At 36.1% G+C, this 102,138-nt stretch carries 94 protein-coding genes, 1 rRNA gene and 1 riboswitch; of the genes, 73 read left to right on the top strand and 22 right to left on the bottom strand.

The window, feature by feature from the left end:
• The first annotated feature begins 149 nt into the window (after positions 1–149).
• A 5S ribosomal RNA gene (gene rrf / locus GHC26_RS12965) occupies positions 150–265 on the top strand.
• Positions 266–546: 281 nt separating this feature from the next.
• Here the strand turns inward: rrf and GHC26_RS12960 are convergent.
• Positions 547–741 (bottom strand): hypothetical protein, encoded by a 195-nt coding sequence (locus GHC26_RS12960; RefSeq protein WP_163971702.1) that lies wholly within the window; start codon positions 739–741, stop codon positions 547–549.
• 74 nt (positions 742–815) lie between these two features.
• A complete protein-coding gene (locus GHC26_RS12955) occupies positions 816–2,087 on the bottom strand; it encodes a BaiN/RdsA family NAD(P)/FAD-dependent oxidoreductase (RefSeq protein ID WP_163971701.1) in 1,272 nt (423 codons plus the stop codon).
• 167 nt (positions 2,088–2,254) lie between these two features.
• Between GHC26_RS12955 and GHC26_RS12950 the strand changes: the two genes are divergently transcribed.
• Both GHC26_RS12950 and GHC26_RS12945 read left to right on the top strand, forming a co-directional pair.
• Positions 2,255–3,874 carry a putative polysaccharide biosynthesis protein gene (locus tag GHC26_RS12950; RefSeq protein WP_163971700.1) on the top strand — a complete coding sequence of 540 codons (1,620 nt, stop codon included), beginning with the start codon at positions 2,255–2,257 and terminating at the stop codon, positions 3,872–3,874.
• 11 nt (positions 3,875–3,885) lie between these two features.
• Positions 3,886–4,602 (top strand): pseudouridine synthase, encoded by a 717-nt coding sequence (locus GHC26_RS12945; protein WP_163971699.1) that lies wholly within the window; start codon positions 3,886–3,888, stop codon positions 4,600–4,602.
• A 106-nt stretch (positions 4,603–4,708) separates the two neighbouring features.
• Here GHC26_RS12945 and GHC26_RS12940 read toward each other — a convergent pair whose 3' ends face one another.
• The gene (locus GHC26_RS12940) at positions 4,709–4,927 is read right to left on the bottom strand and encodes an HTH domain-containing protein (RefSeq protein WP_163971698.1); all 219 of its coding nucleotides are present in this window, start codon (positions 4,925–4,927) and stop codon (positions 4,709–4,711) included.
• Positions 4,928–5,094: 167 nt separating this feature from the next.
• Between GHC26_RS12940 and thpR the strand changes: the two genes are divergently transcribed.
• The 3 genes from thpR to GHC26_RS12925 all read left to right on the top strand — a co-directional run bounded on the left by thpR (position 5,095) and on the right by GHC26_RS12925 (position 8,054).
• Positions 5,095–5,667 carry an RNA 2',3'-cyclic phosphodiesterase gene (gene thpR, locus GHC26_RS12935; protein WP_163971697.1) on the top strand — a complete coding sequence of 191 codons (573 nt, stop codon included), beginning with the start codon at positions 5,095–5,097 and terminating at the stop codon, positions 5,665–5,667.
• Positions 5,668–6,585 carry an NERD domain-containing protein gene (locus GHC26_RS12930; RefSeq protein WP_163971696.1) on the top strand — a complete coding sequence of 306 codons (918 nt, stop codon included), beginning with the start codon at positions 5,668–5,670 and terminating at the stop codon, positions 6,583–6,585.
• A gap of 662 nt (positions 6,586–7,247) precedes the next feature.
• Positions 7,248–8,054, top strand: coding sequence for a phosphotransferase (locus tag GHC26_RS12925; RefSeq protein ID WP_404821797.1), 807 nt, complete (start codon positions 7,248–7,250; stop codon positions 8,052–8,054).
• Here GHC26_RS12925 and GHC26_RS12920 read toward each other — a convergent pair.
• Positions 8,041–8,328 carry a YtzH-like family protein gene (locus GHC26_RS12920; protein WP_163971694.1) on the bottom strand — a complete coding sequence of 96 codons (288 nt, stop codon included), beginning with the start codon at positions 8,326–8,328 and terminating at the stop codon, positions 8,041–8,043. The genes GHC26_RS12925 and GHC26_RS12920 overlap by 14 nt on opposite strands.
• A gap of 107 nt (positions 8,329–8,435) precedes the next feature.
• Here GHC26_RS12920 and trmB point away from each other — a divergent pair, with 107 nt between their 5' ends.
• The 3 genes from trmB (at position 8,436) to GHC26_RS12905 (ending at position 10,846) form a co-directional block, all read left to right on the top strand.
• Positions 8,436–9,086 carry a tRNA (guanosine(46)-N7)-methyltransferase TrmB gene (gene trmB / locus GHC26_RS12915; RefSeq protein ID WP_163971693.1) on the top strand — a complete coding sequence of 217 codons (651 nt, stop codon included), beginning with the start codon at positions 8,436–8,438 and terminating at the stop codon, positions 9,084–9,086.
• 86 nt (positions 9,087–9,172) lie between these two features.
• On the top strand, positions 9,173–10,033 hold the full coding sequence (locus tag GHC26_RS12910; protein ID WP_163971692.1) for a YtnP family quorum-quenching lactonase: 861 nt from the start codon (positions 9,173–9,175) through the stop codon (positions 10,031–10,033).
• A gap of 156 nt (positions 10,034–10,189) precedes the next feature.
• On the top strand, positions 10,190–10,846 hold the full coding sequence (locus tag GHC26_RS12905) for a lysozyme inhibitor LprI family protein (RefSeq protein ID WP_163971691.1): 657 nt from the start codon (positions 10,190–10,192) through the stop codon (positions 10,844–10,846).
• A 203-nt stretch (positions 10,847–11,049) separates the two neighbouring features.
• On the opposite strand, the gene GHC26_RS12900 is transcribed toward GHC26_RS12905, so the two are convergent.
• The gene (locus tag GHC26_RS12900; protein ID WP_163971690.1) at positions 11,050–11,364 is read right to left on the bottom strand and encodes a PepSY domain-containing protein; all 315 of its coding nucleotides are present in this window, start codon (positions 11,362–11,364) and stop codon (positions 11,050–11,052) included.
• 174 nt (positions 11,365–11,538) lie between these two features.
• Between GHC26_RS12900 and GHC26_RS12895 the strand changes: the two genes are divergently transcribed.
• Together GHC26_RS12895 and GHC26_RS12890 are read left to right on the top strand one after the other, a co-directional pair.
• A complete protein-coding gene (locus tag GHC26_RS12895; RefSeq protein ID WP_163971689.1) occupies positions 11,539–12,603 on the top strand; it encodes a M42 family metallopeptidase in 1,065 nt (354 codons plus the stop codon).
• A 25-nt stretch (positions 12,604–12,628) separates the two neighbouring features.
• A complete protein-coding gene (locus GHC26_RS12890) occupies positions 12,629–13,135 on the top strand; it encodes a DUF84 family protein (protein ID WP_163971688.1) in 507 nt (168 codons plus the stop codon).
• 721 nt (positions 13,136–13,856) lie between these two features.
• Here the strand turns inward: GHC26_RS12890 and GHC26_RS12885 are convergent.
• A complete protein-coding gene (locus tag GHC26_RS12885; RefSeq protein ID WP_163971687.1) occupies positions 13,857–14,297 on the bottom strand; it encodes a YtoQ family protein in 441 nt (146 codons plus the stop codon).
• A 148-nt stretch (positions 14,298–14,445) separates the two neighbouring features.
• Between GHC26_RS12885 and GHC26_RS12880 the strand changes: the two genes are divergently transcribed.
• The 9 genes from GHC26_RS12880 to GHC26_RS12840 all read left to right on the top strand — a co-directional run bounded on the left by GHC26_RS12880 (position 14,446) and on the right by GHC26_RS12840 (position 23,785).
• Positions 14,446–14,985, top strand: a complete 540-nt coding sequence (locus GHC26_RS12880; RefSeq protein ID WP_163971686.1) for a hypothetical protein — start codon at positions 14,446–14,448, stop codon at positions 14,983–14,985.
• Between the two features lie 191 nt (positions 14,986–15,176).
• Positions 15,177–15,494, top strand: coding sequence for a thioredoxin family protein (locus tag GHC26_RS12875; protein ID WP_163971685.1), 318 nt, complete (start codon positions 15,177–15,179; stop codon positions 15,492–15,494).
• 15 nt (positions 15,495–15,509) lie between these two features.
• On the top strand, positions 15,510–16,325 hold the full coding sequence (locus tag GHC26_RS12870; RefSeq protein ID WP_163971684.1) for a DUF1444 domain-containing protein: 816 nt from the start codon (positions 15,510–15,512) through the stop codon (positions 16,323–16,325).
• A 6-nt stretch (positions 16,326–16,331) separates the two neighbouring features.
• On the top strand, positions 16,332–16,934 hold the full coding sequence (gene ytpR / locus GHC26_RS12865; RefSeq protein ID WP_163971683.1) for a YtpR family tRNA-binding protein: 603 nt from the start codon (positions 16,332–16,334) through the stop codon (positions 16,932–16,934).
• 245 nt (positions 16,935–17,179) lie between these two features.
• The gene (locus GHC26_RS12860; protein ID WP_163971682.1) at positions 17,180–19,351 is read left to right on the top strand and encodes a DNA translocase FtsK; all 2,172 of its coding nucleotides are present in this window, start codon (positions 17,180–17,182) and stop codon (positions 19,349–19,351) included.
• Positions 19,352–20,157: 806 nt separating this feature from the next.
• Positions 20,158–21,273, top strand: coding sequence for a nicotinate phosphoribosyltransferase (locus GHC26_RS12855; protein ID WP_163971681.1), 1,116 nt, complete (start codon positions 20,158–20,160; stop codon positions 21,271–21,273).
• A gap of 147 nt (positions 21,274–21,420) precedes the next feature.
• Entirely contained in the window at positions 21,421–22,728 is a 1,308-nt protein-coding gene (murC, locus tag GHC26_RS12850) for a UDP-N-acetylmuramate--L-alanine ligase (RefSeq protein WP_163971680.1), read from the top strand.
• Positions 22,729–23,014: 286 nt separating this feature from the next.
• Positions 23,015–23,419, top strand: a complete 405-nt coding sequence (locus tag GHC26_RS12845; RefSeq protein WP_163971679.1) for a DUF948 domain-containing protein — start codon at positions 23,015–23,017, stop codon at positions 23,417–23,419.
• Between the two features lie 24 nt (positions 23,420–23,443).
• A complete protein-coding gene (locus GHC26_RS12840) occupies positions 23,444–23,785 on the top strand; it encodes a YtxH domain-containing protein (protein WP_163971678.1) in 342 nt (113 codons plus the stop codon).
• A 54-nt stretch (positions 23,786–23,839) separates the two neighbouring features.
• Here GHC26_RS12840 and GHC26_RS12835 read toward each other — a convergent pair whose 3' ends face one another.
• The gene (locus GHC26_RS12835; RefSeq protein WP_163971677.1) at positions 23,840–25,963 is read right to left on the bottom strand and encodes a cell division protein FtsA; all 2,124 of its coding nucleotides are present in this window, start codon (positions 25,961–25,963) and stop codon (positions 23,840–23,842) included.
• Between the two features lie 195 nt (positions 25,964–26,158).
• Between GHC26_RS12835 and GHC26_RS12830 the strand changes: the two genes are divergently transcribed.
• The 4 genes from GHC26_RS12830 (at position 26,159) to motS (ending at position 30,068) form a co-directional block, all read left to right on the top strand.
• On the top strand, positions 26,159–27,235 hold the full coding sequence (locus GHC26_RS12830) for a bifunctional 3-deoxy-7-phosphoheptulonate synthase/chorismate mutase (RefSeq protein WP_163971676.1): 1,077 nt from the start codon (positions 26,159–26,161) through the stop codon (positions 27,233–27,235).
• A gap of 188 nt (positions 27,236–27,423) precedes the next feature.
• Positions 27,424–28,419, top strand: a complete 996-nt coding sequence (ccpA, locus tag GHC26_RS12825) for a catabolite control protein A (RefSeq protein WP_163971675.1) — start codon at positions 27,424–27,426, stop codon at positions 28,417–28,419.
• A gap of 58 nt (positions 28,420–28,477) precedes the next feature.
• Positions 28,478–29,308, top strand: a complete 831-nt coding sequence (gene motP / locus GHC26_RS12820) for a flagellar motor protein MotP (RefSeq protein WP_163971674.1) — start codon at positions 28,478–28,480, stop codon at positions 29,306–29,308.
• Positions 29,298–30,068: a flagellar motor protein MotS gene (motS, locus tag GHC26_RS12815; RefSeq protein WP_163971673.1), complete on the top strand. Its 771-nt coding sequence runs from the start codon at positions 29,298–29,300 to the stop codon at positions 30,066–30,068. Before motP ends, motS begins: the two co-directional genes overlap by 11 nt.
• A 377-nt stretch (positions 30,069–30,445) precedes the next feature.
• On the opposite strand, the gene GHC26_RS12810 is transcribed toward motS, so the two are convergent.
• The 4 genes from GHC26_RS12810 to GHC26_RS12795 all read right to left on the bottom strand — a co-directional run bounded on the left by GHC26_RS12810 (position 30,446) and on the right by GHC26_RS12795 (position 37,119).
• On the bottom strand, positions 30,446–31,609 hold the full coding sequence (locus GHC26_RS12810) for an acetoin utilization protein AcuC (protein ID WP_163971672.1): 1,164 nt from the start codon (positions 31,607–31,609) through the stop codon (positions 30,446–30,448).
• Positions 31,606–32,265 carry an acetoin utilization AcuB family protein gene (locus GHC26_RS12805; protein ID WP_163971671.1) on the bottom strand — a complete coding sequence of 220 codons (660 nt, stop codon included), beginning with the start codon at positions 32,263–32,265 and terminating at the stop codon, positions 31,606–31,608. The genes GHC26_RS12810 and GHC26_RS12805 overlap by 4 nt, the downstream gene beginning before the upstream one ends.
• On the bottom strand, positions 32,266–32,919 hold the full coding sequence (locus GHC26_RS12800) for a GNAT family N-acetyltransferase (RefSeq protein ID WP_163971670.1): 654 nt from the start codon (positions 32,917–32,919) through the stop codon (positions 32,266–32,268).
• A 1,182-nt stretch (positions 32,920–34,101) separates the two neighbouring features.
• Positions 34,102–37,119 carry a transglycosylase domain-containing protein gene (locus tag GHC26_RS12795; protein WP_163971669.1) on the bottom strand — a complete coding sequence of 1,006 codons (3,018 nt, stop codon included), beginning with the start codon at positions 37,117–37,119 and terminating at the stop codon, positions 34,102–34,104.
• Positions 37,120–37,551: 432 nt separating this feature from the next.
• Here GHC26_RS12795 and tyrS point away from each other — a divergent pair, with 432 nt between their 5' ends.
• The 5 genes from tyrS (at position 37,552) to GHC26_RS12770 (ending at position 43,682) form a co-directional block, all read left to right on the top strand.
• On the top strand, positions 37,552–38,823 hold the full coding sequence (gene tyrS, locus GHC26_RS12790; RefSeq protein WP_163971668.1) for a tyrosine--tRNA ligase: 1,272 nt from the start codon (positions 37,552–37,554) through the stop codon (positions 38,821–38,823).
• A gap of 532 nt (positions 38,824–39,355) precedes the next feature.
• Positions 39,356–40,141 carry a GTP-sensing pleiotropic transcriptional regulator CodY gene (gene codY, locus GHC26_RS12785; RefSeq protein ID WP_163971667.1) on the top strand — a complete coding sequence of 262 codons (786 nt, stop codon included), beginning with the start codon at positions 39,356–39,358 and terminating at the stop codon, positions 40,139–40,141.
• Between the two features lie 301 nt (positions 40,142–40,442).
• Positions 40,443–42,143, top strand: coding sequence for a putative bifunctional diguanylate cyclase/phosphodiesterase (locus GHC26_RS12780; RefSeq protein WP_163971666.1), 1,701 nt, complete (start codon positions 40,443–40,445; stop codon positions 42,141–42,143).
• A 471-nt stretch (positions 42,144–42,614) separates the two neighbouring features.
• Positions 42,615–42,779, top strand: coding sequence for a sporulation histidine kinase inhibitor Sda (gene sda / locus GHC26_RS12775; protein ID WP_163971665.1), 165 nt, complete (start codon positions 42,615–42,617; stop codon positions 42,777–42,779).
• A gap of 351 nt (positions 42,780–43,130) precedes the next feature.
• Positions 43,131–43,682: a CueP family metal-binding protein gene (locus tag GHC26_RS12770; protein ID WP_163971664.1), complete on the top strand. Its 552-nt coding sequence runs from the start codon at positions 43,131–43,133 to the stop codon at positions 43,680–43,682.
• 367 nt (positions 43,683–44,049) lie between these two features.
• Here the strand turns inward: GHC26_RS12770 and rpsD are convergent, their stop codons facing one another.
• Positions 44,050–44,652: a 30S ribosomal protein S4 gene (rpsD, locus tag GHC26_RS12765; protein ID WP_163971663.1), complete on the bottom strand. Its 603-nt coding sequence runs from the start codon at positions 44,650–44,652 to the stop codon at positions 44,050–44,052.
• A 400-nt stretch (positions 44,653–45,052) separates the two neighbouring features.
• Here rpsD and GHC26_RS12760 point away from each other — a divergent pair, with 400 nt between their 5' ends.
• Positions 45,053–46,918, top strand: coding sequence for a sensor domain-containing diguanylate cyclase (locus GHC26_RS12760; RefSeq protein ID WP_163971662.1), 1,866 nt, complete (start codon positions 45,053–45,055; stop codon positions 46,916–46,918).
• A gap of 136 nt (positions 46,919–47,054) precedes the next feature.
• Here GHC26_RS12760 and GHC26_RS12755 read toward each other — a convergent pair whose 3' ends face one another.
• Entirely contained in the window at positions 47,055–47,546 is a 492-nt protein-coding gene (locus GHC26_RS12755) for a GAF domain-containing protein (RefSeq protein ID WP_163971661.1), read from the bottom strand.
• Between the two features lie 75 nt (positions 47,547–47,621).
• Here GHC26_RS12755 and refZ point away from each other — a divergent pair, with 75 nt between their 5' ends.
• From refZ to GHC26_RS12725, 6 genes are all read left to right on the top strand, one after another.
• Entirely contained in the window at positions 47,622–48,269 is a 648-nt protein-coding gene (refZ, locus tag GHC26_RS12750) for a forespore capture DNA-binding protein RefZ (RefSeq protein ID WP_226376938.1), read from the top strand.
• 223 nt (positions 48,270–48,492) lie between these two features.
• Complete coding sequence (gene ezrA, locus GHC26_RS12745; RefSeq protein ID WP_163971660.1) at positions 48,493–50,184, top strand: septation ring formation regulator EzrA; 1,692 nt, start codon at positions 48,493–48,495, stop codon at positions 50,182–50,184.
• 385 nt (positions 50,185–50,569) lie between these two features.
• Positions 50,570–51,706 carry a cysteine desulfurase family protein gene (locus tag GHC26_RS12740; protein ID WP_163971659.1) on the top strand — a complete coding sequence of 379 codons (1,137 nt, stop codon included), beginning with the start codon at positions 50,570–50,572 and terminating at the stop codon, positions 51,704–51,706.
• Positions 51,707–51,712: 6 nt separating this feature from the next.
• A complete protein-coding gene (thiI, locus tag GHC26_RS12735; RefSeq protein WP_163971658.1) occupies positions 51,713–52,915 on the top strand; it encodes a tRNA uracil 4-sulfurtransferase ThiI in 1,203 nt (400 codons plus the stop codon).
• A 128-nt stretch (positions 52,916–53,043) separates the two neighbouring features.
• Complete coding sequence (locus GHC26_RS12730) at positions 53,044–53,253, top strand: alpha/beta-type small acid-soluble spore protein (RefSeq protein WP_163971657.1); 210 nt, start codon at positions 53,044–53,046, stop codon at positions 53,251–53,253.
• 138 nt (positions 53,254–53,391) lie between these two features.
• Positions 53,392–55,002, top strand: a complete 1,611-nt coding sequence (locus GHC26_RS12725; protein WP_163971656.1) for an amidohydrolase — start codon at positions 53,392–53,394, stop codon at positions 55,000–55,002.
• Between the two features lie 137 nt (positions 55,003–55,139).
• Here the strand turns inward: GHC26_RS12725 and GHC26_RS12720 are convergent, their stop codons facing one another.
• On the bottom strand, positions 55,140–55,940 hold the full coding sequence (locus tag GHC26_RS12720) for an NAD kinase (RefSeq protein WP_163971655.1): 801 nt from the start codon (positions 55,938–55,940) through the stop codon (positions 55,140–55,142).
• A gap of 145 nt (positions 55,941–56,085) precedes the next feature.
• Here GHC26_RS12720 and GHC26_RS12715 point away from each other — a divergent pair, with 145 nt between their 5' ends.
• From GHC26_RS12715 to GHC26_RS12690, 6 genes are all read left to right on the top strand, one after another.
• Entirely contained in the window at positions 56,086–56,691 is a 606-nt protein-coding gene (locus tag GHC26_RS12715) for a DUF2953 domain-containing protein (RefSeq protein ID WP_163971654.1), read from the top strand.
• A gap of 13 nt (positions 56,692–56,704) precedes the next feature.
• Positions 56,705–57,154 (top strand): GerW family sporulation protein, encoded by a 450-nt coding sequence (gene ytfJ / locus GHC26_RS12710; protein WP_163971653.1) that lies wholly within the window; start codon positions 56,705–56,707, stop codon positions 57,152–57,154.
• Positions 57,155–57,238: 84 nt separating this feature from the next.
• On the top strand, positions 57,239–57,736 hold the full coding sequence (tpx, locus tag GHC26_RS12705) for a thiol peroxidase (protein WP_163971652.1): 498 nt from the start codon (positions 57,239–57,241) through the stop codon (positions 57,734–57,736).
• A 331-nt stretch (positions 57,737–58,067) separates the two neighbouring features.
• Positions 58,068–59,063: a class I SAM-dependent methyltransferase gene (locus GHC26_RS12700; RefSeq protein ID WP_163971651.1), complete on the top strand. Its 996-nt coding sequence runs from the start codon at positions 58,068–58,070 to the stop codon at positions 59,061–59,063.
• A 13-nt stretch (positions 59,064–59,076) separates the two neighbouring features.
• Complete coding sequence (locus tag GHC26_RS12695; RefSeq protein ID WP_163971650.1) at positions 59,077–60,270, top strand: acetate kinase; 1,194 nt, start codon at positions 59,077–59,079, stop codon at positions 60,268–60,270.
• 619 nt (positions 60,271–60,889) lie between these two features.
• Positions 60,890–61,402, top strand: a complete 513-nt coding sequence (locus tag GHC26_RS12690) for a MogA/MoaB family molybdenum cofactor biosynthesis protein (RefSeq protein WP_163971649.1) — start codon at positions 60,890–60,892, stop codon at positions 61,400–61,402.
• 350 nt (positions 61,403–61,752) lie between these two features.
• On the opposite strand, the gene GHC26_RS12685 is transcribed toward GHC26_RS12690, so the two are convergent.
• Positions 61,753–62,187, bottom strand: coding sequence for a universal stress protein (locus GHC26_RS12685; protein ID WP_163971648.1), 435 nt, complete (start codon positions 62,185–62,187; stop codon positions 61,753–61,755).
• A 139-nt stretch (positions 62,188–62,326) separates the two neighbouring features.
• Between GHC26_RS12685 and GHC26_RS12680 the strand changes: the two genes are divergently transcribed.
• The 4 genes from GHC26_RS12680 to ald all read left to right on the top strand — a co-directional run bounded on the left by GHC26_RS12680 (position 62,327) and on the right by ald (position 66,696).
• Entirely contained in the window at positions 62,327–62,485 is a 159-nt protein-coding gene (locus GHC26_RS12680; protein ID WP_163971647.1) for a hypothetical protein, read from the top strand.
• 265 nt (positions 62,486–62,750) lie between these two features.
• Positions 62,751–64,229 (top strand): D-alanyl-D-alanine carboxypeptidase/D-alanyl-D-alanine endopeptidase, encoded by a 1,479-nt coding sequence (gene dacB / locus GHC26_RS12675; protein WP_163971703.1) that lies wholly within the window; start codon positions 62,751–62,753, stop codon positions 64,227–64,229.
• Positions 64,230–64,479: 250 nt separating this feature from the next.
• On the top strand, positions 64,480–65,238 hold the full coding sequence (locus GHC26_RS12670) for an SDR family oxidoreductase (protein ID WP_163971646.1): 759 nt from the start codon (positions 64,480–64,482) through the stop codon (positions 65,236–65,238).
• 339 nt (positions 65,239–65,577) lie between these two features.
• Positions 65,578–66,696, top strand: coding sequence for an alanine dehydrogenase (gene ald, locus GHC26_RS12665; RefSeq protein ID WP_163971645.1), 1,119 nt, complete (start codon positions 65,578–65,580; stop codon positions 66,694–66,696).
• Positions 66,697–66,730: 34 nt separating this feature from the next.
• Here the strand turns inward: ald and GHC26_RS12660 are convergent, their stop codons facing one another.
• Positions 66,731–67,828 (bottom strand): M24 family metallopeptidase, encoded by a 1,098-nt coding sequence (locus GHC26_RS12660; RefSeq protein ID WP_163971644.1) that lies wholly within the window; start codon positions 67,826–67,828, stop codon positions 66,731–66,733.
• Between the two features lie 143 nt (positions 67,829–67,971).
• Between GHC26_RS12660 and GHC26_RS12655 the strand changes: the two genes are divergently transcribed.
• Together GHC26_RS12655 and GHC26_RS12650 are read left to right on the top strand one after the other, a co-directional pair.
• Positions 67,972–68,640, top strand: a complete 669-nt coding sequence (locus GHC26_RS12655; protein ID WP_163971643.1) for a PspA/IM30 family protein — start codon at positions 67,972–67,974, stop codon at positions 68,638–68,640.
• Positions 68,641–68,718: 78 nt separating this feature from the next.
• Positions 68,719–69,399 carry a metal-dependent hydrolase gene (locus GHC26_RS12650; protein WP_163971642.1) on the top strand — a complete coding sequence of 227 codons (681 nt, stop codon included), beginning with the start codon at positions 68,719–68,721 and terminating at the stop codon, positions 69,397–69,399.
• Between the two features lie 32 nt (positions 69,400–69,431).
• Here GHC26_RS12650 and GHC26_RS12645 read toward each other — a convergent pair whose 3' ends face one another.
• Positions 69,432–70,637, bottom strand: coding sequence for a type II secretion system protein (locus GHC26_RS12645; RefSeq protein ID WP_163971641.1), 1,206 nt, complete (start codon positions 70,635–70,637; stop codon positions 69,432–69,434).
• Positions 70,638–70,698: 61 nt separating this feature from the next.
• Here GHC26_RS12645 and GHC26_RS12640 point away from each other — a divergent pair, with 61 nt between their 5' ends.
• From GHC26_RS12640 to GHC26_RS12580, 13 genes are all read left to right on the top strand, one after another.
• Positions 70,699–71,118 (top strand): type II secretion system protein, encoded by a 420-nt coding sequence (locus GHC26_RS12640; protein WP_163971640.1) that lies wholly within the window; start codon positions 70,699–70,701, stop codon positions 71,116–71,118.
• Entirely contained in the window at positions 71,118–71,534 is a 417-nt protein-coding gene (locus GHC26_RS12635; protein ID WP_163971639.1) for a hypothetical protein, read from the top strand. Before GHC26_RS12640 ends, GHC26_RS12635 begins: the two co-directional genes overlap by 1 nt.
• Position 71,535: 1 nt before the next feature.
• Positions 71,536–73,161, top strand: a complete 1,626-nt coding sequence (locus tag GHC26_RS12630; protein WP_163971638.1) for a GspE/PulE family protein — start codon at positions 71,536–71,538, stop codon at positions 73,159–73,161.
• Positions 73,162–73,172: 11 nt separating this feature from the next.
• Positions 73,173–74,213 carry a type IV pilus twitching motility protein PilT gene (locus GHC26_RS12625; protein WP_163971637.1) on the top strand — a complete coding sequence of 347 codons (1,041 nt, stop codon included), beginning with the start codon at positions 73,173–73,175 and terminating at the stop codon, positions 74,211–74,213.
• A gap of 47 nt (positions 74,214–74,260) precedes the next feature.
• The gene (locus GHC26_RS12620) at positions 74,261–75,463 is read left to right on the top strand and encodes a type II secretion system F family protein (RefSeq protein ID WP_404821796.1); all 1,203 of its coding nucleotides are present in this window, start codon (positions 74,261–74,263) and stop codon (positions 75,461–75,463) included.
• Between the two features lie 38 nt (positions 75,464–75,501).
• The gene (locus tag GHC26_RS12615; protein ID WP_163971635.1) at positions 75,502–75,858 is read left to right on the top strand and encodes a competence type IV pilus major pilin ComGC; all 357 of its coding nucleotides are present in this window, start codon (positions 75,502–75,504) and stop codon (positions 75,856–75,858) included.
• Positions 75,859–76,119: 261 nt separating this feature from the next.
• Positions 76,120–76,204: riboswitch (cyclic di-GMP riboswitch) on the top strand.
• A 34-nt stretch (positions 76,205–76,238) separates the two neighbouring features.
• Positions 76,239–76,661: a competence type IV pilus major pilin ComGC gene (locus tag GHC26_RS12610; protein ID WP_163971634.1), complete on the top strand. Its 423-nt coding sequence runs from the start codon at positions 76,239–76,241 to the stop codon at positions 76,659–76,661.
• Positions 76,662–76,757: 96 nt separating this feature from the next.
• On the top strand, positions 76,758–77,516 hold the full coding sequence (locus GHC26_RS12605) for a prepilin peptidase (protein WP_163971633.1): 759 nt from the start codon (positions 76,758–76,760) through the stop codon (positions 77,514–77,516).
• Between the two features lie 12 nt (positions 77,517–77,528).
• Positions 77,529–78,437 (top strand): type IV pilus biogenesis protein PilM, encoded by a 909-nt coding sequence (gene pilM / locus GHC26_RS12600; RefSeq protein ID WP_163971632.1) that lies wholly within the window; start codon positions 77,529–77,531, stop codon positions 78,435–78,437.
• 14 nt (positions 78,438–78,451) lie between these two features.
• Positions 78,452–78,994, top strand: coding sequence for a hypothetical protein (locus tag GHC26_RS12595; protein ID WP_163971631.1), 543 nt, complete (start codon positions 78,452–78,454; stop codon positions 78,992–78,994).
• The gene (locus GHC26_RS12590; protein WP_163971630.1) at positions 78,987–79,523 is read left to right on the top strand and encodes a hypothetical protein; all 537 of its coding nucleotides are present in this window, start codon (positions 78,987–78,989) and stop codon (positions 79,521–79,523) included. The genes GHC26_RS12595 and GHC26_RS12590 overlap by 8 nt, the downstream gene beginning before the upstream one ends.
• Before the next feature lie 426 nt (positions 79,524–79,949).
• Entirely contained in the window at positions 79,950–80,177 is a 228-nt protein-coding gene (locus tag GHC26_RS12585) for a hypothetical protein (protein ID WP_163971629.1), read from the top strand.
• Positions 80,178–80,391: 214 nt separating this feature from the next.
• Positions 80,392–81,699, top strand: a complete 1,308-nt coding sequence (locus GHC26_RS12580) for a DRTGG domain-containing protein (protein WP_163971628.1) — start codon at positions 80,392–80,394, stop codon at positions 81,697–81,699.
• 325 nt (positions 81,700–82,024) lie between these two features.
• Here GHC26_RS12580 and GHC26_RS12575 read toward each other — a convergent pair whose 3' ends face one another.
• Positions 82,025–82,324, bottom strand: coding sequence for a YtpI family protein (locus GHC26_RS12575; protein WP_163971627.1), 300 nt, complete (start codon positions 82,322–82,324; stop codon positions 82,025–82,027).
• A gap of 123 nt (positions 82,325–82,447) precedes the next feature.
• Here GHC26_RS12575 and GHC26_RS12570 point away from each other — a divergent pair, with 123 nt between their 5' ends.
• Positions 82,448–83,398: a DHH family phosphoesterase gene (locus GHC26_RS12570; RefSeq protein WP_163971626.1), complete on the top strand. Its 951-nt coding sequence runs from the start codon at positions 82,448–82,450 to the stop codon at positions 83,396–83,398.
• Positions 83,399–83,453: 55 nt separating this feature from the next.
• Here the strand turns inward: GHC26_RS12570 and GHC26_RS12565 are convergent, their stop codons facing one another.
• The 3 genes from GHC26_RS12565 to GHC26_RS12555 all read right to left on the bottom strand — a co-directional run bounded on the left by GHC26_RS12565 (position 83,454) and on the right by GHC26_RS12555 (position 84,613).
• Positions 83,454–83,654: a hypothetical protein gene (locus GHC26_RS12565; protein WP_163971625.1), complete on the bottom strand. Its 201-nt coding sequence runs from the start codon at positions 83,652–83,654 to the stop codon at positions 83,454–83,456.
• Between the two features lie 120 nt (positions 83,655–83,774).
• A complete protein-coding gene (gene ytrI / locus GHC26_RS12560) occupies positions 83,775–84,278 on the bottom strand; it encodes a sporulation membrane protein YtrI (RefSeq protein ID WP_163971624.1) in 504 nt (167 codons plus the stop codon).
• The gene (locus GHC26_RS12555; protein WP_163971623.1) at positions 84,278–84,613 is read right to left on the bottom strand and encodes a YtrH family sporulation protein; all 336 of its coding nucleotides are present in this window, start codon (positions 84,611–84,613) and stop codon (positions 84,278–84,280) included. Before GHC26_RS12555 ends, ytrI begins: the two co-directional genes overlap by 1 nt.
• A 162-nt stretch (positions 84,614–84,775) precedes the next feature.
• On the opposite strand from GHC26_RS12555, the gene dnaE reads away from it, so the two are divergent.
• The 8 genes from dnaE (at position 84,776) to GHC26_RS12515 (ending at position 96,111) form a co-directional block, all read left to right on the top strand.
• On the top strand, positions 84,776–88,120 hold the full coding sequence (dnaE, locus tag GHC26_RS12550) for a DNA polymerase III subunit alpha (RefSeq protein WP_163971622.1): 3,345 nt from the start codon (positions 84,776–84,778) through the stop codon (positions 88,118–88,120).
• Between the two features lie 235 nt (positions 88,121–88,355).
• Positions 88,356–89,564, top strand: coding sequence for an NAD(P)-dependent malic enzyme (locus GHC26_RS12545; protein WP_205599222.1), 1,209 nt, complete (start codon positions 88,356–88,358; stop codon positions 89,562–89,564).
• 20 nt (positions 89,565–89,584) lie between these two features.
• The gene (locus GHC26_RS12540; protein ID WP_163971620.1) at positions 89,585–90,217 is read left to right on the top strand and encodes a FadR/GntR family transcriptional regulator; all 633 of its coding nucleotides are present in this window, start codon (positions 89,585–89,587) and stop codon (positions 90,215–90,217) included.
• A gap of 337 nt (positions 90,218–90,554) precedes the next feature.
• The gene (gene accD, locus GHC26_RS12535; protein WP_163971619.1) at positions 90,555–91,415 is read left to right on the top strand and encodes an acetyl-CoA carboxylase, carboxyltransferase subunit beta; all 861 of its coding nucleotides are present in this window, start codon (positions 90,555–90,557) and stop codon (positions 91,413–91,415) included.
• The gene (accA, locus tag GHC26_RS12530) at positions 91,412–92,368 is read left to right on the top strand and encodes an acetyl-CoA carboxylase carboxyl transferase subunit alpha (RefSeq protein ID WP_163971618.1); all 957 of its coding nucleotides are present in this window, start codon (positions 91,412–91,414) and stop codon (positions 92,366–92,368) included. The genes accD and accA overlap by 4 nt, the downstream gene beginning before the upstream one ends.
• A 303-nt stretch (positions 92,369–92,671) precedes the next feature.
• Positions 92,672–93,631 (top strand): 6-phosphofructokinase, encoded by a 960-nt coding sequence (pfkA, locus tag GHC26_RS12525; RefSeq protein WP_163971617.1) that lies wholly within the window; start codon positions 92,672–92,674, stop codon positions 93,629–93,631.
• Between the two features lie 18 nt (positions 93,632–93,649).
• Positions 93,650–95,410, top strand: a complete 1,761-nt coding sequence (gene pyk / locus GHC26_RS12520) for a pyruvate kinase (RefSeq protein WP_163971616.1) — start codon at positions 93,650–93,652, stop codon at positions 95,408–95,410.
• Positions 95,411–95,721: 311 nt separating this feature from the next.
• Positions 95,722–96,111 (top strand): FxsA family protein, encoded by a 390-nt coding sequence (locus GHC26_RS12515; RefSeq protein WP_163971615.1) that lies wholly within the window; start codon positions 95,722–95,724, stop codon positions 96,109–96,111.
• Here GHC26_RS12515 and ytvI read toward each other — a convergent pair whose 3' ends face one another.
• Positions 96,112–97,218 carry a sporulation integral membrane protein YtvI gene (gene ytvI, locus GHC26_RS12510; RefSeq protein ID WP_163971614.1) on the bottom strand — a complete coding sequence of 369 codons (1,107 nt, stop codon included), beginning with the start codon at positions 97,216–97,218 and terminating at the stop codon, positions 96,112–96,114.
• 313 nt (positions 97,219–97,531) lie between these two features.
• On the opposite strand from ytvI, the gene citZ reads away from it, so the two are divergent.
• The 3 genes from citZ (at position 97,532) to mdh (ending at position 101,014) form a co-directional block, all read left to right on the top strand.
• Entirely contained in the window at positions 97,532–98,647 is a 1,116-nt protein-coding gene (gene citZ, locus GHC26_RS12505; protein WP_163971613.1) for a citrate synthase, read from the top strand.
• A 100-nt stretch (positions 98,648–98,747) separates the two neighbouring features.
• Positions 98,748–100,019: an NADP-dependent isocitrate dehydrogenase gene (gene icd / locus GHC26_RS12500; RefSeq protein WP_163971612.1), complete on the top strand. Its 1,272-nt coding sequence runs from the start codon at positions 98,748–98,750 to the stop codon at positions 100,017–100,019.
• Positions 100,020–100,075: 56 nt separating this feature from the next.
• The gene (gene mdh, locus GHC26_RS12495) at positions 100,076–101,014 is read left to right on the top strand and encodes a malate dehydrogenase (protein WP_163971611.1); all 939 of its coding nucleotides are present in this window, start codon (positions 100,076–100,078) and stop codon (positions 101,012–101,014) included.
• The last annotated feature ends 1,124 nt before the right edge of the window (positions 101,015–102,138 follow it).

Raw genomic sequence — 102,138 nt, 5'->3', positions numbered from 1 at the left:
GGTGGAAGCGTGGTGACACGTGGAGCTGACGGATACTAATCGATCGAGGACTTAACTATCTAATTCGTTGTTTCGTTGAACATACTCTTATTTAGTTTTTAGGGTATAAATTAAATACATACATTTAATTTATACTTGATAATAAAATGTCTGGTAGCAATAGCGGAGAGGTCACACCTGTTCCCATTCCGAACACAGAAGTTAAGCTCTCCAGCGCCGATGGTAGTTGGGACTTTGTCCCTGCGAGAGTAGGACGCCGCCAGGCAACTGAAAAAGTCCTAAGATAGTAACCACCTATCTTAGGACTTTTTATTTTGGCATATAGGAAAGTATAAAACGCTCCTCCTGCATAAGTGCAACTAAGGCTATCGCGAAAAGGCTTGGTGATAGCCAAGTTTTCTAATGTTAAGAAGTGTGCATCAAACGTGTTGTCAGGGATGGATTTATACTACATAAAAATGATCAGTTGCTAAAGATTAGGCAACGTTAGCAATAGTAGGGTACCTGTAGCATTTTTTCGACTATTGCAAGCCCGCTATAGCTATATTAGTTTAAACCACTATTATTTCCCATTTGTTGTTGCTGTTGTTGGCCTCCATTTCCACCCATATTTGACATGAATGGTAAAACATTTTGAACGGTTCGACCAAGTGATTGATTATTTTTCGTCATGGAATAATAAGCTGCTGCTCCCACGCCTACAGATGCGATAATTGGTAGCCACATTGCATTTTTTCGCATTGCTAAACCATCCTTTCTTTATTGTCCCCTTACACTATATAGGATGGTTCATTTTTTAAATATCATGCCAGGAATCAACTACCAGTTGTATTAGTGGATTCTAAGGCAGCATTCATCCCAGCTAAACGCCCTGTAACAAGTGCTGAGGTTATATTATACCCACCTGTATAACCATGTATGTCTAATATTTCTCCACAAAAATACAATCCATGCATGATTTTGGATTGCATTGTTTTCGGTTTAATTTCTTTTATGGAGATCCCTCCACCAGTTACAAATGCTTTTTCTAAAGGCAGTGACCCATGAACATGAAATGTAAAATGCTTTATTTGATGTACTAATTCTTGAACAGATTGTTTTGATATGTTAGAGGCTTTTTGATCTTCCGGAATGTCATGATTGGTTAAAAGGAATACTAAAAATCGTTCTGGAATTAGCCCTTTTAGAACGTTTCTTATGGATTTTTTTGGATGTTGTTTTAATTGCGACATAATCGTGTTAATAAGTTCATTTTCATTACGGCTAGCTAGGATATCAAGCTCCATTTTTACTGCTTCTCTGCCTTTCATTAATTCTTTGACAACAAATTGACTACACCGTAATACTGCTGGTCCGGAAATACCAAAATGGGTAAACAACATGTCCATCTGATGAGTTATGATTGGTTTGTTCTTTTTATTTAATACACTTAGTTTAACATCACGTAAGGATAAGCCTTGAAGGCTCTTATTTTGGATAAAGGTTTCATTTGATGTTAACGCTACCTCAGTAGGATAAAGCTCGGTTACAGTATGACCCGCCTTTTTTGCCCATGCATAACCATCACCTGTAGAGCCAGTATGTGGGACTGCTTTTCCTCCGACAGCGATGATAAGTGAACGAGTATTCAACTTTAATCCGTTTTCCAATATAACAGTATGGTTATCCTCATCATAATGAACAGCTTGTACTGGAGTATTCATTTTGACTTCCACATTTAGTTCTTCTAATTTATGAATTAAAGCATTTACAACCGTTTTGGCGGAGTTCGTAACGGGAAACATTCGTCCATGGTCTTCTTCTTTTAATTCCACTCCCATGTCTTCAAAAAACTGGATAATGTCATAGTTATTGAATACAGAAAACGCACTATATAAAAATTTCCCATTTCCAGGAATGTGCTTGATGATTTCTTCTTCTGATAAACGGTTTGTAACATTACACCGCCCACCACCTGATATCGCCAATTTTTTTCCTAATTTGTTCCCTTTTTCAATTAATAAGGTATTTGCTCCATGCTCTGCTGCTGCAATGGAAGCCATTAATCCAGAAGGACCCCCACCAATTACAATTGAATCGTATGTCATTTGTTTCCTTCCTTTCTGTATGTATCTTACCATTTTTCCACCTCAATCGATATTATTTCATGAATTACTTTTAGATTTTACCCTATTTTGAGATAAACGTTATCAAGTCATGCTCTATATATGATAAAATAACGAAAGGTGAGAATAAATAAGAATCAGGTGAAATGATGTCGAACATTGTAAGAGGGACCATGTTGCTAACAGCAGCAACATTTTTATCAAAATTCTTAGGAATGATTTATGTTATTCCTTTTAACAGCTTAGTAGGTGAAACAGGTGGTGCATTATTTTCGTATGCTTACACACCGTATAATATATTAATTAGTATATCCACAGTAGGTGTTCCACTTGCTGTATCCAAATTTGTTTCGAAATATAACACACTAGGTGATTATGAAACGGGAATGCGTATGTTTCGTGCGGGTCTTACCTTAATGACGGTGACGGGTTTTCTCGCTTTTGTAGCCTTGTTTATCGGTGCAGAAACACTTGCGAAAATGGTCATTCCAGACGATGACTTTCAAAACTCTGTGGGGGATGTAACCCTTGTCATACGAATGGTTAGTTTCGCCCTATTAGTTATTCCAGTCATGAGTATTGTACGTGGTTTTTTTCAAGGTTATGAATCAATGGGACCTACTGCTATATCCCAGGTGATTGAGCAAATTGTACGTATTGTTTTTTTATTAAGTGCAGCTTTTATCGTCCTCAAACTGTTTGATGGGACAATTGCAACGGCTGTTAGTTTAGCAACATTCGCAGCCTTTGTTGGTGCATTAGCTTCTTGTGCTGTACTATGGATATATTGGCAAAAGCGAAAACACCATATTCATAAGCAAATTCAGCAGCAGACGAAGAAGTATGAGATTCCAACGAAAAGCTTATTTCTAGAGTTATTTCGATATGCAGGGCCATTTGTATTAGTAGGAATTGCCACACCGTTATATCAATTTGTTGATTTATTAACATTCAACCGGGCAATGTTAACTATAGGTCAAAGTGAAATTGCAGATATTGCCTATTCGGTTATCAATTTTTATGGGCATAAACTGGTCATTATTCCGGTTACGATCGCTACCGGTTTATCGCTAGCTTTAATTCCAGCTATAACGAAATCATATACACAGAACAATAAAGATTTAGTTAATCAACAAATAAATCAATCACTACAAATCGTGTTAGTACTTGTTGTTCCAGCAGTAGTTGGGTTATCGAGTTTATCCGATGTAGCTTATGGATCGTTATATGGATTGACAAATATTGATATAACAGGTCCGCTACTCGCATGGTATGCCCCAGTTGCACTTCTTTTTGCGCTATTTACGGTTTCTGCTGCCATTTTACAAGGGATTAATGAGCAACGATTTGCTGTTGTTAGTTTAACAGCTGGATTATTGATGAAAGTCCTATTTAATATTCAACTTATACACTTCTTTGGAGCAAAAGGTGCTATTTTTGGGACAACACTTGCAGTTGGAACTGCTGTATGTTTTAACCTTTGGAGGGTGAAGCATACGATAGGCTTTTCATTTAGACAAACCTTTAAACGCTTTTTGTTAATTTGTATCTTTAACAGTTTTATGCTATTGACGATTTGGATCGTCAAGGTTATTTTTGGAAACTTTCTTTCTTATGAAGAAGTTAGAGTACACGCTATTTTAATGCTGTCACTTGGTGTTGGATTAGGTGGCGGAATTTATTTATGGTTTGCCTATCAATCAACATTATTAGAACGTGTCTTAGGAGAACGGGTTCGTGTATTGGGTCGAATCTTTAAACGCAGATAGGGGGTGCTTGTGTGCGTTTAGATAAGTTATTAGCAAATATGGGGTATGGAAGTCGAAAAGAGGTAAAAGAGTTATGTAAAAAGAAAAAGGTCACCCTTAATGGAACCTATGTAAAAGATGCTAGTCAACACATAGACCCTATTACTGATCATATTCAAGTAAATGGGGGGACTGTATCGTATAAGCCATATGTATACATTATGCTGAACAAACCTAAAGGGGTTATATCTGCAACGGAAGATATACAAGATAAAACGGTAGTTGACCTTCTTCAGTTGGATATTCAACAGTATAACCCGTTTCCAGTAGGACGCCTTGATAAAGATACGGAGGGGTTATTACTTCTAACAAATGATGGTGAGTTAGCTCATGTGTTAACATCTCCGAAAAAGAAAATTGAGAAAACCTATTTTGCTAAAATCGAAGGGTTCGTAACAGAAGAGGACATAACAAAATTTGCTTCAGGAGTCGTCTTAGATGATGGATATGAGACTAAACCTGGGAAGTTGGTTGTGAAAAAAGAAGGAGAAATTTCAGAAGTGGAATTAACCATTACAGAGGGTAAATTTCATCAAGTAAAACGAATGTTTAAATCAGTCGGTAAGAAAGTTGTTTACTTAAAACGTATTCGTATGGGAATGCTGGAACTGGATAATAGTTTGCGATTAGGAGACTATCGAGAATTAACCAACAACGAAGTGAATGCTTTAAGGCAAAAAAATAACTGACTTATTGCCAGTTATAAGGATAAGATGTTGGCTTGGCTTGTATTGTATTCATTAGGGGATAAGTTTTATCATCTTATCAGGAACCACAAAGGCTTAATAAATTGTTTTAAGATATTTTAACCTTACGATCTGTAATTTCCCATTTACCTCGGTTAGGACTCTTAACAAGATTATGGTGTGTTAACACTTTTAAGTCTCGTTGAATGGTGCGGTCTGTTGTCTCAAATTCTTCGGCAATTTCGGAAGTTGAGATTGGCCCATTTTCTCGGATAAAAAGGTAAACAGCCTTCACTCTAGTAAGCATACGGGATGTTGTTTGATTCAAAAAACCACTCCTTAATGAATTCATTAACCTTGTGGTGCTTGCTTGTGAATCTATGTAGTAATTAATTTTATTGTACACCTAATCTGAATATGATAAAAGTATAAATTTTTAAATTTGTAGTTGGATAGTTGGATCAATGTACTAATCAGTTTAATGGAGGGATAAAAGTGTCAGAGACTCCTCATTATTTTATAGCGATACCATTACCAGAACCTATGAAAAAAGAATTGCATGCAATACAGGATCAACTTAAAAATAGGTTTCCATATAAGTTATGGACACATCAGAATGATTTACACATTACAATGAAATTCCTTGGTGCCGTAGAGCAAATGACATTGGACAACTTAGTAAAGGATTTACAAGAACTTGAAAACATAAGTCATTTTCAGGTAAATATTGAGGAATTAGGAATTTTCGGTGATCCAAAGCAACCTCGGGTACTTTGGACTGGTGTTGAAAAAACAACAGATCTTATTCGATTATATGATCAAGTGGAACGGATTACTGTAAAAAATGGGTTTAAGCCAGAAAAAAGAGAGTATCGACCACATATAACCCTAGCAAAAAAATGGAATGGAAAACAACTTGAGAATAATTTACTTTCCATGATTCCAACAAAAATACCAAATGCACATCGTGTTTTGTCTGTTCATGAAGTGGTTGTTTTTCAGATATTCCCAAAGAATAACCCGAAGTATAAAATAATGGAAGAATTCTCATTACTTGGGGGACAATAAATGGCACAGTTAATAAAAATGGAAGATTATGTTTCACGGTATGAATGGAATATTTATCGATATCCAAGCCAATATATGCGCTTGAAAAAAGACAATTGGAATAGGCTTTTGAATCAATGGGAGAAAGAAAATAATGAACCATTTGTGGCACCAGAAGAAGAGGAGACAATTTTTTCGAAATGGAAAGCTTTTCGTAAACGTTACGAAAAAAATAATAAAGTAGAAGAGGAACAGGTAGATGAAAATAACCTACCAGTAACAGAACAAGAACTAAAGCGGTATTATCTAGATAAGTTGTTTCCTTTTCAGTTAAAGTGGGCCACATCAACTGTGTCTGAAGTGTCTTTTATGAATAAAGCATATGAAAGAGACCCCGTTCTTAAATATTTTTTACAGCGGTTTCCTGATACATTTCTTTTATTATATAAACCAATTTTTTCTATTCATAATGCACCTGTGGATGGTGAAATTATTTTAGTCAGCCCATTAGGAATTGAGGTCATTTATTTAATGGAAGATAACCCGTTTACTACAATTGTTGCAGAAGATGACCGAAAGTGGGGGCTTGTATCCGAAAATAAAAAAAGATCTGTTATTAGTCCAATGATCGCCTTAAAGCGTACGGAAAGTATTATTAAAAGTATTTTGAAAGTAGAACAAGTTACATTTCCAGTTAAAAAAGTGGTTTTGTCTCGTACTAATTATATTTCGTATGGAAGTGAGCCCTATAACACACAAATTATTGGTAAAAAAGAATACAAAAGCTGGTTTAATGAAAAAAGAAAATTAGTTATGCCATTAAAAAATAGACAATTAAAGGTGGCGGAAGCCTTATTGCAATATTGTCAAACAAACGCTGTAAAACGTCCAGAGTGGGAAGAGGATTCCTTAATATTTGTTGAAGAAGAGGACTCGTAAATAATCCTACTTTTTTCAAGGGCTTTTCGCATACGTTTTTGTTTTATATGACCATAATCTATATAATGCGCAGTAAAATAGTGTGGTTGATTTCCGCTCCGGACAGTCGCCTTTCCTCATTCACGAGGATTGAGTGCTTGAATTAGTTCCAGCAGAATACTTCGCTTTCACCAGGGGCATAAGTGCGATATCTGTTCAAACTTTTCGTTTTCACAGTGTCTACTTTACCGCAGGCACGGCCTCAGCCTCCTTAGAAGCAAAGACCGCTTCTTGCGGGGTCTTCGGATACGTGCTATTCCTGCAGGAGTCGACTGTCCTACGCTCCAATCAACTATGTATTAGCTTATGATGATTCTTACAAGAAAATAAAATACGATCTAGCGTAGTGTATTTCCGTAGCGGTATTCATAGATAAAATTATTGCACATAATACATCTTATATGCAGGACGTTTCATACTAGAAAGTCACAATCTTATAGAAAACAGCCTTTTTAATAAGAACATCTTATTACCATTTCTAAAAACTTGAATTACAAACATTTATTAGGTAATCTATTCACATGTCTGTTTTCTTGTTGTGTGGAAATTATAAAAAATTACGCCTATGGATAACTGAATAACAAGTAAATTTTGATAGATTTGAGGAATCAAAAGTGGAATGGATTAAATTAGCGTTTAGTAAAGAGTGGAAAGTAACTCCAGCTGGTGGACTTACTGGAGATGCCTATATTGCCGAAACAACCAATCGTCGTTTATTCGTTAAACGCAATTCTTCACCATTTTTAGCGGTTTTATCTGCAGAAGGAATTGTTCCGAAGTTAGTGTGGACAAGGCGGATGGAAAATGGGGATGTCATTACTGCACAAGAGTATTTAGACGCTAGAGAATTAAAACCAGAAGAAATGCAACATGAACAGGTAGCAACCCTATTATATAAAATTCACCATTCTACTGAATTGCTACACATGCTAATGCGACTAGGAAAAAAACCATTAACAACGGACGAACGGCTTATGTCCATAAAACAAAGGTTGAACAGGAATGAGTTTTACTCTGCCTATCCTGAAGTCGAGGATGCTCTTCATTGCCTAGAGATGTTGTTGCCAGTAACTCGAAATCAGAAACAGGTTGTTTGTCATTGTGATTTAAACCATAACAATTTGTTATTAACGAAACAGGGCCATTTATACTTAATTGACTGGGATAACGCTATGATTGCGGACCCTGTTATGGATTTTGGCTTACTGCTTAAATCGTATATCCCTAGAGATAAGTGGGAGGAATGGTTAAATAATTATGGTGTAACCTATCGTCATGAATTAGTTGAGCGCATGTATTGGTATCTTATTTTGGATGCTTTACAATACTTTAGTTGGCATATGGAACGCCACGAGTATGATAAAGCATGGGAACAACGTCATCAATTAGAAGAATTAACAAACTATGTGAAAGAAACTATTTTAATTTAGTTTGCTCAATGGCATGCATCCATGTTTCTAAATTCGGCTGATTAGTCGTAATATGTTCTTCCATGTTTTGAACAACTTCTCCTTCACGTCCATAATTATAGATCTCTGGTAAGAGTTGCAAAAGTTGTTCATCCGAAATACTGTTATTTGCCATCATAGCCTTTACTAAACGTTTTATTTGCTGATGTTCTGAAACATTTGCACAGCAGTCCTCCGATTGTTCACTTAATATATCATGTAATAGCATTAATTGGTCATCAACATTTAATCCCATTTCCATCACCTCGTTGCATAGTGTACACGTTTTTATCGAATTCTATGCTGTAAAGAAATCGGGTTTTTTAGGAATAAAAATTAGGACATATAAGGGAGGTAGATAATATGCGTCAACGAAATAAACCATGGGCTGATGATTTTCTTAAAGAGAATCCTCACCTAGTCATTCCAAATCCTAGTAAACATAAAGATAACTGGCAAACATTTTTTGGTAATGACCATCCGATTCATATTGAAATTGGAACTGGGAAAGGGCAATTCATTACTGGAATGGCTAAGCAACATCCAGGGATTAATTTTATTGGAATTGAGGTTGTAAAAAGTATTATTGTTACTGCGGCTCAAAAGGTAAAGGAACTTAACCAAGATAATGTGTATTTATTACACGAAAATGCCGATGATTTAGAGTCCATATTTGGAAAGAACGAAGTATCCACCATTTATTTAAACTTTTCTGATCCGTGGCCAAAAAATCGCCATGAAAAAAGAAGATTAACGTACCATACATTTTTACAACAATATAAAGAAATCTTAGCACCAGGTGGGGAGGTTATTCTAAAAACAGATAACAAGCACCTGTTTGAATATTCTCTTGTAAGCTTTTCTAAATTCGGCATGGAACTAGAAGAAGTGATATTAGATTTACATGCTTATCATGATCCACAAAACGTGATGACTGAATATGAAGAAAAATTTTCAGCAAAAGGACAAACTATTTATCGCTGTCGTGCGAGGTGTAAAGGAGAATCCAACTAAACTGGGTTCTTTATTATTTTAATTGACAGCGTTTGCATATGGTGGGGTCTTTGTTTAAACTTGAACTTAGAAAGGGAGGGCTTTTAATGGAGAAACTTCAAATTGGTCGTGCATCTTTTACATGGCTAAAAGGAGGCGTTAATTTTTTAGATGGAGGAGCTATGTTTGGGGTTGTACCAAAGGCATTATGGTCTAAAAAATATCCCCATAACGAGAAGAATCAAATTGAATTACGTACAGACCCAATATTACTTCAAATAGACGGAAAAAATTTCTTAATTGATTCTGGAATGGGGAATGGAAAGTTAACGGAGAAACAGATTCGTAATTTTGGTGTATTAGAACAATCCTCTATAGATGCATCATTAGCTGAATTGGGATTAACGGTTAAGGATATTGATGCAGTTCTGATGACACATTTACACTTTGATCATGCATGTGGATTAACGAAAAAAGAAAATGACTCCTATACCTCTGTTTTTCCAAATGCAACAATTTATACATGTTCTGTGGAATGGAACGAAATGAGAAATCCGAATATTCGATCTGTCAATACCTATTGGAAAGAAAATTGGGAACCTATTCAAGACCAAGTACAAACATTTGATAACGAATTAGAAATTGTAAAAGGGTTAAGAATGATCCATACAGGTGGTCATAGTGACGGGCATAGTATCCTTGTATTTGAAGATGGGGATGATTGTTTTATACATATGGCTGATCTTATGCCAACACATGCACATCAAAATAAATTATGGGCTTTAGCATATGATGATTATCCAGTCACTAGTGTACATGAAAAAGAAAAATGGATGGATTTTGGATATAAAAAGCACGCGTGGTATACCTTCTATCACGATGCCTATTACCGCGCCATTCAATTTAATGAAAATGGTGAAAAAGTAAGTGAAGTCAAGCGGAAACGATATGAATACAAGACATCATGATGAGGACACATTTTCAGCATAGTTTCGTACAAACGGATAGGTGATTTAATAAGGGGAAAATAAGATATTATGTTAAAGTATACACAGGTGAGCTTATTCTTTTGACACATCGCATAAGTTTGTAAGGGATTTTCATTACAAGAGGAGGGCTATTCTATGAAAAACAGTAGAAAAATTTTAGCAATATTTACTTTAGTATTAGTAATTTTAATAGCAGCTTGTGAAAGCCCATCTGATGAATCCAGTGATGTGTCGGACAACCAGTCGCAAAATAACAATTCATCTCAATACACAAATTCCGATTCTTCTAATGTAGATTCAACAGAAAGTGCCTCAAACGCCGACAACAATAAAGCAGAAACCATCGATATAGACAATAATAACCCAAATAAAACAGAGGATACATCAAACAATGTACCTGCAAAAGAAGAAGGCCCATCTATTAATAATACTGATGCGAGTCTAAAGGAAGAGTATCTCAAAAAGTTTAATGATACTAAAAAAGAAACGGAAGAATTGGAAGCAGTAGATTTATCAACATATGCTTTGAAAAAAGTAGAAAACGATAGATGGGATACTTGGGATGAATTGTTAAATGAAATTTATGGAGTTTTAAAGGAGCAACTGCCACCAGAAGAGATGGACCAATTAAGAGAAGAACAACGGAATTGGATAAAATATAGAGATGATCGTGCATTGGAAGCATCGCTAAAATATAAAGGTGGTACCCAGGAACACTTAGAATATGTGACTGTGCTAGCAAATCTTACAGAAGAAAGATGCTATGAATTAGTTGTGGATTATATGAGTTAATTCCTCAATACTACAGATAGCTATCAAGCAGATATTTAAGATAATTAGTAAAATTACGAATGACTCTATATACATAGACTCGTGTGTGTTAGTTAAAGAACACTAAATAATAAAGACATTGCTATAAATGCTGTCATATCAATAAAAATGGAGTGCTAAAATCAATGCGATTTTGCACTCCAAAACTATTGCTAATTTATGATTTAGGCAGTTTGTACAGCACCGATTACAGCACCTGTATCAACATCTACATGGAATTCATATTGTTTATTTTCTCCATCTGCTTCTCTAGTAATACCACCGCGATAAACGGTGTATAGGAGTCCATCCTTTTCCATTTCTTCTGGTTTCATGTAAATCCAGGATCCACTAATTGATCCTTGTTTTTTAAACATCTCTTTTGCGTTTTCTAATGCCTTTTCAGGTGTGATTTTTTGATATTGATCGATCTGTTGTTTGGCTAGATATCCTACAGCAACACCTAATCCAGCAACAAGTAATGCTCTTCTCATTCCCATCTTTTTTCACCTCTACTCTTTATTATCCCAACTTCCAATATACATTAGTATACCTTAAATGGTCTGAAAATAAAAACGAAACACGATGAACAAATCACACTTAACTAGTGGAAAAGAAATAAACATTTCCGTTATACTAAAGTTGGTACATAGAAATCGGATGGAGGTATGGGAATGAATCAAGAAACCATGGAACTATTTAAAAATCTTACGGAATTGCAAGGTGCACCTGGAAATGAACATCTTGTTCGGAACTTTATGAAAGATCAACTTTCTAATTATGCAGATGACGTGATTCAAGATAACTTAGGTGGCGTATTTGGTATAAAAAAAGGGACTGGTCCTAAAGTAATGGTTGCTGGACATATGGATGAAGTTGGCTTTATGGTCACACAAATTACAAAAAATGGCATGATTCGCTTTCAGACATTAGGTGGATGGTGGAATCAAGTGATGCTCGCACAACGTGTTCAAGTAATGACAGATAATGGACCAGTAATTGGTGTGATCGGCTCCATTCCACCACATAATTTAACAGCAGAGCAACGTAAGAAACCGATGGAAATAAAAAATATGTTAATTGATATTGGTGCTGATGATAAAGAAGATGCAGAAAGAATTGGAATTAAACCAGGTCAACAGGTAGTACCAGTTTGCCCATTTACCCCAATGGCGAATGACAAAAAGATTCTTGCAAAAGCATGGGATAATCGATATGGTTGTGGGTTATCAATTGAATTATTAAAAGAACTTCAAAACGAAACATTGCCAAACGAACTCTATTCTGGTGCAACCGTTCAAGAGGAAGTAGGTTTAAGAGGTGCACAAGTGGCAGCAAATATGATTAAGCCAGATATCTTTTTTGCATTAGACGCATCCCCTGCTAATGATATGTCTGGAGAAGATAAAGAGTTTGGTCAACTAGGGAAAGGTGCACTATTACGTATATTTGATAGAACAATGATTACCCACCGTGGAATGCGTGAATTTGTGTTAGATACTGCAGAGTCCAATGATATACCATATCAATACTTCTTATCACAAGGTGGTACAGATGCAGGTCGTGTCCATACTTCTGGTAAAGGTGTTCCATCTGCAGTGGTTGGAATATGTTCTCGCTACATTCATACAGCTGCATCCATTGTTCACGTTGACGATTATCAAGCAGCTAAAGATTTGTTAGTTAAACTTGTCAAATCAACAGATCAATCAACCGTAGACACCATTCGTCAACGTTAATTTAGAAAAGACAAGAGGTATGAATATGAAAATAGCAGTAGGTTCTAAAAATCCAACAAAAATTCAGGCAGTAAAAGCGGTTTTTATACAGGAAGATGTATTTGATCGTGATGCACCTTCCAATGTGAGTGCACAACCTTTCTCAGATGAGGAAACAAGAGAAGGAGCTATCCAGCGAGCAATGTATTGTGCAAAGCAACAAGAAAGTGATATCGGAATTGGGTTAGAAGGCGGAATTATGTATGTGGAGGACCAATTATATTTATGTAATTGGGGTGCACTTGTTACAAAAGATCAGTCTATCTATACTGCGAGTGGAGCACGTATTGCCTTACCAAAAGAGATAGATGATCAATTGCAAAATGGATTTGAACTTGGGGATATCATGGACGAATATGCACACAAAAAAGAAGTAAGAAACAAAGAAGGTGCAGTTGGGATATTCACCAACGGAATTGTAACAAGACAAGAAATGTTTACTCATGTTGTTCAATTACTCCGTGGACAAATGGAGATGGATGAACTAGAGTAGTTTTCTAAATAAAAGGCTTCTTTCGCATACGTTGTTGTTTTCTACGTCGTATAATGTATATTATGCGCAATAAAGTTGTACATTGATTTTCACTACGGACAGTCGCTTTCCGCAGGCACGGCCTCAGCCTCCTCGGAAGAAGACCACTTCCTCCGGGGTCTTCGGACACGTGCTTTTCCTGCAGGAGTCGACTGTCCTACGCTCCAATCAAGCCTTGTACTAGTAGTGCATTGATAAGAAGTGAAATAGTGCATAACTAGCGAAGGAAATATACGCAGACTCCTGCAGTTCGTCGGCTAACGTCGGTCACGTCCTGTGACCAACGCCGACACTAGAACGTCCTGTTCGTCGAAGAGGCATAGGTGAGATCCCTAAAGACGAGTAGCACGAGGAGGCTCAACACCCGCCTGCGGTAAAGAAGACACTGTGAAAACGAATAGTTTGAACAGATGTCGCGCTTGTGCCCGTGGTGAAAGTGAGTGTTTTCCACAGTGAAAATTTAGCACTCACTTTATAAAGAATTAAGGTAGCCATGCTAAACATTTATTGCGCATAATGCATCTTATATGCATGACGTTCCATACTAGAAAGTAACAATCTTTTAGAAAATAGCCAAATAATAAAATGAGAAATATACGGCCACAAACGTGAAAAAAGACGCTTGGAAACTAATCCAAGCGTCTTTTCACCTATGTGCCAAGCTGTATCTACACTATGCCGTTTATTCGAAAATATAGGCTAATACATCTAATGCTTGATCAACAGTTTCAACGGTAACATTCGCTTTATTGGATAATTCTTTCAAAGGATGGATGAGTTCTTTTGGTCTAACAATAATTGTTGGTTTATTCATGGTAATCGCAGCACTTGCATCCATAGCCGTGTTCCATTGTTTATATTTTTCACCAAATAGCGCAATGACTACATCTGATTTTTCCATTAATACTTGTGTACGTAAGTTATTAATACTGGAAGCTGCATCATCCTTATAGAGATTATCTGGCTGTTTTCCTAAGATGTCTTCTCCAACATTGTCGGAGCGTTCATGATTGGTTTGAGGTGCCACGAATGTTAATGGTAGGTCTTTCTCAACCGCTTTTTGTTTTACCTGCTCGCGCCAGTCATCATGAATCTGACCAGCTAAATACACTGTTAATTCCATTATTATCCCTCCAGTTCCAATTGTTATTACTATCGTAAACAATTTCCAGTATAAAGCAAAGTACTTGATATGTCTCATTATTATCTATATTCTTGTCGTAGTATGCTAGAATAAGGACAAAAGTGCTATTTACAAGGAGCGGACTAACGTGCGACTTCCATCAATTTTCTGGATTTTAGGGTTATGTATTTTTATTATAGTTCTAACAGCTATCAATTTAAAACCAGAGGAAGACATATTAAATGAAGCCAAAGATATCGCGGAACAAACGTTTAGTGAACCTTCCAATATTGAAACGAATCATAAGATAGATGCTTTTTCTTTTTATTTACCAAGCTATTTGAAAGTGGTAGAAGAAGATGAGCACAATGTTATTTTACAAAATGAAGAACAAACTTATATTGTTTTTTTTAATCGCTTAGAGTCACCACTTAGTGAAGTAAATTATCAAGCAGCTAAAACAGAGGAATCCGTAGTATATCATTCATTTGAGGATGATTCCAAATTTGGATATATACGAATTCTCCCTAATAGTAACGATTATGAATTACAAATAGGAGTAGGTGGAGTGAAAATCACCACTTATACAACTAAAGAAAATATCCGTAGAGAAGTTAAAGAGTTAATGAAAATGGCAAGGTCTATTGTGGAGACTAGCGAAAATGATTTTGATGCTGATACGGATTAAGTTCAGTTCGATAAGGGGCCATATTTACCTTAGCATGTGATAGTGGTATTAGAATGGACGCAATAAAAGTTAGCTAAAAGGACGGGTTGAAGCCACGCTAACGTTATGTCGCAATCTATCTAAGCTGCGACGTTAAGAAAAAAACAAATTATGCCTAAAAAAAAGATCTATATAAATGGAGGATGATGTAGATGAGAACGTTAGAAGTGAGAGACCAGTTTGATACAATTATTAACGAAGAAAATGTGTTAGCTATCTTTTCTGCTGATTGGTGCCCGGATTGTCGTGTTATTGAGCCAATTTTACCTGAGTTAGATAATGCCTATACAGATTTCACATTTCTATTAATTGATCGTGATCAATTTATCGATATATGTCAGGACTATGATGTATTTGGTATTCCTAGTTTCATCGCCTTTAAGAATGGAAAAGAAGTAGGACGTTTTGTTATTAAAGACCGGAAAACGAAGGAAGAAATAGAGGAATTTATGGAAGGGTTACCGAGATAGTCAGGAGGTAATAATATGAAAATGACAAGTTTAAAAATGAAAAAGATACTGGAGGAACGATTAAAAAATCCTGATTTTCGAACATCTTACAACCGTGATCAAGATACATTTCGGATTGAGTGGAAAGATTCGAAAAAAGGAATAACAATCACACTACCAAATGTGGTCGCAAAATATAATGAACGTGGAGAAAAAGCAATTGAAGAATTAGAAGAGCATGTCAATGAAGCATTGCGTATTATGAATGAAGATCATTATTTAGAGGGAATGGAGAAACATATTTTTCCAGTCATACGTGCAACCTCATTTGCAACCGAAACAAAAGCTGGTACACCCCTTGTATATAAAGAACATACAGCAGAGACTAGAGTGTATTATGCTCTAGATCTCGGTAAATCTTACCGGTTAATTGATACGTCCATGTTAGAAAAAGAAGGATGGTCCAAAGAACGAATAGATGAGATGGCATTATTTAATGTGCGTTCTTTAACATATGATTTTAAAAAAGATACTGTAGCAGAAAATGACTTTTATTTTGTGGCAAAACAAGATGGTTATGATGCAAGTCGAATTTTAAATGAGGCATTTTTAGAAGAAATGAAAGCAAATAGTAAGGGGGAAATGGCTGTTGCTGTACCTCACCAAGATGTATTAATTATAGCTGACATTCAAAATAAAACTGGATATGACATATTAGCACAAATGACTATGAAATTTTTTGCAGAAGGACGAATTCCTATTACTTCGCTTCCATTTATTTATGAAGATAAGGAACTAGAACCAGTCTTTATTATGGCAAAAAATAAACCAGAAAATAAGAATAGAGGATGATGCATAATGGATATGTTTTATAACCCAAAAGGTATTGGAGATGTTTTAATCATTCCATTAGAGGATGGGGATCGTTATGAAGTGAACCACGAAAAATATGGGGATGTTACGAAAATTACAGACAAGGAAGGTAAAGTATTAGGCTATAACATTTTTAATGCTTCAAGTCATGTAAAGATAAACGAAACTGGCAAAGTGGAGATGAAAGAAAATCATCTTGCGGAGTTAAAATCCTTATTTCAAGCAAACAATCTACAGGATTCACTTGATTTTGATTTGAGTCCAAAATTTGTGGTAGGGTATGTAGAAGACAAACAGCAACATGAAAATGCCGATAAATTAAGTATTTGTCAAGTTGATGTAGGAGATGAAAAATTACAAATCGTTTGTGGTGCTCCAAACGTTGATAAAGGTCAAAAGGTCGTCGTAGCCAGAGTAGGTGCAACCATGCCTAGTGGACTCAGAATTAAACCAACAGAATTAAGAGGGATAAAGTCCAATGGGATGATTTGCTCACAAAAAGAGCTAGGTTTACCAAATGCACCGAAAGAAAAAGGGATATACGTATTACCTGATGAATATCAAACGGGTAGTGCTTTTCCACTATAACATTTCATATGAACAACAACCTAATAACCTTTGTCACTGACAAGGGTTATTTTTTTGAGCCGTGTATGGTTATGTCGAAGAAGAAGCGCTTATTCGCTTACGTTTTTTATAGGTAAACCTACGATGTTAATAAACAAACAAATGATACGTAAAGTGTTCTTTTGTTTTTTGGGATACAAAATCTACTAAAAACTGATAAAATAGAATGATAAACTTATTTAAAATGGTAGAAGTGAGTGAAGATAATGCTATCTAAATGGATGCAAAGGATAAAATCATTGTTTGAGACAGAACACGATGATCATGAAATAGACAAAAAGAGCATTCCGACGAATCGAACAATACAATCAAGAGTGAAGTACCAATATCCACAGAAAGGAAATAACACACTTCCACATACTCCTCCGAAACTAGATCGAGTGAAAGAAATAACCGATAGGCAACAAAATAATAATGATAGATTACATAATGTAGACCGTAAAGAGCATTATCCTGTTCAAATTGGGTTAACTCGACAATTAGAAAACCAAAACACTGGACAGCCTGAGGCGAAAGCAAAGCCATTTCGCCCAACTGAGGTTCCCTCACCTATTTATGGGTATCAAAAACAATGTGTGAAGGAAGAACTTGATCATACCCCAGCTTTTGTCAGACAGCGGAGAAAATCTGCTAATGACTTAGAAACAACAAAGGAAGCAGTAGACGAAGAAAGAGAATCAATTAATGAAAAAGCTAATATTCGAAACGAAAATGATGATCGTCATGGAGATCATCAAAAGGAATTAAGTCATGTTGCAGATACAATAAAAGAGACAACTGAACCATATAATGGTGCTCACGATCAACGAAGAGAAAAAAGAAAAACACCAACGAAGAAGAAAGATGAGCATAATAAGTCTCTCCCATTCAATGTGATGATGTCAGCTAATGATAAGTATATGTTACATAAAAAGCAGCCACATCCATCCAATATACAATCATCAAAACAAGTGGAAAAGGGAGAAACAGCATTAAGAGTACCTTATCATTTGTTAGATGATCCAATTGATCAAAATACAACAGATGAAGGCTGGTTGAAGGAACAACGGCAATTGTTAGAAAAGACATTAAGGTATTTTAAGGTACAGGCAAAGGTAGTTCATACTACCCAAGGACCAACCGTAACTAGATTTGAAGTACAACCAGAAATGGGGGTAAAGGTAAGCAAAATCAAAAATTTAAGTGATGATTTAAAATTAAATATGGCAGCCAAAGATATCCGTATCGAAGCACCAATTCCTGGAAAACATACTATCGGCATTGAGGTCCCTAATCCAAAAGCGCAGATGGTTGGATTGCAGGAGATATTTGCTGAGGATATGTTCCGAATAAACTCATCCCCATTAACAGTAGGCCTGGGAATGGATATTGAAGGAACTCCTGCCATAAGTAATATTCAAAAGATGCCACATGGATTGATTGCAGGGGCCACTGGGTCAGGGAAAAGTGTTTGTATTAATACCATACTTGTTAGTCTTATTTATAAAGCTAATTATGATGAGGTAAAGTTATTGTTAATTGACCCTAAAATGGTAGAATTAGCACCTTATAATGGTATTCCTCATCTTTTATCACCAGTAATTACGGATGTGAAAGCTGCAACAATGGCGTTGAAATGGGCAGTACAGGAGATGGAGGAACGGTATGATAAATTAGCGCATGAAGGGGTCCGAGATATTGAACGTTATAATCAAAAAATGGAAAAAGAAAATCGCACGGATGAACACATGCCATTTATTGTGATAGTAATAGATGAATTAGCGGATTTAATGATGATATCTCCCCAAGATGTAGAAGATGCCATAAGTCGAATTGCCCAAAAAGCACGTGCTTGCGGGATCCACCTATTATTAGCAACACAACGTCCATCTGTGGATGTTATAACTGGTTTAATTAAAGCAAATATTCCAACAAGAATAGCCTTTAGTGTATCTTCTCAAGTTGATTCACGAACTATTATTGATACAAATGGTGCTGAAAAATTACTTGGAAAAGGGGATATGCTATTAATGGAAAATGGAACAAGTCGTACTGTGAGACTACAGGGAGCGTTTGTTTCAGATGAAGAGATTGAGCGAGTAACCAGTTATGCACGTTCTATTAAAGAACCGGACTATGCATTTGAAGAGGATCATTTACTTGCACAACTTTCGTTTGATGAAGAAGAGGACGAGTTGTTGCAGGAAGCGATTCTATTTGTGACAGAACAGAATCGAGCAAGTACATCATTATTACAGCGTCATTTTAAGATTGGCTACAATCGAGCTGCAAGATTAATGGATGCAATGGAGGAACGTGGGATTATTGCAGGCCAAAATGGAAGTAAACCAAGAGAAGTATTAATATCTACAGCACAAGTAGAAGAAATGGATGTTTAAAGCAAAGGCTCTTTTTTGTATTCTTTTTTGGTTATTTATGTCGCATAATCTATATTGTGTGCAGTAGTTAGAAAGATGTTTAGATCGTTTATCCGTTCTGGAAATATACTTCACTTTCCGCGGGGGAGTGGTGAGCCTCCTCGGACTGCGTCCTGTGGGGTCTCACCGATCTCCTACTTCCCGCAGGAGTCTTCGTATATTTCCTCCACTGATATGATCAACATTTCCTATTATATATTGTGTTAATACGATAGTTGATTGAAGCGTAGGACAGTCGACTGCGGAAAAAACATGCAGCTAGCTCTGAACAGGAAGCGGTTTTTGCTTCCGATGTCTAACTTCGACGGACAGGACGTCCTAGTGCCGATGGAGCCACAGGACGTGGCGTTCTCATCGGCCAGCGCCTACACCCTCGATGTCTTAAGTCAATCCTCTTCGTGGCAAAGACCACACCACACAGAGGCTCGGCTTAAGCTTAGCTGATAAGAAATAAATATCTTACTGCATAAGTGCAACTAATCGGATGTGACCAAGGCACTTCCGCTTTTCTTTGAAGAAGCTAAAAGTGTTGTCCGCGGTAAAGTAGACACTGTGAAAGCGACTGTCTGGAGTATAAATCAACAGCACTTTTTTATTGCGTATAATACATCTTATATGCAGGACGTTTCATACCTAAAAGCAACAAACTTTTAGAAAACAGCCAAAAGAATCCAGCATGATATACTTGTGAAGTGTAATGGGATTTATTATGATAGAAGAAAGACTTCTTGTAGAAGCGGATATTATAGGTTAAGGAGAACATTCTAATGAAGGAAATTGAGCAAAAGCTAAAAGGTAAAATTAATCGTTTAACAAATAAGACATTTAAATTTGATGAACGTATAAAAGAAGGTTGGTTCTCAGCTGTTTATTTCCTTAAAACAAAAGAAATGGTTGAGAAAAAGCTTCCCAATAATTATGTTACGATGCAATTTTTTCAAAAGAAAAAAGAAGCGGTACTTTGTGGAACAGATGAAGCCATCGCTCTAGTACATACATTTGCCGATCAACCAGAAACGTTGGAAATTCAATCGTTAAAAGATGGAGATCGAATCAGTCCGTATGAATCTGTTTTAACGATTTCGGGTGCGTATCAACAATTTGGCTTCCTAGAAGGAATAATTGACGGCATTTTAGCTAGAAGAACATCAGTTGCAACAAATGTATATAATGTGGTAAAGGCAGCAAGATCATCTGGTAAGCAGAAGCCAATCATCTTTATGGGTGATCGTGATGATCATTTTACACAACAAGCGGGAGATGGTTATGCAGCATTTATTGGTGGGTCTACTGCTCAAGCAACCCATGCCATGAATGAATGGTGGGGGAAAGAAGGAATGGGTACAATGCCCCATGCGATGATTCAAATGTTTCGTGGAGATGTGGTTGCTGCTTCAAAAGTATATCATGAAATGTATCCAGAAGATGATTTAATGGCATTAGTAGACTATAATAATGATGTTATTACAGATTCGCTTAAAGTCGCACGGACATTTGGGGATAAACTAAAGGCAGTACGACTTGATACATCCAGAACATTAGTGGATAAGTACTTTTTGCGCAATCATCATCTAATGGGTACATTTGATCCACGTGGTGTAAATCCACAACTAGTATTTGCATTACGAAAAGCACTCGATGATGAGGGGTTCTCGCATGTGAAAATAGTTGTTAGTGGAGGATTTACAGAAGAACGTATTAATTACTTTGAACAATTAGGTGTACCAGTTGATATGTATGGAGTAGGGGGAAGCTTATTAAAAATTAAGATCGGGTTTACTGGAGATAATGTGTTATTAAATGGCACACCTGAAGCAAAAGAAGGAAGAAAATACCGGCCAAATCCTCGTTTAGAACAAGTACCATATATTCCACAAGACTAACCCCGATGCACAACTAGGCCTAAAAATGGCAATAGGAATGTGAAACTTACTATTCCACTATGCAGGAAGGTTTGCTATAATTAACAGATGTATATTAGATGGAAATTAAAATATCCTTTTGACAGATAAATTTGGAGGTTCTTTTTTATGACAACTTACCATTTTATTGGTATAAAAGGAACTGGAATGAGTGCTCTTGCACACATTCTCGCTGACTCAGGTGAAAGCGTGCAGGGTTCTGATGTGGAAAAACGTTTTTTTACGCAAGCATCATTGGAACAAAAAAACATTCCAATTCTTCCTTTTTCAGAAAGTAACATCAAAGAAGGCTATACCATTATAGCTGGGAATGCATTCTCAGAAGACCATATTGAAATAAAAGAAGCAAAAAAACGAGGATTAACATTTTATTGGTACCATGAGTTTTTAGGAGAATGGCTGAAAAATTATACCAGTATTGCGGTAACTGGTGCTCATGGAAAAACATCTACAACTGGCCTTTTGGCACATGTCTTAGATCAAGCGTATCCGATTTCCTATCTCATTGGAGATGGAACTGGTAAAGGGCATGTTGATAGTATGTACTTTGCATTTGAGGCTTGTGAATATAGAAGACATTTCTTAGCGTATGAACCTGATTATGCAATTATGACAAATATTGATTTTGATCACCCTGATTATTTCACAAGTATAGATGATGTGTTTGACGCATTTCAATCAATGGCTGACCGAGTAAAAAAAGGGATTATTGCTTGTGGTGATGATGAACAACTCCAACGAATTAAAACAAAAGTTCCTATTATGTATTATGGATTTGAGGATACGAATGATTTTCAAGCAAAAAATATAAACGAAACAACAGATGGTACAACGTTTGATGTGTTTGTTCGAAATACGTTTTATGAAACGATATCAATCCCTATGTATGGTGATCATAATATCCTAAATGCATTAGCCGTTATTGCAATTTGTCATTATGAGGGAATACAGGCTGAAGATATAAAAAAAATAAACAGCTTTAAAGGTGTGAAGCGTCGTTTTACAGAAAAAACGTTGGGTAATCAAGTATTAATAGATGATTACGCACACCACCCAATTGAAATTTCAGCAACGATTGATGCAACTCGAAAAAAATATCCAACAAAACCGATTGTCGCGATTTTCCAACCACATACCTATACACGAACAAAAACATTTTTACAGGAGTTCGCAGATAGTTTAGCATTAGCAGATCATGTTTATTTATGTGATATTTTTGGCTCTGCTAGAGAGGATAGTGGGAAGCTGACGATTCATCATTTGCAACAACTAATTTCTGATAGCTCTATTTTAGATGTGGATTATACCGATGTGCTTCAACAACATGAAGATAGTGTGTTATTGTTTATGGGAGCAGGAGACATTCAAAAGTTCCAACATGCCTATGAAAAAAGTCAAATACCAAAAACCAATTAGTTAAAAAAGAGTCTGAGTTAAATCAGACTCTTTTTTAATTATACAAAATCTAGTGTTATGAGTCATAAAGAGTGCTTCTAGCTTACATTCCTTTTAAAGGAAAAAATTCCTCTTTTTTACTCGAAATTGTCGAATTTTAAGTGAGAAAGCGTTATAGTAGAGATAAACCAATTATATATATGTTTTAGGATGATGGGTATACGGGAAAAATGGTAATACTTGATACATAGAATTATTCATCATCTCGTAAGAATAACAATTAAGAGTATAAGGAGTTGGACAAGCTATGGAAATCTTATTGTATATTGCTGCGATTATTGTTGCAGTTGCATTTGCTGTACTTGTAGTCTATTTAGCCAAGACATTAAAAGCAGCTCAGCGAACTATGAATAATGTAGCAAACACCATGGAAAGCATGGAAAAACAAATGGAAGGCATTACAACTGAGACAACATCATTATTAACCAAAACAAATAAATTAGCTGATGATGTCAATCAAAAATCGGAAAAACTGAACAGTTTATTTGATAGTGTTCAAGGAGTAGGTACTACGGTAAGCGATTTTAACCAAACCCTACAGCAGCTAACAAACCGAATTGATAAAACAGCTGCCAAAAATCAAGACAAGACATCACAAGCTGTAAAATGGGGAGTAGCAATGATGGATTTATGGAGAAAGAGAAAAAAATAAATAAATAATAAAGGAGGAGAAACCATGGAAGAAGAAAAAGAAGTTCAATCAAAAGATTTTATCATTGGAGCGCTTATTGGGGGGCTAGTAGGTGCACTTGTTGCTTTATTATGTGCACCAAAGTCTGGTAAAGACTTGCGAGGAGACCTTAATCAAGGAGCTTCACAAGTAAAAGAACGTGCAGAGGATTGGAAAGGTATTGCCTATGACAAAAGTTCAGAATGGAAGGAACGAGCCGTAGATTCCACAACACAACTTTCTCGTAATATTTCACAAAAGACAACGGAATTAACACAAACAGTTCAGAACAAACTCCGTAACAATAAACAACAAGATACAACGGAATTAGTAGAAGAAGTAAAATAATATTAAAGATACTACTGATAAAAAGGCTACTGATTCGACAATCAGTAGCCTTGCTTATTTAATAGCCAATTGGTCACCATTCCGTATTGACGCATAAAATGTCGTTGGTTCGTCATTGCAATATAGTTGAAAATTTCCTTTAATAGCTGTTAGATCAACCTCGATAAAACGAAAGACATCCTGGAAAATAAACGATTGTTCGTTTTGTTCTTTTATTGTAATTCGATCGTATGGATGTAAAATAGCATCTTCCGTTATAGTTTGATTATCTTTTAAGATGGTTAATGCCTGCTTTGTTATGGTAACTGGCTTGCCATTAAAGGTAACTGTGATAGAATGGTTAAATGACTTTTGTAAAGAAGATAATATATCTTTCACGGTCGTTTCCTTGGGTGGCATGCATGTTATCTGATCATTTGGTTTTAAAGGCTGATAGGTAGAAGCTTCTTCATTATTTACATAAATAGTGGTTTCTTCCTCTTTCAATACTACTTCCCTATTATTTACATAAATAGGAAAGGTTGTTTGGTGATCTGTTAGGCTAACATGGATTGATTTTAAAAAGTCAGCAACTGTTTTTGGTTGTATCCATTCAACTACGTCTTTATCTTGGATAATGTAGTCCTTCCTTTTTTGTTCGCCATTTACATTAATGGTTGTTCCAATTGAATAAGGTTTTCCGTTATAATAAATCATAAATGTCGGTGTTTCCCCGATTAATTGGGTTAGGGTTAAAGATGGAGCTACTCCATCTTTTCCAACTATAACCTTGATATCATCCTTATCTTGAATAATTTGGTCTACTTCTGCTAATTCGTCATTGACTGCTATCGATGGTGCACCACCAAATGTACCTGGTAAGGTTATTTCTTTTCCATTTACTGTAATCATAATAGCGGGTCCTGGCTTACCATATGCTTTTCTAATATCAATACCAGCTTGTATTAGACAATCACCAATTGTAAGCTGTTTCATTTCAAACATTTTAATCTTCTTTTCATTGACAGTGACATTAATATAATGTACGGGATTTTGCTTTGCGGCTATTGCAATACCAACAGGAGTGACTGCATCCGGGCTAGTTGGTAATACTTCTGTTTTTGTTAGGTTTTGAATCGCACTAATATCCCGAACAGCAACACGGTTAGATGGTAGCTGTAATTGAGCAGCTAAATGAGAAGTGATTTCTGGTGTTAAACTTCCTCCGCCAATTACCATCACTGCTTTTGGAGAACGGGTATTTAGAACTATTATTTCCCGAGCAATACTACTAGCTAATTTGTGGATTGCATCTTTACTATCATCAACTAATGTATCGTATGTAATAGTAGATTCAAAGCCTAATATATCTTGAACTGTATCTTCTCCATTAAGAACGATATTACGTTTCATCTTTTCAGCCATCGGAAAGTCTAACAAGTATTGGTCACTAATTGCTTCGGTTATTTCGTCTCCTGCAATTGGAACCATTCCATATGCTACGACTGTCCCTTTGTCAGTAATAGCTATATCACTTGTTCCTGCGCCAATATCAACTAAGGCAACATTTAAGCGTCTCATCGATTCTGGAATTAATACATGAATGGCTGCAATTGGCTCTAATGTCAATGCTTCCATCTCTAAACCTGCACGATTTACTGCTGCTAGGAGTGATTCAACAACAATTTTAGGTAAAAAGGTTGCAATGATCTCAACAGAAGCCGTTTTACCACTTTGGTCGATTAATGAACCGATTTGTTCATCATCAAGTCGATAATGCATAACAGAATAACCGACACAATAATAATGGGTGTGATCATGATTTTCTGTTTCAGCTGCAAGCATATGTTGTGCTTCTTGAACGGCACTTAATTCTAAATGCCTTATACTTTCCCCATCTGTGATAACCTGTTCTTCCAATTCAATACTAGCTGTTGCTTGAATGGTTTTCAAAGCACGTCCAGCTGCTGCAATACTTACTTTTGATAAGGTACCATGTGTTTCTTCCAGTTGATGCTTCACTTCTTTAATCACATTTGCTACTTCAATAACATGATGAATTTGGCCATCACGCATCGACCGTTCTCTATGTTCTTTTATTACATAATCAACCACCATGTATTGATTTTCTTGTTCTTTTAGTATAATTCCCGTAACCGAACGTGTTCCAATATCAAGTGCAAAAATCCGTTCTTCCATACTTAATCCTCTCCTGAAACTGTAAAATAAGGAAATTTTATCTTTACGTAACATATTTTGTCTATAATATATACAGTAGATTCTTCTTGTTCTATTATATACGTTTTTGTAACAAAGAAAAATGCTATAATTGTCGTTCGTTGGAAAAACGTGTATTATTATGGTTGATAGCAGTATATTCAGGGGGCAATTAAATTGAGCGAACATGAACTAAATGGTCTACGCAGTCAACTTGATGAAGTTAATTCAGAACTACTTAAATTAATTAATCATCGTGCAGAGCTTGTACAACAGATTGGACAGGTAAAAGATAAACAAAGTATGAATTTATTTGATCCAGTACGCGAACGAGCGATGCTTGATGAATTAACGAAATACAATACAGGTCCATTTGAAAACTCAACGATTGAACATATTTTTAAGGAAATTTTTAAAGCGAGCTTGGAGCTACAAGCGGATGATCATCGTAAAGCTTTATTGGTATCTCGCAAAATGAAACAAGAGGATACAGTTATTGAGATAAAAGGAGAAAAAATAGGAAATGGAAAGACACAGTTTATTATGGGACCTTGTGCAGTGGAGAGTTATGAACAGGTAGCGGAAGTTGCAGAAGCTGTTAAAGGGAAAGGATTAACCCTCTTTCGTGGTGGAGCTTTTAAGCCAAGAACATCTCCTTATGACTTTCAAGGTTTAGGTATAGAAGGGTTACAAATCTTAAAACAAGTAGCGGATGAATATAATCTAGCAGTGGTAAGTGAAATTGTAAATCCTGCACATCTAGAGGAAGCGAGTAACTATATAGATGTGATTCAAATAGGAGCACGTAATATGCAGAATTTTGAATTATTAAAAGCTGCAGGAGATATAGACAAGCCTGTATTATTAAAACGTGGATTGTCTGCTACAATAGCTGAATTTATTAATGCAGCCGAATATATCATTTCCCGTGGCAATGGAAATATTATTTTATGTGAACGTGGTATTCGGACCTATGAAACTGCCACAAGAAACACATTGGATATATCCGCAGTACCGATCCTAAAGCAAGAAACACATTTACCTGTAATGGTGGATGTAACACATTCAACAGGGCGGAGGGATTTGCTTCTACCAACAGCAAAAGCAGCACTAGCAATTGGCGCGGATGGAATTATGGCAGAAGTTCATCCTGATCCTGCTGTTGCATTATCTGATTCGGCACAGCAGATGGATATCCCGATGTTCGATGACTTTATGAATGAACTCCAATCGATGCTCAAGAAAAGAAAATAATTCAATTCAAAGGCTGATCACATCATAGGTTCAGCCTTTGTGTGATTTAGGTGGAAACTTTATATTTTGAAGAAAAGGATACTCTTTTTATAACATGGAAAAGGTAGCAGTTTTCTTTGTAATTTTATTGAAGGTGGAGTATGATAAATGGAAAAGGACGCGCGTAATTTAATAGGAGGATGAGTGAATTGACTGTAACAATATATGATGTAGCAAGAGAAGCGAATGTATCCATGGCAACTGTTTCTCGTGTTGTAAATGGGAACCCTAATGTAAAACCAGCAACTCGTAAGAAAGTTTTGGCAACGATCGAGCGGTTAGGATATCGGCCAAATGCAGTTGCAAGAGGCTTAGCTAGTAAAAAGACGACTACTGTCGGTGCAATCATCCCAGATATATCTAGTATCTTTTTTGCTGAATTAGCAAGAGGAATTGAGGATATTGCAACTATGTATAAATATAATATTATCTTAAGTAACTCCGACCAAAATAAGGACAAGGAACTTCAATTGATTAATTCAATGTTAGAAAAGCAAGTAGATGGTATCTTATTTATGGGTGGAAATATCACACAAGAACATGTTCAACAATTTACAAGCGCATCTGTACCTGTGGTATTAGCAGCTACATATGATGGAACTGGTACTATTCCATCTGTAAATATCGACTACGAAGCCGCAGCATATGAAGCGACAATGTTCTTTATTGAAAAAGGTAATAAACATCCAGCTTTCGTTAAAGGGGTGGATGATACGTTCATCAATCATCTGAAATATGAAGGATACTTAAGAGCCTTACGTGAATCTAATATAGAAGTGAATGAATCCTACATCATCAATGGTGATTATTCCTACTATTCGGGTATAGAGGCAGCGGAAGAGTTAATGGCATTGGAGAATAAGCCAACAGCCGTCTTTGTCGCTTCTGACGAGATGGCTTTAGGTGTTATTCATGGAGCACAGGATATGGATTATCATGTACCTGATGATGTTGAAGTATTTGGTTTTGATAATACAAGACTCGCAACAATGGTTCGTCCAACGTTATCAACCATTATTCAACCAATGTATGATATTGGAGCCGTGGCAATGCGCTTATTGACTAAATATATGAATAAAGAAGAAGTGACGGAAAAGAAAGTGGTTCTTCCGCATCGAATTTTAGAAAGAAACTCAACAAAATAGAAAAAATGCCGATATTAAATAGGAGAAGGTCGTTGATTAACCATTAGGGAGCGAGACTATGAGAAAAAGGGACATACTAACTCCACTAGGGATTACATTAGGGTTTATTATGATTATGTTGGCTATTCTCTCCAAAGGCGGTGAGGAAGGTGTATCGTCCTTTCTTGACATAGCATCGATCTTTGTTGTAATAGGAGGACTAACTGCATCATTACTGATTACCTTTAAATGGGAACAAATAAAATTAACGAATAAGGTATTAAAAGAAACGTTTCGTAAAAACAATCACAGTCTCCTTGATTTAATACGGCTGTTTATTCGTTTATCTGAGCGGGCTAGAAGAGAAGGGCTCTTAGCACTTGAGAATGAAATGGATGAAGTAGAGGATCCCTTTATCAAAAAAGGGATTATGTTAGCTGTTGATGGGATCGAGCCTGATGTGATTAATGATATTATGAATGCTGAAATTACGGCCATGGAAGAACGGCATTATAAAGGTAGGTTGATTATTGAGAAGGCTGGGGAATATGCACCAGCATGGGGAATGATTGGGACCTTAGTAGGATTAGTATTAATGCTTAATAGTTTACAAGATCCAGAAACGCTAGGTCCTAATATGGCTGTTGCTCTCTTAACTACATTATATGGGACTGTATTGGCTAATCTGGTTTTTATCCCAATGTCTAGTAAACTAGAAAGTAAAACAGAAGAAGAGGTATTTATAAAACAAGTGATCATAGAAGGTATCATCGGGGTACAATCTGGACAAAATCCTCGTATTTTAGAGGAAAAACTAAGTGCTTTTTTATCTGAAGATGATCAAGAAATCGAAGCTAATCAAGCTTCTGATGAAGCAGCTGTTGCAGGAGAGGATGGCAATGAAACGTAGACAAATAAAAAAGGTTAAGAAAACAGGTGCACCGAAATGGATGGTTACATACTCAGATATGGTCACATTGATCCTTGTCTTTTTTGTTTTGTTGTTTTCCATGTCACAAATTGATATTGTTAAATTTGAAGCTATTTCTGAATCGTTTCAGAATAGAATGATCTTTGAATTCAACTCTTCTGCGATCCCACTAGAATATACAAATAATGGCGCTCATACAGAAAGTGAGAGAAATACTGGTGAGATGAAAACACCAATAGAGGATGCTAGAGGTTCTATATCTGATAATGGAGAAGATGCATTATCGAGTTTAATAGAAGACATTGAACGTTTTTTAGATAAAAACGATCTAAATGATGTTGTATCGGCTAATCGAACGGAACGAGGGGTTGTTCTAGTTTTACAAGAAAGCATTTTGTTTGAAACAGGAGAAGCAGAAATCCTTGATTCAGGAATGCCTTTTTTAAATCGCATAAGTGATTTGTTATCAGAAATCCCAAATGATGTAAAAGTGGAAGGGCATACAGATAGTCGGTCCATCTCGAATTATCGATATCCATCTAATTGGGAATTATCTGGAGCACGTGCAAGTAGTGTTATCCGTTATTTAATTGATACAAATGACTTTGATTCTTCACGATTTACATCAGTTGGTTATGGGGATACAAGGCCTGCTGTTCCAAACAATTCACCAGAAAATTGGCAAAAAAACAGGCGGGTAGAGATTGTTATTTTAGATAGTAATTCCACTGAAGAGTAGGGATACATACTAAAACATTTAGAAAAAGCGCTTATGATCAATACAATAATGGTAGGTCTTAATTTGAGGCTTTTTTTGTATTCTTTGTTGTTCTTTTCTGTGGCAACATCTATATAATGCGCAGTAACATTTAGCTAATATTACCGCTACGGAAAAACATTTCGCTTTCGCTTTCACCATGGGCTTAAGTGTGACGTGGTGAAAGCGACTGTCCGGAGCGGAAATTAACGGAGCATTTATTGTGTATAATACATCAACTATTCATTAAGATTTATACTTGAAAAAGCAACAATCTTTTAGAAAACAGCTTAATTCGATGAAAGCACACGTTATTAAAGTAAAATAACGTGTGCTTTCTGTAGTTGGGGTCTAGCATTTTAAAGTACCCTTTTATTTTTCGTATATTTTAAAGCGCTTTCCAATACTTTTTCATTTTTTTCCGTAATTTCTGCTTTTCTTGGAATAGTTGGGAACTTAGACTTATCATCATGCCAAGTAGTAGGTAGCGAAACAGTAGCTTCCTCATTCCATTTTTGTTGCCACGTTATTGGAATTTCGCCTTCTAATTTATTCCCAGTTTTCATGATACTCCATATTTGTGCCCATGCACGTGGAACGACACGCCAAATATCATATCCACCACCACCTAAGGCAATCCATTTTCCGTTACAATAGGTATGTGCTAATTGATGCGCAATAGAAGGGATTTTTTCATATATTTGCATGGATGCGCAAAGGTGTGTGAGTGGGTCTAAGCTGTGGGCATCTGCTCCATTTTGCGTTACAATCACATCAGGCTGAAAAAAGGATGTTATCTCTTCGAAAGCTGATTTATAGAGTTGTATAAATGATTCATCTTCTGTAAAAGCATCAATTGGTAGATTAAATGTATAGCCATGCCCTTCCTTTATGCCACGTTCATTGACATTTCCAGTTCCAGGGAATAAATAACGTCCAGTCTCATGAATGGAAAACGTACATACGTTAGGATCATCATAAAAAGCCCATTGAACTCCATCCCCATGGTGTGCATCTGTGTCGACATAAAGGACACGTAAATTATATTTTTGTCGAATATAGTTAATGGCTATGGCACCATCATTATAAATACAAAAACCTGAAGCTTTCCGTTTGAAGCCATGATGAAGTCCACCACCTAAATTTAATGCATGATCATAGTTTGATTCTAAAACGGCATCAACAGCTTCTAGTGTTGCACCTACTAGATAACTTGATGCTTCATGCATTCCTGAAAAAATAGGCGTATCTTCTGTTCCAATACCATATTCCATCGCTTCCTTGTCACTTAAAAGGCCTTTACTTGCTTTTTTGACCGCTTCAATATATGGGACATCATGAAAAAGTGCTAGTTCTTCTTCAGTAGCCATTCTTGGTTTAATCATATCTGTTTGATCCAATATGTCGGAAGCTTCTAATAAATCTTTTGTTAAAAGGACACGTTTTTGATTAAATGGATGATCCGAGTGAAAATGATAATTTAATAATGAATTTGAATAAACAAAAGCACTTTTACATGTCATGATTCTTGCCCCATTACATTTTTGGGCCATATTAATTCATAGCCTTCTTCTTTCAAATCCTGAACGATTGGGAGTGGATTCATGGTTTGAACACGAAAGACTAGTATTTTATAGTTCGGATCATCTTTATAAGGGTATACGAGTAATGATGTGATATTGGTTTTCCGTTTTCCAAATACAGCAGTTACTTCTGGTAATATGCCTGGTACATCCGGAACTTTAACTTCAATATGCGAACTTTGGACATGTGTTCCAGTTAAATGAATTAGCGTATATAGCATGTCTTTTTCGGTAACAATGCCAACTAGCTTATTTTGACTAACAACGGGCAAACAGGCAAATTCTTCATCGTAAAATATCCGCGCAATATCCTCAACAAAATCTAGTGGATGTATAGTTACTACGGGTTGGGACATGATTGTCTTTATTTCTGCATCCAGTTCCTGTATATCTTCCACATCATCATGTCTCGATAAGATGGATGGACTTGCATCTCGAACATCTCGGTCTGATACGATACCAATTACTTCTTTTTCTGAGCTAACAATTGGTATGTGTCGAATCCGATGCTTATGTAAAAGCTGTAATGCTTCTCGTATGGAAGAAGTAGCTGGTAATGTAACAACGCTTTTTTTCATAATTTCTTCAACTAGCATTTAAAAGCCCTCCCTCATGTTACGATATTGAAGACGTTGTAAGAATCGTAATTTATCAAATTTTTCGATGGATGATTTTGGCACATGTTTTCCGATACGGACCATTAAACAATTAGCAGGATGAGATATGATTTCTGGATCATCAGTTGGTGCAGGTGTTAGACCACCTACGGCCATCATCTTTTCCATTACTTTGCGATATTCCCAGATATTTAGGTTTGTCCCATCTAAATCCCAGTGCCAATAATATTCGGTGGATATAATGATATAGTTTTCCATAAATTCATCTAATAGTGCCACAAGTAATAGGTTTGAAGCTACTTTAGAACCTCTATATTGCGGTATTACTTCAATGGCACCTAGTTCAATTAAATCTTCCATATTAAATTCAGACCATCTTTCCAGTGGATCAGGATGCAAGAAGGTAACATATCCAATAATCGTGTCTTTTGTACGCGCGATTATAATTCGACCTTCAGGAAAATCTGCTATGCTTTTTATTGCTTCAAATTGTTTGGGAGCTGGTCGAAAAGCAGTTAATTCCTCATGGAAGTAGTAATCTTCTAATTTATTGGAAGGAACTGGGCCTTCAATCGTAATTGGGCCATAGGATGTGTCATGTGTTAATGCATGATATGTTTTGACATGTTTCATTAATTATTTCACCACCTATTCCAACGAATTATTTTCATTATACAGGATAAAGACATACTTTTTTAGTTGTATCCTGAAAAGTTCGAATAGATTTCATAATATATAAAAAAGGAAGTTCCGTTACTGGTTATTGTTTACTTAATTCATTAATATTCCTACTTTTTTAGTAGAGTAAAGGTGCATTTGCCTTATTCCAAGGAAAGTACCTCTTTAGTTCAAGAGGTTAAATCTTTTTTGGCAGATAGGAAAGTAGAAACTCTCCTCCTGAGATAGGAAAGGCCACGTCCAGCTTCGAGCGATTAACGTCCTAGTGCCAATAGACATAAGGACGCACGATTTTTCTTCGGCCAGCACCTACCCCCCTCGAGGTCATAAGACAATCCACATTACGTGCAAAAAGCGCCACGTCGAGGCTTGGCTTATGCTTGGCAGATAAGAAAAACCTTCTTACTGCATAAGTGCAACTAAGGCTTGTCACCACTTGGCGACAAGCCAAGTTTTCTAATCGGGGGTAATCAAGGCGCTTCTAGCTTTTGTTCCACGTTAGGAAAGTTTTAGCTAAGAAGTAGACTCGACGTTGCTAAAATTTTAATGTCCCAAGTATAAGAAAAACTAACACATTCGCTAAAGGACGAGCGAATGCGAGTTTTTCTAAACAATCATAACCACCTGAAAAAATATTATTTCCTTTTTATAATCGCAGGTCCAATAAAGATACAAATAAAGAATACTGCCAAAAGATAATAAATCAGATATCTGACTTCAATGGTTTTTTGGTCTAAAATAAAATCGCATACAACTAAATATATTAGCAAAGAAGTGTAAGTGGGGGATAACTGCCAGTAAAGTCCTAATTCGTTCAACTAACATTCAGTAGGGGATGAAGGCCGACTAAAAACGCCACGTCAATCGCCAACGTCGGCACTAGCACGTCCTGTGCGTCGCAAAACCCCTACTGAATGAGTTTCACTTTATAAATTTTAACATAGAAACACGCTTATCCTGCATAAATGACTAATTTACTATTCGTTTAAAAGCTATATTAAAACTAGATGATTTTCCATACAAAAGGGAGGTTATTTAAAACCTCCCAAAGCTTTGTGATTTATATTGTTATTTCTATTGCTTTTTTGATTTTTCTCTGCAATAACGGAACTACTTAGAGGTAGTCCCCCTTTTTAATTAATTATCATTATTTTTTTGCTCAGATTCTTCATTTTTATCTGATTTATCATTTTCATTCTCAGGGTTTTCATTTTCTTCTTCTTCTTTGTCTTCACTTTGGCTATTTCCATCATTGCTTTGATTACCATTATTACCATTGCCATTATTATTGTTTTCGTTATTATTATTATTTTTATTACCATTGTTATTCCTACGGTCATCTTCATCATCATTATTATTGTCATTATCTGATGATAATTCTCCGACAACTACTGCATTGGACGGGGAAGATTCTAACCCAAAATAATCGACGGCCTTCACATGATAAATCGCATTTCGATTTGGTACAGAATAGGATGTACCTGTTGTATTTCCAATCAATTCAAAATCGCCATCACGTTGATCTGCACGGAAAATTCGATATCCTACGACATCATTACTACTTGATTGGCCCCATGATAATGTACTATTTGAATGTCTGACAGATGATGGCTCAGCTGGGCCATCCCCATCATCTTCAAGGGTTGCGCCAAGTTCTTCACTTGGAACACTTATATTTTCCCAAGCTTCTCGGTTTGTACGTGGGAACAACACGGAAATATCATTATATTTATCGTAACCCATTCGTTCGAGAAATTCAGGGTTAAATGTCAAGCCATCTCCATCTGTAAATTCTGCTGGTGTGTTAGGACCAGCAACAACCGCTTTACCATCAACCAATACATATGTCCCACGGATTAAACTATCATCTTCTTTTGTTGGTACAAATTTTTCATTAAAGAGATCTGTAGCAACTAGACCAGCTTCCTGACATAAATCGGATGGAAGCATCCCTGATATCTGGCAATAGCTTCTTTCTACAATACCACTTGGTCGTTCAAAGTTTTCTTGTGGTGCGAAAAGATCAGGATTTATATCTGTTGCTGCATTAATGAGTTCAGCCCAAAGTTTAATATTACGTTGACTGTAGCTTAAGGAACAATTAGAACAACGAATTGATTTTTCTAGGTCATAACCAATCCAAGTCCCAAAGGTAACATTTGGATTGGTAGCAACAAACCAGGCATCCTTATAATCTTGAGATGTTCCTGTTTTACCAGCCCAATCAACACCTGTATGTGCTAATTGAGAATTCAAATAAGTTCCTGTACCCCTTCTGATGACATCCCGCATTAAATCTAATGTCAGATATGCTGTCTGCGGACTAAATACATCAACAGGATCACTTTCATGCTCGTAAACGGTTTCTCCTTCGTTTGTTGTAATTTTTTCAATCATGTATGCATCTACGAATTGTCCACCATTAGAAAACGATGCAAAGGCATTTGTATTTTCTTCAACTGTAACCCCATGTTTCGTACCACCAATAGATAGGGATGGATTGGCATATTCATTTTCCTCTAAAGACGTAATTCCCATTTTTTCTAAATATTGTTCAACTGGGTTATCATTCATAATTTCTAAATAGACTTTACCAGCTGGTATATTATAAGAATTAGCAAGGGCTGTGCGAGCCGAAACAATCCCGTAGTTACCACCCCCATAGTTACTGAGATCCCAAGATCCACCAGGGTAATGAATGACTTCCTTTACATCAGCAATTGGTGTACCTGGTTGAACAACACCTGCTTCCATTCCTGGTCCATAACTTAGTAATGGTTTCATCGTACTTCCATTTGAACGGGTTGCCTGTGTTGCATAGTTTATCTCACTGTCTTCATAATCCCTTCCTCCGACAAAACTGATTATTCTTCCAGTACTGTTTTCAATCAGCATGCCGCCAGTTCGTATTGGGAGTGTTGTTTCCTCCATTTCACCTGTCTCTGGATTTTCAACGTCGCCAGTCCAATCTGGTCCAAAATACTCATATTCCTTTACAATTTCCTGAAACGTATCATATATTTCTTTATCAATTGTAGTATGGACATTATAACCGTTTCTACGTATATCCCGTTCTGCTAGAATTTCGTATTCCTCTTTAAGAACCTCATCTTCTTCAAGGTCCTCTCGAGTATAGCCATCTTCTTCGGCAAGCATATCTGCAATTATATTAATTGCTCGTTTTTCTGCTTCATGCATTACATATGGATATTCCTCAACAGGGGAGGTAGATTCTTCGGTGAAATCAGCTACAATATCATAGTTTATTGCTTCTTCATACTCTTCTTGGTTAATATATCCTGCTTCTAACATACGATTTAACACTGTTTTCATCCGATTAATACCTGGTTGTAACCCTTCTTCATCCTTTAATCCGCCCCCATTTGCAAATGGTGTATAGCGGGAAGGACTTTGTGGTAGTCCAGCCAAATATGCTGCCTGTGCTAAATTGACATTCTTTGCATCAATTCCAAAAATACCTTGTGCTGCTGTTTGAATCCCAGCGATATTTTGACCAGATGCTTCTCTACCATATGGAACAATGTTCAAATAGGCTTCTAGAATTTGATCCTTTTCGAAAAATCGTTCTAATCTCATAGCTAGTAAGATTTCCTTTGCTTTCCGTTCAAAGGATACTTCATTCGTTAATATTTGATTTTTAATAAGTTGTTGCGTTAATGTACTACCACCGGATTTCATTTCTGCGTTGGTAGCCTCTTGCACAACAGCACGAACAATTGCTTTTGGGACTATTCCATTATGTTCTTCAAAATATTCATCTTCTGTAGCAATAACTGCATCGATCAGTGTATCTGAAATATTATCTAGTGTGGTTTCTTCTCTATGCAAATCTGACCGAACATCCCCAAAATAGTTATTATCAGCAAAGTATAATTTCGATGTTTCTTCATAATTATAAATATCTTTCTCCATACTTTCATAGGAACGTATTGGTTCCTCTTTTACAAGAGAAGCAAAATACCCCATCCCAATTCCACCAGCAAAGAATACACCAATAAAACCGATGACAAGAAAGAAAAGAATGACATTCCAAAGGACATCATATGTAATTCGACTGTAGCGTTGTATTTTACCCGTTTGCCACAGGTCTTTTCCTTTCTCCTTGTATTTATGAAATAATTCTTTATAATCCACTATATAATACCTCCTAAAAATCCAACCTTATTATAGCATAAGAAGGGGATTGGGAGTATAGGAAGTATACATTTTATTGCGTTATTTATAAAACTATGATATGTATATAAAATGAGATAAATTGAATAGTACAGTGGATTGTGGAGTTGGATTGAATATATTTCAGTAGTTAAGTTTTTGAAAGCGCAATTGCCTATAATGAGGATGGTAACAATATGTTTATCTTATCCTTTATATATTAGGATGAGTTTTTTTATTTATCGCCTTAACTGACAGGAAGCCCCCCACTTCAAGACTTCGCGTTTCAAGGAAGTGTAAGTGGGGGATAACTGCCAGTAAAATGAGATACGTTCAACTAACATTTAGTGGGGATGAAAGAAAACCCCCACTGAATGAGTTTGTCTTTATAAACTGTAATGGAGTGTGACATTAATGGATATTTTACAAGACTTACAAAATAGAGGATTGGTCCAACAAACAACAGATGACGATGGATTACGGAAGCATCTATCAACTAATCAAGTAACCTTGTACTGTGGCTTTGATCCTACAGCGGATAGCTTGCATATTGGTCATTTATTACCAATTATTATGCTCAAACGATTCCAGAAAGCTGGTCATAAACCAATTGCCTTAATTGGTGGCGGTACAGGTATGATTGGTGATCCAAGTGGTCGGTCAAGCGAACGTTCATTAAATGAAGCAGAAGTTGTTAAGGAGTACAGTAATAAGATAAAGGACCAGTTAGCTAAATTACTAAATTTTGATTCAGGTGACAATGCAGCGGTTGCAAGAAATAATCATGACTGGTTAGGACGCATGACAGTCATTGATTTCTTACGCGATGCAGGTAAGCACTTTGGTATTAATTATATGTTAGCAAAAGAATCCGTATCTGCACGTATTGAACAGGGGATTTCTTTTACTGAATTTAGTTATATGATTTTACAATCTCTTGATTTTCTTAAGTTATATGAACAAGAAAATTGTACCATGCAGATTGGCGGTAGTGACCAGTGGGGTAATATTACTGCAGGGATGGAACTGATTCGTCGGTCACGAGAAGATGCTGAAGAAGAAATTAATGTATTTGGTTTAACAGTCCCATTAATTACAAAAGCGGATGGAACAAAATTCGGTAAAACAGCAGGGGGAGCTGTTTGGTTAGACCCTGAGAAAACATCTCCATATGAGTTTTATCAATTTTGGGTAAATACGGATGATAGAGATGTGATGAAGTTTTTACGTTACTTTACATTTTTATCTGCTGATGAATTAGAAGAGCTCCAACAAGAAGTGGATACACAACCAGAAAAACGTGTTGCACAAATACGTTTAGCAGAGGAAATGACAAGACTTGTTCATAGTGAGGAAGCATTGCAGCAAGCACAAAAAATTACGGAATCCTTATTTAGCGGGGATTTAAAACAGTTATCTATTAGTGATATTAAACAAGGTTTCAAAGATGTACCAACATATGTAACACCAAAAGAGGAGTTTGGATTGATCGATTTATTGGTTAGTGCATCTATCTCACCTTCTAAAAGACAGGCGAGAGAAGATATAAAGAATGGAGCAATTTATATTAATGGTGAAAGACAGCAAGATCTACACTATGTTGTCGATAAATCAGATCGAATTGAAGATGAGTTTACAATTATCCGACGTGGAAAGAAAAAATATTTCTTAGTCCGTTTTCAGTAAAAGGTGAGCATTTGCTCACCTTTTTTCTTACGGCTATTTTTAAATTGTGGCTTTTTTCAGTATGAATTTCAATGAATAGTTGATAGATTATGCGTCTTAAAATTGCGCCATTGATTTCCGTTTTGGACAGTCGCCTTTCACCACAGGCATAAGTGCGACATCTGTTCAAACTTTACGTTTTCTCAGTGTCTTCTTTACCTCGGACAACGCTTCAACGAGCCTAAGAGTCCCCGCAGTGTGGGCTACACCAGGAGGCTCGTGGGAGTCCGCGGAAAGCGTAGTATATTTCTAGAACGGGTAATCGCTCCACCTGTCATCGCAATTTATGACGCATTATATAGATACTGCGACGTAAGAAAACAACAAAGTATGTGAAAAGACCTTTCTTTCTGCTTCTCTTTGTAAAAATAACGTAAAATTATGTAAAAAATGTGTAATTATGCGAAATTTATTGAAAATAACAGAAAACTATCTTAAGATTTTAATGATAAGTAATGCCTTGTTTTGGAAACGAAAGTCGGAGGGATAGTAGATGGATTTACTCACAAGAGCTAGAAAAATTAATGCAATGCTTCAAAATACAAATGGCAACTCGGTAGATTTTAAACAAATAGCAGAAACATTAAGAGAAGTGATCAATGCAAATATTTTTATCGTGAGCAAAAGTGGTGAATTAATTGGTTATGCGATTATCGAGCAAATAGACAATGATCGAGTGAAACGAATGTTGCAAGAACGACATTTTCCTGAAAGTTACACTGAAGGTCTGTTAAAAATATACGAAACAACCGCAAACTTGGATATTGAACATGAGCTGACAGCATTTCCGGTAGAAAACAAAGAACTATTCCAAAATCGGTTAACAACGATTGTCCCTATAATTGGTGGCGGGGATAGGCTTGGTACCTTGGTTATTGCCCATTTAGAAAAGTCATTTTTAAGTGATGATTTGATTCTTGCTGAATATGGAGCAACTGTAGTCGGAATGGAGATGCTGCGAGAAATATCAGAAGAAAAAGAACGAGATATTCGTAATCATACAATTGTGCAAATGGCAATTAACTCTCTTTCATTTAGTGAACTAGAAGCAATCGAATATATTTTTGAAGAATTAGGTGGGAAAGAAGGTTTACTTGTTGCTTCAAAAGTAGCAGATCGTGCTGGAATTACCCGATCCGTTATTGTTAATGCATTACGAAAACTTGAAAGTGCAGGTGTCATTGATTCTCGTTCATTAGGAATGAAAGGAACCTATATAAAGGTATTAAATGACCGATTCCTTGATGAGTTAAACAAGCTTAAGCACCATAGTATTTAGTTTATAAGTAAGTTTACATTCATAATAGTAGAAGGCACTACAATTTGACATAACAGTATAACTGATTCTGTTCTATCAAGGAATATGTATGCACACGTTATTTAAAATAGCGTGTGTATTTTTTTCATCACAAATTACTAGACCTACGATAATTGAATATAAAAATAGCTATGTAGATTTTCTGCCTTTTTAACTTCCACATGTTTTATACGGTTAAAATAGGGTTTTACCCTATAGCAATAGTTGTTAAATTTTGTAATAATTTGTAATATAATAAAATCATTTATAAAGGTAGGATAATATGGTTAATAAAGGTTTTCGACAAAGTTCTTCTAAAAGAAAAAAGGAAATTTTAGCTAAAGCATTTCATAGGATGTCACATGCAATGAGTGTTACTAATGAAAACAATCAAATAATCTATGTTAATCCAGCTTTTACAAAGCTAACAGGATATACAGAAGAGGAAATATTTGGTAGGAACCCCAATATTCTTAGTTCTGGTCACCATGACAGAAACTTCTATAAAAAAATGTGGCATAGTATTCGTCATCACAACATGTGGAGGGGCGAAATTTGGAATAAACGAAAAAATGGTGAATTATTTTTAGAAGAGATAACGATCTATGTATTAAGAGATGAACAAGGTAAAATCACAAACCATATTTCGATATTTACTGATATTACGGATAAGAAAAAATTAGAGGAACAAATAAAATTCCAAGCATTGCACGATGATCTAACCCTGTTACCTAATCGAAATTATTTTTATCAGGAGTTAGATCGAGTCATGAATGAAACAAGTAACCCTGAACAGAAATTCGCCATTATTTTTCTGGATTTGGATCGGTTTAAAGAAGTTAATGATACATTGGGTCACAGTATTGGGGATGACATATTAAAAGAATCTGCCGAACGGTTAAAGGCAGCTATTCGTAATAAGGCATTTATCACTCGTTATGGTGGAGATGAATTTATTATTCTTCTTAAGGGTATGAAGCAAAAATCAGAATGTATTGCTCTAATTAACGAAATGATGAGTCAATTTGAACAGTCTTTTTGTGTAAATAATTATGAGTTGTATATTACTCCTAGTATTGGTGTTAGTATTTTTCCAGATGATGGTAAAGATAAAGAAACCTTAGTTAAACATGCGGATTCTGCAATGTATGAAGCAAAACAAAATGGGAAAAACACGTATGTATTTTATCAAAAACATATCGATCAAGAATCATTTGAAAAACTAATGTTGGCTAGTGATTTGCGTAGTGCCATAAAAAATGAGGAATTTATATTATACTACCAACCCCAGCTTTGTCTAGAAACAAAAGAAATAATAGGGTTTGAAGTATTGATTAGATGGAATCATCCAGTTAAAGGAATGGTTTCACCAGGTACTTTTATACCATTAGCTGAAGAGACAGGTATGATTACTCAAATTGATCAATGGGTGCTACGAAATGCATGTTTACAATGTAAAAAATGGCAAGATCAAGGGTATAACCCCGTTAAGATTGCAGTTAATTTATCGATGCTTCAGTTTCAGCAGAAATTTTTGATTGAAACAGTACAAGATGCGCTAACTAGTGCTGGTTTGGATCCATATTATTTAGAATTAGAAGTGACAGAAAGCGTGATCATGGAGAATACAGAGCGCACGTTATTCAATATCAAAAAGTTAAATTCTATTGGTGTTAAAGTTTCTTTAGATGATTTTGGAAAACACTACTCTTCTTTGAGTTATCTAAAAAAATTATCCCTTGATCGATTGAAGATTGACCGCTCTTTCATACGGGATATGCTTACTGATCATGATGACCAAATAATTGTAAAAGCAATTATAAACTTAGCACATAACTTAAATTTAACTGTAGTAGCTGAAGGGGTTGAGCAAAAAGAACAACTCCTATTTTTGGAATCACATAATTGTAATGAGATTCAAGGATTTTACTTGAGTAAACCACTTCCTGCTCAAAAAGCAAATAACTATATATTAGAAGTTTAATTTAAATGTTATTACCTTATTTATAGGGAAACCCCTTATAGACTAAACCCCATAGAAAGATGGGATATATAGTGTTATTGGAAGAAAGTTACATCATATTGTGAAGTAAATAAAGGAAACAGAAGCAAATGCACAAGACTTGCAATTTTAAATAATATTCAAGATAATTCATTTCAAGTACAAACCATGTTTGAAAGTATTACATCGATTAGGGAAGAAACATCTGCTTCATTCGAGGAGGTTTCTTCATCTGCTTAACAACAGACAGCAACAGTAGATGAAATAAGTAAACGCAATTGAAAGTTCAGCCAAAATGGTAGAAGAACTGGAAACAGATATAAAACGATTTACTATTCATGGTTAAGAGCTTTGGGAAACAGGTTTGGGATAAGACTACATAATTGAATTTCAGTTGCTATAAAAAAATAGCTTAATAATAATGTATAGGTAAGTGCTGGGGGGATTCTTATAATGGACAAGTGTTCTAATGCATTACTAATTGATACTTATAAAAAAGCAATAGAGGTAGGGTTAGGGAAAGTATTTGTTCAACTTATAGTGGAAGAAATGAATAAACGAAGTTTCAAAGACGAAGAATTGTCATGGATTGATGAAATTAATAAAAAGGTTGTCTGACACTAAGACAGCCAACCTACTAAATTATGATTCTAGTAGCAGTTCATAATAATTGGCAGTTCCATTTGGACTGTCTTTTCTTGTTACAGGTAGTTGACTTAGGAAAAATGTTCAAAGGGATGTGAATGTATGTCAATAAAAACGAGCGACAAGACCGAGCATATAAGGATGTCCTTAATGGTACTTATTTCTCAATGCTGCATTGTTAGCTGTGAAGAATAATTGGGTTAGTATATAAAGAATAATAAAATAAATATTTTATGTGAACTTTGTATACAGTTTCGAAGTTTAAAGGCTATTCTATGGTATGATATACGAGAATAATATGAGTACTATGGGGGTTGAAAAAAGATGAATAAAAAGTTTATATTGATTGTAGGAATCATTATTGTTGCAGCTGTAACAATATTTGTAATAAACGACAATGATAATACGCCTGTTCAAAATCAAGAAGAAGCACAAAATATTAAAGAGTTAGTAAAAGATTATTCCTTAGGTGAAAGACAAGCTGAGAGTGCTTCAATCACGTCTGAGGAATTGATCGTAACAGAAAGTGATGACACAGAAGAAGCCTATCCATTACCAGAAGATGAATTTTTTGTATCTATTGCACCATTTGTGAATGAAACACATCCATGTGAGATCCATAGCCTAACTGGTTGTCAAGGTGAAATGGCAGAAGAGGAATTCGATGTGTATATTGAAGATGAAGAAGGCAATATTGTAGTTGATGACAAATTGCAATCTGAAGCAAACGGGTTTATTGATCTGTGGTTACCTCGTGACAAAACATATAATGTTACAATTTCAAATGACGGAAAAATAGCAGAATCCCAAATTTCTACATTTGAAGGAGACAATACTTGTGTTACAACAATTCAGTTAACAGATGAAATTGTCTAAGTGAAACTTTTATACTTACTAAATATGTATTCTACGGCCTATGAAATCTTGTTTCATGGGCATTTTTATTTGCTTTGGAGAGATCTGGAGATGGTGCATTCGCACGGGATTCATTGTCAATGAACAATCGAGTCTCAAATTCAGCCAAAAGTGAATCGAGACCACTTATCATTTCATAATTCACCTTTCACAAGCAACTATCCGAAGCAAAAATATTAGTGCCGTTGTTAGGAAATCACAAATTATGTAAAGAACTTACTAAATATAGTAGATCAAAGTGTCGTAAAATAAAAAATAAACCCTCAAATTCCTTATATGTAAAGGTTTTGAGGATTTATTAATATGAACATTATCCAAAGCAAACTTATTAACGAGAGTAGAACTCAACGATAAGTGCTTCGTTAATTTCTGCTGGAAGCTCAGAACGTTCAGGATAACGTGTATAACTACCTTCCATTTTATCTTCATCAAATGTTAGATATTCAGGCACAAAGTTATTCACTTCAATTGCCTCTTTAATAATATCTAGGTTTTGAGATTTTTCACGTAAACCAATTGTTTGACCAGGTTTTACGCGGAAAGATGGGATATCTACACGTTTGCCATCTACAGTAATGTGACCATGGTTTACAAGCTGGCGTGCTTGTCTGCGAGTACGTGCTAAACCAAGGCGGTAAACGATGTTATCAAGGCGAGATTCAAGTAGAGTCATGAAGTTTTCACCATGAACCCCTTTCATGTTACCCGCTTGATCAAATAGATTACGGAATTGACGTTCATTCAATCCGTACATGAAGCGTAGTTTTTGTTTTTCCTGAAGCTGTAGACCATATTCAGACATTTTTTTACGTTGATTAGGTCCATGCTGACCAGGAGCGTAAGGACGTTTATCAAGTTCCTTACCAGTTCCAGTTAGTGAAATGCCAAGTCGGCGTGACTTTTTCCAGACAGATCCTGTATATCGAGCCATTAGACATTTCCTCCTTCTTATTTTATTTGCATAAAATAAATGAGCGTGTTCCTTTCCGTTGTCCATTTTGTTTTCATGTACCATCGCTCCAGCAGCAGAGAGTTACACGATACACCTCTTTATATGTTAGAGGAACAAAATGAGTACAATCGGCGGTCCACATAGGCCGCTTTTATTTTACACAAGGAATAGTATATAAGTTATAGAGATAGAAGTCAACCAATCCATTTAATTTAATTTTACTTTTACATCCTTTAAGCTAATATTTAGGAATAAATAATACTTTCGTGCAACTTTTTTATGTTTTATATAGGAAAATGTCACTAGTTCCTATATAATAGTTATAGATACACTTTTTATTAATGTCTAGCAAGGAAATATCCATTTAATAGGTGATAAAATGATAGATCGAAGTCAATTACAGGATACATTAAGAGGCTTTTATTTTGATTTAATTGCGAATATGCAGCAAAAAACATATGCTGATCTGTTACAAGAGATAACTAATCAATTAAATCAATATTTAGAGACTTCCCTTGTGACCATTTATGCATATGATAACGTAACTAAAAAGTACATGATACTAATAAATCCAAACCAAGATGAAAGGTTTCGGCCACATGTAACATTGCATCTTGGGAATGATATTGTTCATTATAACAACGAGTCGAATCCTATTATAAAAGATTCGGGACAGGATTTGAATACGTATATCATACCAATTGATATATTATCATCTGGTTTTATTGCGATTACATATGATAATAGAAATCCTTTCCTAACGAAAGAGATCGTGGAAATGATTGAAGTAGAAACAACAAAATTAGTACAAATTATCACTACTTATAAGAAAAAGGATGAGAAGGAAGAGCAAAATCAGTCCCTATTAAAACTTGCAATGCATTTTTATAAAAAACATGATAAAAAAGATATTTTACATGAGACCATTCATGTTTTAAATAATCGCTATCCAACCTATTCTCATTATCTTTTATTATCACAAGATTATGAGGCGGATCATACATTGCCTATTAAAAAAATAGAATACAGTGATGATGCTACGAAAAGAGCTGGATCACAAGCATTTATTACAGGTGAGTTACAATGTGAAGATAGACTAATGGAAAATAGGACATATTTATATGTGCCACTAATAGGTAGCCAAGGTATTTATGGTATTCTACAAATGATAACACCCCAAATAACAATTTTTTCAGAAGAAGAACTAGGATATATTAATACATTTTCGGCTATTGTCGGACACGCTATTGAAATGGCTTCCTTGTACCAGCATTCGATTAGACTTGTGGATGATCTTAAATTAATTAACGATGCAACACATAAATTGAACTCAAATTTACAGTTGTCCGAAATTACATCGATTGTTAAAAATCAAATTATGAATACGTGTAAAGCAAGTGAAGTAGGGTTTATTTATTACAATGAATCCTCAGGTCAACCATTTGATATTTTATCTGGTAGTACTTCGTTTTTTCTAACAAACGATGGAAAAGATTTCGTTGGATATATGCTCACGAAAGTTAATGAATCAGGAGAAGCCTTATTTAGTGGAAACTTAACAAATACTCCGAAGCCTGTCCCATATCGTTCGATCATGGCAATCCCAATGATCCAAACAGGTGCTATTCACGGTATGGTAGTGATTATGCATGAGATGGAATACTTCTTTTCTTTTGAAAACTTTAAGCTCATGCAATCGTTGGTTCACCATTCTACTTTGGCATTGTCAAATACGATTTTAAAAGAACAATTACAGCAAGCAGTTATTACAGATTATTTAACAAAACTTTATTCCAGAAATTACTTAGACGAGAAGATTAGTAAAGACATTAAAACAGGTGAGTTAGGTACATTAGTACTAATTGATATTGATGACTTTAAAAAAATAAATGACGTACATGGTCACCATGTTGGGGATGAAGTAATTGTCCAAGTCGCACAAATCATAAAGCTATATTTAGGAAATAAGGATATACCCGCTCGTTGGGGTGGAGAGGAATTAGCAATTTATTTGCCTAATGCACCCCTTGAAAAGGGTGTTCAATTAGCGAATAAAATAAGGAAAAAGGCTGTTAACTTCACAAATCCGAAAATCACCTTATCTAGTGGTGTCTCTACATGGCACTCAAGTAAAAGAGAGTCTGTGACAGATTTGTTTATTCGTGCTGATCAGGCCTTATATGAAGCCAAAAAGCAAGGGAAGAATTGTGTTGTTCGTGAAAATAGGATACGTTATACGTCTTAACATAAAGAAAGGTATTGTGATAGTCACAATACCTTTTCTATTATTATCACGTGTTAACTGGTGGGCTTACTAAGAATGGCACGTCAATCGAAACGCCAGCACTAGCACGTCCTGTGCGTCGCCCCCACCGAATGAGTTAGGCTTTATTTTCAATGTAGGATATCAAAATAGCTGCAAATTTTTCTAAATAATCTTGATCAATTTCATCAAATCGATCTGTAATAGGGCTATCGATATCAAGCACTCCATATATTTCATTGTTTATAATAAGCGGTATGACAATTTCAGAGTTGCTTGCACTGTCACAGGCAATATGGCCTGGAAATTGATGCACATCCTTAATTCGTTGTGTACGCTGTTCTTTTATTGCTGTACCACATACCCCTTTTCCGTAAGGGATTCGTATACATGCGGGTAATCCTTGAAATGGTCCTAGTACTAATTCATTATCTTTCCATATATAAAAGCCTACCCAGTTAACTTGGCCAAGAAATTGGTTCAAAAGTGCAGATGCATTAGCCAAGAGTGCAGTGTTGTCTGTTTCTCCTTCACTTAGTGCCTCTAATTGCTTTAATAATAACTTATAATCATCGGTTTTTTTTCCAGAATAGTTTTCGACTTGAAACATTTTATATATTCCCCCTATGGTGTTTGTTTTTCGACAAAAGCTAAAATATTTGTCGAGAAAAAAATGCAGGATTCAATGAAATTTTGTCGTAAAATAAATAATAAGGAGTTGAATGCTATGAACCCAACCCCATCTAAACAAAAGGTCCTTGATGCAGCTTCTGTATTATTTTTTCAAAAAGGCTTTCATGGTACTTCCGTTCGTGATATTTCAGAAAAGGCCTCTGTTAATGTTTCGTTAATCAGCTACTACTTTAAAAACAAGCAGGGTTTGCTTGAATATGCTGTTACACAATATTATGAGGCATATTTAGAAGCTATTGAGAATGTCTTAAAGGAAACGGAAGCGATGTCTGCTTTAACTAAATTTAAAAAGCTAATTTCAACAATTATACAGTACAAACAGTCCAATCATCAATTCTCTTGTTTTATTCATCGAGAGCTTTCGCTTGACTCTATTTTTGTACGTGAGGTAACTGTTACCTATTTAGCAAAGGAAAACCATTATATAAGTAATACCTTTTTTGCAGTATTACCTGAAAAAATAAGTGAGACAGAACGGCAGTTTCTTTTTATGCAATTAAAAGGTATGTTAATAACACCGTATGTATTACAAAATGAATGGAAAAATCAAGCAATGGATTCTTATTCCCATCAACAATTTGCACAAAAATACGATAACATCATCAACAAATGGATCGATTTTATTATTTCCTCTTATTAAACCTGTAAATCAATCATCAGATGGGTACTGTTGATGCCTCCATTTTCTTTTTCTCTCATCTTAACACAAAAAATATGTCAAATTAGCAATTAATTTGCATTTTTTTATCCAAAAATGCTTGAGACATGGTATCATTAATGTAAATATTAAAATGAGCAGGATTTTTAAAAAATGATCGGAATTACATCCTCTTTCGATAGGAATATACTGGGAGGCTTTACATATGGAATACATTATTGGCGGTATATTAGTCATTATTACATTAATTATAGTTGGTTTAATTTTACGTAAACGCGTATATGACACAGTTGATCGATTAGAAGGCTGGAAAATGGATATAATGAACCGAGATATTGCGTCCCAAATTGCCCGAATTAAAAATTTGAATTTAGCTGGAGAAACCCAAGAGAAATTTGAATCATGGAAAGAAAGCTGGGAGTATATCATTACAAAAGAACTTCCTGATATAGAAGAATACTTATTCGATGCAGAAGAAGCAGCAGATCGTTATCGCTTTTCAAGTGCAAAAAAGACTTTACGGAAAACAGAACAGATATTGGAACGAATTGAAAAAGATATTGAAGAAATGCTTAAACAATTGGATGAGTTACTTGAATCAGAGGAATCAAGTCGAAAAGAAGTAGAGGAAATTCAGCCTATTTTAAAGGAACTTCGTAAGCAAATTGTTCAAAATCGCTATCAATACGGAAAAGCAGACGTCCGATTTGAAGTAGAAATAGAGGAACTAGAAGAACAACTAGCACAATACCGCTTATTAGTTCAAGAAGGGAATTATATAGAGGCCCATGATTTAGTGGAAAAAGTAAAAACGGACCTAGAAGTCCTGGAAGAACAGATAGCTGACTTCCCTGCTATTTATAAATCATGTAAACAGGAGTTACCAGCTCAATTAGATGATATTTTTGCTGGGATTAAAGAAATGAAAGCAGACGGTTACCGTGTTGAACATTTAGGTTTTGAAAAAGAGATTCAAGGCTACCAAAGACGATTATTAGATTGTGTTCAAAGCTTACATAATGGAGATTTATCGGAGGCAAAAGGAGTTATAACGGAAATTGAGGATAGAATGAAGGAAATGTACCAATTATTAGAAAAAGAAGCTATTGCCAAAAATTATATGGAAAAACAAATTCCTAGTTATCGTCATTTACTCCAAGAATTAGATCAAGATTTCAGTGAAACGAAAACAGAAGTGGAAACATTGCAGCGCTCTTATTACTTTGAAGATCGGGATATGGAACAGTATTTAACATTAGAAAAAACAATTTCTCAATTAAGTCAGCAACTAAATGAAATGGCTTCTGAGATGGAAGATGATAAAACGCCACATTCTGATTTACGTGAGAAAATAGAAAAGGGCTTTGAACAAGTGAAAGAATTACAAGATAAACACGAAGCATTTAAAGAAACGATACGAAGCCTGCGAAAAGATGAATTAGAAGCTAGAGAAACATTAACGAAAATGAAAGACCAAATTCAACGCGTTCATCGTCAATTAAACAAAAGTAACATTCCTGGTGTTCCAAATTTTATATGGGATTTAATGGATACAGCGATTGAAACAAACAATAAAGTCCTGCAATCATTAGAAAAACACCCATTAGACATTACGGCAGTACAACACGCATTAGAAGAAGCAAATAAAGCTGTGGAACATGTGACAAAACAATCAGAGACCATGTTGGAACAAGCCTTCTTAACAGAGCAGGTGATACAATATGCGAACCGCTATCGTAGTCAATACCCATTACTAGCAGCAAAGCTAGAGGAATCGGAACAATTATTTCGTGATTATGAATATGAATTAGCATTAGAAAAGGCTGCAAAGGCAATCGAAGAAATTGAACCTGGTGCATTAAAACGTGTAGAGGAACATCAAGCTGTTGTCAATTAAAGGGTGAAGGATGGACTAAAGAGAGGCTGTCTCTGGAAAAGGAAGTAACGGTAAAATCCTATTTCTTGAGTCAGCCTCCATTCTTTTTTAAACTGATTAGTATTAAACGATGTTTTTTTCTACTTTGTAGTTTTTGTAGTTTTATTAATGTTGAGGTGTGTATACGATGCGTCTTTAAAAAGTGTAGTTGATTTCCGCTACGGACAGTCGCTTTCACCAGGTGCATAAGGTTGAACAGATGTCGCACTTGTGCCCGTGGTGAAAGCGAAGTGTTCTGCTTGAACGGTAAGTTAAGATGCATTATCTATCAACTATTCATGAAGGTTCATGCTAATATCTTTAAAACAGCCTAATCGATAATTGACCTTTGTAAGGAGTTTTTACCATGATTTATTTAGATAATAGTGCAACAACCAAACCATATCCGTCCGTTTTAAAAAGCTTTCAAGAAGTTTCAGAGCGGTTTTTTTCAAATCCCTCCAGTATACACCAATTTGGAGGAGAAGCAGAGAAACTACTGTTAAAAGCAAGAGAACAAGCTGCTCAGCTATTAAATGTATTAAAAGAGGAAATTGTCTTTACGTCTGGAGGAACTGAAGGCAATAATATGGCAATTAAAGGAATTGCACTTCAACACCAGTCGAGAGGAAAACATATCATCACAACACAAATTGAACATCCATCCATTATCGAAGCTTGTGAATCACTAGAAACGTTAGGATTTGATGTAACCTATTTACCCGTTGATGAGAATGGTGTTGTGTCTGTAACAGACGTCGAACAGGCAATTCGGCCGGATACAATTTTAATAAGTATTATGCATGTTAATAATGAATTAGGTTCAATACAGCCAATTAAAGCCATTGCTGATATTGCTAAAAGGTATCCAAAACTATTTTTTCATGTAGATAATGTACAAGGAGTCGGGAAAGTACATTTAGATTTGCAGCATGAAGGAATTAATTTGTGTAGTATATCTGCACATAAAATTCATGGATTAAAAGGAACAGGAATTTTATATGTTCAAAAAGGAACAACACTATTTTCTTTGTTACACGGTGGCGGTCAAGAAAACTCGATTCGTTCGGGAACTGAAAATTTAGCTGGTATTGTGTCAATGGTTAAAGCACTTCGTTTAGTGAAAGAAAAGGAATTAATGATCGATGAAATGTACCAATTACAACAATATTTAAGAAGTCAATTGGAAGAAATGGCTAAGGTTGTAGTAAATACACCTAGAGAAGCTGCACCACATATTATGAACTTTTCTGTACCTGGATTAAAACCAGAAGTAATCATTCATATGCTAGGAAAACATGAAATTTACATTTCTACACGTTCAGCATGTTCTTCAAAAAATTTGGATGAAAGTCATGTATTAGCAGCCTGTGGACATGATAAAAAACGAACAACAGCTGCATTACGTGTTAGTTTTGGATATGAGACAACAAAAGAAGAGCTTGATACATTTGTCCAAGTTTTAAAAAATGCAATAATGGAATTAAAAGAAGTAATGGAGTAGATAAAAATGCAATATGATCATATTTTAATACGCTATGGAGAAATAGCATTAAAGGGAAAAAACAGAAAACAATTTATTACAAAGCTACAAGAAAATATCCGACATAAATTAAAGGCCTTTCCAAATGTAAAGGTGAAGCGGACACAAGGAAGAATGTTTGTCCTGTTAAATGGTCATGATCCCGATGAGGTAATGGATAAGTGCCAACAAGTATTTGGTATTCAAAGCCTTAGTTTAGCAATTAAGATGGAAAATGAGGAAGAGGCGATCAAAGAGGCAGCGTTGTTCGCTTTAATAAATGCAGATGATGTAAAAACGTTTAAAATTACAGTGAAGCGGATTGATAAAGACTTCCCAATTCGTTCACAAGATATGAATAAAGTACTTGGTGGACATTTATTATCGAATACAGAAGGATATACCGTTGATGTGCATCATCCAGATGTAGAAATTAAAGTAGAAATTCGAACTGAGGCAACGTATATTACTTCTAGTGTTCGTCCAGGGTTAGGCGGTCTTCCTGTGGGGACAGCAGGTAAATCCTTACTATTATTATCAGGTGGGATTGATAGCCCTGTTGCTGGATATTTGGCGATGAAACGAGGTGTGGAAATTGAAGCAATACATTTCCATTCCCCACCATTTACGAGTGAACGTGCGAAACAAAAGGTTTTAGATTTAGCAGAGCAATTAACACAATACGGGAAGAAAGTTCGTGTTCATGTTGTCCCGTTTACAAAGTTACAACAAGAAATTTTTAGAGAAATGCCAGAAGCATATGCCATGACTATTATGAGGCGAATGATGTTTCGTATTAGTGAAGCAGTATGTAAACAAGAATCCATTTTGTCCATGACAACAGGTGAAAGTTTAGGTCAAGTTGCTAGTCAGACAATGGAGAGTATGAATACGATTAATGAAGTGACAAATTACCCTATCATCCGGCCATTAGTTGCGATGGATAAAGACGATATCATCAAAATTTCGCATCAAATTAATACGTACAACATATCGATTAGACCATATGAGGATTGCTGTACTGTATTTGTACCGAAATCTCCTAAAACACGACCAAGACGAGAAAAAGTGAATCAGTTTGAGGGACAACATGATTTTTCTTCTTCATTAGAAGAGGCAATTAACGGTATAGAAGTAATTGAATTAACAGATGATGCAGCAACTACTACTGAATTTGATGATCTTTTATAAAAAATGATCTTCCCTCATTTCCAGCATGATAGGCTTGACGGGATTTAACAACAAATTCCAATAAAAAAAAGTGAATGATTCTTCCCTATGCTACACATCATAGTTAGTACCAAGGGAGGTGAGACATCATGGCAAACAACAACTCCAACAATTCAAATCAGTTGGTAGTGCCTGGAGCTCAACAAGCATTAGACCAAATGAAGACTGAGATTGCTCAAGAGTTTGGTGTTCAACTTGGTGCAGATTCAACTTCTCGTTCCAACGGTTCTGTTGGTGGAGAAATCACTAAACGTCTTGTTCAGGTAGCTGAGCAACAATTTGGCGGACAACAACAATAACAATAAAATAAGATAATGGCTTCGAGCTACTCCATTTTTTGGAGTAGCTCGTTTTAGATTTAGGTCTTTTCATATATGGAATTATTCTATATAATGGAAGTAATTTTATGAGCTAATGTACGGATGGAGGAAAGAATTATGGGGGAATTATGGTACGGTGGTAAGATTTACACCATGGGAGAAGAGGGAGAACGAGCAGAAGCAGTTTTTACAGAGGGTAATACGATTATGGCAGTAGGAACATATGAAGGGCTGTATAGCGATTTTTCTGAAAAGATTGATCAAGTCCATGATTTACAAGGGAAAACAATGTTACCTGGTTTTGTTGATGCTCATTTACATATCATGGGTCATGGGGAGAAGTTATTACGATTAGATCTGTCACAAATGACCTCTCGCGAAGAAATAAAAGATGCTTTAAAAGATCGTTCCGCAAATTTAGCAAAAGGTGAATGGCTATTTGGAGAAGGCTGGAATGAAAATCAGTGGGTAGATAAAGAACCTTCCATTATTCATAAAAAAGAGTTAGATGAAATAGCACCAAACAACCCTATTGTCTTAACACGGATTTGTCGACACGCTTTAATCGCTAATTCATTGGCAATTGAATTAGCTGGTATTGATAATGATACACCTAATCCTCAAGGTGGGGTAATTGTTCGAGATGATCATGGGGAATCGACAGGCTATTTTCTGGATACGGCTCAATCCTACATTCAACAGGCAATGCCAGCTGTATCACAAGACCAACAAAAAAAGGTGATTGAAAAAGCGATTAAAGATCTTTTAGCCAAAGGACTGGTAGGTGGACATACAGAGGATTTAAATCGGTATGGGACGTTTAGAGAAACGTATCACGCTTATTTAGATGCTATAGATGGTATTACGAAGAAGTTTAAAGCACATTTACTTGTTCAACATAATGTATTAGATGACATGCTAGAAGAAGGTTTAGGCTATGGAGAGGGTTCAGACTATGTTGAACTTGGTGCAGTGAAGATTTTTGCAGATGGTGCATTAGGTGGCCGGACTGCCTGGTTAACAGAAGAATATTCTGATGATAAAGGAAATAGGGGTGTGGCCATTCATCAAACGGATAATCTAATCGAAATTGTAAAGCATGCTAGAGCTCATGATTTACCTGTTGCACTTCATGTAATAGGGGATCGTGCTGTTTTGGAAGTTGCGGAAGTTCTTGAACAATATCCATTAAAAAATGGTTTACGAGATCGGATCATACATGGGCAAATTCTAAATAAAGAAGCCTTAGAACGGTTAAAGAAACTAAATGTAGTGATTGATATTCAACCAACATTTGTATCATCTGATTTCCCTTGGGTTATTGAACGTGTAGGTGAACATCGAATGAAGTATGCCTATGCTTGGAAAACCATGCTAGACAATGGATTACATTGTGCTGGAGGTTCAGATGCCCCGATTGAAGAAGTTAACCCTTTGCTTGGGATACAGGCAGCTGTTTTACGAAGATCCTCCATTGATGGGATTACTTATTTGGAGAAAGAGAAGCTATCGACATATGAGGCTGTTAGTTTATATACAAAAGGGAGTGCATATGCCATCAATCAAGAAGCAAAGCGTGGCATGTTAAAAACTGGCTATACAGCAGACTTTACCATTTTAGATCAAGATATTTTTCAAGTTGATCCAGAACACATCCATGAAATCGGCGTAGAAATGACGATTGTAGATGGAACTGTTGCTTATGATAAAAACTCCTGTCGTATCTAATGACAGGAGTTTTTATCATAAGGCTGTTTTCTAAAAGATTGTTGCTATCAGGTATGAAACGTCACGTCATGCATAGATTATACGTCATAGAAAACAACAAAGTATGCGAAAAGAGCCTAACATAATTATTATTTTTACTATAGAAATGTCCGTTTTACTCGATCCCAATATGAATTATGTTTGAGTTTAACTGTCTTAACTTCTTTGTTACTCAAGGAAACAGCAATTTGTTTAATGTTACGGATTGAATAGGCTTCGTTATCCAGACCTACAACTGGATAGTCATTCCCATCTTGGATAACATCTAATGTTAATTTGCGGTCTTTATTTAAAATAAAGGAAGACCCTAATGTGCGGTAGCGATTGTTATTTAATGATGCAAGCTCACTAACTTGGAAGCAAGGAATTTTTGGATCTACCACAGCACCTAAGGTTGATTTGTTATAGCCTGTACTTCCTGTTGGGGTAGCTACGATTAGGCCATCCCCACGGAATGTTTCAAAATGCATATCGTCAATATAGACATCAATTGCTATTGTTTTAATAATAGTAGATCTTATACTTACTTCATTTAAGCAATGAAATGTCCTTTCCCCATTAATTTCGACATCAATTACAGGGAAGCGTCGCACTTCTTTTTCGGCATGTTCGATGATGTGTAATAAATCATTAAAGTCATCCATATTAAAATCACAATATAAGCCAGCTTCATCAGAATAGGTGAGGCCAGTATATAAACAATCTTGCCTGAATCCTGTGTTCCGTACCGCTTGAAGGAAGGTCCCATCTCCGCCAACACTTACAATGATATTGGCGTTTTTATCATCCTCCACGATATGAAAATCATTCTCCCTTGCTACTTTCATTAATGGTTCTAGTTTCTCTTTTACTTCTGGATCGTTTGGATAATAAAAGTAAATATTTCGCCGTTCTGTCATATATATCAGTGCCTCCACATCGAAGTATTATAAAAATATTTTATCACCTATTGATTCTATCTTCCATGTTTAGGAAAAGTATGTTTAAAAAGGCCATTTTTGCAAAAACTAGGAACATAGTTAAAATAATGAAGGAGCATTTCGTATGGTATGGATACTTATTGGTGTTGTGTTAGTCATCCTTATTCTTATTATCATTTTATTATTTTCGACCTTAACCATATCCATACATAGTATCTATGATAAGGAAAGAAGTTGGTTATCTCTAAGAGTATTGCTTTATAAGATACCTATATTGCAAACGAACATTGATTTTAAAGAACAACAAGATATTGGATTATTAGAGGAAATAGAGGAAAAATCTTTCTTAGAGAAGTTACGCTTTATATACCACCAATTACAATATATGGCAAAGTTGTATGTTGAAACAAAAGATATTTTATTTCAATATTTAGTGGCTAATACGTTTGTTCACCAGCTTGAATGGGAGACACATATCGGCACTGGTGATGCTGCTTCTACAGGGATCACAACAGGAGGAATTTGGACAATAAAAGGCTTAATTCTGGGAGTAGTTATTGAAAAAAGCAATTTGCTTAATAAGCCAACTATCTCGGTTGTACCATATTTTCAACAAGAATACTTTCATTCTCGAATGAAATGCATGGTTTCGATTCGATTAGGAAAAGCTATTCGTGCGCTCTATAAAATGATACGCAGTATTCCAGCTAAAGAAAAGTTAGCAATGTAAAAGGAGGATAATGATGGAAGAACATCCGATACAAGGGTTAATGACAACGGCGATGGAAAACCTAAAAGAAATGATTGATGTGAATACAATTATAGGGGATCCAGTCGAATCACCAGATGGAAGTGTCATCATTCCCGTTTCTAAGCTCGGATTTGGCTTTGCAGCAGGTGGTAGTGAGTTTAGTGCAAGTAACTCAAGTGATGAAACATTACCATTCGGTGGAGGAAGCGGTGGTGGTGTATCGGTTACACCAATCGCGTTTTTAATTGTGAGTGAACAAGGTGTTAAGATGGTACACTTAAATGAGAATACACATATTTATGAAAAAATGCTGGAAGTTGCTCCAAAAGCAGTAGAAAAGATACAGGAAATATTAAAGGATACAAATTTTGATAAAGAGGGTAAAGAAGGAAAGGGTAGGAAATGGAAAGGAAAAGAAGAGAAGACCAATTATGATATATAATACCTATCATTGGACATATGATATGTTATTCTTCATAATGTTTTCTATAAGATTAACAAATATTTCTAGGAGGAATGAATTCATATGGCCAATGTTACATTCAATCAAGATCCAGTCACATTAGTTGGAAGTGAAGTGAAGGTAGGGGATAAGGCACCAAATTTCTCTGTCTTATCAAATGATCTTCAAGAAGTGACGCTTGATGATTATAAAGGCAAAGTAAAATTGATAAGTGTCGTTCCCTCCGTTGATACAGGTGTATGTTCTAAACAAACACAACGATTTAATGATGAAGCAGAACAAATTGATGTCCAAGTGATAACCATTAGTATGGACTTACCTTTCGCGCAAAAGCGTTGGCGTGAAGTGAATGGAGTAAAGAACTTGGAGTTATTATCCGATCATCGTGATGCTGATTTTGGTGAAAAGTATGGTGTACTTATTAAAGAAATGCGACTACTATCAAGATCCATATTCGTTGTAGATTCAAATGATGAAGTAACCTATGTTGAATATGTTTCGGAAAACACTAATCACCCTGATTATGACAAGGCATTAGAAGCAGCAAAAGCAGCTAAATAAGACATATCTATCTCTCCCGTTTATAAATGGGGGAGATTTTACTGTTTTTACAAATAACGGTGAAGTGGAGCGCTTTACATACTATGCTTGAGCGGCTAAGTTGTGAACTTAAGTGCTTTGCATGCTGAGCTTGAGCCAATAAATTGTGAACTTAAGCGCTTCAATTGTGAACTTAAGCCGAACACCATATCCGTAGGCTTTCGTGCGATTTTGTTGTCATTAGCAGTGTAGTTAATCGCAAACCGCACCGATTGGTGGCATAACTTTGTACAGCATTCATCAATTTTTGGTACAATTAGAAACGCGCAAATGGATGGAATGGAGGGGAATAATGGAGCAATCAAATGTGGAATCCTTGTTTACTTGGGTTGATGAGACAACGGACATGCTTCAGCAACACGTGAATGAGCCGTATTTAGATCGTTTAGCTATTACGCTGGAATGCTTATTTCATGGTGAGCCTACTGAAGACATGGACGATATTATGCGACATAAATTACAAACAAGAATAAAGGAAGCAAACTTAAGTCAGTATCAAACGGAAGAGGTTAGGAAGGCAATTCAACTAGCAATTCTAAAAGGTATGAAAGGAACAACACAGCAACAACATTTAATGACACCAGAAACAGTTGCATTGTTAGTTGGCTATCTTGCAGGGAAAGTAACAGAAAAAAAAGAAACCATTAGTATATTTGACCCGGTAAGTGGGACTGCTAATTTATTAACAGCTGTCTTAAATCAACTAAAACAACCTGTAGAGGCATATGCAAGTGATGTTGATCCAACATTAATTCAGTTATCGGTTCTAAATGCTAATTTACAGAAAAAGGAAATTGAATTTTTCCACCAAGACAGTTTACGTCCTTTTTTATTAGATCCAGTTGATTTAATTGTAGCTGATCTGCCAATTGGTTATTATCCAGATGATATAAGAGCAGCTGAATTTAAGCTTAAGGCAGATGAAGGGCACTCGTACTCACATCATCTGTTAATCGAACAAAGCCTACGTTACACGAAAGACGGGGGTTACTTAATATTTGTCATTCCTGATTTTCTTTTTGATAGTGATCAGTCTGATAAGCTTTATGCATACTTAGAGGAAACAGCTCATATCGTAGGTGTTTTACATTTACCGGAGAGCGCATTTAAATCAGACAAGCATCGAAAGAGCATTTTAGTATTACAAAAGCAAGGAAACGGAACGAAAGCACCAAAACAGCCATTGCTTGTTGAAATGCCATCCTTTAAAAATACAAAAGCAATGGAAGATATTTTAGGACAAATGAATACTTGGTTTTCGACGTATAATAATACCGATTTACCTTAAGGGAGATGACATCATGACAAATTTAAACAACATTCTAGCAATTAACGCTGGTAGCTCATCCTTGAAGTTCCAATTAATACGTATGCCGGAAGAACGTGTTTTAGCAAAAGGGTTAGTTGAGCGAATTGGGATTGCTGACTCTGTTTTTACAATGGAAGTGGCTAATAACAAAGACAAAATGGTGACAGATATTCCTGACCATGAACAAGCTGTCAAACATTTGTTAGATAAGCTAACCAATTCTGGCGTTATTGAATCACTTGAGGATATTGATGCAATTGGACACCGGGTTGTACATGGTGGGGAACGATTCAGTGATTCCGTTAAGATTACGGATGAAGTGATTCAAAGTATTGAAGCAGTATCTGAATTGGCACCATTGCACAACCCAGCAAACCTTACAGGAATTCGGGCATTTCAAGACATCTTACCAAATGTACCAATGGTTGCAGTATTTGATACAGCTTTTCATCAAACAATGCCAGAAAAATCCTATTTATACAGTCTCCCATATGAGTATTACAAGGAATATGGTATTCGTAAGTATGGGTTTCATGGAACATCCCATAAATATGTATCCCAACGCGCTTCTGAAATGTTAAATGTTCCTTTAGAGCAATTACGATTGATTTCCTGTCACCTAGGTAATGGTGCTAGTATTACGGCAATTGAAGGCGGAAGGTCCATTGATACGTCAATGGGATTCACACCACTTGCTGGTGTAACAATGGGAACACGTTCAGGAAATCTTGATCCTGCGCTTATTCCTTATATCATGGAAAAAACAGGGCAAACGGCTGAAGAAGTGATTAACGTGCTAAATAAGAAAAGTGGTATGCTTGCATTATCAGGCTTTTCTAGTGATTTACGGGATATTGAGGAAAAGTCACAAGAAGATGAACGTGCAGAACTTGCTTTAGACGTATTTGCAGGACGAATTCACAAATATTTAGGTTCTTATGCTGCAAGAATGTCAGGAGTAGACGCAATTATCTTCACTGCAGGTGTAGGAGAGAACAGTGATACGATACGAGAGAAAGTATTAACTGGCTTAGAATTTATGGGGGTATATTGGGATCCGAAACGGAATCATGTTCGTGGCAAGGAAGCCTTTATTAATTATCCACATTCTCCAGTTAAGGTTATTGTGATTCCGACAAATGAAGAGGTAATGATTGCAAGGGATACGGTACGATTGGCACAATAAACTTAGATGCAAAAGGTTTTGCTACACAATAGCAAGACCTTTTTTACACGTTAGGAAAGTATAAAATTTTAGCCAAGGAGTGGACTCGGCGTAGCTGAAATTTTTACGTCCCAAGTATAAGAAAAACTAACACCTTCGCTAAAAGACGAGCGAATGCGAGTTTTTCTAAAAAGGAAGAAGAATAAAAAGTTGGTGTCATTACTGCTTTGGATAGGAAAGGCCACGTCCAGCTTCGAGCGATTGACGTCCTAGTGCCGATAGACATAAGGACGCACGAGTTTACATCGGCCAGGCCTATCCCCTCGAGGTCATAAGTCAATCCACATTTACGCGGAAAAGTGCCACGACGAGGCTTGGCTTATACTTGGCAGTTAAAAAAACTTTCTTACTGCATAAGTGCAACTAAGGCTTTCGCCACTTGGCGACAAGCCAAGTTTTCTAATCGGGGGTGATCAAGGCGCTTCTAGCTTTTGTTCCACGTTAGAGTATGAATTTTAGCTAAGAAGTAGACTCGACGTTGCTAAAAATTTTAGTGCACAAAGTATAAAAAGGTTTTTACTAATATGGTAGCCCCCGTGTGAAACCGAAAGTGAAAATATTTCAAAAGGAGGAAGAATTTATGGCAGTTCACGAACATAAAAAAAATAAATGTTCACTACGCTGTCTCGTATTGACAATTAGTGATACGCGAACAGATGAAACAGATAAAAGTGGAAATTTAATGGTAGAACAATTAACAAAAGAAGGACATGAAATTGTACAGAAAGAAATTATAAAAGATGAGGGGATAATTATTCATGATCGGATAGAGGCTGGTTGTATAAAGGATGAAATTGACGTTATCTTAACCAATGGTGGAACTGGAATCGCACGAAGGGATGTAACCATTGAAACAATAAAGCCAATGCTTGAAAAAGAAATCGTAGGATTTGGAGAGCTTTTTCGAATGTTAAGTTACCAAGAGGATATTGGTTCTGCAGCTATTCTATCACGAGCCATTGCTGGTGTGCGAAATAATACAGCAATTTTTGCTACACCTGGATCATCAGGTGCTGTGAAGTTGGCATTAGCTAAGTTAATTTTACCAGAACTATCACACGTAGTGAATGAAATCAACAAGGATCTTACATAATACTTATTAGTAAAAGAAATGACTGATAAGAGTGCTAGTGTTTTTTTGTGTGAAGAGAAGAAGGATGAAACCTCGTACGGGGAGTGTTTTGTCGTAGGAAGCTTGTCATTGCCAAATGGGAATTAAAAAAGATAACACAGCAGCTGTCTCTGTGCCCGAATCAGCAAGAGAGGAAGTGAAAAGGTAACAGAGTACGGCTGTAGGGCTGCTTTCTAGATGATTGTTGCTTCTTTAAGTATTAATTTAAATGAATAGTTGATGTATTATGCGTCGTACAAAAACAACAAATTTTATACTCCCCTAACGGAAAAAAGGAACACCTTGGTAAGTGAGGTGTTCCTAAAGCTCGTTTACCGTACAACTAATACATCGCAACTTGCATAGCGTGTAATACTTTCTGATACACTACCTATTAGAAACCGTTCAACTGCATTCATTCCAGTAGCACCACAAATAATTAAATCAGCATCATAATCTTCTGCTATTTCTTTGGCGATTTTAACTTTCGGAGAACCATATTCAATTACTCGAATAAGATCTGTAATCCCCACTTCTTTCGCATTTTCAACATAGCTATTCACTAATTCCTGTGCATATTCTTCAGCTCGTTCAGCTAGCGTACGATCGTATGCTTCAGCAGTAGCAAATGTTCGGGAATCGACCACATGTGCCAAAATTAGCTTAGAATGATTTCGTTTTGCAATTTCTAATGATTTCTTAAACGCTTTCTCAGAAGCCTCAGATCCATCCACTGCAACAACTATATTCTTATACTCAAATGCCATGGTTCCTCTCCCCTTTCCTATCTACTTTCATTATAAACCCTTTTTTTTCTTGTGATAAGGTAAAGTTAGAAAGTTGGTAAATAATTATAGGACTTTGTTACATCTATGTGAACATACTAAGGGTGTGGAGGTGATTGGATTGGATAAACGTAAAAATCGTCCATTATCAGAATTACGAGAAGATGAAAAAGGCCTTGTTACAGTCCAAAACCAATTAATTCAAAGTTATCAAAGTGGTGTTATCGAGGATAAATTACACAATAACCGAGGAACACACACTTATAATATACAGAAGTAAAGAATATATTTTTTACATCCACTTCAAATTTGGAGTGGATGTCTTTTTATTCAGGAAAAAGGTCCTAACAAACATAGATGAAAGGTCATAGGTCTTCTTAGGCATAACAAGTCAATATGATAAGCAATTGGAATGATTTTACAGAAATCTTCACATATTAGTACTCAAATGATTTATAATAATATTCGAATAATATAGAAAAGGATGTGAATTACAAGTGTTACAAACTTCGAGGCGGAAACTTTCTTTTATTTTTCTTATTGCCATGTTGCTAATACTGCCAGTTGCTGATCAAGGAAAAAATGTATTTGTTTCAGCAACCGATGACTCTTCAGAAACACAGTTTGAGGACGGATCACTTGAAGAAAAAATGTCAAACATCCTGGATAACCCCAATCTCGATGGAGCCATTACTGGGGTAAACATTTCAGATGCTGATAGTGGTGAAGTACTTTATTCACATGAGGGAGATACACGCTTACATCCAGCATCCAATCAAAAACTTATAACTGCAGCAGCAGCATTGGAGAAGCTCGGTACTGATTATCAATTTTCCACGGAAGTATTTACAGATGGAAAGGTTAAAGGTCCTGTATTGCATGGTGACTTATTTCTTAAGGGAAAAGGAGACCCAACATTACTGAAAGAAGATTTTGATCAATTTGCCGCTGATTTAAAGAATCAGGGAATAAAGAAAATTAAAGGAGATTTGGTGGGAGATGATACTTGGTATGATGATGAGCGTCTATCCCTTGATTTAAATTGGTCGGACGAGCCTTATTATACAGGAGCGCAAGTTTCAGCATTAACACTTTCTCCAAATGAGGACTATGATGCTGGTACTGTTATAGTTGAAGTAACACCTTCAGAGGATGGCGATCAGGCTGATGTTAAGCTTACACCAGAAACCGACTATATTAATATTGTCAATCATACAGAAATGGCACCTGCTGGTGAAGCTAAAAGCATATCCATTCAGCGGAAACATGGAACCAATGATATTGTGGTTGAAGGTGTAATGCCTGAAGATGGAACAATGTCAAGGTCCTGGGCATCTGTGTGGGAGCCAACTGGTTATGCAGTAGATGTCTTTAGAAAATCATTGGAAGAACAAGGGATTAAATTCATTGGAAATTCTAATATACGATTTGAAGCTACCCCAGATCATGCAAACATGCTTACTTCCAAAGATTCCATGACACTAGAAGAATTACTGATCCCTTTTATGAAACTGAGCAATAATGGTCATGGCGAAACCTTGGTAAAAGAAATGGGTAAAGTTGTACAAGATGAAGGAAGCTGGGATGCTGGACTTGATGTTGTAAGAGATGTTTTATCCGAGTTGACTATCAATAATGACACCATTTTACTTCGTGACGGATCTGGCATGTCCCACAAAAATTACATTCCAGCAAATGACTTAGCACAATTGCTGTATAACATACAGGATAAAGATTGGTTCCCCGCCTTCAAAGAATCTTTGCCAGTAGCAGGGGTAAGTGAGCGTTTTGTTGGTGGTACATTGCGTTCACGGATGACATCAGAACCTGTACAGGGGAATGTCACGGCAAAGACTGGTTCACTCACCAGTGTATCGGCATTGTCTGGCTATGTAACAGCACTTGATGGGAAAGAGCTGATCTTTTCGGTTATGATTAATAACTATTTAGGTTCCAGCTCAACTATAAAAGCAATTGAAGATGAAATCGCCACAATGCTTGCAGAAAATGAATTTAATGAATAACTTCCTATAAAGGTTTATGCTGTTCTTTCTCTAGCCGTGAGAAAGAGCAGTTTTTTTGCACGTTAGGAAAGTAGACCTGTGGAAAACAGGAAAAATTACGTTAATCTCTGGTGATAACCTATAGATGCAACCTCAGCTTTTGCTCTTTACAGTAATTGTAATGCGGGTTAATTCATTCTACTACATTTATTGTGATATAATTCTAATCGATATATAGTAGGAAACAAGATAGGAAGTGAGGAGTAAAAACATGGGACACGCACTCATTACAGCAGGAACATCAGGATTAGGATTAAAAGTAACAGAAGGATTCTTAAAATCAGGACACCATGTGACAGCAGCCTATCACCAGAATTATGAAAAAGCAATGAATGTGAAAGCATCATTTCAGGATTATCAAGATAGATTACATATTGTTCAAGCAGATGTTACCTCTAAAACTGATTTGGAAAGCCTAGTCGATTCGGCTGTGAATCATTTTGGTGGGGTTGATTACTTAATAAATAATGCAGGTCCATTTATTTTTGAGCGGAAAAAGTTACTTGATTATGAGGATGATGAATGGGATGAAATGATTAGTGGCAATTTAAGTTCTGTCTTTTATTTAATTAAAAAAACAATCCCATACATGCGCAAGCAACAATTTGGACGAATTATTAATTACGGATATCAAGGAGCAAACAGTGCTTCTGGTTGGATGTATCGCTCGGCATTTGCTGCAGCTAAAAGTGGCCTTGTATCACTCACCAAGACAATTGCTTATGAGGAGGCTGAACATCAAATTACATCCAATATGGTTTGTCCAGGCAATATTACGGGAACAATGAAAGAAGCTAGTATTCAAAAAAGCCGAAAACAATATGATGACAAAACACCAATTGGTCGTTCAGGTACTGGTGAAGACATAGCCAGAATGATTTTATATTTATGTGAAAAGGATTCCGATATGATAACAGGGTCTGTTTTTGAAATTACAGGCGGCCTTGATGTGATCAATCGTTATCGGTAAAAAAGCTTCATTTTGAAGGTAATAGAAATGTGCCTTCTTTCCTTTTTTAACAAAAGGCTGTTTTCTAACAGATTGTTACTGCATAGTTGATGTATTATGTGCAGTAAATGTACCGTTAATTTCCGCTCCGGACAGTCGCTTTCACCATGTCGCACTTATGCTCCTGTGAAAGCGGAGTGTATTTCCGTAGCGGTTTTCATAGACAAACTACGACGCATAATATATATGTTGCGACGTTAAAAAGTAACAAAGAATACAAAAAGAGCCTAACAAAATGAAAGTGCTTACAAAATTTGTTAAGCTAATATAAATAAAATGAAATCAAGGAGGATGGTTAGCGTGAAAATAGGGGTGCCAAAGGAGATTAAAAATAATGAAAATCGAGTTGCAATGACGCCTGCTGGGGTTTTAACGTTACGAAATGCGGGGCATAAAGTATTTGTTGAAACTGGAGCAGGGATAGGGTCGACATTTACAGATGAACAATATGAAGAAGCAGGCGCTACGATTGTTTCAAGTGCCAAAGAAGCATGGCAGCAAGAAATGGTTATGAAAGTAAAGGAGCCACTACCAGAGGAATATGATTATTTTTATGAGGGACTTATTTTATTTACGTACCTTCATTTAGCACCAGAACCAGAATTGACTAAGGCTTTAATTGACAATAAGGTTGTTGGAATTGCCTATGAGACGGTTCAATTACCGAATAACTCGTTACCATTATTAACACCAATGAGTGAAGTAGCAGGAAGGATGGCGGCACAAATCGGTGCACAATTTTTAGAAAAAACAAAAGGTGGTAAAGGTATCCTATTATCTGGAATACCAGGTGTGAAGCGAGGAAAAGTTACTGTCATTGGGGGTGGTGTAGTTGGTACCAATGCAGCCAAAATCGCAGTTGGTCTTGGTGCAAATGTAAGCATCATTGATTTGAATCCAGATCGACTACGCCAGCTTGATGATCTGTTTGGGGAATCAGTTAGTACGGTAATGTCCAATCCAATGAATATTCAACAAGAAATCGCTGACTCAGACTTGGTAATTGGTGCAGTTCTAATACCAGGAGCGAAAGCACCTAAGTTAGTTACAGAAGAAATGGTGAAAACCATGCCTGAAGGATCCGTTATTGTGGATGTTGCGATAGACCAAGGAGGCATATTTGAAACAACTGATAAGATCACAACCCATGATGATCCAACATACACAAAACATGGTGTGTTACACTACGCTGTTGCTAATATGCCTGGTGCTGTTCCACGGACTTCAACAATAGGCTTAACCAATGTTACAGTTCCATATGCTGTACAACTAGCAAATAAAGGATATAAACAGGCATGTTTAGATAGTGAGCCCTTACGGAAAGGAATCAATACGTTAAATGGGTATGTTACTTTCCAAGCAGTAGCAGAGGCGCATAATGTAGCGTATAAAGACGCTGCGACATTATTACAATCTTAAAAACAAGAGCACAACAGTTGTGCTCTTGTTTCCTTTAATCGATAATTTGTAACTCTTTTGGATATTTTGTTAGTGCTTCTGGTCCGTTTTCACCGATGTAGACCATATCTTCTATCCGGACACCACCTTTATTTGGTACATAAATACCTGGTTCAATCGTAAAACACATTCCTTTTTGTAGTGGCAGTTTATTATTGCTGTGCATAGAAGGATATTCGTGTGTCTCAATTCCGATTCCGTGACCAATTCGGTGTGTGAAGTATTTTCCATAGCCAGCGGCTTCAATGTGCTCTCTAGCAGCTAAATCAATTTGACCAACAGATGTGCCGATTTGTGATGCTTGGAATGCTTTTTCTTCGGCTTCTTTCACGGTATTGTAAATCGTTTTTTGTTCATCTGTGATCGATTTAAAAGCAACAGTACGTGTAATGTCTGAACAATAGCCTTCATAAATGACGCCAAGATCGAACAGAACCATATCACCACTTGTTATTTCTTTCATCCCAGGTGTTCCGTGTGGAGAGGAAGCTTTGGCACCAGATAGTGTCATCGTAGTAAAAGACATTTGTTGAATCCCTTGCTTTTTCAATTCATATTCAATCGTTGCAATGATATCTAATTCTCTCACACCTTCACGGACAGCTTGAACGCCTGTCTTAATACCAAAATCAGCAAGTGCTGCAGCTTCTTTTAATAATTGATATTCTTTTTCACTTTTAATCACACGCATATTAGAAATTATTTCCTGTGCATCGATTAATTCTGTGTTTGGCAAAATTTCCTTTATGGCATGTAGTCGTTCGATTGTGACATGGTCATGCTCGAGTCCCATGCTTTGAGGTAGCTTTTCAGCTGACTGTAGATATGTAAGGAGCATTTGCCAAGGATTCTCATGATCGTGATAGCCAATCAATTTATGTGACCAACCTGCTGCTTTTGCGTCTTCTACCTCCATAGCAGGTACCACAAGTACGGGATCGAGATTCTCGCTTACATAAACTGCAATCACCCGTTCATGTGGATCAGTATAATAATTGCTTAGATAATAGACATTCGCTTTTGATGTGATGAGTATACTGTCAAGATTTTGCTTTTTTACTTCCGATAATAGAGTATCAATCCGATTTGTCATAAAAACACCTCATCTAATCGTTTAGTTATAGATAGTATAACAGAAATTAGTAACTTGTCTGATGATTTCAACAGAAAAAACATGAAACTTTTTTCGATTGTATTCCGTATTACTAATATAAAGAAACCAAAAGGAGGAGTACCATGTTTAAAATGTTTAGACGTGTCCGTACAATTGTTGGTTCAGAGTTAAATGCAATGTTAGATAAGGCAGAGGATCCTGTGAAAATGTTAAATCAATTTTTACGGGATATGGAAGAGGATATACAGGAAGCAGAAGGTGCAATAGCGAAACAAGTTGCTAATGAGAAAATGTTAAAACGTAAATTAGAAGATACGGAGGCAATGGCAGAAAAACGTCAACAGCAGGCTGAAAAAGCAGTTAAAGCAGGAGAAGATGACCTTGCTCGTCGTGCACTAGAAGAAAAGCAAGACTATGAAAAACAAACTTCCATGTTACAAGAGTCATACGATATAGCAAGACGTGACTCAGAGGAATTAAAGAGAAAGCTAGCGGAAATGAAAAAAGAATATGATCAAATGAGGCTGAAACGTGATTCCCTAAAAGTGCGAGCAGAATCTGCTAAAACGAAAACAAAAATGAATCGTACGATGTCTTCTATTGGTAGTGATGAATCAAAAAGAGGCTTTGAACGGATGGAACAAAAAGTTATGGAATATGAAGCAGAAGCAGAAACAACCGAAGACTTAACAACCTCCAATCCTACATTAGATGAAGAGTTAGATTCACTTGAGGAAAGTAAAGTAGATGAAGAATTAGCCGACTTAAAAAAGAAATTAAGCAATGAATAAAGAAAAAACTTATGATTGGAAGGATTTTTGACTATTCTATCGAATGGGTAAAGTAAACTGCCAAAAAGGAGAGATAACATGAAAGTATCCTATCACGGACATTCTGTTGTAAAAATTGTAACAGAAAAACATACCATTTTAATGGATCCATTTATCTCAGGAAATGAAAAATGTGATTTAAATGCAGATACAGTGGATGCTGACGTTATTTTGTTAACACATGGACACAATGATCACGTAGGTGATACGGAAGCGATCGCAAAACGCAACGATGCATTGGTTGTCGCACCAAATGAATTAGCGGGATACCTAGAGTCAAAAGGGTTAAAAACACATCCTATGCATATTGGTGGGGCACATGACTTTGATTTTGGACGTGTGAAGTTTACACAAGCCTTCCATGGTTCCTCGTTTGTCGAAGAAGATGGTTCGATCATTTACACTGGGATGCCAGGTGGAATTTTACTTACAGTGGAAGGAAAGACCATCTATCATGTGGGAGATACTGGATTATTCTCTGACTTAAAATTGATTGGGGAAATGAACTCGATCGATTTAGCCTTTGTTCCAATTGGAGATAATTTCACGATGGGACCAGAGGATGCATTAGTAGCGGCAGATTGGATTAATGCCAAGGTCGTTGTACCAGTTCATTACAACACCTTCCCGGTTATTGAGCAGGATCCTAAAGACTTTGCAAAGAAAGTGAAAACGGGTGAAGGCAAAGTCATGAACATTGGGGATGAACTAGAATTATAAGGGAAACGTGAGCTGTTAATGGCTCACGTTTTTTAACTACAAGAATTAGCATTTTCCTTTATTCTAAGGCTATCCCCTACTGTTGCGTCAAATGTTGCATCCCCTTGTACACATATTTCACCGTTACTCCAGTCATAGCCGACAACCCCAACGAAGTGTGCATCCCCTTTTACAATGATCTTATTTTGATTTTGTAAATCTACACCATCATGAAAATAAGCATCTCCACCTATAGTTAAGGTTGCATTTCCCATTAAGTTGACATAATTTTCAAAAGTAGCATTTTCTCCTATATTTATTTGTGTATTTTCCTGGAATGTCGTGTTACCTAGTGCGAAAAAATGACCGTCAATCAAAATATTACTGTTACTACGGACCATTAAAGAATCATTTATTCTGGCACCACCAAATGCATGAAGACTGGAGTTAGAATCTAATGTTAGTGTATTTACGACATATAAATTATTTACTTCAAATGTACTATCCGATTTTAATGTTGATGGACCTTCTAATCTAGCGTTATTTTTAATGTTTAATTTGGCATTTGATTCTAAATTAAACGTTTCATCACTAAAAAAGTTATGATCCACAGCAAGATTTATATTGTTGTGGATGGATATTTGATTCGGAAACCAAGCATTGCCTTCATTTACTGTAGGATTGTTGCAAGCGTTCCAACTACCGATTTGTCGTTGTTGAAATCTTGTATTCCCATTAAAATGACAAGAATTATTTGTATTACCATTTGTGAAGTTATGTGGATCATCTTTTATAATATCTTCAAAATCCTCTTTGTTATCTAAATCTCCTTCATCTTTCGTTTGAAGATTCCTAACATAGTCCTCTTTATTATTAAATGTTGTTTCTACTGTTAAGCTTTCTCCGGTATTATCAGTAGTTGTTAATCGTATAAATATAGGTTCTTTTTCCTGAATTCCTTCTATACATCCGTTATTAATGTTTCCATTATCTACTTCTAACTCACTAATCGTAATTTCCCTTACTAGATTATTAAAACAAATTCGCGAGTCTCCATTATAATATTTATTACGGATTTCATTTATTAGTAAATTTGTATTCTGACTTAATGTAATTTGCTCATTTGTTTTTGTTTCATTTCCCATTAGCTGAAAAATAAGGGTCGATGATAAAGTGATAAGGACAGCAAAAAGGCTAATTGCTGCGAGTAACTCTACTAATGTAATACCTTTTTCATTATGAATTTGTCGATTTATCACGTTTCTCACATCCAATATAATGGTATAATAAGTAAAAAGTCACATATAAGGGGTGACCTTATTGTATAATAGATTTCGAAAATTAAATAGCCAAGGCTTTACGCTTATTGAAATTATAGCATCTATTGCCATTTTAGGAATGGTTGTTGCTATTTTTTTACCGATTTTTCCCCAAATAATGAATTGGACGAATAATACTGATGATGAATTAACTGCTAGTAACTTACTAACACAGGTTTCAAGTGAAGCTTCTGATGTAGTTGGTAATGTTGATGATTTAGGTGTACAAGCATGCCCAGAAGATAATTCTTTATCATATGACATAGGTGAGACTTTTTCTAAAGCTTATGATGACTATACCGCACAACTGACAGTTATCTGTAAGGAGACAGGTGTCGATTTATTTCGCACTACTATACAAATTTTTTCAGAAGATCAATTAATTAGTCAATCGTATACATATATATCGGGTGATATATGATGAAACCATATACAAACGAAAAAGGGTTTGCACTTGTCCTAACATTGATGATGATCACATTGATGCTGACATTTGTATTAGTACAGTTTACCCAAATCACCAATACAACAAGACAAGTTGCAACAACAGAAGAACAAATTGATGCACGGCTTATGGCTGAAATGGGTGTTGATTATTATCGGGGACTATTTGATACATTTAATCAGGATGAACATTCTATTGAGGAGTTTTTGGACGATTTACCAAGGTCAGTAGAAAAAACAATTGATAGTAGACATCAATTTCAGATTAACTTGGACGAAGGCGAACCCAATTTGGATGATAATACGATTACCTATACAAGTACTGGAATAGCACATGATCGTGAACACGAAATAGAAGATACCATAACGATTAACATAGAGAGTGAGGAATAATATGCCAACACGGAAACGATTAGGTGATTTACTGCAAGAGGCTGGCCTTGTTACAGAAGAACAAATTGAAGAAGCTTTACAAGCAAAAAAAAATGATCAAAAACTTGGGGATGCACTGTTGGAGCATAACTTTATTACAGAACGTCAGTTAATCGAAGTATTAGAGTTTCAACTGGGGATTCCACATGTATCCTTATACCGCTATCCAATTGATGAACAAGTATTAGGATATGTATCGCGGGAAATGGCACAACAGCACTATATTATGCCCTTGAAAATTCAAGATAATTCCTTGTTGGTCGCGATGAAAGATCCAATGGACTATTACGTTATTGATGATTTGGAGTTAGCTACAGGATTAAGCATTTCCCCTGTTATCGCAGCCAAAGACGATATTTTGTATGCGATTAATAAATATTATTTTAAGAATGAAACACAAACACCTGAAGAAGAGATAGATACGGATGATGAAGCACCAGTTATTCGTATGCTGGATCAATTATTAACGACAGGTATTCAATTAAAAGCAAGTGATATCCATATTGATCCACAAGAGGCTGATGTCCATGTTCGGTACCGGATTGATGGTCGATTACAGACTGAGAAAATTGTTCCGAAGCAGATGCAAAATGCACTAGTTGCACGCATTAAAATTTTAGCAAACTTAAATATAACGCAAACCCGTTTACCACAAGATGGTCGGATCAAGACGACTGTAGGTGTTACACCAGTTGATTTACGTATATCTACTTTACCAACTGTATTTGGAGAAAAAGTAGTAATCCGTATTCTCGATCTGAATAATGCACTAATGGATTTGACGGAATTACATTTCTCTGAAGAAAATTATAAGAAATATAAACGACTAATTGGACAACCATCTGGTCTTGTATTATTGACAGGACCTACAGGATCTGGTAAAACATCAACTCTATATGCTTCGATTAACCAATTAAATAGGGAAGATGTAAATATTGTTACCGTAGAGGACCCTGTCGAATACCAATTAGAAGGGATCAATCAGGTTCAGGTCAATACGTCGGTAGGACTTACATTTGCCAGTGGTTTGCGGTCCATTTTAAGACAAGACCCTAACATCATTATGGTAGGGGAAATTCGTGACCAGGAGACGGCCGAAATCGCCATTCGTGCCTCCTTAACAGGACACTTAGTGTTTAGTACCTTGCATACGAATAATGCAATTGAAACAATCCCACGGTTAATGGATATGGGAATTGAGCCATATTTAGTGGTTTCGTCGTTATCAGGTGTAGTAGCACAGCGACTCGTGCGTCAAATCTGTCGCGATTGTAAGACAGAGCGAGAACCTACAGAAATGGAAAAAGATATTTTCGATAAAAATGGGGTAGAAGCAGGCCCTGTTTATTATGGACAAGGTTGTAATGTATGCCACCATACAGGATATCGGGGACGTGTTGCGATACATGAAGTGTTAGTGGTCGATGATACGATAAAAAGTATGCTATTAAATCAGAAATCAATGATTGAAATTCGTGATTATATCCGTTCAGAAGGGATGTCCTTTTTAATACAGGATGGACTAGAGAAAATGAAAAAAGGACTAACAACAATGGAAGAAATTATGCAAGTTTCCATTCAAGTTTAGGGGGAGAACTGATGAAAGAGAAATTAGAAGAATGGCTGACAAAAGCCTATTATGAAAAAGCTTCAGATGTGCATATGACCATTGGGAAGGCACCAATCTTTCGTGTGAATGGTACTTTAATAGAACAAGATGGTCCGAAATTAGAATCAACTGATATGCTCAGTTTTGTTAAAGCGATAACACTAAACGACCAATGGGAGCACCTACAACAACACCGTGAACTAGATTTTTCCTATGGGATTGATGGCCTTTCACGTTTTCGTATGAATGCTTTTTTCCAGCGAGGAGAATTGTCTTTAGCAATACGTTTGGTACCAACGAGGATTCCGTCGATTGAGGAATTACACCTCCCAACGGTTGCAAAAGATATTGTTCACAAGCCACAAGGGTTAGTGCTAGTAACTGGACCAACAGGTAGCGGGAAAAGTACAACCTTAGCTTCTATGCTCCATTACATGAATCAAACCATGAAGAAGCACATTATTACATTAGAGGATCCAATAGAATATATGCATACACATGCAAAATCTGTCATTGATCAACGGGAAGTTGGTTTTGATACGAATAGCTTTGCAGGTGGATTACGAGCTAGCTTGAGACAAGATCCAGATGTTATTTTAGTTGGGGAAATGCGTGATCTCGAAACGATTTCAACTGCTATTACAGCCGCAGAAACTGGCCATTTAGTGTTAGGGACATTACATACATCAGGTTCTGTATCCACCATTGAGCGGATCATTGATGTATTTCCATCTGAACAACAAACCCAAATTCGTATTCAATTATCTTCTATTTTGAATGCTGTCATTTCGCAGCGGTTATTGAAGACAAAAGATGGACTCGATCGCCGCGTTGCAACGGAAGTATTAGTGAATACATCAGCTGTGAAGAACTTGATTCGCAACGAAAAATTACATCAAGTGCAAAATGTCCTTCAAACATCGAAGGAACAAGGAATGCACACATTAGAAATGGACCTAAAACGATTACTGCAAAAAGATGTTATCTCATATGAAACAGCAGCTCCTTTTTTTAGCAACTCCGTAACATGACGAAAATAGAAACGTAGGAGACTACGTTTTTCTGAAAAGAAGGGAGTATGGATGTGAATTTTCAATATACAGGAAAACGAATTTCCGGACAAAAAATAAAAGGAAAAATCGAAGCAGATTCCAAAAAAGAAGCACTAACAGAATTAGAAAAGAATGGTCTAATTATTTTTGGGATCGACGAAACAAAACCGTGGAATAAAGATATTGTTTTGAACAAGAAGGTAAAACACAAGGATTTCATCATATTCTTGAGACAATATGCCACACTAATACATGCAGGTATTTCGATTTCAGATGCAACGAAAACAATGGTAAAGCAAACGGATAACTATGCCTTACGTACAGCACTAATTGATATAGACAAGCAACTTGACCAAGGACAAGCATTATCCAAGGCCGCAGAACGGCATCCGAAAGTTTTTCCGACACTACTAGTCAATATGATCCATGCTGGAGAAGCAAGCGGGAAATTAGATGAAATCTTAAACCAAATGGCTGATTATTATGAGAAGGAATATGAGAATAGACAAAAAGTCATTTCCGCATTAACATACCCGAGCATTGTTGGGGTCATTACGATATTTTTGAGTATGTTTTTACTCGTTTTTATCGTTCCTCAATTCGTGAGTATGTTTAATTCCTTTGGAGAAGATATTCCTGCTTTTACACAGTTTGTCTTAAATTTAAGTAATTTTGTTGGATCTTATTGGTGGGTTCTGTTTGTAGTTGTTGTCTTACTGGCCATTCTCTACAAATATTTTATGCAGTACGAGGCGTTTGCATATCGAATGGATATCATTAGGATGAAATTCCCATTCTTAGGGGTGCTTGTTCATAAAGGTGCTCTAGTACGTATGACACAAACATTAAGTACATTAGTGAATAGTGCTGTACCAATCCTGCAATCCGTTGAGATAACGGAGAGAGTAGTAGGCAATCATGTTATTAGAGATGTTTTAGCACAATCTCGGAAGTCTTTAGAAGTTGGAGAGTCCTTAGCAAAACCAATGAACGATCATTGGGCCTTCACAGCATTAGTCGTGCAAATGATTCAGATTGGTGAAAAGACTGGGACATTAGATCAAATGTTAGCCAAAGCTGCTGACTTTTATGAAGAAGAAGTCAATCAATTATCAGAACGGATTAAAACATTGATTGAACCATTAATGATTATTATCTTAACCGTGATTGTAGGAAGCATTATTGCAGCTGTTATCATCCCAATGTTTTCGTTGTTCGAGACGCTATAAAGTAAGTACAACTAGAATTTCATAAAGGATGGGATATCATGTGGACACGAATGAAAGCCATTATGAAACAACAAAAAGGGTTTACATTAGTTGAATTACTTACAGTGATTGCGATTCTCGGTATTATTGTTGCCATTGCCGTCCCTACAATTGGTAATATTATCGGTGAATCAGAAGAAGATGCACATGAGGCGAATGTGCAGTTGATTGAGAATGCTGCAAAATTAGCAGCAGTATCAGAAGGAGAATCTGATACGAGTTATTCTTTAAATGATTTAGTAGAAAATGGATATTTAGAAAGTATCCCAGAAGATGTGGGTGATTATACCTATGATGGAGAGCATACTGTATCGATCAGTGGATCTGTAGCAGAATATGATGAATATAGTGATTGATATATTTTCCGCTAAAGAACTGTACCAATTGATAATTTAAGGTACAGTTTTTTTATTTTACGTTAGGAAAGTATAAAATTTTAGCTAAGAAGTAGACTCGACGTTGCTAAAATTTTAATGTCCCAAGTATAAGAAAAACGAACACATTCACTAAGGACGGGCGAATGCGAGTTTTTCTTATATACGGTAACAATATTCGGCAAGTTGTAACAAATTTTGGTAGATATTTACCCAATCCTCTATTATAATACTATATATAGGACTTATGTAGGGTGTGATGATAGGCTATCCTTTATGTGGGCACTTTGGTAGCCTGGAGCAAGTAGTGCAACCGACTTAGCTACGTCTTTATAAAATACATTTTATAAGAGGTGGAAACAATGCTACAACAAATCCAGAAGTTAATGAAAAAACAAAAAGGGTTTACATTAGTGGAATTATTAGCTGTTATTGCTATTTTAGGTATTATTGTTGCAATTGCCGTACCAACAATTGGGAATGTGATTGGAGAATCGGAAGACGATGCGAAAATAGCCAATGTAGAACTCATTTTAAATGCTGCAAGACTTGCAGACGCTAGTGGCGAAGATGTTGATGGCTGGAGTGTAGAGGATTTAAGAAACAATGGCTATTTAGAAGAAATTCCAACAATACCTGGAAGCGACGAAGGGATATATGGTGGAAATATATCAAAAGATACAGATGCCGATGGAAATGGTTCTATAACATATACTGTAGGTAATTCAGAAGAAGTTCCAGCTAGTTATATATCTGAGACAGAATCAGTTAATTCTACGGAATGATAAACTATTTATAATAGACGCCCTTGCATCAAAATTGCAGGGCGTTTTATTCAAAACATAAATAAATGAAACCTCTTTCAAATAGGGAGATAAACGATGAACGTTACAATGATAGCAATCTTTTTTCTATTCGGATTAATCTTTGGTTCGTTTTTTAACGTAATTGGTCTACGTGTACCTGAAAATAAGCCATTTGCTAACGACCGATCAGCTTGTCCACATTGTGGTCATACATTAGCATGGTATGAATTAATTCCTGTGTTGTCATACATATTTCAACTAGGAAAATGTAAACATTGTTATACGAAAATATCATTTCTTTATCCAGCAATTGAAGTCTTGACTGGATTTCTTTTTATGTTTAGTTTTATGAAGTTTGGTTTTGACATGGAATTAGTAATCGCTTTATTATTAGTATCCATGCTGGTTATTCTATTAGTAACCGATATCACATACATGCTCATCCCGAATAAAATTTTATTATTTTTCCTCCCACTATTTGTTTTCATGCGAGTCATAGTACCACTTGATCCATGGTGGTCTCCTATAGTAGGTGCTTCTATTGGGTTTGTCATAATTATGGTTGTGATTCTCGTTAGCCGTGGTGGAATGGGTGCAGGGGATATGAAGCTATTTACTGTTTTAGGTGTTGTGTTAGGAACAGAGAATATTTTGCTTGCCTTTTTCCTATCCTGTATGATTGGAGCAGTCATTGGTGTGGTATTACTGGTAGTTGGTGCTATCGACCGTAAGCAACCTGTACCATTTGGACCGTATATAGTAGTTGCAACACTCGTTACATACTTTTACGGGGATCTATTACGCAATTGGTATGTTACGACATTTTTAATCTAAGTAGGTGAAAGAATGTATTTATTTCAAAGTGGAAAAGTAAGTATTGTCATCACGAATCGGGTTTTACGTTATGCCTACCATAAAAATGCATCCAATAAGGGGTTAGTTACCCATGGGGAAGTAGAACTCCCAGAAGGCACGATCCAGGATGGAAAGATTGTGAATAAATCGGTTCTATTAGAAGTCGTGAATAAACTTGTTCAAAAATATAGATGGAAACGAAAAAAACTTTATTTTGCTGTTCCAGATGATACCGTAGTAATTCGGCAATTACAAATACCTGCTTCCTTATCAAAAGAAGAAGCAGTAGCATATGTACATACACAACTAGGAAATAATTTTTATTTACCTTTTGGAAACCCATCTTTAGCCGTGGAATTTCTAGAGATGGAAGGAGAACAGCGTAATATTCTGGTACTTGCCTATCCCAAGGACAAAATAAATGCCTTTGCCGATGTTTTTGATGATGCAGGTTTAAAACCCGTGGTTGCTGATCTTACGTCCCTATCCGTGTACCGGTATTATTATGATTTATATCATCAATCGGATATCAATGATGTGCTGCATGTCCATTGGAATCAGGATGCACTTGTATTAACTGCATTTCAAAATCACAAAGCCATTTTCACCAGATATATGAAATTAGACATGACTGTAGAACTAAATGAAGGATCAGCCGAACAGGTTATTAATGAATATTTGATTGAAATTAATCGAATTATTGATTTTTATCGATTTTCCGTTACTAAAGGAGAATCAACCATTAGCTTGCTGCTCTTAACAGGGGATTTTCCTTATTTACAATCGGCACAACAATCTCTGGAAGAAAGCAATTCGATCAAAATTCACCAATTTCCTGAAGAATTGGCTCCAACAAAGTATATCGACGTGCTTGGACTAGCATTAAAAAAGGAAATATAGAAGAGGGTTCGTTTATGAATATTGAAGTAAATTTTTTGGAAAAAGAGCCAAATAAATATGTTGCTCCGATCATCATTACAGCTGTGTTTGTCCTTTTGCTTGCAGGTGTAGTTGCTTTATTATTTTTCCAGCAATCAAATTACCAGCAACAAATTGATACACAGTCTAATCGATTGTCGCAATTGGAAATGTTAATCCGGGAGCATCAAGCTGAGCACGCCAATGAGCAGCAACTACGTGAAATTCAACAATCCCTCCAGTCGATTGAGGCTGAAATGATTCCGAATGTAGAGCTATATGAGCATGTATTAGGTTTATTGGATTCTGCTAACCAATTAACCGATTTTGACTACAGTGATCCAAGTCAGCTTGTTGTGGAGGCCCAGTTTGATGAAATAAATGATGTCGCTAATTATGTATCTAGTCTCCTTGAAGATCCGTTCATTATTGATACGCAAGTCACCAGTGTTCAACAGTCGGAAAATCATTATCAAGCTGTATTAACGATTTCGATTGATAATGAAATACTCATAGAGGAGTTTAGCGATAATGCGTAAACAATGGGCAAAGAAACATACAATTCTATTAATAGCAGTGATCGGATCTTGTTTCATCATATATGGTATTTCATATTGGAACATTATCAAGCCATTAAATACAGAACTTGATCGTCTTGAGCAAGAGGTGTCCATGTTTGAGACACAATATAATCGACTAACTTCTACAGGTGGAGAAGACACCCTAACAGGTGAGTTAGAGGAAGTAGCAACGTTAGTCCCAATGCAAAAATCACCAGACAATATACTCGTTGTGTTACGTCAATTGGCCGAGAGTTCAGATATTAACCTCACTTATATTGGGGAGTTGGGTAATCAAAATGAAACGGAAGATGACGGGGAACGTGAAAATTTGCAATCACATGATTATACATTAGATGCCAGTGCAGGTGATTTAGCAGCTATCAATACATTTTTAGGCGAGATACAGCAAAGTGAACGCTTTATGATTATTGACACGATGTATATAAGCCAAACAGAGGATGCAGTTGATCTTTCTGTAACATTTCGGGCTTTTTCTGCTTCATAGGGAGTAGTTTAGTGGTGCGTGTTTGTATTGAGAGGGGATATCGACGTAATTTAAGCAATTCAGAGATTGCTTTTTGAATCGAAAGAGGATCTCGATGTAATATTAGCGATTCAGAGATTCTTTTTTTGTATCAAGAGAGAGTCTCCATGAAATTTTTAGTAGGTAAGAGATAGGTTTTTGAATCGAGAAAGGTCCTCAATATAATTTAAACCGTTCAACGACTACTTTTTGCATCGAAAGTGGATCACAACGCAATTTAGCCATTACAAGATTATTTTTTTGAATCGAGAAAAGCACCCAATAAACTTTTACTAAACCACCACATTAAATTAGCTACGAAAGTACTGTCCTTGTCCTGTTTTTACAGCTAAGAGGTTCTTACATAGACGATTCCTTCATAGATTAACTATGAAGGAGGAGATAAAGATGCGTCATTATGCTATTTTACGCTTATTATTAGCATGTTTTTTTCTATATGTTGCCTGGCCAGTAATTCCAGAAGCAACTTCACAAATTGGGATGCTTTTTTGGGGAGGATGGTTAGCATTTTTCCTATTAGTTGTTGGAGCTAATTTAGCAACCTTGTTACAAATGACCTCCCCACCTGTAATGGAACAGGAACAACAAAGGCAGCGTCAAACCTTAAATCATTGAGCCCGCGAAAAATCAACTGTATAATAAAGACAAACTTCATTCAGTGGGAGATTCTTTCGTCTTCCACTGAATGATAGTTGAACTTATCAGGACTTTACTGGCCAGTTTATCCCCCACTTACACTTCTTTGAGTACCGAAGGCTTGGAGTGGGGGTTTTACTGCCAGTTATGACGTGATAAAGACACTAGTACAGTTGAAAGTCGGTGAATGAATATGGCAACAAAGCACGAGCAGCTATTACAGTATATAATGTCACTGGATATCGGTCATAAAATATCAGTAAGACAAATCGCGAAAGCATTAAATGTCAGTGAAGGTACGGCATATAGAGCTATAAAAGAAGCAGAAAATCAAGGCTTAGTTAGTACAATCGAGCGTGTAGGAACGATACGGATTGAACGGAAAAAGAAGGAAAACTTTGAGCGGTTAACATTTGCCGAAGTCATTAATATTGTAGATGGACAAGTTTTAGGAGGACGTGAAGGATTACACAAAACGTTAAATAAATTTGTAATTGGTGCGATGCAATTAGATGCGATGATGCGTTATACACAGGCTGATTCACTATTAATTGTTGGGAATCGTGTAAAAGCACATGAATTAGCACTAAATGAAGGTGCAGCTGTATTAATAACAGGTGGATTTGATACAGATGATCATATCAAACGGTTAGCAGATGAGAAGAAACTGCCGATCATGTCGACTAGCTATGATACATTCACTGTCGCAGCAATGATTAACCGCGCTATTTATGATCAACTCATCAAAAAGGAAATTGTGTTTGTTGGGGATATTTATACACCTTATGATCAAGCCTATTATTTATATGGAAAAGATAAAATAGAGCGTTGGTATAAGCTTAATGAACAAACAACACATACACGTTACCCAATTGTTGATGAAAAAAAACGTGTAGTGGGAATGGTAACATCGAAAGATATTCTTGGAAAAGATCGTGATTTACTGATTGAAAAAGTAATGACGAAAAATCCAATATCTGTTCAAGAAAAAACGTCACTAGCTTATGTTGCACATATGATGGTCTGGGAAGGCATTGAAGTGGTACCAGTAGTGAATGATAGCTATCAACTAAAGGGTGTTGTATCTAGACAAGATGTTTTAAAAGCATTACAACAAATTCAACGGCAGCCACAAATGGGAGAGACAATTGATGATATTGTTTCAAGTAGTATCGAAGTTTCAGAGGATGACCCAACCATTTTCCAAACTAAAGTCAGTCCTCAGATGACCAACCAATTAGGGACACTTTCAAATGGTGTGTTTACAGCACTAATGACAGAAGCAAGCAGTCGTCTATTAGGGCATGTTAAAAAGGGTGACTTAGTAGTTGAAAGTTTAACTGTTTATTTTATTAAGCCAGTTCCCATTGATAGTGAATTAATCATAAAACCGAAGCTATTAGAGGTAGGTCGAATGTATGCGAAAATTGATGTTGAAGTATATAGTGAGCGAAAGCTAGTTGGAAAAGGGTTGTTAATGGCACAGCTAATGGACCGGTAATACTGATTCTCTTTAAGCAATCTTTTAGCAAAAAATAAACTTTCTAATATAGGCTATCTCTAAAAGGTTGTTGCTTTTTCAAGTAATGCATAGTTGATGTATTATGCGCAATTTTAAGACGCATTATATATAAGATACGACGTTAAAAACAACAAAGAATGCGAAAAGAGCCTAAATATTAGATAAACTCGCATTTGCTCGTCCTTTAGCAAATGTGTTAGTTTTTTCTTATACTTGGGACATTAAAATTTTAGCAATGTCGAGTCCACTTCTTAGCTAAAATTTTATACTTTCCTAATGTATAAAAAAGCTGATTATCTGGTAATCAGCTTTCCTGTGGATTGAGTCGTTTCCATTCGTTCCGATAATGTTTTGTCTCCTTGAAACCTAAGCTTAATTGCATAGCTCCTAATATCAAAAGGATAATACCGATGAAAAGAGAAATTTGGGTTTGATACAAAATGTATTGATTAATAGCAAAAAAGAAGACAAAACTACCTAAACATATACGAGACTTTGCATTAAAATATGCTTGTGTTAACCCATCTTTTGTTTTTAAAATAGCAACTTTATAGTATATATACAATACAAGTGAAATTGCTATAATAATAGGAAATATAACCATGTGATCTACTCCTGTAAGTAAGTGATTTGTTACTCTTCTATTGTAGCTTGTTTTCCTGTATTACGCTAGAAAAATGTAAAGGAATTGTTCACACACACTTTAATTGTAAAAGGGGTATCTAAAATGACGACAGAAAAAATCATCCAAGCTATTCAAGACTATGATAGGATTATTATTCATCGCCATGTACGACCAGATCCAGATGCATTAGGATCACAGGCAGGTTTAGGTCAAATTATTAAAGAAACCTATCCAGAAAAGCAAGTATATCTCGTTGGGGAAGAAGATCCATCCTTACAGTTTTTAGCAAAAATGGATGACATTCCTGATACTTATTATGAAGATGCGCTTGTAATTGTTTGTGATACAGCTAACCAAGAGCGCATTAGTGATGGGCGATACACGTTAGGAAAGCAATTAATTAAAATTGACCATCATCCGAATGTGGATACATATGGAGATAGTATGTTAGTCGACACATCTGCAAGCTCTACGAGTGAGATCATTTATGAATTATACTTACATGCTAAGGAAGCTGGATTTCAAATGAACGATGAAGCTGCTCGGGCTTTGTATGCAGGAATTATCGGTGATACTGGACGTTTTCTATTTCCAAGTACATCTAGAAAAACATTTGAATATGCAGCTGATTTAGTGACATATAATTTTGATCGTCCAACATTACATAACGAAATTTATAGTGTAAAGGCAAATATTGCACGGTTACGCGGATATATTTTACAAAACTTTGAACTGTCCTCCTCTGGGATGTGCTCTATCCATTTAACAAAGGAAACATTAGAAAAATTTGGGGTAGACCCGATTGATTCAGGTCAACTAGTTGGGGTATTAGGTGATATTGAAGGAATTACGGCATGGGTGTTTTTCATTGAGGAAAAGGATATAATTCGAGTACGTTTACGTTCCAAGGGTCCAGTTATCAATGAAATTGCAGCTCATTACAATGGGGGAGGTCATCCATTAGCGGCTGGAGCATCTGTTAACACATGGGAGGAAGCGAAACAGGTTGTAAGGGATTTAGATAAAGTTTGTAACGGATATGTAAAGAAATAAATACAAAAATATGCTGGTTTCACATATAATATGTGAAATCAGCACTTCCTATTAATTAACTACTTTTCTTCTCTTCAATTGGTGTAATCCAACACCCATTGTCAGAGTAATCAAAGAGGACATGTAAATTTTCATCTTTATCTATACTACGTTTAATGAGGCGAATTAATTCGTTAGATTCAGCGTATGCAGTGCGTCCTTTTTTAAGCTGGTTGATTTTTTCATCACGAATGCGTCTGCGGTTCATATATAGCATGTAAAACCACTCCTTTCATTTAATTGATGAAAAGTTTTAAATATCTTATGTTCTATCTTTATTGTATAGGAAAAAGGGGATAATTACCATACGAACGAGCAAAGTTTCATAAAATGTTCATCAATTAGAAACCCTTGTTTCAACGGATAGTTTAATTGTTTCATCAATAATTAATTGCTTCACCTCAAAATAATAGGTGAAATCATCAACTGTAAATCCTTTGTCTTCAATGCTTGCAATTAGTAGTTCAGAGCTTTCAGATATTGCTTGAATTTTTAATCCCATAATTGGGTCTAATTCTTGTTTTACTAACTCTTTCAATTGATGCACAATTAATCGATCTAAATCTAAGTCATCTTCATTTGTAATTGTAATTTCGATGGCATTTACGACAATCTCCTTTTCGGATTCCTCATCATGTTCTTCATTATCTTCTAATAAGGCTTCATTTTGTTGTTTTAAATCAGATATCTCTGATTGTAAATTAAGATTTTCTTCTAATAATTCGTCATACATCGTTCCATGGAAATAAATAAACAGACAGTAGGCAATCACTCCACCCATTATGATCCCAGCTAAAAACCGTTGCCATGTGGGTAGTCTGTGGTATGGTGGGATATGCATTAGGTAACTTCCTCCTGTATAAACCAACCTAATAATATTAGTCCGGCTTTGACGCCGCCCATCGCTGATAATATTAGTAATACTTGTTTAAATACTTCGATTGGCTGCCCATCTCCAAAAATCCCTTTATCAATATTTTCAATAGCATCAAATGTGCCACCAATTGCTGCTACAACTGCCCATATACGTAGCCCTTTTGCAATGCGATTAATGGCTGTCATTGGTGCATCCCCTGTTAAGAAGGATCCAATACTCCCAATTAAGGAACCTCCAACAATGACACCAAATGCAATAAAAAAACAATGTATGAATGAAACAATAAAACGTTCTTCCATGTAGGTCGCTCCTCTTCGGGCATTCTCCCTTCTATTCTATGAAGAGGTAGGACAAGATATGTTAGACTATGATTTTGACAAACTACTTAAGATTCATTGCGATATACATCGGTTATATGAATGATTTATAATAAATACCAAGACGAATAAAGGTGTGATTACATGTCGTTTACCCATTTGCAAGTTAGAAGTGGTTACAGCTTAATGAATAGTACGATCACGATAGATAAATTAGTGAAACAAGTGAAAGCACAAAAAATGTCTGCAGTAGCTCTAACCGATGAAAATGTATTATATGGAGCGATTTCCTTTTATCAATCATGTCTAAAGCATGGAATCAAACCAATTATCGGAATGACCATCCAAGTGGTCGAAGGGGAAGAACTTCAATCTTGCATCTTGCTAGCGAAAAATAACAATGGGTACCAACACTTAATGAAATTAAGCACGTTAATCCAAGAGCAAGTAACTCCTTATATGGAGAAAGAAAACCTTGCACCTCATATAGAAGATGTTATTGGAATATTACCAGCAATGGACAAACCATTACATACATTGCTCCGTCACAACCCCTATGAGGAAGTAGCAGCATACCTTCAATCATGGCAGAACATGTTTGACAAAGATGATTTGTATCTAGGTATACAAGATCATGGTTTAGATGAAGAACGAAAATTACATCCATCTATTAAAGCATTTCATGAAAGCTACAGAGTGCCAGTTGTTGCGATTAATGATGTTCGCTATTTACAAGCCAATGATGATCTTGCATATGATTGTTTACAAGCTATGAAAAAAGGGAAAAAATGGATGATAAATCAGGCAAATCAGTACTTAAAGCAACGTCACCTACGATCGGAAAGTGAAATGGAAGCCCTATTTTCCACATTTTGGCCTAACGTATTAGACGAAACAAACGCTATTTCTCAAAAATGTCAAGTAACCTTTGATTTTGATAAGCGCATGCTACCAGCATACCCAGTACCGAATGAAATGGATGCACATACGTATTTAGAGCAATTATGCTGGGATAATGTAAAACAAAAATACAATACTATTACAGAATCGATAAAAGAGAGATTAACCTACGAACTACATACTATTCAATCGATGCAATTTAGTGATTACTTCCTCATTGTTTGGGATTTTATATCATATGCTAGAAATCAGCAGATTATGGTTGGACCTGGCAGGGGGTCAGCTGCAGGGTCGTTGGTCGCTTATGTATTAGGGATAACAGATGTAGATCCGATTAAGTATGAATTATTATTTGAACGATTTTTAAATCCTGAACGTGTCACCATGCCTGATATTGATATAGACTTTTCGGATCATCGTCGGGATGAAGTTATTAAATATGTTCGTGATAAATATGGTTCAGACCATGTCGCACAAATCATTACATTTGGGACGTTTGCAGCTCGGTCTTTATTACGTGAATTAATTAAGACAATGGGAATTAGTCAGGAGGATGCTAATTATTTATTAAATAAAATACCAGTACAGGCTAATCAATCGATTGTAGATTATGTGAAACAATCAGATGATTTACAAACCTATATCAAAAAATCCAATTCATTAAAGGCGCTTTTTTCTGTAGCTGTTAAATTAGAAGGATTACCGAGACATGTATCCACACATGCTGCTGGTATCGTCATTAGTGAGTCAGAACTCGTTAATCATGTTCCATTAATCGCTGGAACGAATGACCTTTATGTAACCCAATTTCCAATGAATGACCTTGAAGCGATTGGTTTACTGAAGATGGACTTTTTAGGACTTCGGAATTTAACCTTAATCGAACGGATCATATCGACCATTTCCTATGTATCCCATGAAAAAGTTAACATGACAGCAATTCCAGAAAATGACCAACAGACTTATCAGCTATTGCAAAATGGGGAGACAAATGGGATATTTCAGCTTGAGTCTAAAGGGATGAAACAAGTTTTAAAACGGTTAAAGCCATCATCGTTTGAAGATATAGTAGCGGTAAATGCTTTATATCGCCCAGGTCCAATGGAATATATTCCAGTATATATCGACCGAAAGCATAAACGACAACCAATAACTTATCCACATCCAGATTTAGAAACAATATTAGAAAAAACCTATGGTGTCCTGATTTACCAAGAGCAAATCATGCAAATTGCTCATCAAATTGCAGGTTTCTCCTTAGGACAGGCAGATATATTACGACGTGCCGTTAGTAAAAAACAACAAGATGTCATGGCCAAACAAAAGTACTTGTTTATACAAGGCTGCCTAGACAATGGATATTCGCAACAAATTTCAGAACAAATTTTTTCCTGGATTGTCAAGTTTTCTAATTATGGGTTCAATCGGAGTCATGCAGTTGCCTATAGTAAGATTGCCTATCAGCTTGCTTTTTTAAAAGCACATTATCCGCTCAGTTTCTATGCTGAATTGTTAAGTTCTGTGATGAACCAACAAGATAAAGTGCAACAATATATTCAAGAAATAAAGGAACGAGGAATCACATTAAGACCACCATCCATCAACAAAAGTTATGGTAAATATAGTGTTGACAAACAGGCTATCCGTATGGGTCTATTAGCAATAAAAGGGATTGGCAATCAAGTGATGAAGGAAATTATTCAAGTTCGAAAGTCTGGTCCATTTAAAAGTATATTTGATTTTTGTCTACGAATCGATCCAAAGGTTTTAAATCGGCAAACGCTAGAATTGCTTATCATGGCTGGAGCCTTTGATGAAACATATTCTAATCGTGCTAGTTTGTTGGCCTCGATTGATCAAGCAATAGAACGAGCAGATTTGTTTCGTGACTTACAAGATCAGCCTAGTTTCTTTGATAATATGATGGAACAAGATGATTATGTTGAAATAGAGGATTTTAGTACATTAAAAAAACTAGCAGATGAAAAGGAACTCTTGGGTGTTTATGTTTCAAGTCATCCATTAGCAAGCTATCGTTCCCAACTACGAGCAAATGGGTATGTGACATTGAAACAAGCGGTCCAATTAGTGGACAAAAAAGGGGTTAAGAGTGCAGCAATTGTCCAATCGATCAAAAAAATAAGAACAAAACGTGGCGATTCCATGGCATTTTTAACGATTAGTGATGAAATGACAGAGATGGAAGCAGTTGTGTTCCCTGATCTTTACCGGGATGTGAGTGGATGGTTAACAGAAGAAATGATGATTGTCTTTGAGGGAAGATTGGAATACCGAAAGAATAAGATCCAATGTCTACTTTCATTCATTGAAGGATTTACGGATATATCATTTAAGAACAAACAAAATAAACGGTTATTTGTAAAGGTAACTAACCAAGATAGTGATGAAGCAATAAAATGGTTATATTCATTAGCAAATGCTTATCCAGGGGATGTACCTATTATTATTTATCATCCGCTTAATAAGCAAACGTATCAATTGTCAGCAGACTATTTTATCAATCCTTCTTATAAGGCGTTACAACGTATGTATGCCTATTTTGGAAAAGAAAATGTTGTATTAGATTAGAAAACTTGGCTTTTTCCCAAGCCTTTATGCAAAAGCCTTAGTTGCACTTATGCAGGGGGAAAGTTTTCCTATCTGCAAATAAGCAATAATTTTGAGTCAACACTTTACACACTATTCCCTTCTGTTATAATGTAATAGCAAAGTGGTCTGACCACCGATATGGATAAAGGTTTAATTTCTACTGGCTAAAGGAGCGTAATAGAAAGTGGCAAATTTAAGAGATGAAGCACTACAAATGCATAAAGTACACAAAGGAAAATTAACAACAGAATCAAAAGTATCAGTCCGTAATGCGCACGATTTAAGTTTAGCCTATTCTCCTGGTGTAGCAGAACCATGTAAGGAAATTTTTGACCGAAAAGAAACGGTTTATGACTATACGATGAAAGGAAATATGGTTGCCGTTGTTAGTGATGGCTCTGCCGTTTTAGGATTAGGTAATATAGGTCCAGAAGCTGCATTACCAGTTATGGAAGGAAAATCTGTGTTATTTAAAAGTTTTGCTGGTGTAGATTCATTTCCCATTTGTTTAGATACTCATCAAGTGGATGAAATTGTTCAAACTGTTAAGTTAATGGAACCAACATTTGGTGGTGTTAATTTGGAAGATATTGCAGCTCCGAATTGCTTTATTATTGAAGAACGTTTAAAAAAGGAAATCAATATTCCGATTTTTCATGATGACCAACATGGTACAGCGATTGTTACCGTTGCAGGTCTAATCAACGCACTAAAGCTAGTAGGAAAATCGTTCTCGGATATAAAGGTTGTTGCAAATGGAGCAGGTGCTGCAGGAATCGCAATTATTAAATTACTATACCATTTCGGTGTTCGTGACATGATTATGTGTGATTCAAAAGGTGCTATCTTTGAGGGTAGAACCTACGGCATGAATGAAGTGAAAGAACAAGTTGCACAAATGACTAATAAGGATAAGCAGGAAGGAACCATGGAGGAAGTCTTAGAAGGTGCTGATGTATTTATTGGAGTCTCTGTTGGTGGTCTTCTTACTAAGGATATGGTACAAAAAATGAACAAGGATGCCATTATTTTTGCAATGGCAAATCCAGACCCAGAAATCATGCCAGATGAGGCAAAACAAGCAGGAGCAAGTGTGATCGGTACTGGTAGATCTGATTTTCCAAATCAAGTTAATAATGTTCTTGCATTTCCAGGTATTTTTCGTGGTGCACTAGATGTTCGCGCTACAAGGATCAATGAAAAAATGAAGGTTGCAGCTGCAGAAGCAATAGCCTCGCTTATTAAAGAAGATGAATTGAATGAGGACTATGTTATCCCGGGACCATTTGATTCACGTGTAGCTCCCATTGTGGCATCTAGTGTAGCCAAAGCAGCCATGGAATCTGGTGTAGCAAGAATTCAAATAGACCCAGATCAAATCGCAGAAAAGACACGACAACTTACCCAAATTGAGTCTGACTAATGTGGAGATGGGAGTGAAACATGGCTGTGTCCATGTCACCAAAACAAAAAGTATATCAAGGTATTTTACAAGAGATTCGGGAATTAATTGATCGACATAACTTGAAGCCAGGAGATAAAATACCTTCAGAGCGAGAATTATCTGGAAAGCTACAGGCAGGTCGATCATCTATTCGGGAAGCATTACGTGCAATGGAATTATTAGGCTTAATTGAAACAAGGCATGGAGAAGGAACATTTTTAAGTAATTACCAACCATACCAAACAGTTGAAATATTAGCTTCGTTTATTTTACAAGAAAATAGTACAAAAAGGGATTTAGTATTGGCCAAACAAATTATTGAAAAAGAAATTACAAAACTAGCCTATCAACAATTAACACCAACCAATTTTAAGGAATTGCAATCCATTTTAGAAGAAAATAAGCATAACCCAAAAGAAAGGCATGTTGCATACTTCCGCTACATACTAAATCATACGGATAATTTATTACTAGCAAAAATATGGTATTTGATGGAGGATTTCTCTAGTACGGTAAACAATCTATATTATGATGATTACTTTTATCAAGCATTGCAGACTTTACTTTATGAGAACAGGTATGGACAAATTGAACGTTTATTTATGAATACATCATATAAGGAAACGGAATGATTCATTTTTTTAAATCTAGTAATTTAACTTACTGTTGCGACAGATTACGACACCTTTTTCTACTAAAAAATAATAGTCTAAAGAAGAACAAGCGGTTTGCTTAAACAATTTTTAGGTAATCACTCATTTAGTTATAAGAACAGTTATGTCCAGCTCAAGTGATTGACGTGACGTTCTTAGTCTATAAGGGTGCTTCTAGCTTTTGTTTAGTGTTTGTTGAAGGCTCTTTTCTAAAAGATCTTGCCTTTTCAAGTATAAATCTTAATGATAGTTGATGGGAAAGGTGCAGTAGTATAGAAGCTTTAAAAGAGCCTTGCAGAAAAAAGGAGGAATTACCTTGTTAAAGGATTTTTTTGCCAAAAAGAGAAAATATGCATCCATTCCGAATGAACAAGCCAAACAAGATGTTCCAGAAGGATTAATGCAAAAATGTAAAGCGTGTTATAAAATCTATTATCGTAAGGAAATGATGAAGAATAATAATGTCTGCCCAAATTGTGGTCATCATCATCCATTAACAGCATGGGAACGAATTGACAGTTTGTTTGATGAAGATACATTTCAAGAATGGGATCGTCAGTTAACAACCAATAACCCTCTAGATTTTCCAGGCTATGAAGAAAAAATAGCAAAGGACCGAGAAAAAACAGGCTTAAATGAAGGGGTTGTGACTGGAAAAGGATATATCAATGGACAAGCAACCGCGCTTAGTGTAATGGATGCAAGTTTTCGCATGGGAAGTATGGGTTCTGTTATTGGCGAGAAAATTGCTAGAGCAATTGAACGTGCTAAAGATGAAGAGTTACCATTTATCATTTTTACTGCTTCTGGTGGTGCTAGAATGCAAGAAGGCGTCTTAAGTTTGATGCAAATGACAAAAACGTCAGTGGCGATTCAACGTTTTAGTGATTCTGGAGGATTAATGATCTCCATCATGACCCATCCTACTACTGGCGGGGTATCTGCTAGTTTTGCATCATTGGGTGATTATAATTTTGCAGAGCCAAAAGCGTTAATCGGTTTTGCAGGACGGCGTATTATCGAACAAACCATACGCGAAAAATTACCTGAAGATTTTCAGACAGCAGAATTTTTATTAAAACACGGACAACTTGATAAAGTTGTACATCGACATGATATGAAACAATTACTTTCATCCATATTAGAGTTACACCAGAAGGATGGTGAGGTGTCATGAAACAAGTACTTGAATTCGAGAAGCCAGTTGTAGACCTTCGAGAGAAGATTGCAGAGTTAAAAAAGTTTACAAACGATAGTGATATCGATTTAACAGAGGAGATTGCAACCTTAGAAAAACGATTACAAGTTCTAGAAGATGATATCTATGGCAATTTAAAGCCTTGGGATCGTGTTCAAATGGCTCGACATCAAGAACGTCCAACGACATTAGAATATATTGAGCAATTATTCACTAACTTTATAGAATTTCATGGTGATCGAGTATACGGAGACGATGAAGCGATTGTTTCAGGTATTGCTTTTTATAAGGAACAACCCGTAACCGTTATTGGCCACCAACGCGGGAAGGATACAAAGGAGAATATTCGTCGAAACTTTGGGATGCCTCACCCTGAAGGGTATCGTAAAGCACTACGCCATATGAAACAAGCTGAAAAATTTAATCGACCTATAATCTGTTTTATTGATACGAAAGGAGCCTATCCAGGAAAAGCTGCGGAAGAACGTGGACAAAGTGAAGCGATTGCACGGAATTTGATGGAAATGGCTGGCCTTAAGGTTCCGATTATTTGTATTGTCATTGGTGAAGGTGGAAGTGGCGGTGCTCTAGCTCTTGGGGTTGGAGACCACATCCACATGCTAGAAAATAGTACGTACTCTGTTATATCTCCAGAAGGAGCGGCAGCACTGCTATGGAAAGATTCTGCCCTTGCCCAAAAAGCAGCTGAAACAATGAAAATTACGTCATATGACTTATATGAATTAGGTGTTATTGATTCCATTATTCCTGAACCAAAAGGTGGTGCCCATCGAGATGTTGAACAGCAGGCTAAGAATATCGAAAAAACATTAGATGACTCCATTAAGGAATTAACTCATGATTCAAAAGATGTATTACTTGAAAAGCGATGGGAAAAATATAAGAAAATTGGGGATTATAAAGAGTTATAATATAGAAAAGTATGGGGTTGAGGTAATTCAACCTCATACTTATTTTATTTAACGTGGATAAAACGTAATGGGTTGTAGATAATGAAAACTGATATAAAGCTTAACTCATTCGGTACTAGTGCTGGCGTTGCGATTGACCGTACGTTTTTAGTCAGCCTGCCAGTTAAGACGTGATAAATAGTCATGCTATAGTATTACGTCATAGCAATTTTCTGTCAAATGTTATTAATTGATATTTTTGTTTTGACCAATTATCTTTATATTTACACACACAACTAAACATGTTTTACTTGAGGTGATAAGATGAAGAAAATAGCTGTTTTAACAAGTGGTGGCGATGCTCCAGGAATGAATGCAGCAATTCGTGCAGTCGTTAGAAAAGCGATTTATCATGATATGGAAATTTACGGTATCAAAAATGGCTATCAAGGCTTAATTGATGGAAATATCGAGAAATTGGAGATCGGATCTGTTGGTGACATTATTCAGCGAGGTGGCACAATCCTTCATTCAGCTAGGTGTGAGGAATTTAAAACAGATGCTGGACAAGAAAAAGGAATTAAACAACTAAAAAACCACGGAGTTGAAGGACTCATTGTCATTGGTGGAGATGGGAGCTTTCGAGGTGCACAAAAGTTGACGGAAAAAGGCTACCCTTGTATAGGAGTTCCTGGCACCATTGATAACGACATCCCTGGAACTGATTTTACGATCGGCTTTGATACAGCTTTAAATACGATCATCAATGCAATTGATAAAATCCGTGATACAGCTACTTCACATGAACGTACCTTTATTATTGAGGTAATGGGGCGAGATGCAGGTGACCTTGCTCTATATGCAGGTCTTGCTGATGGTGCAGAAAGTATATTGATCCCTGAGCAGAAAGACGATTTTCAAGATGTTTTGAACCGGTTGAAGCGTGGTCATGATCGTGGAAAAAAACATAGTATTATTATTTTAGCTGAAGGAGTAGGTAGTGCCGTTACATATGGAGAAAAAATCCGTGAAGCCATGAATATTGAACCACGAGTCACTGTATTAGGACATATTCAGCGAGGAGGATCTCCAAGTGCAACAGACCGTGTGTTGGCTAGTCGCTTAGGTGCAAAAGCGGTGGATCTTTTGTTAGAAGGGCAAGCAGATCGAATGGTAGGAATCCAGCAGAATCAATTAGTAGATCACGACATCGGGGATATTTTAAATAAAAAACATATTATTAATTTAGATATGTATAAACTTTCCAAAGAATTATCGATCTAGTTAAAGGAGGATGAAAAAGTGCGTAATACTAAAGTCGTATGTACGATTGGACCTGCTTCCGAATCAGTAGAAATACTGGAAAGATTAATAAATGCAGGTATGAATGTGGCAAGACTAAATTTTTCTCATGGGGATTTTGCGGAACATGAGAATCGGATAAAGAATATAAGAAAGGCTGCCGCAAACACAGGAAACACCATTGCGATCTTATTAGATACGAAGGGTCCCGAGATTCGTACCCATAACTTTCGAAATGGAGAAGCAGAAATTATACAGGGTAATCATGTTGCGATATCAATGGATGAAGTAGAGGGTACTGCTGAACGTTTTTCGATTACGTATGGTGGATTGATTCATGATGTTCATGAAGGCTCGAAGATTTTATTAGACGACGGATTAATAGAGTTAGAAGTGATTGATGTTGATAAAGCAAATAATGAAATAACAACCAAGGCACTTAATTCTGGTATTATTAAAAATAAAAAAGGGGTTAATGTCCCTAACGTAAAAGTAAACCTACCAGGAATAACGGATAAAGATGCAGCAGATATAAAGTTTGGAATTGAACAAGACATCGATTTTATTGCTGCTTCGTTTGTGCGTCGCCCTTCTGATGTGTTCGAGATAAGAGAATTATTGGAAAAAAACAATGCAACACATATTCAAATTATCCCGAAAATCGAAAATCAAGAAGGCGTTGACAATATTGATGATATCCTTGAAGTAAGTGATGGTTTAATGGTTGCTCGAGGGGATTTAGGAGTAGAAATTCCTGCTGAGGATGTTCCATTAGTACAGAAATTATTAATTCAAAAATGTAATACGGCTGGAAAACCAGTCATAACAGCGACGCAAATGCTTGACTCTATGCAGCGTAATCCACGCCCAACCCGAGCAGAAGCATCAGATGTAGCGAATGCTATTTTTGATGGAACAGATGCTGTTATGTTGTCAGGTGAAACAGCAGCAGGGAATTACCCAGTAGAATCAGTGCAAACGATGAGTAATATTGCTGTGAAAGCAGAAACTGGTCTAGATCATCAAACGATTCTAAATAATCGTGCCAAAATGGTAGATATTTCGATTACGGATGCTATTAGTCAATCTGTTACACGAACAGCAATAGACTTAGCAGTTGATGCAATATTAACGCCAACAGAAAGTGGGCATACGGCCCGAATGATTTCCAAGTATCGTCCAAAAGTAAATATTGTAGCTGTCACTTTTTCAGAAGTAGTAAATCGTCAGTTATCACTCGTTTGGGGTGTTCATGCTATAATGGGAGAAAAGGCAAATTCTACAGATGAAATGATGGATATCGCAATTGATCAAGGTTTAAATGCTAATGTTCTAAAACGAGGTAGTAGAGTTATTATAACAGCTGGTGTACCAGTAGGTGAAAGTGGTACAACTAATTTGATGAAAATTCATGTTATTGGAGATGTAGCTGCAAAAGGACAAGGTATTGGGCGCCGTAGTGCATTTGGAAAGGCGGTTATTGCAAAAAATGCAGAACAAGCAAAAGAAAAAGTCCGTGAAAATGATATCCTGATCACCTATGGAACAGACCGTGAAATGATGCCTGCTATTGAAAGGGCAGGAGGAATAGTTACAGAAGAAGGTGGCCTAACATCCCATGCAGCAGTTGTTGGATTAAGTTTGGGGATTCCTGTTATCGTTGGTGTCAAAAAGGTAATGGATGTAATTGAAGATGGAGAAGATATCACGATTGATGGTGCTAAAGGGGATATTTATAAAGGACATGCAAGTGTACTTTAACGATTAATCGAGGGAAAAAGCGTGTCAGAAAACAATGCCTGTTTTTCTGACACGCTTTTGTATCATGGATAAAGTTTTTAATAAAGCGATTTTCATATTATTTGTTGTTTTTTAACGTCGCTTATTCTATATTATGTGCAATAAATGGTGCCATTGATTTCCGCATCGGACAGTCACTTTTTCTTATTCAATGAGGAAGCTATGCTAACATTTACGAGGCATAATCTATCAACTTTGTATTAAGACTTACACTTGAAAAAACAACAATCTTTTAGAAAACAACCTTTAATAGAAGGAAAGGAGCATGGCTAATGAGGTTTTTATTACTTGCATTATTGGTTATACCTGCATTAGAAATAGGGGTCTTTATTTGGGCTGGTGGCATCATTGGTCCTTGGTGGGTTGTTGGACTTATTCTATTAACTGGTGTTGTTGGTGTCACATTTGCAAAACAGCAAGGTGTTCACACATGGAATCGAGCAATGGAATCATTAAACTATGGTCAAATCCCACGAGAGGAAATTATAGATGGAATCTGTATTTTTGTTGGCGGAGTCTTTTTGTTTACACCTGGTTTTTTAACAGATATTGTTGGATTTATCCTTGTATTACCAGTTACGAGAAACCCCTTTAAGAAATGGCTAAAGAAATTTTTCGAAAATAGGATTAAAAATGGTACGATAATCTATCGGAAATGGTAGCTATCCTTTAATAAATTGCCATAGCGTATTTAGGATACCTGTTTGATAAACAGCACTAATCATGACAAGTAAAATAGGGGTTAGAATGAGACCACCAATCCCCCATAATTGATAACCCACAAATAACCCGATAAGTGCAATTAATGGGTTCAGACCAATGTGGTTTGAAACAACTTTTGGCTCCAGTATTTGTCGTTGGATGACAACAAACATATATAAAATGGTTATTCCAATAGATAGGGAATGATTTGCCGTTATAAATAAGTAAATAATCCATGGAATAAAAATAATTCCAGTTCCGATAAAAGGTAAGATATCTGCAATACCTGCTAACAGTGCAATCGTAATAGCATGATCAACTTGCAAAATAAGTAGACCAATAATGATTGTAATGGTTGAGAGTGTTACTAGGAATAGTTGTGCCTTCATATAGCCAATAAGCGATTGCTTTAACTTTGTAAAAATAGGGTGAATTTCCTTGAAAAAAACCTCTGGTATAAAGCGACTTATCATATGTTTAATATTTTCCCAGTCATTTGTCATGAAAAAAGTAGCTAAAAGTATAAAGATGATAACAGCAAATGAATTGGGTACAATAGATATCATACTAGGTAAACCCATGAGTAGATTTTGAAGGAACTCTCCCCCCATTGCTGCACTCTGTGACAAAAGTTCTTGTAGGTTTTCTTGTATCGTTAGTTGCTGGGAAGGACTCAATGTGTGAAATATAGAGATAATATTGTGATATACTGGTAATATAACAGTTTGAATAAGATGCTCAATTGAATTTGTAAAGGTATGGATATGCTTTGGGATCATTTCTGCTAAATAAGTTGTCCCTTGTATAAGTTCCATTATAATAAATGCAAAGAAACTGAAGGAAGTAACCCCAACAACACCCATGACACTAATAGTAGCAATGGATCGTGGTAGCTTTAGCTTTGACTCAAGTAAATGTACACTGGGGTTTATCATAATGGTAAAGAGGCATGCTATTAGAAATGGATATATATAGTTAAATGTATATTGAATGGTATAATAAAATAAAATGATGGTTATGACGATTAGTGATAATCGTGCTAGGATCATAAGCGAACGTTTTGGCAACGGGATTCACCTCATTTTCATAAAATAAGAGCTTGTACGATGTTTTCATATAATACTATGTGGCAAGATACATCTATATGAAAGATTACGTAAACAAGCATATATTAGAATGAAACAGCTAATTTGATTGCTAAAGTATAATAATTATGCAAAAATATCAGTATAATAAGTAATTTTCGTTTCACATTACAAGGTTTTTACTTTATAATAGCCTTGGGGATGGCAATGTAGATTTTTAGAAAATTGTCAAATGTAGTCCATATTTGGAGACTCCTATAAGAATAAATAAATTATGAAAAGGAGAGGATTGTTGATGACAGCAACAAAGGGTCTTGAAGGTATTATCGCAACGCAATCATCAGTTAGTTCCATTATTGATGATCAACTTACATATGTTGGTTATAAGATTGATGATTTAGCAGAAAATGCAAGCTTTGAAGAAGTTGTTTACTTATTATGGAATCAAAAGCTTCCAAATCAATCTGAGCTGGATTCATTTAAAGAAGCCTTGGCTAAGAATATGGAGGTTCCAGAAGCGGTTATCGATCATTTGAAGTCTTATGATTTGAAAACGGTTCATCCTATGGCTGCACTGCGTTCGGCGGTATCAATCTTAGGTTTGTATGATGAAGAAGCAGATGTTATGGAAGAAGATGCTAATCGACAAAAAGCGATTCGTCTACAGGCGAAAATTTCTACGATTGTAACGTCTTTTGCACGTATCCGCCAAGGTCAAGATCCTGTGAAACCGAAAAAAGATTTAGGATTTGCAGCTAACTTTTTATATATGTTAAATGGGAAAGAAGCGGAACCTGTTGAAATTGAAGCAATGAATAAAGCATTGGTTTTACATGCAGATCATGAGCTAAATGCTTCTACATTTACTGCACGTGTATGTGTGGCAACTTTATCCGATATTTATTCAGGGGTAACAGCAGCGATTGGGGCATTAAAAGGACCACTACATGGCGGCGCGAATGAACGAGTAATGAAAATGCTTACGGAGATTGGCGAAGAAGAGAATGCAATCCCATATATCAAAGAAAAAATCGCTAATAAAGAAAAAATTATGGGAATGGGGCACCGTGTATACAAAAATGGAGATCCTCGTGCTAAGCACTTAAGACGTATGTCAGAGCAATTAACAAAACTAACAGGCCAACCCAAATGGTATAACATGTCTGTTGAAATTGAAGAATTTATTAAGAAAGAAAAGGGACTACCTGCTAATGTAGATTTCTATTCCGCATCGGTATACCATAGTTTAGGAATCGACCATGATTTATTCACACCAATTTTTGCAGTTAGTCGTGTATCTGGATGGTTAGCTCATATCTTAGAACAATATGCTAACAATCGCTTAATTCGTCCTCGAGCAGAATATGTTGGCCCAACTACCCAAGAATATGTAGCAATTGAAAATCGTTAAATGTGTAGCCGGTGATACCGGCTACAGTCATGTTTAATGTCGTTTGAAGTGATTTATGGTAAAATAACCGTGAACGATCAAGAATTAGGAGGTAATATATATGACACAGGGTGAAAAAATTATCGTAGAAAATGGAAAAATGAATGTACCAGATCAACCAATTGTTCCTTTTATCGAAGGGGATGGAACAGGACCAGATATTTGGGCAGCTGCACGTAGAGTAATAGAAGCTGCAGTAGAAAAGGCATATAACGGAACGAAGCAAATAGAGTGGTTAGAAGTATATGCTGGTCAAAAAGCGTTTGATAAAACTGGCGAATGGCTGCCAAATGAAACACTTGAGAAAATTGATGAATATAAAATTGCTATTAAAGGACCTTTGACTACACCGATTGGTGGAGGTATCCGTTCTTTAAATGTTGCACTTCGTCAAGAATTAGATCTATTTACATGCCTACGTCCAGTTCGTTATTTCACTGGTGTACCATCACCTGTTAAACGACCAGAAGATGTAGATATGGTTATTTTCCGTGAAAACACAGAAGATATTTATGCAGGTATTGAATGGCAAAATGGATCAGATGAAGTGAAAAAAGTAATTTCGTTCTTACAAGATGAAATGGGTGTTAATAATATTCGCTTCCCAGAAACATCAGGAATTGGTGTGAAGCCAGTTTCAGAAGAAGGTACTAAACGCATTGTACGTTCTAGTATTGAATATGCCTTAAATGAAGGGCGTAAAAGTGTTACATTAGTACATAAAGGAAACATCATGAAGTTTACAGAAGGTGCGTTTAAAAATTGGGGATATGAAGTTGCTGAACAAGAGTTTGGTGATAAAGTATTCACTTGGGCAGAATATGATCGCATAGTTGAAAAAGAAGGAAAAGATGCAGCAAATAAAGCACAGGATGAAGCATTAGCTGCAGGGAAGATTCTTGTAAAAGATTCCATTGCAGATATTTTCCTACAACAAATTTTAACACGTCCAAAAGAATTTGATGTTGTTGCAACGATGAACCTTAATGGTGATTACATTTCAGATGCATTAGCAGCTCAAGTAGGTGGAATTGGTATTGCGCCTGGTGCAAATATTAATTTCCAAACAGGACATGCGATCTTTGAAGCAACACATGGTACTGCACCAAAATATGCTGGTATGGATAAAGTAAATCCATCTTCTGTTATTCTTTCTGCTGTATTGATGCTTGAGCATTTAGGATGGAGAGAGGCAGCTGATTTAATTACGAAGTCTATGGATAAAACAATCGCTTCTAAAGTAGTAACATATGATTTTGCTCGACTAATGGATGGTGCTACAGAAGTGAAAACATCAGAATTCGGTGATGAGTTAATTAAAAATATGGATTAAGGTCGTTGGTACTGGGTAGTTTACTTCTAAAGACATGAGACATGAGGAGGATCCACATGGCCATTAAACGGAACAAAATATCTGTAATTGGTTCTGGCTTTACAGGAGCAACTACTGCACTAATGATTGCACAAAAAGAACTAGGTGATGTAGTTTTAGTGGATATTCCAGATATGGAAGATCCAACAAAAGGGAAAGCATTAGATATGCTGGAGGCAAGCCCAGTGCAAGGTTTTGATGCTAATATTGTTGGTACCGCTAACTATGAAGAAACTAGAGACTCAGATCTCGTGATCATAACTGCAGGTATTGCACGTAAACCAGGAATGAGTCGAGATGATTTAGTAAATACCAATGCTAAAATTATGAAATCAGTAACAAAAGAAGTTGTGAAAAATTCACCTGAAACAACAATTGTTGTATTAACAAACCCAGTAGATGCAATGACGTATACAGTGTATAAAGAATCTGGCTTCCCAAAAGAACGGGTACTGGGTCAATCTGGGGTACTTGATACAGCGCGGTTCCGTGCATTTGTCGCACAGGAGTTAAATCTTTCGGTTAAAGATATTACTGGATTTGTTCTTGGTGGACATGGGGATGATATGGTACCGCTAATTCGGTATTCTTATGCTGGTGGCATACCCTTAGAAAAACTAATCTCCAAAGATCGTTTAGACGAAATCGTAGCTCGCACTCGTAGAGGTGGTGGAGAGATTGTTAATCTTTTAGGTAATGGTAGTGCCTATTACGCACCGGCTGCCTCTATAACGGTTATGGCTGAAGCAATACTTAAAGACCAACGTCGTGTTCTTCCTGCTATTGCTTACCTAAAAGGAGAATATGGATATAACGATATATATCTCGGTGTACCAACTATTCTTGGTGGTAATGGTATTGAAGAAATTATTGAACTAGATCTAACAGATGATGAAAAAGCTGCATTAGATAAGTCAGCGAATTCGGTTAAGAATGTATTGAACATTTTAGATTAAAAGAGACTTCCTTCTATAAAGAGACTTCTTCTCTATTTAGAATGGAGTCTCTTTTCGTATCGTATGTTGTAATATATCTATACTGCAACGTAACAGATGCACCTGATTCCGCTTCGGTCAGTCTCTTTTTAGTGGATGGACGTTTTTAGATTCCACGATAGAAAATTGCTGAAGCACCTTGGTCACCCCTGATTAGAAAACTTGGTTTGTCGCCAAGTGACGAAAGCCTTAGTTGCACTTATGCAGAAAGAAAGTTTTTCTTATCTGTCAAGCTTAAGTCGAGCCTCGACGTGGCTCTTTTTGCTCAGAATGAAGATTGACTTAAGACCACACGAAGGGGTACAATCACTTCAAAAATGGGATGAAGGTTCTCGATAGCAATGCCAGTGAAGGAAATAAACGAAGACTCCCACTTTGTCGGCTAAGAACCCCCCACGATCTCGCAAAAGAAGAACACTTCTGTTTCGTATGATATTTCGCCGTCGTAGCTTTCCTTGCCCTGTTCGTCAATGAGTCTGAGAGACCAGCGGGCGTGGGGATGAGAAGAAGGCTTGTGGGGAGTCTGCAGCAAAGAAGACCTGCGAAAACGAACAACGAGAGTTTAAACAGGCTTCGTACTTGTTCTTAAGGTGGCGAAAGCAGAATTTATTTCAGGAGCGGTATTTTTCCATCGCAGACAGTATATATCAACTATTCATTAAGGTTCATACTCGAAAGAAAAGATCATTTAAAACAGTCTTTATAAAAACCAAAATTTTCCAGGTCATATTATGTTGACTTTTAATACCTATGATTGTAATATATAACTTGTCGCTCAAAATGAGCCATAAAGTAACATGAAGAACCTATTGACAATATCATTAATGAATGATATAATTTATTTCTTGTCGCTAACAAAGGCGGCGTAATAAAATAAACTATTGACTATAATGTTGGTAAATGGTATATTAATTTAGTCGCTCTAAAAAAGGTGACACAAGATCACAAAAAACATATTGACTAGATTTAGTTGATATGATATAATTAATAAGTTGTCGCTAAGGCAGCGCTTTAAATTTTGCTCCTTGAAAACTGAACAAAACAACCAGTATGTCAAGTACGAATGAAAGCTAAGAATTTCGTAA

The sequence above is a fragment of the Oceanobacillus halotolerans genome, assembly GCF_010993955.1.
In the GTDB taxonomy this organism is placed as follows: domain Bacteria; phylum Bacillota; class Bacilli; order Bacillales; family Amphibacillaceae; genus Oceanibacillus_A; species Oceanibacillus_A halotolerans.
Note: the sequence above shows the minus strand (reverse complement) of the source record. Positions and strands in the feature narration are given on the sequence as shown.

Bases quoted from the DNA above. Each gene is read 5' to 3' on its own strand.
- GHC26_RS12960 (WP_163971702.1), bottom strand. From the start codon at position 741: ATGCGAAAAAATGCAATGTGGCTACCAATTATCGCATCTGTAGGCGTG.
- GHC26_RS12955 (WP_163971701.1), bottom strand. From the start codon at position 2,087: ATGACATACGATTCAATTGTAATTGGTGGGGGTCCTTCTGGATTAATG.
- GHC26_RS12950 (WP_163971700.1), top strand. From the start codon at position 2,255: ATGTCGAACATTGTAAGAGGGACCATGTTGCTAACAGCAGCAACATTT.
- GHC26_RS12930 (WP_163971696.1), top strand. From the start codon at position 5,668: ATGGCACAGTTAATAAAAATGGAAGATTATGTTTCACGGTATGAATGG.
- GHC26_RS12920 (WP_163971694.1), bottom strand. From the start codon at position 8,328: ATGGGATTAAATGTTGATGACCAATTAATGCTATTACATGATATATTA.
- trmB (WP_163971693.1), top strand. From the start codon at position 8,436: ATGCGTCAACGAAATAAACCATGGGCTGATGATTTTCTTAAAGAGAAT.
- GHC26_RS12910 (WP_163971692.1), top strand. From the start codon at position 9,173: ATGGAGAAACTTCAAATTGGTCGTGCATCTTTTACATGGCTAAAAGGA.
- GHC26_RS12905 (WP_163971691.1), top strand. From the start codon at position 10,190: ATGAAAAACAGTAGAAAAATTTTAGCAATATTTACTTTAGTATTAGTA.
- GHC26_RS12900 (WP_163971690.1), bottom strand. From the start codon at position 11,364: ATGGGAATGAGAAGAGCATTACTTGTTGCTGGATTAGGTGTTGCTGTA.
- GHC26_RS12895 (WP_163971689.1), top strand. From the start codon at position 11,539: ATGAATCAAGAAACCATGGAACTATTTAAAAATCTTACGGAATTGCAA.
- GHC26_RS12890 (WP_163971688.1), top strand. From the start codon at position 12,629: ATGAAAATAGCAGTAGGTTCTAAAAATCCAACAAAAATTCAGGCAGTA.
- GHC26_RS12885 (WP_163971687.1), bottom strand. From the start codon at position 14,297: ATGGAATTAACAGTGTATTTAGCTGGTCAGATTCATGATGACTGGCGC.
- GHC26_RS12875 (WP_163971685.1), top strand. From the start codon at position 15,177: ATGAGAACGTTAGAAGTGAGAGACCAGTTTGATACAATTATTAACGAA.
- GHC26_RS12870 (WP_163971684.1), top strand. From the start codon at position 15,510: ATGAAAATGACAAGTTTAAAAATGAAAAAGATACTGGAGGAACGATTA.
- ytpR (WP_163971683.1), top strand. From the start codon at position 16,332: ATGGATATGTTTTATAACCCAAAAGGTATTGGAGATGTTTTAATCATT.
- GHC26_RS12860 (WP_163971682.1), top strand. From the start codon at position 17,180: ATGCTATCTAAATGGATGCAAAGGATAAAATCATTGTTTGAGACAGAA.
- GHC26_RS12855 (WP_163971681.1), top strand. From the start codon at position 20,158: ATGAAGGAAATTGAGCAAAAGCTAAAAGGTAAAATTAATCGTTTAACA.
- murC (WP_163971680.1), top strand. From the start codon at position 21,421: ATGACAACTTACCATTTTATTGGTATAAAAGGAACTGGAATGAGTGCT.
- GHC26_RS12845 (WP_163971679.1), top strand. From the start codon at position 23,015: ATGGAAATCTTATTGTATATTGCTGCGATTATTGTTGCAGTTGCATTT.
- GHC26_RS12840 (WP_163971678.1), top strand. From the start codon at position 23,444: ATGGAAGAAGAAAAAGAAGTTCAATCAAAAGATTTTATCATTGGAGCG.
- GHC26_RS12835 (WP_163971677.1), bottom strand. From the start codon at position 25,963: ATGGAAGAACGGATTTTTGCACTTGATATTGGAACACGTTCGGTTACG.
- motP (WP_163971674.1), top strand. From the start codon at position 28,478: ATGAGAAAAAGGGACATACTAACTCCACTAGGGATTACATTAGGGTTT.
- motS (WP_163971673.1), top strand. From the start codon at position 29,298: ATGAAACGTAGACAAATAAAAAAGGTTAAGAAAACAGGTGCACCGAAA.
- GHC26_RS12810 (WP_163971672.1), bottom strand. From the start codon at position 31,609: ATGACATGTAAAAGTGCTTTTGTTTATTCAAATTCATTATTAAATTAT.
- GHC26_RS12805 (WP_163971671.1), bottom strand. From the start codon at position 32,265: ATGCTAGTTGAAGAAATTATGAAAAAAAGCGTTGTTACATTACCAGCT.
- GHC26_RS12800 (WP_163971670.1), bottom strand. From the start codon at position 32,919: ATGAAACATGTCAAAACATATCATGCATTAACACATGACACATCCTAT.
- tyrS (WP_163971668.1), top strand. From the start codon at position 37,552: ATGGATATTTTACAAGACTTACAAAATAGAGGATTGGTCCAACAAACA.
- codY (WP_163971667.1), top strand. From the start codon at position 39,356: ATGGATTTACTCACAAGAGCTAGAAAAATTAATGCAATGCTTCAAAAT.
- GHC26_RS12780 (WP_163971666.1), top strand. From the start codon at position 40,443: ATGGTTAATAAAGGTTTTCGACAAAGTTCTTCTAAAAGAAAAAAGGAA.
- sda (WP_163971665.1), top strand. From the start codon at position 42,615: ATGGACAAGTGTTCTAATGCATTACTAATTGATACTTATAAAAAAGCA.
- GHC26_RS12770 (WP_163971664.1), top strand. From the start codon at position 43,131: ATGAATAAAAAGTTTATATTGATTGTAGGAATCATTATTGTTGCAGCT.
- rpsD (WP_163971663.1), bottom strand. From the start codon at position 44,652: ATGGCTCGATATACAGGATCTGTCTGGAAAAAGTCACGCCGACTTGGC.
- GHC26_RS12760 (WP_163971662.1), top strand. From the start codon at position 45,053: ATGATAGATCGAAGTCAATTACAGGATACATTAAGAGGCTTTTATTTT.
- GHC26_RS12755 (WP_163971661.1), bottom strand. From the start codon at position 47,546: ATGTTTCAAGTCGAAAACTATTCTGGAAAAAAAACCGATGATTATAAG.
- refZ (WP_226376938.1), top strand. From the start codon at position 47,622: ATGAAATTTTGTCGTAAAATAAATAATAAGGAGTTGAATGCTATGAAC.
- ezrA (WP_163971660.1), top strand. From the start codon at position 48,493: ATGGAATACATTATTGGCGGTATATTAGTCATTATTACATTAATTATA.
- GHC26_RS12740 (WP_163971659.1), top strand. From the start codon at position 50,570: ATGATTTATTTAGATAATAGTGCAACAACCAAACCATATCCGTCCGTT.
- thiI (WP_163971658.1), top strand. From the start codon at position 51,713: ATGCAATATGATCATATTTTAATACGCTATGGAGAAATAGCATTAAAG.
- GHC26_RS12730 (WP_163971657.1), top strand. From the start codon at position 53,044: ATGGCAAACAACAACTCCAACAATTCAAATCAGTTGGTAGTGCCTGGA.
- GHC26_RS12725 (WP_163971656.1), top strand. From the start codon at position 53,392: ATGGGGGAATTATGGTACGGTGGTAAGATTTACACCATGGGAGAAGAG.
- GHC26_RS12720 (WP_163971655.1), bottom strand. From the start codon at position 55,940: ATGACAGAACGGCGAAATATTTACTTTTATTATCCAAACGATCCAGAA.
- GHC26_RS12715 (WP_163971654.1), top strand. From the start codon at position 56,086: ATGGTATGGATACTTATTGGTGTTGTGTTAGTCATCCTTATTCTTATT.
- ytfJ (WP_163971653.1), top strand. From the start codon at position 56,705: ATGGAAGAACATCCGATACAAGGGTTAATGACAACGGCGATGGAAAAC.
- tpx (WP_163971652.1), top strand. From the start codon at position 57,239: ATGGCCAATGTTACATTCAATCAAGATCCAGTCACATTAGTTGGAAGT.
- GHC26_RS12700 (WP_163971651.1), top strand. From the start codon at position 58,068: ATGGAGCAATCAAATGTGGAATCCTTGTTTACTTGGGTTGATGAGACA.
- GHC26_RS12695 (WP_163971650.1), top strand. From the start codon at position 59,077: ATGACAAATTTAAACAACATTCTAGCAATTAACGCTGGTAGCTCATCC.
- GHC26_RS12690 (WP_163971649.1), top strand. From the start codon at position 60,890: ATGGCAGTTCACGAACATAAAAAAAATAAATGTTCACTACGCTGTCTC.
- GHC26_RS12685 (WP_163971648.1), bottom strand. From the start codon at position 62,187: ATGGCATTTGAGTATAAGAATATAGTTGTTGCAGTGGATGGATCTGAG.
- dacB (WP_163971703.1), top strand. From the start codon at position 62,751: ATGTTGCTAATACTGCCAGTTGCTGATCAAGGAAAAAATGTATTTGTT.
- GHC26_RS12670 (WP_163971646.1), top strand. From the start codon at position 64,480: ATGGGACACGCACTCATTACAGCAGGAACATCAGGATTAGGATTAAAA.
- GHC26_RS12660 (WP_163971644.1), bottom strand. From the start codon at position 67,828: ATGACAAATCGGATTGATACTCTATTATCGGAAGTAAAAAAGCAAAAT.
- GHC26_RS12655 (WP_163971643.1), top strand. From the start codon at position 67,972: ATGTTTAAAATGTTTAGACGTGTCCGTACAATTGTTGGTTCAGAGTTA.
- GHC26_RS12650 (WP_163971642.1), top strand. From the start codon at position 68,719: ATGAAAGTATCCTATCACGGACATTCTGTTGTAAAAATTGTAACAGAA.
- GHC26_RS12635 (WP_163971639.1), top strand. From the start codon at position 71,118: ATGAAACCATATACAAACGAAAAAGGGTTTGCACTTGTCCTAACATTG.
- GHC26_RS12630 (WP_163971638.1), top strand. From the start codon at position 71,536: ATGCCAACACGGAAACGATTAGGTGATTTACTGCAAGAGGCTGGCCTT.
- GHC26_RS12625 (WP_163971637.1), top strand. From the start codon at position 73,173: ATGAAAGAGAAATTAGAAGAATGGCTGACAAAAGCCTATTATGAAAAA.
- GHC26_RS12620 (WP_404821796.1), top strand. From the start codon at position 74,261: ATGGATGTGAATTTTCAATATACAGGAAAACGAATTTCCGGACAAAAA.
- GHC26_RS12615 (WP_163971635.1), top strand. From the start codon at position 75,502: ATGTGGACACGAATGAAAGCCATTATGAAACAACAAAAAGGGTTTACA.
- GHC26_RS12610 (WP_163971634.1), top strand. From the start codon at position 76,239: ATGCTACAACAAATCCAGAAGTTAATGAAAAAACAAAAAGGGTTTACA.
- GHC26_RS12605 (WP_163971633.1), top strand. From the start codon at position 76,758: ATGAACGTTACAATGATAGCAATCTTTTTTCTATTCGGATTAATCTTT.
- pilM (WP_163971632.1), top strand. From the start codon at position 77,529: ATGTATTTATTTCAAAGTGGAAAAGTAAGTATTGTCATCACGAATCGG.
- GHC26_RS12595 (WP_163971631.1), top strand. From the start codon at position 78,452: ATGAATATTGAAGTAAATTTTTTGGAAAAAGAGCCAAATAAATATGTT.
- GHC26_RS12590 (WP_163971630.1), top strand. From the start codon at position 78,987: ATGCGTAAACAATGGGCAAAGAAACATACAATTCTATTAATAGCAGTG.
- GHC26_RS12585 (WP_163971629.1), top strand. From the start codon at position 79,950: ATGCGTCATTATGCTATTTTACGCTTATTATTAGCATGTTTTTTTCTA.
- GHC26_RS12580 (WP_163971628.1), top strand. From the start codon at position 80,392: ATGGCAACAAAGCACGAGCAGCTATTACAGTATATAATGTCACTGGAT.
- GHC26_RS12575 (WP_163971627.1), bottom strand. From the start codon at position 82,324: ATGGTTATATTTCCTATTATTATAGCAATTTCACTTGTATTGTATATA.
- GHC26_RS12570 (WP_163971626.1), top strand. From the start codon at position 82,448: ATGACGACAGAAAAAATCATCCAAGCTATTCAAGACTATGATAGGATT.
- GHC26_RS12565 (WP_163971625.1), bottom strand. From the start codon at position 83,654: ATGCTATATATGAACCGCAGACGCATTCGTGATGAAAAAATCAACCAG.
- ytrI (WP_163971624.1), bottom strand. From the start codon at position 84,278: ATGCATATCCCACCATACCACAGACTACCCACATGGCAACGGTTTTTA.
- GHC26_RS12555 (WP_163971623.1), bottom strand. From the start codon at position 84,613: ATGGAAGAACGTTTTATTGTTTCATTCATACATTGTTTTTTTATTGCA.
- dnaE (WP_163971622.1), top strand. From the start codon at position 84,776: ATGTCGTTTACCCATTTGCAAGTTAGAAGTGGTTACAGCTTAATGAAT.
- GHC26_RS12545 (WP_205599222.1), top strand. From the start codon at position 88,356: ATGCATAAAGTACACAAAGGAAAATTAACAACAGAATCAAAAGTATCA.
- GHC26_RS12540 (WP_163971620.1), top strand. From the start codon at position 89,585: ATGGCTGTGTCCATGTCACCAAAACAAAAAGTATATCAAGGTATTTTA.
- accA (WP_163971618.1), top strand. From the start codon at position 91,412: ATGAAACAAGTACTTGAATTCGAGAAGCCAGTTGTAGACCTTCGAGAG.
- pfkA (WP_163971617.1), top strand. From the start codon at position 92,672: ATGAAGAAAATAGCTGTTTTAACAAGTGGTGGCGATGCTCCAGGAATG.
- GHC26_RS12515 (WP_163971615.1), top strand. From the start codon at position 95,722: ATGAGGTTTTTATTACTTGCATTATTGGTTATACCTGCATTAGAAATA.
- citZ (WP_163971613.1), top strand. From the start codon at position 97,532: ATGACAGCAACAAAGGGTCTTGAAGGTATTATCGCAACGCAATCATCA.
- icd (WP_163971612.1), top strand. From the start codon at position 98,748: ATGACACAGGGTGAAAAAATTATCGTAGAAAATGGAAAAATGAATGTA.
- mdh (WP_163971611.1), top strand. From the start codon at position 100,076: ATGGCCATTAAACGGAACAAAATATCTGTAATTGGTTCTGGCTTTACA.